The sequence below is a fragment of the Pelosinus baikalensis genome (genome assembly GCF_020819555.1).
Taxonomy (GTDB): domain Bacteria; phylum Bacillota; class Negativicutes; order DSM-13327; family DSM-13327; genus Pelosinus; species Pelosinus baikalensis.
On record NZ_JAJHJB010000006.1, the window covers coordinates 1 to 115,343 of the forward strand.

Genomic DNA, 115,343 nt, shown 5'->3' on the forward strand with positions numbered 1-115,343 from the left:
AAGTCCAGCAATGGATTCAGCTGACTGGTACTAATAGGACGAGGGCTTGACTTAAGCAGCGCACCAAAAGCTTGTGAGCGATAGCGAGCAAAAGCTTTTGAGTAAGTCGCTTACTTCCGTAGTGAAGCGTGAGCGGAACTAGGAAGTATCAAATATGTATCTTTACTTTTCAAGTGACTGATACGTACCTAGCATGAATCTTTCTTCTGTGAAGTTTTGAGGGAGCATACTCTTTGAGATGTTTACCTCTATAATATCTGGTGGCGATAGCTAAGGGGTTCCACCTGTTCCCATACCGAACACAGTAGTTAAGCCCTTATACGTCGAAAGTACTTGGCTGGAAACGGCCTGGGAGGATAGATAGTTGCCAGTTTATTCCTTGATAGCTCAGTTGGTAGAGCAATCGGCTGTTAACCGATCGGTCGTAGGTTCGAGTCCTACTCAAGGAGCCAGTTTAATGAAAACACCATTCACGCAAGTGAATGGTGTTTTCCAATTATTAAGGATTTTAGAATGATAAAGGGCTTAAGTTCTGATTGCGGTCTTTTTACTATTATTGTACAATAATAGTAAAATCGATAGTAAAAGATGGATTTTTTATATAAGCGGGGTGGCAGAGGATGACGTATAGTGGCTTTAAATATTGTCCTTTTTGTGGTGAAGAGTTGCCGCAAAATCATATGATGAAATTCTGTCCCTTTTGTGGAAAAAAATCTTCACTAAATGACAAGATAGCTTTAGAGGTTGCTCAACATGAAGTTATAAAAGAAAAGACGTTATCAAAGAATGTTGACCAAGAGCAAAAGATAAAGAATGAGATTTACATGAGGGATGATACCTTACTACTACAACATATGGATAATGAATATTATAGTATTATATTGAAGTATACAGCAGATAGAATGAATCTAATAAAAGTTTTAGAAAAGATACTAGTGAGGAGTGCCTTTGCCGTTCGCTTAGCTGTGGATAATATGCCAAGTCTTATTATCTATAAGGCTAAAAGAGAAGATATTGTAAACTTACATATTGCTTTTGTAAAAGGTCAAGCAAGCGTTAGTATCATTCCCGGTGAATTTAATAATAATCCTTCTTTAAAAGAATTATTTCCCATGTTTGGTAAGTTGAATATACAAATGCGAAAAGATATTGAAGGCTTGCCAATGAAATTATGGATAGGCGATCAAATTACCAATGTCTTTCCTATAAAATATGGGGAAAGTAAAAAAGGGATTTTGGTTATAACGAATAAAAATATATACATTATATATAAATATGCGGTTATGACAAAATTTCGATGGTTGGTAATATCTTATACATTATTATTGAAAGTTGTGAAAGAAAATAAATCTCTTGAGTTCATTTATAAGAATAACAAAGTAGAACGCATTGAGTTTATTACTAATCGGGAATTAGTTGAGGCTTTTGAAGCAATTGAACATATAGTATGACAAAATAAGGAAAGACTTCAGTTTTACTCAAGTCTTTCTTTATTTTTTATAAATTGGATTTGCTAAAAGTCAATTCGATTGTGTTATACAATAGAATTGACTAAAAAGTATTCATAAAAAAAGTCGTAGCTGTGGTACAATAAGGGATATGTCGGGGTGCAAAGGAGGAAAAAATGACTTTTAATGTACGTGTTTTAGGAATAGATAATCTAAAGCAGGCTGAGATGGAATTAGCTAGGGTAAATTATGATAAGACTAGCATTCCGGATATGGATGATAAAGTTGTATTTAGGGTAGTAAAATTAGAAAACATTTCAACGAAAAATGCTAATCTTTTAAAACAAGCATTTTTCGTTAACGGTGGAGAGGTCGCTGTAGGGAGAAGTACAATGGATCTTGGTACTGCATATGCAGATGTTTTGTTGTGTGCAACAATAAAACAATTTCAAATGGCTATTGCCCAATTGAAGATAGAACCATGGGGATTACCTACAATTGCAGAGGCTATTGAGAGAACTTTAAATAATATTGAGAGTTTTCCGCAACGCTCATATTATTGGCAGCATCATTCGCTAAAGATTATGCCAAGGCGCACTTTAATAATGGGGATTTTAAATGTTACACCAGACTCTTTCTCAGATGGCGGTAAATATAATACCATCGAAAAAGCTCTGTATCATGTTGAAGAGATGATACAGTGTGGTGCCGATATTATTGATATTGGTGCTGAATCTACCAGACCCTACTTTGGAGCTGAAAAAATATCAGCTGAAGAAGAAATGAATCGATTGGGTCCCTTATTAGAACGAGTCTTATCGATATCTACAGTGCCTGTTTCGGTGGATACATATAAATCCAGCGTTGCGCTGGAGGCGTTAAAATTGGGGGCTCATATGATCAATGATATATGGGGACTGCAGCAAGATCATAATATGGCGAAGGTAGTAGCTGGGTACAATGTGCCTATTATTATCATGCATAATCAAGATACTACACATTATCAGCAAGACATTATGTCAGAAATATATAATTTTTTACAAAAGAGTATCTCTATAGGCATTCAAGCAGGCATTGATCCTAACAACATTATTATTGATCCGGGTATTGGATTTGGGAAGACGCCGGAACAAAATTTGATAGTAATGTCTCGTTTAGATGAGTTAAGATCATTAGGCTGTCCTATATTACTAGGTACTTCCAATAAAAGATTTATTGGTGAAGTGTTAGGCCTGCCAGTAGAAGAACGGGTAGAAGGGACAGGCGCTACCGTGTCTATTGGAATAATGAAGGGCAGTAATATTGTTCGTGTACACAATGTACAAGCAATGGCTAGAATAGCAAAAATGACAGATGCGATGAGGAGTGATATATGATGAAGGATACAATACTATTAGAAAATATGGTGTTTTATGGGTTTCATGGGGTTTATGAATATGAACGTGAACAAGGGCAGCGTTTCTATGTGGATGTCCAAATACATGCGGATCTAAGTGAGGCAGCTAAAACGGATAAGCTCACTGATACAATTGACTATACGATGATTTATTCTCAAATCAAAGACGTTATGGAGAATCAAAGATTCCAACTATTAGAAGCAGTTGGCGGACATATTGCAGAATTAATTTTAAAGACAAGCATTGCTACGGATGTTACTATAAGAATTCGCAAGCCTGCTGTACCCATCCCTGGACCGCTAAATTTTGTTCAGGTAGAAATAAGCCGGAGTAAATAAGGTAATGATTATACTTGGATTAGGTTCTAATATGGGAGACCGCGAAAGTAATATAAAGTCGGCGATTTGCGAATTAAATAAGCAGAGTAAAATTACTATTAATAAAATATCATCCTTATATGAAACAAAACCTGTTGGTTTTGTGAATCAACCTAACTTTTTTAACTTAGTTATTAGTATTAATACTATGTTAAATCCCCATGAGTTATTAACAGAATGTCTACATGCAGAATATCAATTAGGCAGGATCCGTAAGCAGCGTTGGGGTCCTAGAAATATAGATATTGATATTCTTGTTTATCATGGTCATATTATCAAGGATGAGGTGCTGCAATTACCTCACCCTCGCTTACATGAGAGATCCTTTGTTCTTATACCGTTGCAAGAGATTGCTTATGATCTTCCTGTATATCAAGGGTTAACTTCTAAAGATCTATTGCAAACAATGAATGCCAATGATGATGTCATATTATATAAAAAAATGAAGTTAGACTTTTTATAACGATAAGATAGGAGGCTAACGAAAGTTGGCTAAATCATGCAAAGTGTTATTTATTAGCGCTCCAATAGGGGCAGGCCATATAAAAGCAGCCCAATCAGTTGCTGAAGCAATGTGTCGACAATATGATCACGTTGAAACCAAACTGGTAAATGTATTTGATTTTTTTAATATATTTGTTGGTAAAAATATTTTAACTATTTATTTCAAAGTATTAGAATTATTTCCTAAAATGTATGGGATGGCCTATGGCTGGGGAAATGAAAGTCCGCTTGCATTAGTAGGTCGTCAGATCATTAGTCGCTATTTGGCTAAAAGAATGGAACAATACATTTTAGGGTATAATCCAGATATTATTGTATGCACTCATGCCACTCCTGCTGGGCTTATCTCTTCTTTATTAAAAGATAAGAAAATTGCCATTCCGGTAGTTGGTGTAGTTACAGATTTTGTTGTACACCGCTTGTGGGTTTATCCTGAAATTCAACATTATGTTATTGCCAATGAAAAAATGGGCAAATTCTTATTTGACCACGGAATAAATGGTAATGGTATAAAGGTTATGGGAATTCCTGTTGGTGAAAAATTCTCACGAGTATCTGATAAAGAAAAAGTAATGCAGAATTTACAGTTTTGTAGTGAGATAAAAACAATTCTTATTATGGGTGGTGGAGCAGGACTTCTGCCCATGGATAAAATTGTTCAATGTTGTGAAAATATTGGCATTCCATTACAAATGATTGTTGTTGCAGGCAAAAATAAAAAGATGTACCAGAAAGTGATGAATTTACAGCCTAAGCTGCGCAATAAGGTACAAGTTTTAGGATATGTTGATTATGTTAATGAATTAATGGCAATTGCAGATCTAATCATTTCGAAGCCAGGAGGAATAACGTGTGCAGAAACATTATGTGCAGGCATACCGATGCTCATTTATCGACCTATACCAGGACAAGAAGAAGCAAATACAAATTATTTAATTGAGCAGCAAGTAGCTTTGAGGGCAGACTCTTTATTCGATATACAGCTAATCATAGAAAAGTTGTTTATAGAGCAGCCTGACGAATTAATAAGATTACGACAAAATTCTTTGAAAATGGGACGACCTCAAGCTGCTGTGACTATAGCTGATTACATTTATTCTCAAGCTGAAATGAGAAGGAATTGTTGATATATGTGTTAGAGTTTTTCAAATTGACATTTTTTGTTGGTGTGTATTGTGGAAGTGTGCTATAATTACCATTATTTTATACTGATTTTCCTGAATAAATATATGATTAGGTAAATATGATCATGTTGGAGGAAAAATGGAAAAAATATACTTAGCAGCATTACAGATGGTAGCTGGAATTGGTAACGTACGTCTTAAAGGATTGGTTTCTTTTTTTGGTAGCGCTCAGCAGGCTTGGCTGGCCAATAAGCGTGATTTATTTTTATGTGGGCATTTAGATGAAACAATCTATAATAAATTACTCATACATCGGGAAAAAATAGATATATATACATTAGCATGTGATTGGGAAAGAAAAGGAATTCGTATTTGTTCTCATAACGATTCCGAATATCCTAAGTTGCTTTTAAATACTTATAATGCTCCTCAAGTTTTGTTTTATCGTGGTGCATTGCCAATTACTGATCATCTTATTGCAATTGTCGGGGCGAGGAAGGCTACTTCCTATGGGAAAAATGTTGCACAGTTACTAGCATCAGAGCTTAATGAAGCTGGAGTATGGGTAGTGAGTGGTGCTGCCCGGGGTATCGATACAGCTGCTCATCAGGGCGCATTATTGAAAGATGGATATACAATAGCAGTTCTTGGCTGTGGAGTGGATATTAACTATCCACCGGAAAATGGTAAATTGATAAATCAAATTGCAGAGAGTGGTGCTGTAGTTTCTGAATATGCTCCTGGTACTATGGCACATCCTGGTCATTTTCCAGCGCGCAACAGAATTATTAATGGCTTGTCCCGTGGGGTGGTAGTGGTGGAAGCTGCAGAAAGAAGCGGAGCATTAATTACAGCTGATTTTGCCTTGGAAGAAGGACGTGATGTCTTTGCTGTGCCTGGTAGTATTTTTTCACCATCTAGCAAAGGGACACATCGACTTGTAAAACAGGGTGCTAAACTGATTGATAGTGCTGTTGACATATTGGAGGAATATGACATTGTCGTTAAAGAGAAAGAGACTCAAAGAATCGACCTTACTAGCGAGGAAGCAATGGTTTATGATATTCTTACATATGAAAATTCTTTAGGGATTGAAGACATTGTCATGAAAACAAAGCTGAGTACCGCAGTAATTACATATATATTACTTCAGTTTGAATTACGTGGTTTAGTGACAGAGAATAGCGGGAAACGCTATTTGCGCTGCGCTAAGGAGGGAGTTAAGTGAGCAAAGCATTAGTTATAGTTGAATCTCCAGCAAAAGCAAAAACGATTGAGAAGTTTCTTGGAAAAAACTACACAGTTAAGGCTTCTATGGGACATTTAAGGGATTTGCCTAAGAGCCAATTTGGTGTAGATGTAGAGAACAATTTTGCGCCTAAATATATTAATATTCGTGGCAAAGGCGATCTTATAAAAAGTCTTAAAAATGCTGCTAAGGCAGCAGATATTGTTTATTTGGCATCTGACCCTGATAGGGAAGGAGAAGCGATTGCTTGGCATTTGTCACATATATTAAATATTCCTCAAGATAAGGCCTGTCGAATTGAGTTTAATGAAATTACAAAAACTACAATTCAAAATGCTGTAAAAAAACCTCGGCCTATTAATATGGAGAGGGTTGATGCGCAGCAAGCCAGGCGGTTATTAGACCGAATTGTTGGTTATCAATTAAGCCCTCTGCTGTGGAGGAAGGTAAGAAAAGGTCTTAGCGCAGGACGAGTGCAGTCTACAGCTGTAGGAATTATCTGTGATAGGGAAAAAGAAATCCAAGCGTTTGTCTCAGAAGAATATTGGACAGTGGTTGCAAAGTTGCGGGGAATGCCCAAAACGGCATTATTTGACGCCCAGCTTATTTTAATTGACGATCATAAGGCTAAAATTGATAACGAAGAGCAAGCTCAAAGTATACAAGAAGAATTAGAAAAGGCTGAATTTACGGTAGCGGACGTGAAGCGGCGAGAAAGGCGGCGTAATCCTGCTGCACCCTTTATTACCAGCAGTTTACAGCAAGAGGCATCACGCAAATTGGGCTTTACTTCTCGCAAAACAATGATGGTGGCTCAACAATTATATGAAGGGCTAGATCTTGGTAGCTCAGGTCCAGTCGGACTTATCACTTATATGCGTACTGATTCGGTGCGTTTAGCTGAGTCAGCTCAACAAGAAGCCGTTAAGTACATTGCAGCAACATATGGAGAAAGCTACTTACCTGAAAAGAGCCCAGTATATTCTTCGAAAAAATCCCAAGATGCACATGAAGCCATTCGTCCTACTAGTTTAGAATTTCCTCCAGAAAAGTTAGTCAAGTATCTTTCACGAGATCAGTCGCGATTATATACTTTAATTTGGGAACGATTCATTGCCAGTCAAATGGCACCAGCAATATATGATACGTTAACCGTAGATATTGCCGCTAGCCGTTTTTCTTTACGAGCAACAGGTTCGACGGTTAAGTTTCCTGGTTTTATGGCCGTATATACAGAAAGTAAAGATGGGGAAGAAAAAGAGAAAGATATTACATTGCCTAACTTGACGATTGGAGAGAAATTAAAGGTTAATAAGATTACTCCTAAGCAGCATTTTACAGAACCACCGCCTAGATATACAGATTCCAGCTTAGTAAAAGTACTAGAAGAAAAAGGTATTGGTCGCCCAAGTACCTATTCACCAATTGTTGAAACCATATTAGCACGAGGTTATGTAATTAAAGTAGAGAAAAAATTTCAACCAACAGAATTAGGCTTTGTAGTTCTTGATTTGTTAAAACAATATTTTAAAGCAATCGTAGATGTTAAGTTTACAGCTAAAATGGAAAATAGTCTTGATGAAATTGCCGATGGCAAAGGTTCACGCATTGATTTATTACGAGAGTTCTATGCTTGGTTTGCTGTAGACTTAGAACAAGCAGAAAAAGAAATTGGTCATGTTGAACTTCCTGTGGAAGTATCCGATGTACCATGTGAGAATTGTGGTAGATTAATGGTGGTAAAACATGGCCGTTATGGTGATTTCTTAGCGTGTCCTGGTTTCCCAGAGTGCCGTAATACAAAGCCTATTTTAAAAGAAACAGGAGTACAATGCCCCAAATGCGCTGGAAGTATTGTTGAACGGCGAACAAAACGCAGTAAAACCTTTTATGGATGTAAGAATTATCCTGCCTGTGACTTTATGACATGGGATATACCTTTAAAAGAAAATTGTCAGACTTGTGGTGCCTTTATGTTACGGCATAATTTAAAAAGTGGTAAATTTAATATCATATGCAGCAATGAATCTTGCCAAACGCGTCAAAATGATATTGATAAAAAAGCGAATGATAGCACAAAAAAAACAAAAGATGCCAAAAAAAGTAAAACAACTTCAAGAAAATCTAAAGGTACGACGCTAACTAAGAAAACTAAATCAGAATAAATGATATAATCGGAGGAACAATCGTGTCTAAAGTAACTATTATCGGAGCTGGCTTAGCTGGCAGTGAAGCAGCTTGGCAAGTTGCGGAGGCGGGATATGATGTGGAACTGCATGAAATGAGACCCCATGTTATGCCGCCGGCTCATCATACGGATCAATTTGCAGAGTTAGTATGCAGTAATTCATTACGAGGGGCTGCAATTGAAAATGCTGTTGGATTACTAAAGGAAGAAATGCGAAAAATGAACTCTTTAATCTTGAAAGCGGCGGATGCAAGTAAAGTACCAGCGGGTGGAGCTTTAGCCGTCGATCGTGATTCGTTTAGTAAATATGTAACAGATGCTCTTGTAAGCCATCCAAAAGTAACAATTGTAAGTGGTGAAGTGACTGACATTCCTCAAGAACAATTACTAATTATCGCCAGTGGGCCTTTAACATCTCCAAACTTATCAGAAGCTATCGGAAAAATAACAGGTAATGAATATTTGTACTTTTACGATGCCGCAGCTCCGATCGTATTAGGAGATTCTCTTGATATGAGTAAAATATATCGCGCCTCTCGTTATGGTAAAGGGGATGATGACTATTTAAATTGTCCTATGACTAAAGCTGAATATGAACTTTTCTGGCATGAGTTGACTCATGCAGAAACTGCTCCTGTCAAAAATTTTGAGAAAGCAATCTTTTTTGAAGGGTGTATGCCGGTAGAAGAAATGGCGAGTCGCGGTATTGATACTTTACGTTTTGGGCCATTGAAGCCAGTTGGGTTAGAAAATCCAACTACCGGGGAAAGACCTTACGCGGTAATACAATTACGTCAGGATAATTTTGCTGCTACTTTGTATAATATTGTTGGATTTCAAACACATTTAAAATGGCCTGAACAGGAGCGAGTCTTCCGATTGATACCTGGCTTAGAAAAAGCAGACTTTGTTCGCTTAGGTGTTATGCATCGCAATACATTTATCAATTCACCTAAAATTCTATCTACTACGCTGCAAATGATTACAAACTCCAACATATTCTTTGCAGGACAAATTACAGGTGTGGAGGGATATGTGGAGTCCGCTGCTTCCGGATTAGTAGCAGGACTTAATGCAAGTCGTTTATTATCAGGACTTGGGCCTGTAGTATTTCCGAAGGAAACAGCCCATGGAGCTTTGTGCCACTATATTACGAATGCCGAGGTAGAACATTTTCAACCTATGAATATAAATTTTGGGCTATTACCACCGTGGGAGGAAAGAATACGAGATAAAAAAATAAAAAATCATTTAATTGCTCAACGCTCATTAAATGCTATTGATAAATTTAAAGAAGAATTATACAATAATCTTGCATAATTAATGTTATTGTGCTAGTATGAATTAATAAATTTTCCTACATAGCTTGACAGACGAGAGAGCCAGTCTTAGTAGTGTTTCATACTTCGACATATTTTAGAAGCATATAATTGTTATTTCGACAATTACACTATTATCTTATATTTGAAGATTGAAAAGAATGCCTCACAGCACTCTGTAATGAATTATTAGGCAGATATCGAGGGATTTTCGATTTTGCTAAATTACAAAGTGTTGAGGAGGTTCTTTTTACTCATGTAGCGAAAGAAAAATTAAAAACAGTCTATCATAATGCATATATATGGTGCATAGGAGGCGGTATTTATGTTTCACGCGACAACCATTGTTGCTGTAAAAAAACAAGGGAAAACGGCAATCGCTGGTGATGGTCAAGTTACTTTTGGTGGTAATACGATAATGAAACATAACGCTAAAAAGGTTCGACGTTTATATCATGGTCAAGTGTTAGCTGGCTTTGCCGGATCTGTGGCTGATGCATTTACCTTATTTGGAAAATTTGAAGTAAAGTTGGAAGAGTTCAATGGTAATTTAATGCGAGCTGCTGTTGAATTAGCTAAAGAGTGGCGTGTAGACAGAGTATTGCGTCGCTTGGAAGCATTACTTATTGTTACAGATGCAGATCATATGTTAATCATATCAGGAAATGGTGAGGTAATTGAGCCAGACGACGATGTTATGTCTATAGGTTCAGGTGGTCCTTATGCCTTAGCAGCGGCTCGGGCTTTAGTAAAACACTCTAATTTATCTGCTTCTGAAATTGCTCGAGAAGCGCTTCAAACTGCAGCAAGTATTTGTGTATATACAAATGGTAATATTACAGTTGAAGAGTTATAAAAAGGGGTGACAGTATGATTGAGATGACACCTAAACAGATTGTAATAGAATTGGATAAATATATTGTGGGACAACAACAAGCAAAAAAATCAGTGGCGGTTGCACTTCGTAATCGTTGGCGTAGTAAACAATTAGCAGCAAACTTGCAAGATGAAATTGTCCCTAAAAATATCTTGATGATTGGACCGACTGGTGTAGGCAAAACTGAAATTGCGAGGCGTTTGGCTAAGTTAGTCAATGCACCCTTTGTAAAGGTGGAAGCCACGAAATTTACTGAAGTTGGCTATGTAGGCCGTGATGTTGAATCAATGGTTCGCGACCTGGTAGAAACAGCTATTCGTATGGTTAAGCATGCAAAAATGCTAGAAGTAACAGAAAAAGCACATCAGTTTGCAGAAGAACGTATATTGGAGTTTTTTGTGCCATCTGCTAAAAAAGAAACACCACGTAACCCTTTTGAAATATTATTTGGTGGCACAACTTCGAATAACGACGTAGCATCAAATAAAGTAATCGACGAAAATGTTGAGGCTCCAATTTTAAATCGGGAATATTGGAAAAAACGATTAGATAATGGTGAATTAGAAAATGAGTTTATAGAGATAATAGTAGAAGATTCTGTAAATCCTATGATGGGAGCATTCTCTGGTGCTGGCATTGAGGAAATGGGCATTAATATACAAGATATGCTTGGAAGTTTTTTGCCTAAAAAACAAAAAAAGAGAAATGTAACAATTGCTAATGCTCGTAAAATTTTTATTCAAGAAGAAGCGCAAAAGCTTATTGACATGGACGAAGTGACTGCCATCGCGTTAGATTTAGCAGAAAACTCCGGGATTATTTTCTTAGATGAAATTGATAAAATCGTAGGTCGTGGAAAATCGTCTGGTCCCGATGTATCACGGGAAGGTGTACAACGCGATATTTTGCCTATTGTAGAAGGATCTACTGTAGTTACCAAGCATGGTCCTATAAAAACGGATCACATATTGTTTATGGCTGCAGGAGCTTTTCATATGGCAAAGCCTTCCGAATTGATTCCTGAATTACAGGGACGCTTTCCTATTCGAGTAGAGCTAACGAATTTATCAAAAGCTGATTTAAAACAAATATTAACAGAACCAGCAAATGCCTTAATTAAGCAGTATATGAGCTTGTTAGAAACAGAAAATATAAAAATTCAATTTACTGATGATGCTATTGAGGAGTTAGCGGAAATTGCTTTTGAAGTAAATGCTCAAACTGAAAATATTGGTGCTAGACGTTTGCATACTATTTTGGAAAAATTACTAGAAGATTTAGCGTTTGAAGCACCTGATATAAATGAAAAATTGGTTTTAATCAATAAAGATTATGTCAAGACCAAATTAGCGCATATTGTAGTGAATCCAGATTTAAGTCATTTTATATTATAAACTAGGTTATATAACCTAATGAAGGGTAGGAGGCAGTATTATGACAACGATGTTAGAACGTACTCGTAAAATTAATAAATTATTGCAAAAATCCGAGAAAGTGGAATATGATGAAATTTCTCGCGTGCTCAGTACAGTGATGGAAGCAAATGTGTATATTGTTGCTAAAGATGGTAAAATATTTGGATATGCTTTGTTAGGTGATTTTGAATGTGATTTAATGCGTGATAAAGTGTTATTACAAGGATGTTTTCCTGAACGGTATGTAGAATGGTTACTGCGGGTTAACGAAACATCTCCAAATCTAAGCCTTGAGGGAGGTCTTTGTTCCTTTAGTGAAGATACGGGGTGTATATTCACAGATAAGTTTACCACTATCGTCCCTATTCACGGTGTAGGAGAACGAATTGGCACATTAATTGTAGCTAAATTTCATACTGAGTTTCAAGATGAAGATCTTGTTTTGGCTGAATATGGAGCAACCGTTGTTGGTATGGAAATTTTAAGAGATCGTAGTGGAAAGATTGAAGATGAAGCTCGTAAGAAAGCCACGGTGCAAGTAGCTCTTGGTACCCTTTCTTATTCTGAACTTGAAGCTGTTATCCACATTTTGAATGAGTTAGAAGGTAATGAAGGTTTACTAGTTGCAAGTAAAATTGCTGATCGTGTTGGAATTACTCGTTCCGTAATTGTTAATGCCTTACGTAAATTTGAAAGCGCAGGGGTAATTGAATCAAAATCATTAGGAATGAAGGGTACTTATATAAAAGTATTAAATGAGCGCTTATTTGAAGAATTGAAAAAACTTAAAAAGTAATACAATAATAAAAAGAACTGCTGCTATTGAGATAGGTTCAATAGCAGCAGTTCTTTTTTTATCTCATGGTGTTATTTGAGAAATAAAAATGATTGTTGTAAAAATTTGTAGATAGAGGGATTTCTATATCTTTTGGTAGATGTGCAAAAGACAAAAGTATTATATCATTAACAAGGGTTGATTTTTGATTATGAAGGATTTTCTGTCACTTTATAGAATTATAAGTGTGTAAAATTTGTTGGAAATAGTATTTTAACAAAGGTATTTGAAGGATTATATAGAATAATAATGCTTAGTTCTACATTTTGTGTAATAAAATGTAATTATGTTACATGTAATATAAAATACTGGAGGATTATGTGTGTTAAATTCAATTCTAGCGTCGCCGCGAGTGTCTGTGTTAGAGCAAGCTTTATCAGCATCTTCTTTAAGGCAAAAGGTAATTAGTAATAATATCTCCAATGTTAACACGCCGGGTTTTAAGAAAAGTGAAGTGGTTTTTGAAGATTTTCTGCAAGATGCCGTAGATAACGGTAAATTACAGATGACAAAAACAAATAGTCAGCATTTGCCATTGCAAGGAAAAGGGATTCCAACTCCTGCAGTAAAGGTAATTGATAAAACTTCTTTTAGAACTGATGGCAGTAATGTAGATATTGATATTGAAATGGCGAATCTGTCAAAGAATAATATCTATTATAACGCAGTAGTACAACAATTAAGTGGTTATTTCACAGGGATTAAGTCCGCGATAAAAGAAGGGAGAGGATAAGTATGGGAATGTTTGGTGCTATTGATGCAGCAGCATCAGGTTTAACAGCAGAACGACTTAGAATGGATGTAATCTCTAATAATATTGCTAATGTTAATACGACTCGTACTAGCCAAGGAGGAGCCTATCGACGTCAAATGGTTGTGTTTTCTCCGCGAGAAAATCAAGCAACATTTTCCCAGGTTTTATCTGAAAAGTTAGGTAATGATGTTGGAAATGGAGTTAGAGTGGTTGGAATTACTGAAGATACTTCTGCAGCTCGCTTAATCTATGACCCCGCACATCCCGATGCAAATCAAGATGGATATGTGGAAATGCCGAATGTTAACGTTGTATCTGAAATGGTAGATATGATTACGGCTACTAGGGCTTATGAAGCAAATGTCACTACGATTAATACAGCGAAAAGTATGGCTCTTAAAGCATTAGAAATTGGAAAATAATGGAGGTTGACATTTGTGCGTATAGAGGCACTTAAATTAACACCAGTCAATTCGAACATGGTTGAAAAAGTTACGCCTCAAATAGAAGAGGGTAAGAAGAACTTTGGAGAATTCTTAACAGAGGCGCTTGGTGAAGTGAATAGTTTGCAGCAAGATGCGGCAAAGGCTTCGTTTGATCTAGCAGCAGGGAAATTGCAAGACATCTCTCAAGTGACGATAGCGGCAGAAAAAGCAACAATAGCAATGCAGCTAACGATGCAGGTCCGCAATAAAGTGGTTGACGCATATCAAGAAATTATGCGTATGCAGGTATAATTATGACAATATTTTTGTTGATTTGAAAGGGTGGAGACAATGGCAGATTGGAAAGAGCAGTCTCTGCGCTTGTGGCAAAACCTGGGTAAAAAAGAAAGATATATGATTCTTGGCTCGGCTATACTTATATTTGCAATTATTTTAGCGTGGAGTTTTTGGTGGGGTGGTCGCCCGGATCTTGTACCTTTATTTACTGAGATGGAAGCTAAAGATGCTGGTGAGGTAAGCGCAAAATTAAAGGAAATGAAAGTTACCCATGAAATTGGTGGTAATGGAAATGCAATTATGGTTCCTGCAAAAGATGTTTACCGCATTCGGTTGGATTTAGCCAGCCAAGGTTTGCCACGAGGCAATAAGGGCTTTGAAATATTTGAACAAAGTAAGTTTGGTGCTACTGAATTTCAAAATAAAGTGAATTTGGTGCAAGCATTACAAGGTGAATTAGCTCGTACGATTGAACAATTATCAGAAGTGGAAAAAGCTAGGGTACATATAGTTCTTTCGGAAGATAGTTTGTATAAGAAGAATGAAAAACCTGCAACAGCTTCTATTATGCTCAAACTACGTACGGGGGCTCAATTATCAAAGGAGCAAATAAAAGGTATTGTTAATTTAGTAGCTCATAGTATACAAGGGTTAAAACCTGAGAATATAACTGTGGTGGATCAGCTGGCTCGTGTACTTAACGAAGAGAATGACTCTAATGGAGTCTCTGGAGCAAATGTGACATTAACGCAAATTGAAATGACTAAAAAAGTACAAGATAGTTTGCAAAAAGATGTGCAGTCCCTATTAGAGCAAGTTTTAGGAGCCAATAAAGCTGCGGCAAGGGTAAATGTTGAGTTAAGTTTCGATCAACGTGTTGTAGATCGACAAACCTTTGAACCAGTAGTAGATGACAAAGGAATTATTCGCAGTTCTCAAGAGATGAATGAAAATTTTACAGGCAGCGCACCCAATACTCCAGGTGGAGTGCCGGGAACGACTACAAATGTACCTGGTTATGTGACAGCCAATACAAATCAGTCCAATTATGAGAAAAAAGAAGTAATCCGCAATTATGAAATTAATGAAACAAAAGAAAAAGTTGTAGCAACGCCAGGATCTATTAAACGACTCACTGTGGCAGTCTTAGTTGATGCTAGTGTGAATCGGGCACAGCAAGATAGCATTCTAAGGACTGTGAGTTCTGCAATTGGTATTAATAATGCAAGAGGCGATACTGTTTCCGTTGAGAGCATAACCTTTAATACAGAGGCGGCAGATAGGCAGCGTAGAGAAGAACTGGAAGCTGAAAGTCAACAAAGGCAAGCTTTATGGTTGAAGATAGCATTAGCCGTAGCGACGGTTCTGGGAATTCTGTACATTCTTCGTATGCGTAGTCTTCGCAAAAGGCAAGAAGAAGAAAGAATGGAAGAAGAAATTGCTGCTGCAACTGAATCAATGTCAATAGAAACGCCTGAAATGACAGCTCAGGAAATACAATTATCTGAACAGCGTAAAGAACTTGAAAGGCTGGCCAAAGCTAAACCTGAAGAGGTAGCGCAGTTAATTAGAGTTTGGTTGTCCGAAGAGTAGAGCGGGGGTAAGTATGTACCAATCAAATGAATTAAGTAATAAGCAAAAAGCGGCTATCTTATTGATAGCCCTTGGTCCCGAGGTTTCTTCTCAGGTTTTTAAGCATCTTAAAGAGGATGAAATGGAGAAGCTTACTCTAGAAATTGCTAATCAACGAAAAGTAACGCAAGAACAAAAAGAAAAAGTGTTAGCTGAATTTCATCAAATGTTAGTGGCAAATAATTATATTTCTTCTGGTGGCTTGGATTATGCTCGTGAAATCTTGGAAAAGGCGCTTGGTGCAGAAAAAGCAGTTTCTATTATTAATAGATTAACTTCAAGTTTGCAAATTAGACCTTTTGATTTCGCACGCAAAACAGATCCGGGACAATTGCTGAATTTTATTCAAAATGAGCATCCACAAACGATTGCTTTAATTATGTCATACTTACAAGCAGAACAATCAGGAACGATTTTATCATCTTTACCGCCGGATCGGCAGGTTGATGTGGCGAAACGGATCGCAACGATGGATCGTACGTCTCCTGATGTATTGAAAGATGTTGAACGCATTTTGGAACGTAAATTATCAGCTATGGCTACTCAAGATTTTACATCTGCTGGTGGTGTTGACTCCATTGTAGAAATACTTAATCGAGTTGACCGATCAACAGAAAGAACGATTATGGAAAACTTAGAGGTACAAAATCCTGAGCTTGCCGAAGAAATCAAACGCCGCATGTTTGTCTTTGAAGATATTGTATTGCTGGATGACAGGTCCTTGCAATTGGTGTTGCGTGAGATTGAAAGTAAAGACTTGGCGTTAGCTCTGAAAGCATCTTCAAATGAAGTTGCAGGTAAAATCTACAAAAACATGTCAAAACGTGCTGCTGACATGTTGCGTGAAGAAATCGAATATATGGGGCCAGTAAGAATTAGAGACGTTGAAGAAGCCCAACAAAAAATTGTTAATGTTATCCGTCGTCTGGAAGAGTCTGGAGAAATCGTTGTGGCACGTGGCAAAGGGGACGAGATCATTGGCTAATATTATACGATTTGCTTGTATGCAAATGGAACCTTTGATAATAAATAATAATATGTTTATAGATGATAATGTTGAAGTAACTAAAGAATTAATTGAGGTTTCGGTGGATACTTCAGTGGCAGATGAAATAATAGCTTCGGCGAAAGAAGAAGCAGCTGTTATTATTGATGAAGCTAAGAAGGATGCAAATCAATGCATGCATGAGGCAAACCAGCAAGTAGAGCAATTAAAACAACAAGCCCATGATGATGGATATCAAAAAGGATATCAACAAGGGCTCGAGCAGGGAAAACAATCAGGATTAGAGGAAATGCAGTCTCTGATTGATAATGCTGTTGAAAAAACGCAACAAATGTTAACTCTTGGGGAAAAAGAAGCTAAAGAAATGATTTTAGCTGCAGAACGGCAGATAATCGAAATTGCACTGGCTGTTGCCGGTAAAGTGCTGGCTTGCCAGATTGAAGAGAATCCTCTGATTGTACTGCCAATTGTCAAAAATGCGTTGGAAAAAGTCAAGGATCAGGAGCAAATTGTTCTTAGAGTGAGTAATAATGATTTTGATATCGTATTGCAAGCGAAACAGGAATTCCAAAATATGGTGGGATGTGAGCAGGCGTTAACAATTGTAGCCGATCGTACGGTTACAGCAGGCAGTTGTGTGATTGATACATCCTATGGTGTGGTTGATGCTAAAATTGATACCCAGTTTGATGCACTTCGCAAAGCATTGCAAGGAGTGTTGCCATGAAGTCCTTTGATAATGAGAAATATCTAAATGTCATACAAAGCGCTGAGACAATGAAAATAGCTGGTAAAATAACACAAATTGTCGGTTTAGTGATTGAATCCCAAGGTCCTAGTGTTAACTTGGGTGATTTATGTTATATATCTCCGCGGAATGCGGGAGACGCAATTCCTGCTGAAGTCGTTGGATTTCGTCATAATAGGGTTTTATTGATGCCGATTGGTGAAATGCAAGGAATAGGACCGGGATGTGAGGTTTTTTCAGCTCATCAATCCTTAAAAGTTAATGTAGGACATCATTTACTAGGTCGCATCCTGGATGGCTTAGGTAATCCTATGGATGATAAAGGACCTTTAGCGATAAAAGAAGAGTATCCATTGCATAGTGCTCCGCCTCATCCTTTATCTCGCAGGCGCATTGAAAAAAAGTTATCAGTAGGAGTGCGAGCGATTGATGGTTTAATAACCTTAGGAAGAGGGCAGCGAATCGGTATTATGGCAGGCAGTGGTGTTGGGAAGAGTACATTGTTAGGCATGATTGCTCGTAATACAGAAGCGGATATTAATGTTATTGCTTTAGTTGGTGAGCGGGGAAGAGAAGTTAGAGAATTCATTGAACGAGATTTAGGAGAAGAAGGACTAAAACGCTCAGTGGTGGTTGTTGCTACGTCAGATCAACCTGCTTTGGTGCGTATCAAAGGTGCAATGACTGCTACAGCTATTGCAGAATATTTTCGTGATCAAGGCTTAGATGTTGTTTTAATGATGGATTCGGTTACCCGTTTTGCCATGGCACAACGAGAAGTTGGATTAACCGTTGGTGAACCTCCTGCTACTCGTGGTTACACTCCATCTGTTTTTGCGATGTTGCCCAAACTGCTAGAACGCTCTGGGACAGGTGAGAATGGTTCAATTACTGGTATTTACACGGTTCTGGTAGATGGTGATGATATGAATGAACCCATAGCGGATGCTGTACGCAGTATTTTAGATGGACATATTGTATTAGACCGTGGTATTGCTGCACAAAATCATTATCCAGCCATTGATGTTTTGGGAAGTGTAAGTCGGGTAATGTTAGACATTGTAGAAAATGAACACTATAAGGCAGCACAAAAAATGCGTTCAATTATGGCCACCTATCGTGAAGCTGAAGATTTAATTAATATTGGTGCATACGCAACAGGCAGTAATGTTAATATTGACAATGCGATTGCTGCTATTGATTCTGTTAAAACTTTTTTGCAACAGGATGTTTTTGAAAAAATGTCTGCAGATGAAACAATTGAAAAATTGCTATCGTTAACATCTTAAGTAAGGTTTTGAGGTGTGAAATAGGATGAAGTCATTTAAATTTCGATTAGAAGCCTTACTCAAATTTCGCAAAATGCAAGAAGAACAGGCACAAATTTTATTTTGGCAAGCGACAAATCAATTTCGAATCGAAAAAGAAGAACTGGCAAAATTAGAAGAAAATGTTCTGCAAAATATGAATTTACTGCGCAACTTTCAGCAAAATTTATTATCGATTGAAACTTTTAAGTCATTTCATCATTATTTTGATAAAATGAAAAAAGAAATTCAACAGCAAAATGAGTCTGTTAAACGTGCTGATGAATATAGACAAGAATGTTTAAAGAATCTTGAAGAAGCAGTAAAAGGTCATAAAGTTGTAGAAAAATTTCGCGAGAAAAAAATACAAGATTATCAAGCAGAATTACTAAAAGAAGAGCAGAAAATATTAGATGAAATAGGATTACAACTTTATGTAAGAGAAAAGTAGGGTGATCAAATGGAAAGTATAAGCAGAGTTTTACAACGGATCAATACCATTGAACAACGATTTAATCATTCTTCTACGAATGGGCATGATTTTTCTGCTGTATTGGCAGGAGTTCAAGCAAATGACTCTATAAATGAAAAGAATTTTGCTTCAGATGATATTAGTAAAATCATTGATTATACAGCTAAAAAATATGGAGTCGATTCTAAGCTGGTTATGGCTGTTGCAAAAGTAGAGTCTAATTTATCATCGGATGTTGTTTCGTCAGCTGGTGCGGTAGGTGTAATGCAATTAATGCCTGAAACTGCACAAGGATTGGGTGTTCGTAATAGTAAAGATCCACGTGACAATATTGACGGTGGTGTTCGTTATCTGAAACAATTAATTACCTCTTTTGATGGTGATATAACGAAGGCAGTAGCTGCTTATAATGCAGGACCCCAGGCCGTAACAAAATATAATGGTATTCCTCCTTATACAGAAACAAAAGACTATGTAGCTAAAGTAATGTCATTAGTGAAATAGTATGAATCACATGGGTGAAACAGTCTTCAAAGGTAGGTAACAATATGGCAAAAAAAGTGACGCCTGATTCTCAAATAAAAATAAATATGAGCACGCCTGATAAACCTAAAAAAAAGCTAGGAACAATAGTTAAAGTATTAATTGCGATCATAATACTGTTACTCATAGCTACTGTTGGTTTTGCCCTGGGAGTTTATTTGAATTTAATTGATATGAAAGGCATGACTGAAAAATGGAAATTAAATGAATATCCGGTGGTTGGACAGTACTTTCCTCAGCCTAAAACTAATTTTGAGACTGTTGAATTAGATGAACAAAACCAAGTGGAAACTCCTCCTGAGGCAAAAGTAGTACCGCCAGCAGTAGTCCCCAACATCTCTCCTGCCTTGCCAGCAATTGTGGATGACTCTGAACTGCAAAAGCAGGCTAAACTAAAACAGCAAGAAGAGGCAAAACGCATTTCTAAGTTGGCAAGATTATATGGTGGGATGAAGCCTGACGAGGCCGTTGTTATTTTGAATCAGTTAGATGATCGTTCAGTACTGGCGATTTTAAATAAAATGGAAGATGAACAAGTTTCAAAAATTTTACCTTTATTTAGTCCGGAACGTGCTGCTGTTCTTACCCAAGCCATGCTCAGAGGCGGAAACTTGAATTAATTTTTAACATATATAAGTAATGAAAGGAGGTGAAAAAAATGGCTATAATGGCAAATGTAACTCCCATAGAGATTAAACCAAACACGTCCTCGCAAACATCTACGAGCAAAAAAAATAATTCTTCTAGCAATAAGTCTGGAGTGGATTTTGGTAAGGTATTAAACAACCAGTCAGATAAAACCGAGAAAGAAGATATAACTAGCAAAAGTGATTCTGCTGCAGCTCAATTAATTTCAGGAATGATGGGGCTGAATCCACAGGTTAATGCTGCACCAATTCAAAGTAATGAGAACCTTATCGCAGATGATGTTGGAGGGCAATTGGTTAATGCCAATCAACTAACTGAATTAATAGGAAAGAATGCTATTCGATTAGATGTAACTACTGGTATGAATACTTCTCAAAAACAATTGGCAGCCTTATTGACAAAAGGAACAGATGTAAATATGGCAGGCAATACGAATGCTAATCAATTTACAATGCAATTACAAGAATTATTGCAAAATAAGCAGCTGACAGAACAAGCACAAGTTAGTGATCCTTCATTAAGCAAAGCAAGTGTGACAATTAATAATGCTTTATTAGAAACAGTACCTTCCTTTGCCCTTGTTAACAGTAACGGAGTAGGAAAAGCTAATAATATGCCGCAAGTTGATAACAAAAAAACAACACCAAATCAAGCTCAGGCAGGAGTAGCGACGCTAGATATTACTCAGTTGATTGATTCGGTTGATGCAAAACCGGTCACGACATCTCCCTTATTAACCAATGTTGTTAGTGCAATGGAGAATGTGAGTGAGAGTGGTACCATGTTATTAGGTGCTAAAGAACAATTAAGTGTAGAGAGTCTACTTCCCAATCAAACCACGAATACCTCAGATACTTTTGCGGGTGCCTTAAATCAGCAGGTAATGAAAAATGAAAATCAAGTTGCTGTTTCCGACGGAAAACAAGTAATGCAGCAACCAATAAAAGATTCATACCATGTTGCCTCGCAGATTGTTGATCAGGCTCGCTTAATTTCTGGTCAAAAGAATACAGAAATGATTATTCAGCTAAAGCCAGAACATTTGGGAGAACTGACTCTTAAAGTAACCGTCGAAAGTGGTGTGGTTAGTGCGAGCTTCCATTCGAATAATAGTGAAGTCCGTAATATTATTGAAGCATCCCTTCCACAATTAAAGCAAGAGTTATCGAATCAAGGCTTAAAAATTGATAATGTAGATGTATATGCAGGTTTAGGAGACTTCTTTTCTAATGGACAGCATGAAAGCCGACAAAAACCGGAAGTAAAAGTGCAAAATAAAAAGATTGAAGAAGATTTTCTTGATGCACTAGACGATTCTACTAGTGTAGTGGAATCTAGTTCAGAAGGATCTGGAGTAGATTATCGTATATAAAAAAGGAGATGATGTTATGTCCAATGTAATTAATAGTACAACCAATACAAGTACATCTACTAATACATCTACCAGCGCAACAGCGAAGAGTTCAAATAGTTCTTTAGGAAAAGATGATTTTTTGAAATTACTTGTTACACAACTTCAATATCAAAACCCACTGGATCCTATGGATAATACAGCATTTGTTGCCCAAATGGCACAATTCTCCAGCTTAGAGCAAATGCAAAATTTAAATGCTACAATGGCTAAGATGCAAGCCAGCAATCTGATCGGCAGTACTATCAATTTCTCAAATGACAGCGGCAATTCGATTACAGGGGTAGTGGGAGGAACAAGCACCGCTTCTGGAGTTACTAGTTTGGTTGTTGGAGTAGATGCTGTACAATATCCAGCTTATCTTCCTACCACAACAGGTGACTTGGCTAATTGCGCAGTTAGTTGGACTGATAGCAGCAAGGTTTCACATTCAGGAGTAATTCAGAGCGCAACTGTTGATAGTAATGGAACAGTGCAGGTTACAGCAGTAGAAACGGATTCAAGTGGAGCAGTGCTAATGGATTCAAATGGAAAAATAGTAACAAGTACCTTTGCATCAAAGCAAATTACTAGACTGATTGTTCCAACAACAGTTGATTTGAGTAAAGTAACTGAGACTACAAAATAGTTAAGTCAACAGGAGGTTAGAGATATGACTGACAATAGTATATATCGCCTGCAACAGTCTATGACCCCTGTAAGCCCGATTGCTGGAAAGTTAATCAATAATGCAAAAAATAATCAAGGGAAACAAAATAGTGCACCTTTTGATCAAATTTTATCCCAAGAGTTAACAGGTGTAAAATTTTCTCAGCATGCTCTGCAACGGCTGCAAAGTAGGAATATTAAACTGGGGCAGACGGAGTTACTTAAATTGAATGAAGCTGTGGAAAAAGCTTCGCAAAAAGGTGCGAATGAATCTTTGGTATTCATGAGTAATAGTAATCTAGCCTTAGTGGTGAGTGTGAAAAATAAAACAGTGATTACGATTATGGATGGTGCAAATAGCAAAGATAATGTATTTACTAATATTGATAGTGCGGTAATTGTATAAGGCTGGACCTCTAGTGGAGAGCCTTTGACTGTTGACTGATTGATACAGTCACAAATATAAAAAAGTGAGGTTGATTTATTATGATGCGTTCCTTGTACGCTGCTGTTTCTGGCTTAAAAGGTAATCAAACCTATATGGATGTTATTGGTAATAACATTGCGAATGTAAATACAGTTGGTTATAAATCGTCTAACGTTACATTTCAAGATATGCTAAGTCAAACACTACAGGGGGCCTCCAGTGCTTCAGGCACTCGGGGAGGGACAAACCCCATGCAGGTAGGTCTGGGTGTGAGTGTGGGCAGTATTAGTACAAACTTTACTGATGGCAGCACGCAGCCGACAGGTATATCAACAAACCTGGCAATTTCAGGTGATGGGTTCTTTGTTGTAGGTACCCCTACGAATCAAATGTATACGCGAAGCGGTGATTTTACGACGGATGAGCAAGGCAATTTCCTTAATAGTGCAGGATATAGTGTATTAGGTTGGCCAGCTGATGCTTCAGGTGTTGTTGACACTACCCAGCCAATATCAGCGTTGCAAATACCAGTAGGTTCAACAATGCCAGCTAAAGTATCCACTGCAATTACCCTTACTGGTAATTTAAATGGGGGTGCTACTGCATTAAATGCAGCGACAATGAAAATTGATGCTGCTGCTGCGGTTGTAAAAGCAGGCGCGTTAACAACTGCGATAAGCGGTGTTACTGGTGTTGCTCCTGCAACTACTACAGCAGTATCAACTGCAGCTGCTAAAGTAGCAGATGCAAATGCAGCAGCAGCTGCTTTAGCAGCTGCTACTCCTAATACAACAGCGGCAGCAACGGCAGCAGCGGCAGCCTTAGATGCAGCTAAGGCTGCTGTTACTGCGGCTAACGCAGCAGTTAAAGCGATTGCGGCAGATCCTGCAGCTAAGGCAGACGCGGCGACTACTGCAGCTGCAGCATCTTTGGCCACAGCTGCAAGTACAATTTCATCTAGTAGCGATTCGACTCAACCAGTTTCTTATGATTTATATGATACCCAGGGGAACAAATATACTTTAACAGGTACAATTACGAAAACAGGAAATAATTCATGGACCTTTACACCTGCGTCAACCATAATTGGCGGTACTGACGGCAAAACTACAGTTGCTACTGTTACAGGGGGATCATCTACGATTAAATTTAATGCCGATGGCAAGTTTGATACCAGCACAGTATTTAATGCTTTAACAATTGATCCAACTGGCGGCCCATATGCAGGGGCAGGTTCTTTCACAGTACAGCCTAGTGGTTCGACGATGACTCAAAATGGCACTGACTCTACGGCAAAAATGAGCAGTGATGGTTATGGTGCTGGTACCCTAAATGGAAAGACTATTTCAACTACTGGTGAGATTATTGGTAGTTTTACTAATGGACAAACACAGGCCATTGGACAGGTTGCTTTGGCTGTATTTAATAATCCTGATGGTTTACTTTCTGCGGGAGGTAATTTATATACAAAAACCACCAATTCAGGAGAACCTCAGATTGGTAAGGCAGGTACTGGAGGACGTGGTAAATTTACTCCTGGCAGCTTGGAAATGTCCAATGTGGATTTAGCGCAGCAATTTACAAACATGATCGTTGCTCAGCGTGCATTCCAGGCTAATTCTAAAATTATTACGACTGATGATAATATGTTGGAAGAACTTGTAAACCTTAAACGTTAATAAATAGGTAAGGGGGGCGAAAATCCCCCCCTTCTATAAAATGTGAATGTATGGAGGCTTTTTTATGATAAAAGTAGCGCGTCTTAAATCCCAAGAGGAATTTGTATTAAATGCGGAATTGATTGAAACGATTGAAGAAACTCCTGATACAGTGATTACCCTTACGAGTGGTAGAAAGCTGATTGTCGAAGAAACCATGGATGAAGTCGTGCGTAAAGTAATGGATTATCGTCGAGCTATTTTTGGTAAGTTTAGATAGATATATCTTATTGTTAAAAATACTGTCTGTTTATCAAGAATGAAAATTATATGATAAATAATAGTTTTATTGTCATTTTAATAAGTTAAAAGATGAGTAGTAAGAAGCTGTACTAAATGTATTAGCGTTCAATCAGATTATGTGTAGTCTAAAATGGGGGTGTAACAGTGGCTGATGGTCAAAAGAAGTTTCCAATGATGCTTATGGTAGGTATGATTGTATTTGGTTTATTATTGGCTGGGGGAATTTCCTACTTTATTGCGACTAAAATTGTTGCTGATAAAGCGGTGGACAAGAAAAGTTCTCAACGTGAATCAGGTGTTTTTGTAAAATTGGGTGATGCAAAAGATGGGCTGTTGATTAATATTGGCGGTGCAAGTAGTGGACGTTACTTGAAAATTGGACTTATTGTGGAGTTAAGACCTGACAAAAAGGCTACTACTGTAGCTGCCACTGGAAAAATGCCTTCACCAGAAGAAATAAAACTTGCAGATACAGCTGTTTATGTATTACGATCTCTAAAAATCGAAGATTTTGATCCTCTCAAGCAAGAACAGTTAAAAGAACTTTTGAAAAATGAAATTAATAAATCTTTTGGTGATGATCGAGTGTATGACGTATATATAACCAATTTTGTTTTGCAGTAGATTTAGAATGTATACCGTATTATAATATGTAATAGAGTGGTGGAAAGGAGAGAACGTATTGGCAGGTTCAGATGTGTTATCCCAATCTGAAATTGATGATCTGTTATCTGCATTATCTACAGGCGTAGTATCAGCCGAAGAAATAAAAGATGAGCAGAAACAAAGAAAAATAAAAGTCTATGATTTTAAGCGCCCAGATAAATTTTCTAAGGATCAAATTCGTACCTTATATATGCTGCATGAAAATTTTGCTCGTCTTATGAACACTTACCTTTCCGCACATCTTCGGACGCTTGTACATATTGATGTAGCTTCTGTTGATCAATTAACGTATGAAGAATTTATTCGTTCATTGCCCAATCCAAGTGTTATTGGTGTTTTTCAAATGCGCCCTCTTAAAGGGAATGCGATTTTGGAGCTAAACCCGAATGTGATTTTTTCGATTATTGATCGTTTGTTTGGCGGGCCCGGCTTACCTCCTGCCAAAACACGATCATTAACTGACATTGAAGAAGCGATTGTTAAAAGAGTGATAAACAAAACACTAGAATGTTTTTCAGACGCTTGGAAGCAAGTGGTTGCGATTGAGCCTAAGTTAGAAATTATCGAATCAAATCCTCAATTTACTCAAATTGTTCCGCCTAATGATATGGTCGTTATTATTACATTACATGTGAAGATTGGCCAAGTAGAAGGACTAGTTAATATTTGTATCCCGTATCTAGTGCTTGAGCCCATCATGTCGAAATTGACTACTACCTATTGGGTTGCTTCTTCCGTTGCTAAACAAGCATTGCCTGAGCATATTAATGCAATACAGCGTAAGCTAGAAAAAGCTTTTATTCCTCTATATGTAGAATTAGGAAGAACGACAGTTACTGTGCAGGAATTATTAGGTTTAGTAGTGAATGATGTATTGCAATTAGAGAGTAAAATAGAAAATGATCTGAATGTAATTGTAGGTCAACGCGAAAAGTTTAGAGGGAAACCAGGACTCTCAGGACATAAGGTTGCATTACAAATAACACAAGTAATTTCAGAAGGAGATGAAAATTATGACTGAAGGCTTTCTATCCCAAGACGAGATTGATGCCTTACTAAGGGGAGAAGCTACTTCATCCTCTTCAACACCTGAGTTATCCGCAATAGAACAAGATGCCCTTGGTGAAATTGGTAATATTTCTATGGGAAGTGCGGCAACTACATTGTCTGTATTGCTTGGACGCCGGGTATCTATTACTACACCGCGTGTGTCTGTTTCTAATTTAGAGGAGATCAAGGGGCAATATCCTTTGCCGTATTTGGTTATTGAAGTTGGATATACACATGGCATCGTAGGGACTAATGTTTTAGCGATTCGAGAACAAGACGCATTAATTATTGCAGATTTAATGATGGGGGGGGACGGACTCAATCCACCTACCGAATTAAATGAATTATACATGAGTGCCGTGAGTGAGGCTATGAATCAGATGATGGGTGGAGTAGCGACATCCATGTCAACTATGTTCCGGAAGAAAATAGACATTGCTCCGCCGAATGTAAATTTGATTGATTTTGCAGTTGCTTCTAGCATTTCGAATGCTGTTGGAACCGATGACAACATTGTTCGTGTCGCTTTTCGTATGGAAGTTGAAGATTTAATTGATAGTGAAATTATGCAAATTCTACCGATTGATGTAGCAAAGGAAATGGTGGACAGCCTTATGAATGCCGTACAGCCACCAGCAGCTGCGCCAGTTGCAGAAACTCCCAAGGCTGCAGATGCATCGGCATCTCAATCCCAGGCTGCAAAAGCCCAGCAGCAAGTGGCAGCTGCTTCAGTCGCAAAACAGCATATACAGCCTGTTAATGTGCAACCTGTACAATTTGCTCCTCTAGTACAGGGTACGATGCCGGTCACTGATACCAATATTGATCGTATTATGGATGTGCCATTACAAGTGACGGTAGAACTTGGCAGAACTCGTAAATTAATTCGTGATATTCTAGAATTAGCACCTGGTTCAGTAATGGAGCTGGATAAACTAGCTGGTGAGCCTGTAGATATACTAGTGAATGGGAAACTAATTGCCAAGGGTGAAGTTGTAGTAATAGATGAAAATTTTGGTGTAAGAATTACTGATATTATAAGTCCACTAGAGCGGACCTATAATTTACAATAGTTATGATTGTTGATAATGGATAATAGAGTAATCAGGAGGAGATAAAATAATGGCGACTAGAGTGTTAATCGTTGATGATGCTGCATTTATGCGTATGATGGTTAAAGATATTTTGAGTAAAAATGGATATGAGATCGTAGGTGAGGCGGAAAATGGAGTAAAGGCATTAGAAAAGTACCAAGAACTAAAGCCAGATCTTACGACTATGGATATTACTATGCCAGAAATGGATGGTATAACTGCAGTGAAAGAAATTAAAAAAATTGATCCTAACGCAAAAGTCATTATGTGTAGTGCGATGGGGCAACAAGCAATGGTTGTTGAAGCGATTCAGGCAGGTGCTCGCGATTTTATTGTTAAGCCTTTTCAGCCAGATCGAGTATTGGAAGCTGTTCGCAAAGCGGTTGGTTAATAATGAATAAGAACAAATACCGAGTTTTCTGGAGGCTTTTTTTACTGCTATTTTGCATTGGAATCTTTTTTAATGGACAAGTTTATGCGGCAGAATCCAATGGCGATTATTTACAATACCAAGAGCCTAAGCCTGTGACTTCAACGTCTTGGCTTTCTACTGTTTCCTATGTTCTTTCTTTACTAATAACCTTTGCTGCTGTTATTGGTCTTGCATATTTCGCTTCCCGTTTTTTAGGAAAAAAATTGGGAAGCTTATCTGCTAGTGGCAGTAGTAGAATCATTAATACATTATCATTTGGTACTAATCGTGCTGTTTATACAGTGGAAATTGCAGGCAAATTTTTGGTACTAGGCGTTACTGATCATGCGATTACTGTATTGCAGGAAATAACAAACCCTGAGGAAATTGAAAAAATGAAAGCAGAACAATTAACAGTACCCATAAATCAATTCGATACTATCTTTCAAAAGCAGCTTGCTTCTCTGCAACGATTTTCACAAACTTTTCCTACTGCTTTTGGTGATATGCAGAGTAAACAAAAACATGAAAGTGGGAAGAGGTAAGTGGCTAAAATTCGAAATGCTATGATTGTTTTTACTGTTTTCATTAGTTTATTTGTTATACCAGCATTGGCAAATGCCGCACCTTTAGTTCCTCTTCCTAATATTAATGTTGAAGTAGGAGCTGCTACAGAGCCTAAGGATGTTGCACTTAGTTTGCAGATTTTACTCACGATGACGGTATTAACGTTAGCTCCGTCGATTTTGATTATGATGACTTCATTTACACGCATCATTGTTGTCTTATCTTTTCTGCGCAGTGCTCTTGCGACACAGCAAATGCCGCCAAATCAAGTTCTGGTTGGTATGGCATTGTTTTTAACTTTTTTTACAATGTCTCCCTATCTTGAACAGTCAAATCAAAATGGGCTGCAGCCATATTTAGCTGGCAGCATTACTCAGGAAGCTGCAATGACGGAAGTTTTAAAACCAATGCGTGAGTTTATGTTTAAGCAAACACGGGAAAATGATTTGGCATTGTTTGTAAATTTATCAGAAGGTGTTCGACCTAATTCACCAGAAGATGTTCCGACAACTACGTTAATACCATCTTTCATAATTAGTGAGCTAAAGACGGCATTTCAAATAGGATTTTTGATTTATATTCCTTTCATTGTTATTGATATGGTGGTTGCAAGCACATTGATGTCCATGGGGATGATGATGCTGCCTCCAGTCATGATCTCTCTGCCATTTAAGTTATTATTATTTATCTTAGTGGATGGTTGGCACTTGATTATTCTCTCATTAATTAATAGTTTTCACTAAAGGAGGAAATATGTCAGGTGATTTAGCAATACAAATTGGACGCGAGGCATTAACCATGGTAATGCTGATTGCTGCTCCCATGTTAGGATTAGGTTTGTTAGTGGGGATTTTAGTAAGTATTTTTCAAGCGACTACTCAGATTCAAGAGCAAACCTTAGTATTTATTCCTAAAATTATAGCAATTTTTGTCGCGATATTGGTCTTTGGCCCGTGGATGTTAAGTTTGATGGTTGATTATACTCGCGAGATTTTTATCAACCTACCAAACTTGGTACGTTAACGTAAGGGGTAATTATTTGTGGATCTTTTTGCACTTCTGCAAAATCAAGTAGCTTTTTTCTTGTTAATTTTTGTTCGTATAACTGGCATCTTCATGATGACTCCTATTTTTGGCAGCCGAAACATTCCAGTCAGTATTAAAGCTGGTTTATCATTAATCCTTACATATATATTATTTCCGATCGTATTTAATGATAGTGCTGCAATACCTAATGATTTCCTTCCTTACATTTTTATTGTAATAGGAGAGCTTCTTATCGGATTAACCATAGGCTTTTTAAGTTCATTGGTTTTTTCTGCTATACAAATGGCAGGACAATTACTGGACATGCAGATTGGATTTGGGGTTATTAATATTATTGATCCCCAATCTGGCGGTCAAGTACCTTTAGTTGGTAACTTCAAGCATATGCTGGCGTTGATTATTTTCCTAGCAACAAATGGACATCATGTGTTACTATCGGCTTTGTTTGTCAGTTTTAAGTTAATGCCAGTCACTGGTGTGGTAGTTAAAGCGGCTCTAACAAATTTTGTAGTTGATATGGTGGGAGATACTTTTATTATTGCCATGAAAATTAGTTTGCCTATACTTATTTCGCTGGTAATAACGGATGTAGCTCTTGGTATTTTGGCCCGTACGATGCCACAAATGAACATATTTGTGGTCGGTGTGCCAGGAAAAATTCTTGTTGGTTTATTTGTTCTATCTTTAGCATTACCTTTTTATATATTTTTTTTGGAGATGGCGTTTAATGGGATGTATAAAGATATTTTCCGACTTCTTTCCGTGTTCTAGCAAGATACAATTACAACCATTTTCTGAGAATGTATCCTTCGATTTACAGCTGTTTGCCGGAGAAAAAACCGAAGAGGCTACGTCTAAGCGAAAGGGAGAAGCTAGGCAAAAAGGACAAGTTGCTAAAAGTACGGAAGTTAACTCGGTATTTATTATTTTAGCAGCATTTTTTACATTAAAGCTAATTGGTTCTTATATTTATGATGAGCTCACGAGATACATGCAACTTAGTTTTTCTAATGTTGCAATGGCCGATATGACGATTAATTCCATTCGGGAAATATTCCTTGGTTTTGCCATTGTCTTTTTAAAGACAGCATTGCCAGTCATGTGTGTGATCTTGATTGTGTCATTGACGATTAATTTTATTCAAGTTGGCTTTCTTTTTTCTTTTGAGCCTCTTATGCCTAAATTTAGTAAACTTAACCCTATTTCGGGATTTGGACGTTTATTCTCAAAACGCTCATTAGTGGAACTCGTAAAATCTTTATTTAAAATAATCATTATCGGCTACTTTATTTATCGATTTATGAGAAAACAAATTGAGCAGATTCCTAGCCTAATCAGTGCTGAGCTCATTGATTCGTTACATTTAGCGGCATCCTTAATTTTAAATCTGGTATTTCAAATTAGTGCAGTAATGATTGTTTTGGCTGCATTTGATTATTTTTATCAATGGTGGGAACACAAGGAAAGCTTAAAGATGAGTAAAGATGATATTAAACAGGAATTTAAACAATCGGAAGGTGACCCACTGATTAAAGGGAAAATAAAACAGCGACAGCGAGCGATGTCGATGCAGCGCATGATGCAAGAAGTTCCAAAAGCAGATGTCATCGTAACCAATCCTACTCACTTTGCTGTTGCCTTAAAATATGAAAAATCTATGGCGGCTCCCATTATCGTAGCAAAAGGTCAAGATCTAATTGCTCAAAGAATTAAAGAGATTGCCAAAGAAAATAAAGTAGTAATTGTTGAGAATAAAGTTTTAGCAAGGGCTTTATATGCGGCAGTAGATATTGGTTATCCTGTACCGCCAGAATTATATCAAGCTGTTGCAGAAGTTTTAGCATATGTTTATAAATTAAAAAAACGCTTGTCCTAAGTTGTAGAAGGAGTAAAAAATGGCTACGCAAACATCGCCTTTTCCAGGTTTAAGTAAACTAACTAAATATAGTGATATTATAGTAGCCCTTGGAATTATTACCATTGTTATTATGATGATCATTCCTTTGCCAACATTCTTATTAGATTTATTATTAGCGTTAAATATTTCCTTGGCTCTTGTGATTGTAATGATTGCTGTTTACAATGTAGAACCATTGCAATTTTCGATTTTTCCTTCTTTATTATTGATCACCACCTTATTTCGCTTAGCACTGAATGTATCTTCTACCCGGCTTATTTTGCTGGATGGCTATGCTGGTGAAGTAATTATGGCGTTTGGTAATTTTGTTGTCGGTGGTAATGCCATTGTTGGTTTTATTGTGTTTGTTATTTTAATTATTATACAATTTTTAGTAATCACCAAGGGATCTGAGCGTGTTGCCGAGGTTGCAGCCAGATTTACATTGGATGCTATGCCTGGTAAACAGATGAGCATTGACGCTGATTTAAATTCTGGCGCTATTACAGATAATGAAGCGCGGCAGCGTCGCGTTAAGATTCAGCGGGAAGCTGATTTTTATGGTGCAATGGATGGTGCCAGTAAGTTCGTAAAAGGTGATGCGATAGCAGCAATCATTATTATTGTGATTAATATCGTTGGTGGTTTTATTATCGGTATGGTTCAGCGGGATTTAGGCGTGCTAGAAGCTTTACATAGTTATACGTTGTTGACGGTGGGAGAAGGATTAGTGAACCAGATTCCAGCACTTTTAATATCTACTGCAACAGGTATCGTAGTAACAAGAGCTGCATCGGAATCCAATTTAGGTCACGATCTCGTAGGACAGATATTTACGAATCCGAGGGTATTTTTTATTGTTGCAGGGGTATTGGCAGTGATGGGTTTTGTTCCAGGTTTGCCTCTAATTCCCTTTATAAGTCTTGGTCTTATTTGTTTTGTAGTTGGTTATATATTGGAAAGGACGATTCAATATAAACAAGATTCACAAGAGACTGATTTAGAGGAAAAAGAAAATGAAGAAGTTCGCAATCCAGAAAACATTGTATCATTGTTACAAATTGATACAATGGAGTTAGAGATTGGTTATAGCTTAATACCAATGGTTGATATTTCTCAAGGAGGAGATTTATTAGACCGGGTAGTTATGATTCGTAGGCAATGTGCCTTAGAATTAGGACTTATCGTACCTACCATTCGCATTCGGGATAATATTCAACTAAAACCGAATGTATATGTAATAAAATTAAAAGGAATCGAGATTGCGAAAGGCGAATTATTATTAGATCATTATTTAGCGATGAACTCAGGCACTGTTTTTGAAGAAGTGAATGGGATTGAAACGGTAGAGCCGGCTTTCGGTTTACCAGCTTTATGGATTCAAGAGACGAATCGTGAACAAGCTGAGCTTGCAGGATATACGGTAGTAGATCCTGTATCAGTGTTGGCCACTCATTTAACAGAAGTTATCAAATCCCATGCTTTTGAAATCTTAGGTCGTCAAGAAGTTCAGACTTTAGTTGATTCTGTAAAACAACATAATCCTGCAGTAGTAGAAGAGTTGACGCCTGCCTTATTATCTATTGGCGATATTCAAAAAGTGTTAGCAAAATTATTGCATGAGCGAATCTCCATTCGAGATATGGTGACTATTTTTGAAACGTTGGCTGATTATGCTCAACTTACTAAGGATACTGATATTTTAACGGAATATGTACGTCATGCATTAGCTAGGCAAATATCGCGGCAGTATGCACAGAATAATATGCTGACCTGCATAACCGTTGATCCGCAGCTAGAAAATGTTATTGCAGGAGCAGTCCAGCGTAATGAAAGTGGTTCCTATGTAGTACTTGAGCCACAGGTACTGCAGAACATTATATCGAGTATATCAAAGGAATTGCCGAAAATAACAAACATTGGCTATCAACCTATTATTCTCACCAGTCCTGCAATCAGAACGTATTTTTATAAATTAGTTGAACGCAGCGTACCTAATTTAATTGTTTTATCTTATGCGGAGCTAGAGACTAAGGTTGATGTGCAATCATTAGGGATGGTGAGAGTATAATTGAAAGTTAGAGTGTTTACTGCTGATTCTATGCAAAATGCTATCGCCCAAGCGAAAAGTGCTTTGGGGCGTGATGCTATTATTTTACATACACGAAAATTTCGCAAAGGCGGCCTTTGGGGGTTCTTTTCTAAGGAGGAGGTAGAGGTCACAGCAGCTGTTGATACTTCTATTGCTACCATACCTCCTCAAAAGGCAGAGCCTTGTGTTGAAGAGGTTGCTGTACAATCTGAACTTGCTAGTATGCGTAGTTTACTTGAAAAAGTAATATCTAAAATTCCTCAAGGCAGCGAACATTCCTCTGTTCTTGATTTGTTAATGAATAATGACATTGATATACAGATTGCAGAACAAATTATAAATGATTTGCCAATGGATTATACGAATTTTGACGTTGAGAGCCCAGAACTGAAACAGTTGCTTATTACACAGATTCAAACTTGTTTTAAAAGTGTAGAAGGTATTAAGATCCCTGAACAAGGTAGAAAGATAGCGGCGTTTTTTGGACCAACAGGGGTAGGTAAGACTACTACCATTGCAAAATTGGCAGCTAAATTTGCAATTCAAGAAGGATACCAAATTGCGCTAATAACTGCTGATACCTATCGTATCTCTGCTGTAGAGCAATTAAAGACGTATTCTGATATTATGGGGATACCTATTCATGTGGTGTATGCAGCCGATGAACTTAAAGCGGTATTAGATAGTAATCAGGACAAGCAGCTGATATTAATTGATACAGCTGGACGAAGTCCTCATAATGATGAGCAGTTAGACGAGCTGACAAAACTTTTACATATCGATGATGCGATTGAAAAATATTTAGTATTAAGTGCTACTACTAAATATAAGGATGCATTAGATATTGTAAAAAAATTTTCTATATGTATGCCTCATAAAGTCATTTTTACAAAAATTGATGAAACACGAAACATTGGCACTATTGTGAATCTATTATATCAATTTCCGATATCACTTTCGTATGTAACCAATGGGCAAAATGTTCCCGATGATATAGAGTTAGTTGATATTAATAGGTTGACGCCACTGATTTTGAGAGATTTGTAATGATGTGGGATCAAGCGGAAAAATTACGAAAAATGGTGCAAAGTTCATCTGGAAAAAAAAGCAGCTCCGTTATTAAAGCAAATCGTACCAATGCGAGGGTCATTACGGTTACTAGTGGTAAAGGTGGTGTTGGTAAAACTAATTTTACCGTGAATTTAGCACTGGCACTGGCAAAATTAGGGCAAAGAGTGTTGATCATAGATGCTGATTTGGGAATGGGGAATGTGGATGTAATATTGGGGTGTTCAACACCGTATAATATTCTGCATTTGTTAGAAGGTGGATTTTCTTTAATTGATATTATAACAGAAGGTCCTCTTGGAATAAAGTTTATGTCAGGTGGGTCCGGACTTTATAATTTAGCAAATTTAGATGATTTACAGCTTACGCGTATTATTAACAAAATTACGTTATTAGATGATTTAGCAGATATCATTTTGATTGATACTGGTGCAGGCATCAGTAAAAGTGTAATGAATTTTGTGGTAGCTGCTGATGAAGTAATTATTGTAACAACTCCAGAACCAACGGCAATTACTGACGCTTATGCGATGGTGAAAACCTATGTAAGTCACTCTGGAACTGCTGTATTAAAGCTAGTGATTAATCGCGTAATGGAGCCTGATGAAGGAAATATTGCAGCCGATAAGCTGATTAAAGTAGCACTTAAGTTCTTGGGATTAACAATCAGCAGTCTTGGTTTTGTTTATGAAGATAGTAATTTAGTTAAAGCTGTAAAAAAGCAAACACCGTTATTATTGGCATTTCCTAATACTGCATCATCACGCTGTATCGAACAAATAGCCAATCGTTTATTAGATAGGGCTAGTAGTAAGACTACAGGAGTTAAAGGTTTCTTTAATAAGTTATTAGGATTAATGCGGTGAGTTTGTGTTAGTAAGGAGGAAAGATTTATTAGCTTGGAACAGATAGTAAAAGTAAATCAACGCTTGGAAATTATGTTATCCCAAAATAGCAATACCCCACGTTTTACTAGTCGTGTTGAAGAACTTACTTCTAATGAGATGATAATTGCCATGCCGATGCAAAAGGGACGTCCTATTTTTCTGGAAAGCGGACGTGGATTTTATGGCAAAATTATTACTGAGAGTGGCGTTTATATCTTTAAAAGTAAATTTCTGAGTAAGAGAATGTATCCGTTACCGGTATGGATTGTTACAATGCCCTACGAAATTGAAAAAACGCAGCAAAGAGCTTTCGTTCGTTTTGATGTATCACAACCTCTGCAGATAGAGTATTTTTTGGATGATGATGCGGAGAATGCTATTAATCTTAAGGTAATGACTCGGGATCTTAGCGGTGGCGGATTGCAAGCTATATGCGAGCAATCAATAAAAATAGGGACAAAAGTAAATATGACGCTGACTCTTCCAGAGGAAGGTGACCTTGAGGTAGATGGTGAAGTTATCCGAGTGCAGAAACCACAAGAAGATCGACAATTATTTTGGATCAGTATCAAGTTTGTCGATACGCGTAATATTGTGCGTGACAAAATAAGTAGATTTATATTTAGAAAGCAGTTGGAACATCGTCAAAGAGGTCTCTAACTTACAGGAGGTAGAATGATGATCAAAATATTAATTGTTGATGATTCTGCTTTTATGCGTAAGCTATTATCAGATCTATTTTCTGCTGAGTCAGATTTTTTGGTAGTTGGCACAGCGCGAAATGGTAAAGAAGCTGTAGAGAAAGTAAAACAATTTAAACCTGATGTAATTACCATGGACGTTGAAATGCCAATTATGAGTGGGTTGCAAGCACTAGAAATTATTATGAAGGAAATACCAACGCCTGTAGTGATGCTTAGTAGTCTTACTAGTGCTGGAGCAAATGCAACGCTAAGTGCTTTAGAGTTAGGTGCAGTTGATTTTGTGGCAAAGACTGCAGGCGTTATTTCTAATATAGCTGGTATTAGTACTGAAATAGTAGCCAAAAGTCGGGCGGCAATTAAAGCAAACGTATCTCAATTAAGTAAAGTAAAGGTAATAGTACCATCTATGACGAATCTTTCATTTCAATCTTTTAAACAATCCACGAATGAGCCTATTTTAGCAATTGGTACATCTACGGGAGGTCCTAGGGCTCTCCAGGAGATTGTTACTAGATTACCTGGTAACTTACCTTGCGGTGTAGTTATTGTTCAACATATGCCCCCAGGATTTACTCGATCCCTAGCTGAACGTTTAAATTCTTTATCCTCTTTGACAGTAAAAGAGGCTGAGCACAATGATATTATACGTGCGGGGTTAGTTCTAATTGCCCCCGGTGATCATCATATGAGCATCGAGCGTGAAGGTAATAAAAAAGTTGTGAAATTGAATCAGAACCCTCCTGTTGGTGGACACCGACCAGCAGTAGATCCTATGATGGAATCCGTTGCCAAGGCTTATGGAGAGAATGCTGTTGGGGTAATTCTTACGGGGATGGGTCATGATGGTGCTAAAGGTATACAGGCTATCAAGCAAAAGGGTGGCTACACCATTGCCGAAGACCAATCTACAGCTGTTGTATTTGGTATGCCTAAATCAGCGATTGAACTCGGTGCGGTTGACAAAGTAGCGCCACTTTCAACTATTGCTGCAGAAATTGTTAAAGCTATTGTCAAATAATTATGGAGGTGGAAATGATGGATACAAATCAGTATATGGGAATGTTCTTGGAAGAATCTCGAGAACATTTGCAAACGCTTAATAGTTGTGTATTAGATTTAGAAAATGATCCTGAAAACCTATCTGTACTTAGCGAAATTTTTCGTAGTGCTCATACAATAAAAGGTATGTCAGCTACTATGGGATTTACAACAATTGCAGAATTAACACATGAGATGGAAAATATATTGGATTTATTACGTAAAGGTCAATTAAAGGCAAGCCATGATATTATTGATACTATTTTTAGATGTGTTGATACTTTAGAGCAACTAGTAGAAAGTGTTGCATCAAATAATGAAAGCTCTATTGACAGCAAGCCATTGATTATTAAGCTTAAAGCTTTGGCTAAAGGAGAGGCTGTTTTATCTACTCCTGTAAAAGCAGAAGCCGTTAGCATAGCACCAGGAGCATCTTCTTCAATCGAGCTTAGTGATACAGAAATAGCCGTTATAAAAAAAGCACGTGATCAAGGTATGCAGGCGTATGAGGTACAAGTTTCTTTGCGAGAAGGTTGTCTTTTAAAGTCTGCCCGATCCTATATGGTTATGAATGCGTTAGATGAAATTGGTGAAGTAATCAAAAGTATCCCAGCAGTAGAAGAATTAGAAAAAGAAAATTTTTCTCTTAGTTTCCAAGTGATTGTGATATCGGGTAGTGAGGCAGAGAAAATTCAACACGCGGTATTATCAATTTCAGAAATTGACCAAGCGGTTGTTTTGCCATGTGTATTGCCTAATGATGCTACGGAAGAAATCATTGCTCCGAAATCGATAGAACCAATGAAAAAAGATGACGAAGCTGAAAAAACTGGAAATGTCCTTGTGCATACCCAAACCACTGTAGAAAAGAAAAATAAAAGTGGTCAATCAGTGCGTGTGGATATTGATAAACTAGATACCTTGTTAAATCTTGTCGGTGAATTAGTGATTAATAAGACCCGACTGGAACAAATTGGTCTTACCCATAAGCTAACAGATTTAGTAGAAACAATTGAACAAATGGATCGAGTAACTACTGATTTACAGGCTGTCGTCATGAAAGTACGGATGGTTCCTGTAGGACAAGTTTTTAACCGTTTTCCAAGAATGGTTAGAGATTTATCTCGCGATCTTAATAAGGAGATCAACCTTATCATTCAAGGTGAAGAAACAGAGCTTGATCGTACTGTTATTGATGAAATTGGTGATCCACTTGTTCATTTATTGCGCAATTCCATTGACCATGGTATTGAGCATCCAAATGAAAGAGAAGAAAAAGGTAAAAATCCTATTGGTGAAATTCGCCTGATTGCTCGCCATGAAGGTAATAATGTAATTATTATGGTCGAAGATGATGGCAAGGGTATTAACGCTGATATTATTAAACGTAAGGCTGTTGAGAAAGGTCTTATTTCTCAAGGTGAAGCTGATGCCATGGATGCCAATGAAGCCGTGCGTTTAGTATTTCTGCCAGGTTTTTCTACAGCTGCTGTTGTCACGGATGTTTCTGGGCGTGGTGTAGGTATGGATGCTGTAAAAAATAAAATTGAATCCCTTGGTGGTATGGTCGATGTTGAGACCAAGGTCAATGAAGGCAGCAAGTTTAAAATTCGGTTGCCGTTAACACTAGCTATCATACAAGCATTGTTGGTTAAAGTTTCAGAAGAAATTTATGCAATTCCGCTAGGATCAATTGATAGTACCATCAATATTATGCCTTCTGATATTAAAACAGTACAAAATAAAGAAGTGATTCTGCTCCGAGGACAAATTATCCCTATTGTACGTTTAGCAGATGTGCTTAACATACCTGATTCTGACAATCAACATACGGAAGAAGAATTGTTTGTGGTTATTGTACATATTGGAGAGCAGCGTGCCGGAATTATTGTTGATAATCTAATAGGGCAGCAGGAAATTGTAATAAAATCCTTAGGAAAACTTTTAGCAGGAATTAAAATTATTGCTGGCGCAACTATTTTGGGTAATGGTCAAGTAGCACTTATATTAGATATCGGTTCATTAATCCAATAAGGAGGAGCAGCACATGTTAGAAAAAAGCTATGCAAGCAGCGAAGTACAGCTAGTTGTTTTCAAACTAGGTAAAGAAGAATACAGTGTCAGTATTTTGCAAGTGCAAGAAATAAAACGGATTACTGATATTACAAGAGTCCCTCACACACCAGATTATATTAAAGGTGTAATTAACCTGCGAGGCAGTGTTTTACCAGTTATTGATTTAAAGAAACGCTTGAATTTGCCCCAACAAGTCTTGACAGAAGATACACGGATTATTATTGTCAAAGTAGATGAATTATCTGTTGGCATGATCGTGGATGCTGTCTCAGAAGTTATGACAATTGATCAGGAAAATATTGATTCACCAGATGTTGTAGCGGGGAGTGTGGCAGCAAGCTATCTTAGTGGAGTAGGCAAATTGGACAATCGACTACTCATTTTATTAAATTTAGAAGAAATTATTGGCGTTGGTCAAGAAACAAAAGTAGTGTAATTATTGAGTTTAAAATGAGGTGGAACTATTGTCTGATGAAATATTAAAACTGTCAATGTTGCAGCTTGATGCATTAAGGGAAATTGGCAATGTTGGTGCTGGGAATTCCGCCACAGCATTATCACAAATTATTAATCGTAAAATAGATATGACGGTCCCTAAAATTGCCATTTTGCCTTTAGGGGAGGTGCCAGATGTAGTTGGTGGTCCAGATGCAATGGTGGCAGGTGTATATTTACGTGTATTTGGTCCTGCTCCCAGTAGTATTTTATTTTTGTTACCTCGTGATAGTGCTTTTTATTTAGTCGACATGCTAATGGGGAGAGAGCAAGGGCATACAACCTCATTAAATTCTATGGATGAGTCTGCGTTGATGGAAATTGGTAATATTCTTGCAGGTGCTTATCTCAATGCATTATCCCACTTTACTTCTTTGACGTTATTACCATCTATTCCAGCTCTGGCAATGGATATGGCTGGAGCTATCTTAAGCGTTATTTTGATCCAGTTAGGACAAATGGGAGATCATGCACTCGTAATTGAAACCGAATTTACCACTGAGAATGATGGCGTAAAAGGACATTTTTTCTTGATTCCTGATCCTGGTTCGTTAAATACCATTTTGGCGGCAATAGGGGTGAAGGAATAATGTCAGAACTAATAAAAGTTGGGATGGCTGATTACAAAGTTGGTAGTAACCCCTCGAGTCTTATAAGTTATGGATTAGGTTCTTGTGTTGGCATTGCACTATATGATACAGCTGCAAAAATTGGTGGCTTGGCTCATATTATGCTTCCTGATAGTACACAAGCACGTTCAGCTGAAAATCCAGCTAAATTTGCAAATACGGCTTTGCCTTTGATGTTAGATGAAATGATTAAACTGGGGGCTGCAAAAAACCGTATTTTAGCTAAAATTGCTGGTGGAGCTCAAATGTTTACCTTTGCAAATGCAACAGATGTTATGCGTGTTGGTGAGCGTAATACGGAAGCTGTACGTATATTATTAAAAAAAATGGATATTAAATTAATCGCAGATGATACTGGTGGGAATTATGGGCGCACTGTAGTATTACATTTGGATACAGGCATTTATCTCATAAAAACAATTGCTAAAGGTGAAAAAGAACTATAATCAGGGAGGAATAAAGGTGCTTAAGTTGCGTACTGCTCTGTGCTTAGCACTCATTGTTGGTACCCTGACACTACTAAACGGTGTGTTGCAAGGTGCTAGAATAGAAACGATTATTTATCGTATCATTGTCTCAATTGCTATTTTTGGTTTTATTGGCTATGGCATAGGACTTATAGTGGAAAGATTTTTAAAAAATATTGCTTTAAAGAAGTTAGAAGAAAAGTCTCAAAGGGATGAGCTGAAAGAAAATGAACCTTCAGATGACGTTACCGAGAATTCAGAATTTGCTCCTTTTACCTCTACTAGTTTTGAACAAATAACGCGCCCCAAAGAATGAGATATACGTGGGTTTATGGGGGTAATCATAGATGTTAGATAATAAGCAAGCTAAAATAGAAGAAATTATGAAATTGTGGCTAGAATATCAGCAAAGTAGGAAAGTGGAAATACGAGAAAAGCTGATTGAATACTACTTATCGTTAGTTAAGTTAGTTGCGAGTCGCATTGCGATTAGCTTACCACAATATGTAGATAAAGACGATTTAATTAGTAATGGTTTTTTTGGTTTACTTGATGCAATTGAAAAATATGATCCGATGCGGGGAATTAAGTTTGAAACTTATGCCGTTGTTCGTATTCGGGGTTCTATGCTTGATGCCATTCGTGCACAAGATTGGGTACCAACCAGTATTCGCCAAAAGGCAAAACAATATGAACAAACGGTATCAAAGCTTGAAAATCAATTAGGGCGTGCTGCGACTGATAATGAGATTGCTGAAGCTCTTAGTATTTCAGTCAATGAACTATATGTTCTATTAAATCAGCTCAATGCTAGTACAATCATGCCTTTAGATGAATTTATAAAAACAGAAACCTCTTCTGCGCACCTAACGAACCCGTCAGAGCAAATTGAAATAGAAGAAGTAAAGCAAGCCTTAGCCAAAACAATCGATAAATTACCTGAAAAAGAAAGATTAGTTGTTTCTTTGTATTATTATGAAGGACTAACCTTAAAAGAGATCAGTTTAATTTTGAAATTGTCTGAAGCGCGTATTTCTCAGCTGCACACTAAATCAATTTTCCGATTAAGAGGAGCATTATCACGGATTAAATCAAGTTTTATTTGACACCGTTAAGGGGGAATATCAAGCTATGATTGGTGATGAACACGTTGAGGTTCAAGATGGACAAAAAAATGATAAAATTCCTGGATTTTCAATTGATATCAATGATAGTGGTGTATTTGTAAAAATACACTCTATTGAAGATGGTGCATCTTCTGTAAACGAAATAGCTATATTTGAACAATTAAATAAGCAGGGAGTAACGGAATATAATCGTAGTTTAATCATTGCTGCCATTAAAGCGGCGGATGAGCAACCGGTAAAAGTAGCAGAAAAGCCTAAAGTAGAGCCTCAGCCTGATCCAGAAATCCAGGTAAATTTGACACGTGATAAAATGGAAGCAACTTTAGAAATTGTGTTGCCGCCACGATGTACACCTTTAACCCTGGAATCCGTACTTGAGAAAATCAAGGCTAGTGGTATTGTTTTTGGAATTGATGATAAAGCCATTCAGCAGGCCTATGAATCTCCAGGTACAAGAGTGACATTTGCTTGTGGTCAACAACCAATTCATGGTACAAATGCCCAGATTAAGCATCATTTTATATTGGCTGCAAAAAGTCGGCCTCAGGAAATGGAAGATGGTAGTGTAGACTTTAAAAACTTAAATTTGTTTACGACGGTGCAACAAGGAGATATCTTGGCAGAAAAAATTCCAGCAACACCAGGAATTGCTGGAATGGATGTATTAGGTAACAACGTTATTGCAAAACCGGGTAAAGATATGTTGCTTCCCATAGGGAAAAATGTAAGTGTTGTGGATACCAATACCATTGTGGCTGATATAGCAGGACAAATTCTGATGATCAATAAAAAAATTAATGTGATGCCCATTATTGAAATTAAAGAAGATGTAGATGTTTCGACAGGCAATATTGAATTTATCGGTAATGTTACCATACGTGGTTCTGTGCAACCGGGATTCTCAGTAAAAGCTGAAGGTAATGTGGAGATTTTTGGTACTGTTAGTGGCGGTATTGTAGAAGGAAAAAATGTAGTTATAAAAATGGGCATTCAAGGAATGCATCGCGGTTATGTTAAAGCGAAAGAAAACGTAGTTGCTAAGTTTATTGAAAATGCTACTGTTCATGCAGGAGTGGATATTCTGGTCAGTGATGTTATACTTCATTCTCGGATAACTGCGGGAAAAAAAATCTTAGTAGAGGGACGCCGTGGCTTGATTACTGGTGGGACGATTATGGCTGGAGAAGAAATTCGTGCTAAAGTGATTGGCACTCAGATGTCAACCAGTACAGAACTAGAAGTTGGCGTAAACCCATCATTGCGGGAAGAATATCAACATATACGTCGTGAAATGAAAAAAGTTGAAATTAATCTTGAACAGGCCCAAAAAGCGTTGAGTATTTTACGATCAATGGATCAACATACGATACCTCCTGAGAAACGTGAAATGCTTTTGAAATTAACAAAAGCTCAATTTCATTTAGTAGGACAAGTTGAAACGATGCGTACTCGAATGGTCGTCATTGAAGGTGAGTTCGAAGAAATGCGTACTGGACGCATAAAGGTAGCTGATATTATGTATCCTGGAGTTAAAGTTGTAATCGGTACATTGGTTAAGCCAATACGCGATATTTTAAAATTTAGCTCTTTATATGCAGAAGATGGCGAAATAAAAATTGGTACGTTTAAATAATATAGTTGGATTTTTTCTGTTGTATCAGGTATAAGGTGGTGGGACAATGTCTATTAATCCAATAGAGTTGCAAGTGTTGATTCCCAAAGCTACTGAAGTAGGCAAGGCTCAAAATCTTGCCAATCGTCAAGAAACTCTACAGCAGCAACATGTTGCTGGGCAATGGAATGATATTTCTACAAATCGTCAGCACCAGGTACAAAGTGCAGCTAAAAATGAAGGCGGCAAAGTTGGACGCGACAAGGAGGCCAAGGAAGAAAAGCATTCTCCGAATGAACAAAAACCTAGGCAGAATGATGAGAGCAGTATTGAAAAAGACAAGGTAAATCGGGCTTCTAATAACGATCCCGTTCGGGGTCATATCATTGATATAAAAACATGAGACAATGTTGTTGTTATCGAGAACTTATGAGGTGAGAGTATGTTTTCTAATATTTTTATTGTTGTACTAGTTATTATATTTCTTATTGTTTTTGTGTTGTATAAGCGACAAATGCTATTAAACTTGTTTTCTCTTGAAATTGCATCTTCTACGACTCAATTTCAAGAGCAGATAGAGGAAACAGCTGAAGTTGTCATTCAACGACTGGAAGAAAGGATTCGTTACTTAGAGGATATATTAATAGCAGCGGATGCAAAGATTGCGGGATTAGATAAAAAAATGATGATGGCGGAAAAGCTTTTAGATAAAGAGATTAAGGATGAGCATTTATTTCGAAAGTTGTCGAATTTTTCAGAAAAAATGAAAGAAGAAAATATAGAAACCTCTTCTCAGCAACTAAATCCGATACAGGAGCCGATAGATAAAAACTATAAGGTGATAGATAATGATAAAGAAATCATACGTAATCATAAGCGTGACTCTGTATTAGCTTTGGCTGAGCAAGGATATAGTAGCATTGAAATTGCAAAAACGACAGGAATAAGTAAAAGTGAAATCATTCTGCTACTGCAGTTACATAAAAAGTAAATGGAGTATTAAAAAAATGCAAAGTTCTTGTATAATATCTTGTTATATAAAAATAACTATGATATAATAATTCGTGTTGTAAATCCACACGCAATCTAATTTTATTTACTGTGCTAACAACATGTTGGTGATAAATAGAAAATGCGGATTGCGGCGGTAATTTAACAGGAGGTGTAAGTATGTCAGTAATTTCTATGAAACAGCTTTTAGAAGCAGGTGTTCATTTCGGACATCAAACTAGAAGGTGGAACCCTAAAATGGCTCCTTATATTTTTACGGAGCGTAATGGTATCTACATAATTGACTTACAAAAAACAGTCAAAAAAGTGGAAGATGCCTATAATTTTGTGCGTGAAATTGCACAAGATAAAACAATTTTATTTGTTGGAACGAAAAAACAAGCTCAAGATGCAGTAAAAGAAGAAGCAGTTAGAAGTAACATGTACTACATCAATGAAAGATGGCTCGGTGGCATGTTGACAAACTTTCAGACCATTCAAAAACGTATTGGACGTTTAAAAGAATTGGAAAAAATGGAAGAAGAAGGGCTGTTTGAAGTACTGTCTAAAAAGGAAGTTATTACTCTTCGTCATGAGATGGAAAGATTACAAAAGTTCCTTGGCGGTATTAAAAATATGACTAAATTACCAGGAGCATTATTTATTATTGATCCTCGTAAAGAACGCATTGCTGTTGCTGAAGCAAAGAAGCTTGGTATACCTATTGTAGCGATTGTAGATACTAATTGTGACCCAGACGAAATTGACTATGTCATTCCAGGTAATGATGATGCTATTCGTGCTGTTAAATTGCTTACAGCTAAAATGGCAGATGCTGTTTTGGAAGCTAGACAAGGTGAACAAGTAGAAGAAGCTGAGTAATTGTATTTAGATAAAGGTAAGGGGAAAAATAATATTTTTCCCTCTTACCTTTAATAATAGATAGGGGGACTTTATATGGTAACTGCTGAAATGGTAAAAGAATTGCGCCAACGTTCTGGTGCAGGCATGATGGATTGCAAAAAAGCCCTAACTGAAACAAAAGGTAATCTTGATGAAGCCATTGATTATTTACGTGAAAAAGGCTTAGCAGCTGCTGCTAAAAAAGCAGACCGAATTGCTTCAGAAGGTGTTATTGAAGCTTACATACATGGTGGCGGACGTATTGGTGTAATGGTTGAAATCAATTGTGAAACTGACTTTGTTGCAAAAACAGATAAATTCAAAGATTTAGCAAGAGATATTGCAATGCAAATTGCTGCTACGAATCCTACATGTGTACGTCGTGAAGAAGTACCTGTAGAAGTGTTAGAGCATGAAAAAGAAATTCTTAAGGCCCAAGCTCTAAATGAAGGTAAGCCTGCCAATATTGTGGAAAAAATGATTACAGGCAGGGTTGAAAAATATTACAAAGAAGTCTGTCTAATGGAACAAGTTTTTATCAAAAATCCAGATCAGACAATTACTCAACTTATTAATGAAAATATCTCTAAAATTGGTGAGAATATTTCCATTCGCAGATTTACCAGATATCAGCTTGGTGAAGGCATCGAGAAAAAAAGCAATGATTTTGCTGCTGAAGTAATGGCTGCTGTTAAAAAATAAGAGAACACTGCAGTGTTCTCTTATTTTTAAGGAATCAGAGTATATTAAATTTTGATTTCAAATTTGGAAGGACAAAGCTTATTTCTATATCTTATAAGATAAGGTAAAGGCTTTGTCTTTTCTTAAATGTATTAGAGGATTTAGTGTAGTTTTGTAGAATTCAATGGAAGGATGGAGGGATATGTTTGCTTACATCAAAATATAAGCGTGTAATTTTGAAGCTTAGTGGTGAAGCTTTGGCTGGGCAGCAGGGATATGGTATTGATCCAGTTATTGTTGACTCTATCGCTCGCCAAATAAAAGAAATTAGAAATACAAACTTACAAGTTGCAGTGGTCGTTGGTGGGGGAAATATTTGGCGTGGCTTGTCTGGAAGTGCTAAAGGAATGGATAGAGCTGCTGCTGATTATATGGGAATGCTAGCTACTGTAATGAACTCTCTGGCTCTTCAGGATGCTCTAGAACAATGTGATGTGGATACCCGTGTGCAAACTGCAATTGAAATGCGTCAAATTGCTGAGCCATATATCCGTCGTCGGGCTGTTCGCCATTTAGAAAAAAATCGTGTAGTTATTTTTGCTGCAGGTACTGGTAATCCTTATTTTTCTACCGATACAACAGCTGCGCTTAGAGCAGCGGAAATTGAAGCAGATGTAATTCTTATGGCGAAAAAGAATACGGATGGTGTATATGATTCTGATCCTCGTTTAAATCCAGAAGCTAAAAAGTTTAAAGAGTTAGCATATATTGAGGTTCTAAAACGAGGTTTAGGTGTTATGGATTCTACTGCCACTAGTTTGTGTATGGATAATAAAATTCCCATTATTGTGTTTAGTATTGACGAGCCGGGGAATATTTTGAAGGCTGCCCTTGGAGAAGATATTGGTACTGTTGTGGGGGGATAAAAATGTTAATTAAGGAAATATATGATAGCAATACCGAAAAAATGAAGAAAGCAATTGATGCTTTGCGCAGAGAATTATCTACTTTGCGTGCAGGGCGAGCTACGCCTGCATTGTTAGATAAGATTACAGTCGATTATTATGGTACGCCCACACCGATAAATCAAGTGGCAAACATTGCTGTACCTGAACCACGGATGATTACAATTCAAGCATGGGAAAAATCGATGATTGCGCAGATTGAAAAAGCAATTTTAAAATCAGATTTAGGGCTTACACCTAACAGTGATGGAGTTGTCATTCGATTGAATATACCACAATTGACGCAGCAGCGTCGTATAGAACTTGTGAAGGTTGTTCATAAGAAAGCTGAGGATAGCCGAATTGTCATTCGTAATTCTCGGCGCGATGCAAATGATGCAATAAAAAAGCTTGAGAAAGATAAAGCGATATCCGAAGATGACGTAAAGAAAGCTCAGGATGATATGCAGAAACTGACTGATAAGTACGTAAAGGAAGTCGATACTATTATGAATGCTAAAGAAAAAGAGATCATGGAAGTATAATATGATAGATGTAGTAGCAAAATCCTTATATGTAGCAGAAAAGCAGCTAAATGAAGCACAGATACAATATACGGTAATTGTGACTCGTCCAACACGTCACATATCGGGATTAACAGAGGATTGCTTTTATGTTATACGGCAGCAGTTTCATGATGGCGTGTATCATCTGGTAGCTGCTGCTAAGATGGGGAGAGAAAGTGTTAAATGTTAACTTGCAGTGATAAACATAACCTTGAAAATAGTTGTAAAGTAGCTTTTTCTGTAAGTATATGTTTTGAATGAAGGGAATGTCATATTTACCATTTTAACAAAATGTGTAGAATGCGGTGCCTGTGCGGCGGTTTGCCCTGTTGGTGCTATTTTGGCTCCATGACTGGAACCCCCTCGCAAGAGGGGGTTTAGTTGCTTGTTAGATTATCTTGGAGGTCATAACATGTGGGAAAAATGGTTTAACAAAAAAAATGAGAAGATTGCTACAGAAAATATAGTAGAACAAGGAAATTTACCCCAACACGTTGCTATTATCATGGATGGAAATGGGCGATGGGCTAAACGAAAAGGATTGCCGCGTACTTTTGGTCATCGAGCAGGTGTAGAAAGTTTACGCCATATTGTTACAACGGCTGTTAATATGAATTTGAAAGTATTGACCACATATGCATTTTCTACTGAAAATTGGAAAAGACCGGAAGATGAAGTGAACTTATTAATGCGCTTATTTTCTGAATATCTTGAAAGCGAAATTGATGAATTGCATCAAAAAAATGTCCAAATTCGCTTTATTGGCAAAATAGATGAATTAGCTACTGCATTACAACAAAAAGTTGAAAAGGCCCAGATACATACTGCAAATAATACAGGGTTAGTTTTTAATTTGGCAGTCAATTATGGTGGGCGAGCAGAAATTGTACGTTCTGTTCAGATGATTGGCGAGAAGGTTGCTAGAGGCGAAATTTTACCTGGCGATATTAGTGAAAAAAGCATAATGGAAAATTTATATACAGCCAGTTTACCTGATCCTGACTTGATCATTCGACCTAGTGGTGATTTTCGAATCAGTAATTTTTTATTATGGCAATCAGCGTATGCAGAATTCTGGTTTACTGATATTTATTGGCCTGACTTTAAGCCTGATCATTTTCTACAGGCTATTGTGGATTATCAGAAACGAGAACGAAGATTTGGGGGATTAAAAAAATAAGGTTACAGGTAGGTGCTTGAATGCTGGGGAGACGGGTTTTAACAGCAGTAATAGGTATACCTATTACTATCTATGTAATTCATTATGGTGAGTGGTTATTTGCTGCTGCTATTTTGATTCTTACATTATTGGCATGGCATGAATTTTATACAATGCTGCGTAATAAGAATATAAAAGTATTTTATAATTTGGGAATTCTAATGAATGCTTTGATACTAGGATGCGCCTGGTTAGGCAACTCTCAGGAAATGACCATGACATTCGTTTTTGCCACTCTATTATGTCTAGTAAATATGGTAGTGTCAGGAAATAAGTTTACTGTTGCTGATGTAGCTTTTTCTATACTTGGCATTACTTATATTGGCGTAGGTTTTTCCCATTTATTGCTTTTAAGATATACTGATAGTTCTTTATATATAACGACTTCTGTGGGGACGTTGTCTATGGGAGCTAGCTATTTGTGGTTAGCCTTTATTGGAACATGGGCGAATGATACGTTTGCTTATTTTGTAGGGTCGCGTTTTGGGCGGCGTAAGCTATGCCCAGCAATCAGTCCAGCAAAAACAGTAGAAGGTTCTATTGGGGGACTCGTCGGTAGTATTTTAGCGATTACCCTGTTAGGATTGTTATTTAAGTTACCAGTAAGTCATAGTATAGCCATGGGTTTAGTAGTTGGTGTTATTGCGCCTATTGGAGATTTAGCAGAATCTGCGATAAAACGTTTTGCAGGAGTAAAAGATTCTGGAAAATTATTGCCAGGCCATGGTGGAATTTTGGATCGTTTTGATAGTATATTATTTACAGTACCTATTGTTTATTACTATATACATATGTTTCTATTACGGTAATTTATTTCTAGTGTATAATTTAAGTAGGTTAAGGGAGATTTTTACAATGCAATCTATAGCAATTTTAGGCAGCACTGGTTCTATTGGCACACAATCTTTAGAAGTTATTGCAGCTAATCAAGATCAATTTTGTGTAACTGCATTAGCTGCTTATCATAATGATATTTTATTAGAGAAGCAAATTGAATATTTTAACCCTAAAATAGCTGTATTGGTTGATAAGAATGCAGCAGACAGGCTTACCAGAAGATATTCGGGATCAACAATTATTTTAACTGGTGAAGAAGGATTATTAGAAGCAGCTATTCACGAGAATGTGAATACTGTATTAACATCTTTAGTTGGGTTTGCTGGTTTAAAACCTACTTTGGCGGCAATTAAGGCTGGCAAACATATTGCATTAGCGAATAAAGAGACATTGGTAGCTGCCGGTGAGTTGGTAACTCAGCTTGCACAAGACAACCATGTAAAGATTCTTCCCGTAGACAGTGAACATAGTGCAATTTTTCAATGTCTGCAGGGGGAAAGTAGAAAAAAAATCAATCGCATTCTTCTTACTGCTTCAGGCGGTCCTTTTCATGGTTTGAAAAGAGAAGAATTAGAGCATGTTACTATAGAGGATTGCTTACGGCATCCGAATTGGTCAATGGGGAAAAAAATTACTGTGGATTCTTCTACGTTAGCAAATAAAGGATTGGAAGTAATTGAAGCTCGATGGTTATTTGATGTTCCATATTCTCAAATTGAGGTTGTTGTACATCCTCAAAGTATTGTTCATTCTATGGTTGAATTTGTAGATGGATCTGTTATGGCTCAATTAGGAAAACCGGATATGAGAGTGCCGATTCAATATGCCCTTACTTATCCTGAAAGATTTGCTACAGAGTATCCCAAACTTGATTTTAAAACACTATCTGCATTAACTTTTTCCGCACCTGATATGGTTAACTTCCCCATATTGCCACTTGCTTTTACTGCAGGGAATACAGGAGGAACATTGCCATGTGTATTCAATGCAGCCAATGAGGAAGCCGTTTATGCTTTTCTGCAAGGGCAAATTCGTTATCTGGATATTTTCTTGGTGATAAGAAGCGTAATGGAAAGTCATAAGGTCACTATGCTGCCTGATCTAAATGACATTTGTAGTGCCGATTTGTGGTCGCGCGTGCAGGCTCAAGAAATTCTAAAAGCTATTAAATAGGTATATAATAAGAAGATAGGAGTGATTCTATTGTTGATGACAACCGTTGCTACCATTTTTGTATTTGGACTGTTGGTATTCGTTCATGAATTAGGACATTTCGTTACCGCAAAAATGACTGGTATGCGAGTAGATGAGTTTGCGATTGGCTTTGGTCCTAAAGTAATTAGTTATAAGCATGGTGAGACGCTATATTCTTGGCGCATTATACCATTAGGCGGTTTCAATAAAATTGCAGGTATGGATCCTGATGAGGAGCAAGATGATCGCTCTTTTAATGCAAAATCGATTCCTGCCAGGATGTTAGTAATTGTAGCTGGATCAACAATGAATTTTGTGTTGCCAATCTTATTATTTTTGACAATTTTTTTGAGCTCAGGTATTGATACTCCTTCAAGCTCTCCCATTGTCGGTAATGTTTTTGCTGATAAGCCTGCAGCGCAGGCAGGATTATCCCTTGGTGATACAATCATTGCGGTGAATAATCAAGAAATTACATCATGGAGAGAATTTGTAAATATTGTACAAATAAATGCTGGTAATAAACTATCATTAAAATATCAACATAATGGTGAAATTAAAACAACGGTAGTAACTCCAGAATTTGACGAAAAAGCCAATCGAGGCATTATAGGTGTGATGCCGCAAATTGAAAAATATCATCCGGGTTTTATCGAAGCATTTGGCTTAGCTGCTAAGCAAACATATGTAGTAGCGAGTAGTATGGTTGTTGGCATTGCGCAAATGATTACAGGAAAGGTTGCTGCTGAAGTAGCTGGTCCAATTGGTGTGGCGCAAATGGCGGGTGAAGTAGCGCAATTAGGCTTGATTCCTCTACTGCAGTTTGCTGCATTTTTGAGCATAAACTTAGGACTGATTAATTTGTTACCAGTACCTATGCTTGATGGCGGGCATCTTGTAACCTTAGTCGTAGAGGGATTAAGAGGTAAGCCCTTAGAGAAAAAGCATATGCAATTTATACAAATGATTGGCTTTGCCTTATTGATGCTTTTATTTTTAGTAGCTACCTTTAAAGATATTTCTAGATTAAAGATTTTTTAAGAACGAGAAAACTTTTTAGAAAGATGAAATCAAGGGGGAATTTAAATTTATTTAAGTAAATTAATTGCCGCCTAGATCGTAGATTTTTGAGGTGAAGAAATGACAGAATTTATGCAACGAAGAATGACAAACCCTGTATATGTTGGCAAGGTAATGGTTGGTGGTACAGCTCCTATCTCTGTTCAATCTATGACAAATACCAAAACTGATGATGTAGCAGGTACAGTAGCTCAAATTATGCAGTTGGGTTCAGCAGGGTGTGATATAGTGCGTTTAGCGGTACCAGATATGTCAGCAGCATTAGCAATAAAAGAAATTAAATCAAAAGTACAGATACCTCTAATTGCAGATATTCATTTTGATTATCGTTTAGCAATTGCTGCAATGGAAAATGGTGTTGATGCTCTGCGGATTAATCCTGGCAATATTGCTGAGGCAAATCATGTTGCAATCATTGTTAAAGAAGCAAAAAAACGAAGTATTCCGATTCGTATTGGGGTGAATGCCGGCTCTTTAGAAAAAAGTATTCTAGAGAAATATGGCGGGCACCCTACGCCTGCTGGCATGGTAGAAAGTGCGATGCAGCATATTGCTATCTTAGAAAAATTAGACTTTCGAGATATTAAAGTATCGTTAAAAGCCAACGATGTTCCTATGACTATTAATGCTTATCGGTTGATGTCTGAAACAGTTAATTATCCTTTGCACTTGGGAATTACGGAAGCTGGAACCATAAAATCGGGAGTGATTAAATCAGCGGTAGGTATTGGTGCTTTATTAGCACAAGGTATTGGCGATACTATTCGCGTATCCCTAACAGGTGATCCTGTGGAAGAAATAAAAGCTGCAAATGAAATATTAAAGTCTTTAGGATTAAGAGAATATGGACCAACTTTGATTTCATGCCCTACTTGTGGACGGTGTAATATCAATTTGGCAGAAATCGCGGAACAAGTTGAGCAAAAACTTAGCCAAGTACGTAAGCCATTTAAAGTTGCTGTTATGGGATGTGTTGTGAATGGCCCTGGTGAAGCAAAGGAAGCAGATGTTGGAATTGCAGGCGGCAAGGGGCAAGGATTGGTATTTCGTAAAGGTGAGATCGTAAAAAGAGTTTCAGAAGATCAGTTAGTAACAGCATTATTCACAGAAATTGACAAACTCATCGAGGAGGACAATTAAACTATGCTTGTATCACAATTATATGCTCCTACATTACGGGAAACTCCAGCGGAAGCCGAAGTAGTAAGCCATCAACTTATGCTGCGGTCCGGTATGATCCGCAAAGCCGCTGGTGGAGTTTATACATATATGCCATTGGCTTTGAGAGTACTTAGAAAAATTGAAAATATTGTGCGCCAAGAAATGGATGCTAAAGGTGGTCAGGAATTATTGATGCCAATTATCCAGCCAGCAGAAATGTGGCAGGAAACTGGTCGTTGGGATGTATATGGTGATGAAATGTTCAGATTGAAGGACCGGCATAACCGGGATTTCTGTCTTGGACCTACTCATGAAGAAATGATTACTACATTGGTACGCTCAGATGTACGCTCGTACCGGCAATTGCCTTTGAAGCTTTATCAAATTCAAAATAAATATCGTGATGAACGACGTCCCCGTTTTGGATTAATGCGTGGGCGCGAATTTATTATGAAAGATTTATATTCTTTTGATAAGGATGAGGAAGGTCTTGCCAAAAGCTATGATCAAATGTATGAAGCCTATACTGCTATTTTCAATCGTTGTGGGTTAACATTTAGGGCTGTGGAAGCTGATGGTGGGGCAATTGGCGGCAGCGGTACTCATGAGTTCATGGTTATTGCTGATTCAGGTGAAGCTGCTATTGTATATTGTCCATCATGTGAATATGCGGCAAATGTGGAAAAAGCGGAATTAAAAGCTATCTCAATACCAAAAGAGGAATTAAAAGCCTTAAGTATCGTTGATACACCAGGGACCAAATCCATAGAAGCAGTAACAACTCTATTAGGAATTAACGCTGATAAGGCAATTAAGACTCTTGTGTATAATACTGATAAGGGCGTTGTAGTCGCCCTAGTTCGTGGTGACCACGAAGTCAATGAAATTAAATTGCAGAATCTAGTGGATTGTTTAACAATTGAGTTAGCAGATGAAAAGACAATAGTGGAAACCCTAGGTAGTACTCCGGGCTTTATTGGTCCGGTTGGTATAAAAATTCCAATGCTTATTGCTGATTCTACTGTTATGAACCAATATAATGCTGTTTGTGGGGCAAATGCTCCTGATAAACATTACTGCAACGTAAATGCTAAACGTGATTTTTCTCCTACGATCATTGCTGATATTCGTTTAATTCAAGAAAATGATCCTTGTCCTCATTGCAGCTTACCAGTGAAAACTGCCAGAGGGATTGAAGTCGGTCAAGTATTCAAACTGCATACTAAATATAGTAAAGCGTTGAAAGCTACCTATCTAGATGTGAATGGGAGAGAGCAGCCTATGGTTATGGGTTGCTACGGCATCGGCGTGAGTCGCACTATGGCTGCAACAATTGAGCAAAATAACGATGAATATGGAATTATTTGGCCGGCAGCGATAGCACCATATCATGTTATCATTGTGCCGATTAGCCCTAAAGATGAGGCACAGATGTCTTTATCAAATTCAATCTATAAAACATTAAATGCGTCAGGTATTGAGGCTGTCTTTGACGATCGTAATGAGCGACCTGGAGTGAAGTTTAAAGATGCTGATCTGATTGGATATCCTTTAAAAGTTACAGTTGGACCAAAAACAATTAATGAGAATATAATTGAAGTGAAAGTAAGACGTACAGGAGAAGTATTGTATTTCGATGTAAATAATTACTTAGAAGATATAAAATCTTTATTGGCAAGATTATAAGCAAGATTATTTTCCTGCCTTAGTTATCGAAAAAAATATAAAAAAGAAGCCACAAAGGTGCTGTCTTTTACATGCTACTCAATATGAGCATCAGGTAAGATTGCACCTTTATGGTTTCTTTATAAGAAAATTAGAGGTTTAAGCTTGCCACTGTTTCCAAACCTCAGGACAGTATCCAATTGTTGCAGCCTTAGAAGTGTTTCTTACGATAGGTGTTTTAAGTAATAAAGGATTGTTCAATAAAATATCCTCTGTATTATGGATGATATATCTTAAATTACTTGCCTCATATTCTTTACTTTCCGTATTAATTAAGTCCTTCAAAGCAATAAATCTTTTTATACTACTTAACTCTCCTTTGCTTAAGGCCTTTAAAGTTAAGTCAATGAATTGATAGGGGATTTTTCGTTCTTTAAAATATCGTTCAGCTTTACGTGTATTTTGGCATTTTTTTGTACCAAAGATTTGAATGTTCATAAATAGACCTCTCTTTATGGTTAGTATCTATTAATAAAATATCCTAATACGCAGAGAAAAGCAATTATAACTAAATATATAGGTTGTTTTAAGAGTGACATAATTCATGAGATAAAATGGCAGGAGTAGCTCAAATGGAGAGTGAGATCATGGCTGAAACGGAGTTTAAAGCAATTGTTCTAAGTAATGAAATTAATTTAAATAAAATTTCTCAACATTTCGGTAGTAATCGTAAATTAAAATGGGAAGAATATTTAATATTAAAAGGTACTGAATTACAAGGTATTGTTCGTGAAATAGAAATGAAAAGAGTATACTTATTCCATTTTGGCAGTATTGTATTTTTGAACTTTCAATATCATGAAATAATGGATGTTATTAATTATTTAAAAACGATTGAAAGCGGTATACATGATACAAATACATTTAAGTATGTTGATGAATATAAGATTGAAATTAACTCAGAAAGTGAATCAGCTATCAATAATGATTATATGGTTACGAAACAAATAGCTGAATACCAATTTGATATTGTTTCTACCGTATTGGCAAAATCCGTAGCTTTAGAAAAGATTGAAGCTGATATTTCTCGGGTTTTAGATGAGATTGAAGAAGTTGTGAATAATTTATACCGAGGAGAGTTAACAGTATCAGATGAAAAACTAGCAAAAATGTCAGCGAGTATTTTAGAATTTAAGTTAAGCACCATTTCGTATGTTATGTTATTGGACAAACCAGCAATTACTTGGAATAATGAGGGTGCTAGCGAACTATTTGATGAACTTACCATCTTATTTGAATTAGCAGATCGTTATGAAAAACTTCGTCATAAAATAGATACATTGATGGATATTATAGAAGTTTTTTCAGGGTTGGCTCATTCCAGAAGGGGAACTCGTTTAGAATGGGCGGTTATCATATTAATTGGTATTGAAATTTGTTTATCCTTATTCGCTTTATTTTTTGAAAAATAATCATAGGTTGACCAGAAATACCCAAAGGTAATATAATATAATAAAAAGTTAATATAAGGAGGTAAATATTTGAGTAACATTGACACTATGCTAAACTTAAAAACTTGGGCAGTGGTTGGAGCAACCGATAATAAAGAAAAATTTGGATACAAAATTTTCAAAGTAATGTTAGAGGCTGGATTTGAAGTCTATCCTATTAATACTGGTGTTGCAGAGATTCTTGGACAAAAATGTTATCCAACACTAAAGGATTTGCCAATAAAGCCAGAAGCTGTAGATATAGTAGTACCTCCTAAAATTGGCGAAAAAATCATGCATGAATGTGCAGAAATTGGTATAAAAAATGTTTGGTTGCAGCCTGGAGCAGATACTCCCCAGGTTATCCGCGTAGCCGAAGAGTTAGGACTTAATGTTATTCATCATGCATGCGTCATGGTAGAAATGAGGAGAAAGGAGGCATAATCAATGGCAAATGTAATTCATGTGAATGAGGAAAATTTTCAGAGTGAAGTAATGGAGTCAAAAGTACCTGTATTAGCAGATTTTTGGGCACCTTGGTGTGGCCATTGTACGAAGTTATCTCCAATACTTGACGAATTAGCTGCTGATCTGGGAGATAAGGTTAAAGTGGTAAAGATTAGTGTAGATGAAAATAGAGCACTAGCGCAACAATATAGTGTAATGAGTTTACCCACTATGATTCTAATTAAAGATGGAGAAAAGGTGGAAAAATTATTAGGGTTTATGCCGAAAGCTGCCATTAGTGATAAAATTTCATCAGTATTATAAAATGGACAACCAATAACAGTAAATGCTGTTATTGGTTGTTTTTTTTTGTTCTAATTATATTACTGATGGAATAGACAATAGCAACATAATTTTTAAGAGTGGGGGCCGGAACTATTGGCAAAAGTGGTTTTAGTTGGTTCGCCTAACGTTGGTAAAAGTGTAATATTTAACTACCTAACTGGTAAATATGTGGCAGTATCCAATTATCCAGGAACCACAGTTGATATTTCTCGGGGGTATAGCAAAATAAATGGAAAAGCATATGAATTTATCGATACTCCAGGTATGTACTCTCTTATACCCATTACAGAGGAAGAGCGAGTATCACGAATGTTATTGTGCCAGGAGAAGCCGGATATTGTATTACATGTAATTGATGCTAAAAATATTCGTAGAATGCTACATCTTACGCTGCAGCTCATTGATATGGGTTTCCCAGTTGTATTAGTTGTAAATTTGATAGATGAAGCAAAGAAAAATGGTATTTTTTTAAAACTAGAGTGTTTATCTGACATTTTGGGAATTCCAGTTATTGCTACCATTGCCACAAAAGGTCTTGGTCTAGGAAAGATTAAAGAAGAAGTTCAACAGTATTCGCCTGGCAAACTTCGCTTTTCTTTACTGTATTCTCCTAACATAGAACAAGCTATTCATTCTATCAGTGCTAAAATAAAAGGAGAGTATGGCTTATCCCGTCGCATGACAGCTCTTTTACTTATACAAGGCGATAAAATATTGTATGCATTGGCAAATCATAAGGAACGTGCATTTCCTGAAATCTTAGCAGAGGTCAATAAGCTTAATTCTTATTACCAATATGATATGGAATATATTCTAGCTGTAGAGCGGCAGCGTGCAATTGATCGTATTTGTGACTCCGTTCTGGAGGAAAGAAAGATATATTCGCGAGGCGTGGGCGAAACATTAAGCCGTTTAACTAGGGAGCCTGTTACAGGCATACCTATTTTATGTTTAGTAATATTTTTTGGAATCTATCAATTTGTAGGGAAATTTGGAGCTGGGTTTTTAGTTGAGTATTTAGATCTGAATCTCTTTGTTCCTTATATTAATCCTTTAATGGAATATTATGTATATCAATATATACCTTGGGATTGGTTACAATCATTAATAATGGGAAAATATGGTTTTTTCACTTTAGGGTTTCGCTATGCATTTATTATTATTTTACCGATTGTTAGCACCTTTTTCTTTATGTTTGCCATTTTAGAAGATAGCGGATATTTACCGCGCTTAGCCATGTTAATGGATTTTATATTTAAAAAAATTGGATTAAATGGTAGAGCTGTAATTCCTTTCGCCTTGGGATTAGGCTGCGGCACAATGGCAGTTATGGTAACGCGAACATTGGAAACACGCCGCGAAAGAATATTAGCTACTTTCTTATTGTCTTTAACCATACCTTGTTCGGCACAGCTTGGTGTTATATTAGCATTATTGTCGGATTCGTTTTTATCTCTAACCATATGGGGGTGTTATATCCTCCTCATTTTTGGAATTGTTGGAAGGCTGTCAGGAAGTTTGTTACCTGGCAATTCTAGTTCATTTTATATGGAAATACCACCTTTGCGGCTGCCAATGTTATCGAATGTATTACATAAGGCTCTTATTCGTATGTGGTGGTATTTTATAGAAATCCTGCCGATTTTCATAATAACTAGTATTGTTTTATGGATTGGTGATCGAACTGGCGTTCTAACTTATATCATATATTCGATGCAGCCGGTCATGAGCTCACTTAGTTTGCCAATTGAAACAGCTCAACCATTTCTACTGGGGTTTTTCCGCAGAGATTATGGTGCTGCTGGATTATATGAAATGGTTACTAGTCATAGTTTAAGTAAAGAGCAGCTTTTAATTGCTAGTGTAACATTGACCTTATTTGTACCTTGTATTGCACAAGTAGCGGTAATGATAAAAGAACGAGGGGTATTTATTTCAATTATAATGTTATGTAGTATTATCTTTTTGGCTTTTATGGGAGGTTTGCTGCTTTCTAAAATATTACCGATTCTTAATCTTTACTTGTAGAAAATATCCTTTAGTCTGATAAAGGGAGTGGACAATATGGCTCACCTTATACCAATTGTTAGGTGTAAAAAGAATACGATGGTACATGTTGTACGTTTATTATTAACAAGTGGGGATCATTTACGCAAACTAACAGCTTTGGGGGTATTGCCTGGGGTGAAAATAGAAATTTTGCAAACATATCCTGCCTATGTATTAAAAATAGGATATACACAAATTGCTTTAGATTATGAAATAGCAAAAAATATTATTGTTGTTCCATAATTAAAAGGGAATTTGCTTGATACTAGTGGTTTTGTTAGAAACACTGAATATATTATAAAAATGACTTGGATTGTACCAAGTCTTAATCAGAAGTGTTATTTTCTATCGCTTTATTTAAAGCATTGATTAATGTCGTTATGTCGATGCCGTGAGCTGCTGCTCCTTGTCCAATATTCTCAAACCGTGCAGCCGCACAACCAAAACATCCCATACCATGATCGCGAAAAATAGCAACCGTTTGGGGATATTGTTCAACGACTTCTGAAATTCTCATATTTTCGGTAATAAGCATAAAACAACCTCCTAATTAACATAATTATTAATACATAGTTTTAGCAAATGATAAAATTTTATACGAACTAGAGGCTAGTATTTTTTGCAAAAGAGAGGTAGAATATTGTAGATAAAGATAAAACAGGGGTCATATGATAAAAGGCGGTGGCAAAAATTGAATATAAAAAAGGGGCAAATCAATATCGTAATAGGGTTAATAATTATATTTTTCTTGATTGCCCTTTCTAAATTCGGTACCCATTCAGTAGTAGCAAGCTATAATAAAAGCAATCCTATTAATCTTCAAGAAGTACCTATTTTAAATTATCATAAAGTGGATATATTAAATCATGCTCTATCTGTTTCACCACGAGAGTTTGAAGACCAAATGGAGTATTTATACCAAAATGGTTATCATACGATTACTCCTGATCAACTTATGGCTTATTTAAAATCGGGTAAACCATTGCCAGACAAACCGATTTTGATTACCTTTGATGATGGCTATCTTGATAATTATACAAATGCATATCCTATCATGAAAAAATACGGTTTTACTGGAACAATTTTTATTGTTACGAATTTTATTAGTAAAGATGAGCGGTTTATGACTTGGGATCAAATAAAAGAAATGCAGCAAAACGGTATGATCTTTGGCTCTCATACTGCAAATCATAAATCTCTTACAAGTCTTACGAAGGAACAAGTTCTAGATGAACTTAGCCAATCCCGTGATGAAATAGCACGGCAATTAGGTAAGGCTCCTAAGTATTTTGCCTATCCAACTGGCACTTATAATGGGGAAATTGAAGACATGGTGAGAAAAACAGGATATAAGGCCGCATTCACTATTGAATATGGGCAGGTTGGTGCTGATAGCGATGTATTCCTTTTGCAGCGGATTCCTATTTTTAAAGGGCAAAAAACTTTTCGAAGTTTCTTCATTCGCTTAAACGGTGCACCCGTCTTAGAAGAACTGGGTATTATAAAAAATTAAATATTTCAGATATAAACTAGGACAAAAGACTTTGATGATGGGTCTTTTGTCTTTTATTTTTAAATGGTGAAGAATTCCTTAAGGATTAAGAAGGATTTTATTTTATAAAGATAGAACACTAAAAGTGGGTAATTGTGGTGAAAAGTGGTAGAGGAATCAAAATGGTGGTGGTAAAATTATGTTAATGGGTGAGTACCTTCATACTATTGATGATAAGGGAAGACTCATTTTACCTGCCAAGTTCCGTGAGGAGTTGGGAGAAAATTTTATTGTTACCAAAGGTCTTGATAATTGTTTGTTTATATATGAAAAAAAAGAATGGGATATTTTAGCAAGCAAGCTAAAGCAATTACCTCTAGCAAAACCTGAAGCCAGAGCCTTCGTACGATTCTTTTTTTCTGGTGGAGCGGAGATTTCTTGTGATAAACAAGGGCGAATATTACTGCCTAACACTCTTAGGGAATATGCCCAGCTTGATAAAGATGTCATAGTGATTGGCGTTTCAAATCGCATTGAAATTTGGAATCGCAGCAGCTGGGATGCTTATAATGAAAAGATTGCTCCTACAGTAGCCCAAATTGCTGAAAGTTTAGTTGATTTAGGTATATAAAGTTGAATATAGTGTGAAAATATAGTGTTTATGAATTTGAATGGGGTGAGTGACTACTGTGGAATTTCATCATGTTAGTGTGTTATTAAAAGAGAGTGTATCTGCATTGGTAACGAATCCTGAAGGTATTTATGTTGATTGTACATTAGGTGGAAGTGGACATGCTGAACATGTTGTCAAACAATTGGGAGCATCGGGGCGATTTATTGGCATTGATCAAGATCCAGTTGCGATAGAAACGGGAAAAGTTAAGTTGTCCAATGCTAAGTGCAAAGTCGATATCGTACAGAATAATTTTCAAAATATTGGACTTGTCTTAGATGAGTTAAAAGTAAATAAGGTAGACGGCATATTATTTGACTTAGGGGTATCGTCACATCAGCTAGATATCGCTGAAAGAGGATTTTCTTATATGCAAGATGCACCTTTAGATATGCGTATGAATCCGAATAGCGATTTTTCTGCTTATGATATTGTGAATAATTATTCGGAAAATCAATTGGCAGATATTATTATTACCTATGGAGAAGAGCGTTGGGCCAAGAGAATTGCGAAGTTTATCATTGAATTTCGAAGTGGTAAAGCGATAGAAACTACTGGAGAATTAGTAGATATCATAAAAAGGGCTATTCCGTCAGCAGCAAGGCGCGATGGACCACATCCAGCGAAAAGAACGTTTCAGGCTATACGTATTGAAGTAAACAATGAGCTAGGAATTTTAAAAGATGCTTTTACTACTTCCATAGAGAGACTTGCTTTGGGCGGGAGATTGTGTATTATTACTTTTCATTCCTTGGAAGACCGGATTGCGAAGCAGACTTTACAGCTGATGGCAAAAGGATGTATTTGTCCAAAAGCATTGCCGATATGTATGTGTAATAATAAACCGCAGATTAAAATCTTAGGTAAGCCGATTGCTCCATCAGTGAATGAGTTAGAAGAGAATCCACGGGCGCGGAGTGCTAAGTTGCGCGTAGCGGAAAAAATAATTTTATAAAAATTGGTGTAATATCATGGGAACTACAATTGTTCTAATTTTAAGGAAGGGGAATATACATGTTAGTAAATAAAAAACAAGATTGGGATATTTATCAACAACCAGAAGTCCCATCCATTAAAAAAAAGTATTTAGTAAAACCTGATATTGCGCTACGAGTGAAATGCTTAACAACAGTTACTATGATTATAGTAGCAGCCATGTTTTTAACTGCATCAAGCGAAGCAATTATACGCTCTGGTTATGAGTTAGTGCAAATGAAGGTAGAAGTCATTAAACTGGAAAAAGAAAACGAATTATTGCAATTAGATATTGCGAAATTAAAATCACCGCAGCGTATTCAGAGCATAGCTACAACTCAGCTAGGTATGGTAATGCCGCAAAATATATATTGTGCGGAAAGTTCTTCGAAAGGTTCTAATTTGAATACCGAAGGAGAAAAAAGTATAGTAAGTATGTTACTAAATCGTAAGAATCAATAATTAAAAATTGGGGGAGTGCCCATTGGCGTCATCATCACATGTTACCATTAGGAAAAGGGTGGCCTGTCTTTTTCTACTGATTGCGGTAATTATGTCAGGACTTGGTTTTCGTCTAATGTATCTCCAATTTTACAGAAGCAATTGGTTAACAGAAAATGCTATCGACCAGCGGGTGAGAGATATTCCCGTAGAGGCAAAGCGTGGTACAATTTTTGATCGTAATGGGAGAGAGCTTGGTGTCAGTATAAGTTCTGAATCTGTATACGCAATACCAGCTGAAATAGTAGATGTAGAAGGAACGGCAGCCAGATTGGCTGCTATTTTGACGTTAGACAGGGATAAATTAGCGGCAAAATTGAAAAGACGTCAAGCGTTTACTTGGGTGAAGCGTAAAGTAGATGGAGAAATCGCCAAAGAAGTACATATGCTTAATTTACCAGGAATCGGATTGACCCAGGAAAATCAGCGTTATTACCCTAATGATAATTTAGCAGCTCATATACTGGGGTTTACGGGGATTGATAGTCAAGGGTTAGATGGAGTAGAATTAACTTTTGACAGCTATTTGAAGGGACGCAGCGGAAGCATAGTGGTGGAGTATGATGCGCGAGGTCAGGAAATACCTTATGCATCTCATCAATTTATAAAGCCGGTAGAAGGGCATAATATTTATCTAACCATTGATATTGTAATTCAACAAATCATTGAACGTGAGCTTGAAAAAGTAATGCAAGACACGAAGGCGCAGGCAGCTACAATTATCGCTATAGAGCCTAGTACTGGGGAAATATTAGCCTTGGCGAATCGGCCGGATTATAATCCAAATCGTTTTGCAGAATTTTCACCAAAATTATGGAGAAATATTGCTGTTTCTAATGCTTATGAGCCAGGATCTACCTTTAAAATTCTTACCACAACAGCAGCATTAGGGGAGAAAGTAGTGAGTCTTAATGAACGTTTTTTTGATCCAGGATCTGTAGAGGTTCAGGGACGAACCATTCATTGCTGGAAAGATGGCGGGCATGGCAGCCAAACCTTTCAAGAGGTAGTTGAAAACTCTTGTAATGTAGGTTTTGTAAATGTTGGTCTTCGATTAGGTGTTGATTCTTTTTACAAATATTTTACTGCTTTTGGTTTAGGAAAACATACGAATGTTGATTTGCCAGGGGAAGCAAAAGGAATCGTTATTGAGAAATCACAGGTTAAGCCGATTAATATTGCTACTATGTCTATGGGGCAAAGTATAGCTGTAACGCCGTTGCAGTTAGTAACAGCAGTAGCAGCAGTGGCTAATGACGGGCAGAGGCTTAGACCCCAGATTGTTCGAGAGGTAAAAGGGAAAGATGGCGAAATCATTCGTGGTTTCACCCCGGATATTATCAATCAAGTTGTTGATGTGGCAACTGCTCAGGAAGTTAAAAAAGTATTAGAGAGTGTTGTAGCAAATGGTACAGGGAAGAATGCTTATATCGAAGGATTCCGTATTGCAGGTAAGACTGGTACCGCTCAGAAAGTCGGAGCCGGAGGATATATGCCAGGCAAATACGTCGCTTCTTTTGTTGGGTTTGCACCAGCTGATAAGCCGCAGATTGTAATGGTTGTCATCATTGATGAACCTGTAGGCTTATATTATGGTGGCCAAATAGCAGCTCCTGTTTTCACTGGCATAATGAATGATGTCTTACAATACTTAAAGATTGCACCAAAAATTGCAGAAGCAGATGCAAATACAACAAAGGAAACTCACGTAGTTGTGCCAAGTGTTATAAACTTATTAGTTGCAGAAGCAACGCAGGAACTGAAAAAATCAGGCTTATCTGTAAGAGTTGAGGAGACCGGTGAACGTGTGGCAGATCAGATACCAAAGCCGGGCAGTCGCATGCCAAAAGATTCTAGTGTCTTATTATATACGATGACCCCAAGATACGGTGCAGGAGAGATTACAGTTCCTGATTGTACCGGACAGTCGCTGCGTGAGGCGGCAGATACATTAGCTGAGGTGGGACTACGAATCAAGCCTATCGGAGTGGGAACAAAAGCGATAAAACAAGAACCTTTAGCAGGCACTAAAGTATTGCCTGGAAGTGAAATTACAATGTTCTTTGAATAACTTTTTTAAAAGTAAAAAGAGAAAAGTATGTATTGAAAAGGATAAATAAGTAATTTTAAGTAATAGAAAGTTTGCTGATATGGTAATCTGCACATGGTTATGATAATATTGGTAACAATGGTAATAATAGTTGACATATAGGAGGTATTTTCATGGGAAAAAAATTGAAAGAATTAATTGATTTATTACCAAATGCGATAATAGACGGAAATGAGAAAGTCGCAGAAACAGTAATTGCAGATTTAGCTCAGGACTCTCGTAAAATCACACCAGGAACTTTATTTGTTTGTTTATCTGGTGCTAAAACAGATGGTCACGACTATATTGTGCAGGCCTATCACCAAGGCGCAGTAGCCGTTTTGGTTGAAAAAGATATTGATATCATTCCTCAGGGGTTAACAGTCATAAAAGTAGCGAATACTCGAGAAGCGATGATAAAGATTGCTCCATATTTTTTTGAATATCCAAGTTGCAAATTACGCATGATTGGAGTTACGGGGACAAATGGTAAAACTACCACCACCTATTTAATCAGAAGTATATTGCAACAGGCTGGGTTTCATGTAGGAGTAATCGGGACGATTCAAAATAGTATTGGTGATAAAATAGTACCTACTCAAAATACTACGCCTGATGTGATTGATTTACAAAGACTGTTAGCCGAGATGGCAGAGGCTAATATGGATTATGTAGTTATGGAAGTGTCTTCCCATGCTCTAGCTCTTAATCGAGTGGCTGGTTGTGAATTTGATGTCGGTATCTTTACGAATATGACTCGCGATCATTTAGATTTTCATGTAACCTTTGAGAGGTATTTAGAAGCGAAAACAAGATTGTTTCAATTACTTAGTAGTAGGGATAATCAGAAAGAGGGCAAGACAGCTATTATTAATACAGATGATAAGGCTGCTGCATTTATATTAGAACGTACAGGATGCAACACGATTACATACGGTATTGAGAATTATGCGGATTTACAGGCTAAAAATACGAATATTCAAGCGAAAGGCGCGGAATTTGATATTATTGGTTCTTTTGGCATTATGCCATTGCAACTCAAAATAACGGGATTGTTTAATGTATATAATGTTTTATCGGCAGTAGGTGCAGCTTTGGCTGAGGGTATTGATGTTCCTATTATTAAAGCTGCTTTGGAAACGTTTCAAAGCGTATCAGGCAGATTTGAGCTGGTAGACGGGGGGCAACCTTTTAGTATCATTGTAGATTATGCTCACACGCCGGATGGGCTAGAAAATATTTTAAAGACTGCCCAACAAATTGCTAAAAAACGTATTATTGTAGTTTTTGGTTGTGGTGGTGATCGCGATAAGACAAAAAGACCAATTATGGGGAATTTAGCTGTCCAATATGGCAATATTGTAATTGCTACATCTGACAATCCTCGAACGGAAGATCCTGAGAATATCTTGAGTGAAATTGAAGTAGGTATTCAAGAGTCACTGACATCAGGAAAGATTTACGAGAAAATTATTGATAGACGCCAAGCGATTGAGCGTGCTCTGCATGTAGCTGAAGCGGATGATATTGTAATTATTGCTGGTAAGGGACATGAGAACTACCAGATTCTAAAAGATAGAACCATTCCATTTGATGATAAAGAAGTAGTAAAAGCCATCATCAAGGAGATGAAATAATGGCGGGATTTACAGTTGAAGAAGTTTGTCTTGCTACAAAAGGAACGCTAATTGTTTCTGCACAACCAAAGGGATTTACAGGCGTTTCCACAGATACGCGTACGGTACAAAAAGGTGACTTATTTATTCCGCTAATTGGTGAAAATTTTGATGGACATGAGTTTATTCATCAAGCGATAGAAAAGGGTGCAATTGGTGTTGTTTTTAGCCATAAAGATATGACACTGCCCCAGCAGATTACGGCTATATTCGTTACCGATTCTTTATTGGCGCTACAAGATTTGGCACGTTTTCATCGCCAGCGCTTTACTATTCCTGTCGTGGCGATTACTGGATCCAATGGCAAGACGACTACAAAAGATATGGCTGCGGCTGTTTTATCCAATCAGTTTCATGTATTAAAAACAGAGGCGAATTATAATAATGAAATCGGGTTATCTTTGACACTGCTGCAGCTTACACAGGAACATGAGGTGGCAGTGGTGGAAATGGGGATGCGAGGTAAGGGGCAAATCCGCCAATTAGCCAATATTGCATTGCCCACAATCGCCATCATAACAAATGTTGGTGAGACTCATCTTGAATTGCTGGGATCCATGGAAGAGATTGCTGCTGCTAAAGCGGAATTACTGGAAGTAATACCAGAAAATGGTGTGTCGATATTAAATGGTGATAATGTTTATGTGCGAGAAAAGGCCAAAAAAGCAAAGAGTCGTATTGTATTTTTTGGGCTGCAAGAAGGCGATATTAAGGCTGATAACATTCATATAAAAGCACAGAGTATAGATTTTGTGTGCCGCATGACTAATGATGTTTTTACAGTAGACATACCAACGACTGGTAAACATAATGTTTATAATGCTTTAGCTGCAATTGCTCTGGGCATAGAATTAGGGATGAATGCTGACAGTATCTCTTCAGGATTTAGAGCTTTTAATGCTAGCCCTATGAGGTTACACATTGAAAGATTAGGTGATTACTTGGTTGTGAATGATGCATATAATGCGAGCCCCATGTCTATGGTAGCCGCTATTGATACAATGCTTGAAGTTGCAAAAGGTCGCAAAGTGGCTGTGCTTGGCGATATGTTAGAACTAGGACAGATTGCAGTATCTGCTCATGAAGCCATCGGGGAAAAACTAGCTCAATGCGGGATTGAAATTGTTGTAACAGTTGGGGAGTTAGCAGCCAGCATTGCTAATAAAGCGAGTTCTTGCGGTATAAGCCAGGTTGTGGTCTGCTCTAATCATGAACAAGCGCAAGCAGAATTAAAGAAGCTGCTTATGCCTGGTGATACGATCTTAATAAAAGGATCAAGAGGAATGAAAATGGAAAAGATTATTAATATGTTCTTATAAAAAGCTGTTTTAAGAATGCAAAGATGCTAAGCGAAGATATTTTTAAAACAGGATCTGAAGGGTTTGGAGGTTGAATATGCAGGAGTTGTTATATGCTTCAGCGATGGCATTCATCATAGCTTTAATTATCGGACCCCTGATAATTCCTGTACTTAGCAGGTTGAAGTTTGGGCAAAGTATTAGACAAGAAGGCCCTGAAAGTCATTATGCTAAAGCTGGTACACCGACAATGGGTGGTATTATTATCTTAATCGCTCTTATTATTCCTGTTCTTATTTATGGTGGTAAGAGCCCGGAAATTTGGTTAGCCTTATTTGTAACAATTGGGCATGGGCTAATTGGTTTTTTAGACGATTTTATTAAAGTTGTCTTAAAACGTTCGTTAGGACTAAAAGCAAGGCAAAAACTATTAGGGCAAATTTTTATGGCTGTAGCCTTGGCGTATATTGTTACTAATTATATGGGACGGGGTACTGATGTATGGATACCTTTATTAGGCTTTACTGTTGATTTTGGACCATTGTACTATGTGTTAATTTTTTTAGTTTTGATAGGTACTACCAATGCTGTGAATCTTACAGACGGACTTGATGGTTTGGCCGCTGGAACGACTACGGTGGCAGCAGTAGCATATGCGGTTATTGCTATGAGTTTTGCAAAACCTGACTTGGCTATTTTTTGTGTAGCATTAGCTGGTGCAAGCCTTGGCTTTTTGAAATATAATGCAAATCCTGCCAAAGTGTTTATGGGGGATACTGGTTCATTGGCTTTAGGGGGAGCCTTGGCTGCTGTGGCAGTAATGACAAAAACGGAACTATTACTTGTTATTGTTGGTGGCGTTTTTGTACTTGAAGCCTGTTCTGTAATTATTCAAGTGGTTTCATTTAAGTTAACAGGCAAGCGAGTCTTTCGTATGAGTCCCATACATCATCATTTCGAATTGTCAGGTTGGTCTGAAAAAAAAGTAGTTACAGTATTTTGGTTAGCAGGAGTTGTTTGCAGCCTTATCGCTTTAATTATTCTAGTCGTTAGTCAAACTGGAGGAATATAAAATGCATTTTAAGGGAACAAAGATCTTAGTACTTGGTGCTGGTATCAGCGGTATCTCTGTTGCCTGTGTTTTACAAAACCGTGGAGCACAGATAACATTAAGTGATTCTAAATCAGCGGAATTATTAAAGAATAAGGATTTCTCGCCCATACATCAATGTGGAGTAACCCTGGCGTTAGGTCAACAGGGAGAGGAATTGCTTCAGGATATAGACTATATCGTACTGTCTCCTGGGATATCAATTGAAATTCCATTAGTAAAAATAGCTAAAGCTAAAAATATTAAAGTCATGAGTGAAATTGAAGTAGCATATCAATTGTGTACAGCACCTATTGTGGCCATTACAGGTACAAATGGTAAGACGACAACGACAACATTGATTGGTGAAATGGTAAAAACAACAGATCGCAATGTAGTTGTAGGAGGAAATATTGGTTTAGCCTTGTCACAAGAAGTGGCTGAAGTGGGTGAAAATGGTATAGTTGTAGCTGAAATATCCAGCTTTCAATTAGAAGGCATTATTGATTTTAGGCCTCGTGTGGCTGCTATTTTAAATATAACTCCTGATCATCTGGATCGACATCATTCGCTAGAGAATTATATTGCGATGAAAGAACGTATTTTTGCAAATCAAACAAAAGATGATTATATCGTTCTAAATTATGATGATATAACTGTACGAGAAATGGCGAACAAAGTTCCTTCTAAAGTTTTCTTTTTTAGCAGGAAGGTAGAATTAGATTCGGGAATATTTGTAAAAGATGGAATGATCATTATTAAGTGGCAAGAAAAAACATATATTGTATGTCCAATTAGTAAAATACAACTTAGAGGTGGACATAATATTGAAAATGTTCTCGCCGCTTGTGGTGTTGCCTTCTTTGCAGGTGTTACTTTAATTTCTATGGTGCAGACCTTATTCAATTTTACAGGTGTTGAGCACCGAATTGAAAAAGTAACAGTGGTCAACGGTGTGCCTTACTATAATGACTCGAAAGCAACGAATCCTGAGTCATCAATTAAAGCCTTAGAGGCTTTTGAACAACCTATCATATTAATTGCAGGCGGACGAGATAAAAATACAGATTTAACTGCTTTTATGAAATTGATCAAAGAAAAGGTGGAGCATTTAATTTTATTAGGTGAGGCTCAAGAGAGATTTGAAGCAGCGGCAATTAAGCATGATGTATCGCAAATTCATAATGTAAATAGTTTGTCTGAAGCTGTACAATTAGCATATCACCTTGCAAAGGAACCGCAAGTCGTGTTATTATCTCCGGCATGTGCTAGTTATGACATGTTTACGAGTTATGAAGAACGAGGAAAAGTATTCAAAAGATTAGTTTATGAATTATAAGAAAATATCATTGGATAATTTTGTTGAGTTGAATGTGAGTGGCATTCAATGATGGGAGGGAATTCCTTTGGCGGTTAGACCTAAGTCGCCGGATTTTATTCTTTTTTTTGCTGTTATTGCATTATTAAGCTTTGGTGTTGTAATGGTGTATAGTTCGAGCGCAGTCTCAGCCTATGTCAACTTTGATGATAGTTATTATTTTTTAAAGAGACAGCTTATTTGGGTAACTTTGGGAGTCACGGTAATGCTGGTAACTCTAAATGTGGATTATCATGTATGGCGCAAATTTGCAAAACCTACATTGCTATTAACAATAGTACTTTTAATCTTGGTACTTGTACCTGGATTTGGTAAAGTCGTAAATGGAGCGCGCAGGTGGCTTGGATTTGGTTCCTTATATTTACAACCATCGGAAATTGCCAAACTAAGCATGGTTTTATATTCTTCCGCTAGCTTAGCTCGCAATCAAGAAAAAATAAGCTCATTTATCAAAGGGGTTGTACCTCAATTACTTATCTTATTAGTTATTTTTGGCTTAATTCTGAAAGAACCTGATCTTGGGACAGCATTAGCAATTGGTGGGACAGTTTTTATATTGTTGTTTACTGCAGGTGCAAGATTATCTCACTTAACCTCTCTAGGTCTTGTTGGTGTTACTGGAATTATTGCAGCCATTCTCTTAGAGCCTTATCGTCTAAAACGATTACTGGCTTTTAATGATCCTTGGGCTGATCCTCTCAATACGGGTTACCATATTATCCAATCTCTTTATGCTCTGGGTTCAGGCGGTTTGTTTGGTGTGGGGCTTGGACGCAGTAGAGAAAAGTTTTTATATCTACCAGAGCCTCATACCGATTTTATTTTTGCGATTCTAGGTGAGGAGCTTGGTTTCATTGGTACGGTAACGGTAATTTTGTTGTTCTTTTTATTTGCTTGGCGTGGATTTAAAATAGCTATTTCTGCACCAGATATTTATGGAAGTCTATTAGCTGCTGGTTTAACTACAATGATTATTATGCAAGCTCTGATGAACATAGCTGTGGTTACAGCTTCTATGCCGGTAACAGGAATCCCCTTACCGTTTATTAGTTTTGGTGGCTCTGCATTAATTTTTACTTTGCTCGGGGTAGGAATATTGTTAAATATATCAAGATATATTCATGATAAATAGGGTGGCTGGTGGTAAGAATTTCTGATAAAATAACCGAAGTTATTTTTGGAGTTAAGGGGGCAAGTCCGATATGCGGATTATTATGTCTGGCGGGGGAACAGGTGGCCACATCTACCCCGCCATTACTATCGCTAAAGCGTTACGAGAGAAAGTTAAATACTGTGAAGTATTGTTTATAGGTACTCAAAGTGGTTTAGAAGCTGACATTATACCTAAAGAAGGATTTACGATTCAGTTTATAGATGTAGCAGGATTTGAGCGGCGTTTGTCGGTAAAGAACATACAAACGATAGCCAAAACAATAGGAAGTGTTTGGCAGTCTCAGAAAATTATCCGGCAGTTTAAGCCCGATATTGTTATTGGGACAGGCGGTTATGTTTGTGGGCCTGTTTTATTAGCAGCCAGCCTACTTAAAATTCCAACAATGATTCAGGAACAAAATGTAATTCCTGGTATTACGAATAAGATTCTATCTCGTTTTGTCGATAAGATCGCTTTAGGGTTTACAGAAGCAAGTGAAAATTTTCCAAATCAAAATAAACTGTTTTTTACTGGAAATCCCATACGTCAAGAAGTTATATCTGCCAGCCGAGAAGAAAGCATAGCGGCTCTTGGTCTTGATCCGACCAAACGTACGATATTGATATCCGGCGGCAGCAGAGGGGCTCGCAGCATTAATCAGGCCATGATAAAGGTTCATCAGTTTTTTGCAGGCAGCAAAGAGATACAACTATTGCATGTTACTGGGCAAAGCGAGTATAATGGCATAGTTGGAAAATTTACGCAATGTGGTATAGATATAACGGCAGCTGGTAATATTATCATCAAACCATATTTATACAATATGCCTCAAGCACTAGCCGTAGCAGATCTTGCGATCTTTAGGGCTGGTGCCCTTGGACTAGCTGAATTAACAGCAAGAGGGGTTCCATCGATATTAGTTCCTTATCCATACGCCGCAGAAAACCACCAGGAGTATAACGCTAGGGCGATGGAGCGGCAAGGAGCGGCCATTCTCATTCGTGACAAAGAACTCAATCATGATATATTAATTAAAAGCATTAGTGAATTAATGAATAATCCGCAAAAATTAGATATGATGTCTCTGGCAAGCAAAAAAATAGGTCGCCCTAAGGCTGCTGAGAGTATTGCCCAGATGGCTCTTAATCTGATTAAATAACATTAAATATTAAGCTGTAACACCCTTGTGATGATCTGCATACTATAAAACACGCATAAGAGCTGATAGGTAAGGGTGCCCAAGAAAGGGGAGACATTTTTTGCTAAAAGATATAAAAAAAATTCACTTTGTTGGCATAGGTGGTGCTGGTATGAGCGCAATTGCCAAAGTCTTACTACAAATGGGATATATTGTTTCAGGGTCTGACCTTACTAAATCTGAGACTACTGCTAAACTAGAAAAAATAGGGGCTCATATATATTTAGGACACAATGAAGAGAATCTTCAAGATTCTCAAGCAATCGTAATATCAACAGCTATTCCTGAGACCAATCCTGAGGTTAAATTGGCAAGGAAAAAACAGATTCCGGTTTTTCATCGTGCGGATATTGTGGCATATTTAATGTTGCAGTATAAGGGGATTGCTGTTGCTGGTGCTCATGGTAAGACGACAACGACATCGATGATTGCCGTTATGCTTGAACATGCAGGAGTGGATCCGACTGTAATTATTGGTGGTGAAGTTGATTATTTAAATGGCAATGCTAAACTGGGATCAGGTCAATATTTAGTCGCTGAGGCAGATGAGAGCGACGGCTCCTTCTTGAAGTTTTCACCCCATATTGCCGTAGTTACGAATATTGAGAATGATCATATGGATTTTTATAAAACGATGGAAAATGTGTTAGATACTTTCAAAAAATTCTTACATAAATTGCCACCAAGTATAGGTTTGGGTATTGTATGCTTTGATAATGAGAATATCCGAAATTTAGTAAATGAAGTAGATCGTCCCTATATTTCTTATGGAATTGATCATACTGCTCAATACATGGCGCGTAATCTTTCGACTCAAGGAGCCACGACTACTTATGATGTATATCATAATGAACAGTTATTAGGGTCTATTAAAATAAATGTTCCAGGAAGACATAATGTGGGGAACTCTTTAGCAGCTGTTATTGTTGGTTTAAATATTGGTCTTACCTTCCAGGAAATTGCAGAAGGTTTGGCTCATTTTCAAGGCGCTAAACGCCGCTTTCAAACGAAGGCTAGAATTAATGGAGTTTGGATTATTGACGATTATGCTCATCATCCTACTGAAATTGCAACTACGTTATTGGCAGCCCGCCAGACAGAGCCGAATCGGTTAATTTGTGTATTCCAACCTCATCGCTATTCACGCACTGCATTTTTACGTAATGAATTTGGCTCTGCTTTTCAATCAAGTGATATATTAGTTCTTACCGATGTGTATTCAGCGGGAGAAGCACCAATTCCGGGGATCACAGGTGAGGTCTTGAAAGAGGAGGTTGAACGCCAAACGAGTAAGAAAGTAATTTATATTGCGGATAAAGATAAAATAGCTAGGTATCTTAGTCAAATTGTTGAACCTGGTGATCTGGTTATTACCATGGGAGCTGGAAATGTTTACTGTGTAGGGGAAGAACTAATTGAATCCTTAGTGCAAAAACAGTAGTTATAGAATTTGTCTCCCCTAATGGGAGACATTTGTTTCTATGAAAAAATTGGGTTCCTATAATATCATTTAATTACATAATTAAGTGATTGTTTAAATTTGTGATGATACTTGGTGTAAGCCAAGTTTTCTAATTGAGGTATAGGGTGATTGTACTTTTCTAGGAGGGGGAAGACGGTGGAGAAATTTATCGTCAAGGGGGAAGTACAGTTAAATGGAACGATTAGGATAAGTGGAGCCAAGAATGCGATATTGCCGATTATGGCAGCAACACTATTATGTTCTGGTGTAAGCATTATTCATGACGTTCCTTACTTACGAGATATTAAAGTTATGCAAGATATTCTAACCTTATTTGGGGCTAGAATTATTAGAGAACAGAATACATTATTAATTGATACATCCAATGTACAGGATGCGGATATTCCAGAACATTTAATGCGAGAGATGAGAGCATCTATCTTTTTGATGGGACCATTGTTAGGCCGATTTCATAAAGTAAAACTTTCTTATCCTGGAGGCTGTGCGATTGGCCCAAGGCCCATTGATCTACACATAAAGGCATTAGAAAAAATTGGGGCATCAGTTAAAGAAAACTTTGGATTTATTGAAGCACAAGCTACTTGCCTGACTGGTGGTGAAATTAATTTTGATTATCCTAGTGTAGGTGCTACGGAAAATGCTATGATGGCGGCAGTACTAGCTAATGGTGCAACGATTATTCGAAATGCAGCCCGTGAGCCAGAGATATATGATTTGCAAGTATTTCTTAATAAGATGGGTGCTAAAGTAATCGGAGCTGGCACTGATACTATTAGAATTGATGGTATAAAAAAATTAACGCCTGCTGAACATATTGTCATGTCTGATCGCATTCAGGCTGGTACGTTTCTGATTGCCGCAGCCATTACCCATGGTGACGTAGTTGTAGAGAATATATTATCAGAACATATTTTTTCCGTGACAGATAAGCTAAAAGATATTGGTGTGAAAATTACGACAGGAAACAATTCAATCCGGGTAAGAGGGGGAGATTTGCGTGGTGTTGATATTAAAACATTACCATATCCAGGTTTTCCCACGGATTTGCAAGCACCGATGTTATCTCTAGTAACAAATGCTAAAGGAACGAGTATTATAACAGAAACAATTTTTGAAAATCGTTTTAAACATGTAGATGAATTAATGCGTATGGGAGCTAAAATAAAAGTAGAGGGTCGTACTGCTATTATACGCGGTATACCGAAATTAACAGGAGCCATCGTTGCTGCCCATGATCTTAGGGCTGGTGGAGCATTAGTTCTAGCGGCTTTGGCAGCAGAAGGCGTTTCTGAAATAGAAAATGTATATCATATCGATCGGGGATATGAAGCGTTAGAAGAAAAACTTAGAAGTTTAGGTGCAAATATTTCACGCCATAAAAAGGACTAGGGGGATTTATAGTATGAAGAGCAAAAGAATTGCAGTGGTAATGGGGGGGCCATCAGCGGAAAGAGAGGTTTCTTTAAATACAGGTAAAGCCATTTTAACAGCACTTCAGGAAAGCGGATATAAAGGTGCAGTAGGCATTGATCTTGATCCTGCACGTTTTGTAGAACAGTTAACTAAAGAAAAAATTGAAATTGTTTTTAATGCGATTCATGGTCAATACGGTGAAGATGGAGTATTACAAGGAGCACTTGAATTGTTAGGAATCCCTTATACTGGGTCAGGAGTGCTAGCTAGTGCGATGGCTATGGATAAAGGAATCTCTAAAAGAATATTTTTGTCCGCCTCCATTCCGACACCTCGTTCTCTTTTATTTACAAAAGCCGACTTGAGTCGTGATTTAGTAACAGAAATTATTGCTGGTTTTAGCATACCCGTTGTAGTAAAATCTTCATCTCAAGGATCTAGTATTGGTGTTGTCATTGTTGAAGAAAGTGAAAATTTGTCTCAGGCAATTGAACAGGCTTTCCAATATAGCGATACTATTTTAGTTGAAGAATTTATAAAAGGAAGAGAACTTACCGTTGCAATCTTAGGTAATAACGATTTAAAGGCATTGCCTGTGATTGAAATAGTTCCTTTTTCAGGAAGGTATGATTATCATTCTAAATATACAAAGGGAACCACTGAATATATTGTGCCAGCTCGATTATCAGAGGAAACCACTTTCCTTGTGCAAAAAGTGGCTTTAGAGGCTTTTCATGCACTAAGATGCTCTGGCATTGCGAGAGTGGATATCATGCTTGATGAGGATGATAATCCTTATGTGTTAGAAGTGAATACGATACCTGGAATGACAGGTACTAGTTTAGTACCGAAAGCAGCAGCTGCTGCAGGAATATCATTTAGTGCATTATGTGAGGAATTACTGTGTCTAGTAGAGACTAAATAATATAAAAATATTATTTCCTTGTAGGTGCAAGACAGTATTTGTATGGATTCAATAATATTCAGTTAGCTATGAAAGGATGCTTCTTTTCATAGCTAACTGAATCGGTAATTATTGGAGAACGTATCAACATACTGTCTGCTTTTTTATAATTGTATTATGCTTAGAATTGTTGTATCATTACTTTTATACCTATAGTTATTAACATTATTTCAAGGAGCGATTATATGGGGGATCTAGAATCATTGCAGTATACACCAAAAGATAAAAGCCTTAGGCCAAATCAGGGGTTTATTGGATTAATTTTAGTACTGGTTCTACTGATTGCTGGACTATTATTTATCAAGTCATCGTACTTTACTATCGGGGAAGTAGTAGTTGAAGGCAATAATTATGTAACTGTGGATGATGTATACCATATCGCTGACATTCCTGAAAAATTGAATATATTTAATTTAAACACCTCGGATATAAGAAATCGCTTACTTAATGACTTAAGAATTGCAGAGGTTGAGATTTCACGGCGCTTTCCAGGAACCATAGTCATTCATATAAAGGAACGTAAGCCGATCGTGTATGTCACTAGTAGCTATGGATTCTTAGAATTGGACTCCCAAGGGATTGTACTAGCAGCTTTCAAAAATTTAAAAAATATGAATGTGCCTATGATAACAGGAATTCGATTAGATAATGAGTATGTGAGTGACAAAATTGAAAATCCAACGATTCAAAGTGTTGTACACTATTTATCATTGCTGGATGAACCAGTATTGAATCAAATCTCTGAGGTAAATGTAATATCGCCAGAGCAAGTCAGTGCTTATACAGTTGCATCCGTGCAGATACGTTTGGGCAGTAGTGAAAGATTGTCTGATAAGGTTAAATTAACAAATACTATTTTACATGAAATTAGTGATAAAAAAATGAATGTAGAGTATATTGATCTTACCTACGCCTCACCTTTTATTAAATTAAAACCTTAAGAGGGTGAGGAACTTCAAGAATACAAAAAATATAGTTAAAAAAAGGAGAGCGAGAAATTGCTGAAGCTTAGACAAGGACAAGCTGCTATTGCCTTGGTATGCGTGGTACTAGGGTTTATGTTAGCGGTACAATTTCGTACGGCCCAGGATATCCGATCAAGTATTCCTTTTCAGCGTATTGAGGACTTATCACAACGCTTAAGTCAAACTGAAAAAGAACGTGATGTACTACTAAAACAAGTATATGAATTAAGACAGACGACAGGAGCTGAATCGGCGACGAAAGAAAGTGAAAATATTAAAATGGGTGCTGGTGTAGTGGCTGTAAGAGGAACGGGTCTTAGTATAACAATTGACGATAGCAAAAGATTATCGAAACCAGGAGAAAATCCGAACTTATATTTAATTCATGATGAAGATATGTTAAAGGTAATTAATGAATTGTGGGCAGCTGGTGCAGAGGCGATCTCTATTAATGGGCAGAGGCTAATTGCCACATCAGAAATACGTTGCGCTGGACCAACGCTATCGGTAAATAATACACGCTATTCGCCGCCATATGAAATATTGGTGATTGGTGAACCGCAAACCTTAGAAAATTCCCTTAAAATGAGAGGCGGAGTAATAGAGACATTGCAATTTTGGGGTATTCAGGTCAGTCTGAAAAAACAAGACGTTGTAGACGTTCCTGCATATAAAGGTGCATTTCGCTTTGAATATGCCAAGCCAATAAAGGATGGTGGTAAATAGTGGCTTTACCATTGGTTGGACTTATTATTGGTATTAGTTTAGGTATTTTTTTCCCTCTTACTATACCTGTTGAATATGCAAAATTCATGTCAGTTGCTTTATTAGCTTCTTTGGACTCTGTATTTGGTGGATTACGGGCTGGAGCGGAAGAAAAATTTGATAATACTGTATTTATTACAGGATTTTTTACAAATGCTTTAATGGCTGCTGGATTAGTGTACATCGGTGAAGGCTTGGGTATTGATTTATATTATGTTGCACTATTAGCTTTTGGTTTACGGATATTCCAAAACTTAGCAATCATTCGGCGCTATTTTTTAAGGAAATAATAAGGATTTAGAATAGTTAGAACTTCTGAGGACTTGGTCTACGCCAAGTCTTTTCTTAATATAAAAAGATAATCAAGGTGTTAATTTGCTGATAATGGGACTTTTTAAAAATATTAGTAGGATAATTGTCTCTTTATTACAATAAAAAAAGGAAATTTGGTATTTATGTTGAAATAGGAGTATGGTGTAGAATACTTCAAATGAGGTTAGCCATGGATAGCAAAAATATCTTAGGAATTGATATCGGTACAAGCAATATTAAAATATTTGTTGGGAAAATTGGTCTAGATGGACATGTAACAATCGCTGGTAGTGGACAGATGACAACAAATGGTTTTGCAAAAGGTGTAATTTCCAATTGTAATCTATTGGTCAAGTCTATTGAACAAGCTGTTGACTGTGCAGTAATGGCTACTAATCTTTCCGTTAAGGATGCCTATATCGGCATTGGCGGTATGGAACTTAATGCAGTAAATAGTATTGGTAGCATTGCTCCTTCAGCTCCTAGTAACATTACAATAGATGACGTGAACCGTGTGTATCGTGCTGCAGCATTGGTTGCTATTCCTGATGATCATGAAGTGTTACATGTATTGCCACAGAAGATTTTTGTTGATAAACAAAGAAAAAATGAATTGCCACTACAGGAAAAAGGTTCTCACTTAGAAGTGGAGGCTCATGTTGTAAGTATACCTAAAATGACACTCAATGATCTGATTAAAGAAATTGAAACGTTAGGTATACATGTTGTTGGTGTAATTGCTAATGCTGTTGCTGTTACAGAAGCTATAATTCCAGTGCCTGCTGAAAACTTTTTAGTGATAGATATAGGAGCGGGGAGTACAGAGTTAATCTTGTACCAAGAGGGACATATCGATTTCACTACAGCGTTACCTCTAGGTGGAAATTATATTACAAGTGATATTATGCGAGGATTAGCCATTTCCTGGGAACATGCTGAGGAGATTAAGAAATATTATGCAAAACTGGATAAACAACTACAGGGGCAGGAGATCATTTTAGATTGTAATGCGTATGGTACTACGGACAAGCATGTTTCTTATGACTTTTTATATAAAATTGTTGAGAGTCGTATCAGTGAACTTGTTTATTTAATGCATGAGCATAGTAAAATATTTTTGGCAGAAAATAAAATTGAAAAGATTTTTCTTACTGGTGGTTGTGGGGCTATGTCCGGTTTTGTTCAAAACATAGAAGCAACCTTTGGTATACCGGTTCAAGTTGTCATTCATCAGGAACTGCCTCTAGAATATCGTTCTCCTGAAAATGCAGCTTGTTATGGGATATTAAAATATGCAGGGAAGAATTTGCCAAAACCCCAAGTTATTCTAGAGAGTAATCCTTGGCGGTCATTGATGAGTAAGTGTAGAAATTTTTTAAAAAACTAAATCTTGTGACTATAAGGGGGAAATTCCATGCTTGAATTAGATATGGATTTAGATCAATTTGCTGCAATTAAAGTAATTGGTGTTGGCGGTGGTGGAAATAATGCTGTAAATCGGATGATTGCTGCTGGTCTACATGGTGTAGAATTTATAACAGTAAATACAGATGCACAAGCATTAATGCATTCTCAGGCAGCTTATCGAATACAAATTGGCGAGAAACTTACCAAGGGACTTGGAGCGGGTGCCAATCCGGACATTGGTGAGAAAGCTGCTCAAGAAAGTCGTGAAGAAATTATAAAGGCATTGCGTGGTGCTGATATGGTTTTTGTAACTGCAGGAATGGGAGGCGGTACGGGTACTGGTGCAGCTCCTGTTGTTGCTGAGTGTGCTAAAGAGGTAGGAGCATTAACGGTTGGTGTTGTCACAAAACCCTTTTCTTTTGAAGGGCGGAGACGTCAGGCGCAAGCTGAAAGTGGAACCGCAAAGTTGAAAGAAAAAGTAGATACCCTGATTACCATACCGAATGATCGCTTATTGCAAGTTGCTGATAAGCGTACTTCTATGATCGATGCTTTTCGCATTGCTGATGATGTATTACGACAAGGGGTGCAAGGGATTTCAGATCTAATTGCTGTACCAGGGCTTATTAATTTGGATTTTGCAGATGTGAAGACCATTATGACTGATACGGGTTCAGCCCTAATGGGGATTGGCTATGGTTCAGGTGATAATCGAGCAGTAGCTGCAGCTGAAGCGGCGATAAAGAGTCCTTTGCTAGAAACTTCGATTGAAGGGGCCAGGGGAGTTCTTTTAAATATTACAGGAGGACCGAGTTTAGGTTTATTAGAAGTAAATGAGGCTGCTGCGATTATTTCTGATGCAGTTGATCCTGAAGCAAATATTATTTTTGGCGCAGTCATCGATGAAAATTTTCAGGATGAAGTTCGTGTAACTGTAATTGCTACAGGGTTTGATGGTAAGCCTCTTAGTGTAGTAAAAGGAAAATTGGAGAGTACAACGATAGAGCCTTTTAAAGTACGTGATTTAGATATACCAACATGGATGAGACGTTAATATTAACCTCTTCCCTTATATTAATGCGAGAATATAAATGAATAATGTAGAGAAAAAAGCATGCGAAATTTAATTTTGCATGCTTTTTTTGTTTAAGATTTAAAAAATAAGTAGTAATCCAGTTTTTCCGCACGATTGGTATAACAAATAAGTTGGAAGAAAAAACCATATTTCTACAAAAAAATAAAGACCATCTTGTTATAATAAGAATAACTTATGCAATGAAACAATAGATTATTATTAAAATGTATATTGCTGCTACGTTTATGATGATAGGAAGGTTATTGATGTATATCTATGCTGATGTGCTCTTTATTATTAATATAATGATGAATAGTATGATTCTAATGTTAACTGCTTGGACGGTAGGGGCTACATATAAAGTTTGGCGTATATTATTGGCAGCGGCAGTAGGGGGTTGCTACGTCTTAATCGGCATGATGCCTAACATGGAGTTTTTTCATACCGCTATCGCTAAGTTAGTAATGTCATGGCTGCTGATTTATATAGCTTTTGGCTATACATCCAAACGCAGATCATTTTTATTGTTAGCATCTTTTTATGTTGTCTCCTTTATTTTAGGTGGTTCTATTGTTGGATGGGTTTATTTCTGGCAAGTGAATCATTATTCTCATACGTTGGTCAGAATTCTTACAACTTTATCCTGGGAAAATGTATTATGGGGAAGTTGTTTAGGATCTATTTTGATTGTTACTATAATACGGCGTATGTTATCGAGTACAACTCGGCAGCAAAGCCTATATCGAGTGAAAATTGAATATAATGGACAGGTGGCTGAGTTAACAGCCATGCTTGATACAGGTAATAGTTTATATACTACAGTAGGTCATAAACCAGTGGTTTTAGTTAGTCAATATATTATAGAGTCAATTTTAAGTGAGGATGTGGTAACTTTTTTACGAGAAAATGTACCAGAAATGTGGTTGGTGAATTTATCCCAGTGTGCTGATGAAAAATGGCTATCACGTACACAAATTATTCCTTATCATGGCATTGGAAGCCGCAGTATGTTGCTCGCTTTTAGAGCTGATGCCTTACTTGTATCTCTATCAGGGACAGCAGAAATAAGGATTCAGAATGTGGTAATTGGAATTTATAGTGGTGCTCTATCAGAGGATGGAACATATGCTGGCTTATTACATCCTCAGATAATCAATGAGTTATACAAAAAAGAGGGGGCAAGTATATGCGCATAACATGGTCTATCATTAAAATAGTGATCAAACTAAAGGCGATCTGTTTGTTGCAAAGATTGGGAATATTAGCGGCTGATGAGGTTTTTTATGTTGGTAGTACAGAAGTATTGCCTCCCCCTTTAAGTAATGACGAAGAAGTATTTTTATTAACTCGTTTGCAAAAAGGCGACTTAGGAGTTAAAAGTATTTTTATTGAAAGAAATTTACGTCTAGTCGTGTACATTGCCCGCAAGTTTGAAAATACAGGGGTGGGAATAGAAGATCTTGTTAGTATAGGGACAATTGGTTTGATTAAGGCTGTAAATACTTTTGATCCTGTAAAACGCATAAAGTTAGCGACATATGCATCGAGATGCATTGAAAATGAGATTTTGATGTATCTTAGGCGTAATAGCAAAACCAGAGCGGAAGTATCTTTTGATGAACCTTTGAACATCGACTGGGATGGTAATGAGTTACTCTTATCAGATGTGTTAGGTACAGAAAACGATATTATTTATAAATCCGTTGAAGAAGAAGTGGATAAGACTTTGCTGCATACCGCTATGAATAAACTATGCGGGCGAGAAAGGCGTATTATGGAGTTACGATTTGGCTTGCATGATGATGGGGCAGAACGTACCCAAAAAGAAGTTGCCGATATGTTAGGAATATCCCAATCCTATATTTCTAGACTGGAGAAGAGAATTATTAAACGCCTGCGTAAAGAAATTATGCGTATGGAATAATGATAAAGCAAAGATTTAGTCTATATACAATGCATTGAGAAACTTGAATATAGATTGTTAGTCTGCCAGGGATGGAATATAGGAATTCGCTTGCTTCCTACGTAACGCCGCTCACCCCTATATTCCATCCTGATGATTGCCATGTAGAAGATTTATTTCAACATATATAAGTAGAATCTTATCCAATACACCTCTGATGAGGTGTATTTTTATTTTTTATGAGAAATATAGCTGCAAGGCTTATTTCGATAAGAGCTTGTTGGTTTTTAGGGCATTTGTTTTATCCATTGCAGCGAGGATGAATAAAACTAACTATCCATGGCAATAATGCTCATGTATGGTAATAATTCAAATGGACTATGGAAACCAATGGGGGGAATAAAATGATTATTAATAAAGTAGAAATTTGCGGCGTAAATACAGCGAAACTCCCGGTGCTTTCCGCCACTAAGATGCGTGAACTATTTGTGGTGCTTCAAAATGGAGAATTGTCTGTAAGAGAACAATTAATATATGGTAATCTACGATTGGTACTGAGTGTTATTCAACGATTTAATAATCGAGGAGAATATGTAGATGATTTATTCCAGGTAGGTTGTATCGGTTTGATGAAAGCCATTGATAATTTTGATCTGTCACAAAATGTGAAATTTTCTACCTATGCCGTACCTATGATTATTGGTGAGATACGTCGGTATTTACGAGATAATAATCCAATTCGCGTTAGTCGCTCAATGCGAGACATTGCTTATAAGGCTCTGCAGGTAAGAGATTCTCTTGTCAATAGGCATTCACGTGAGCCGTCCATCAAAGAAATTGCTGATGAACTTAAAATTCAACGAGAAGAAATCATTTTTGCCCTTGATGCAATTCAAGAACCAATATCTTTATTTGAGCCAATTTATCATGATGGTGGGGATCCTATATTTGTAATGGATCAGATTAGTGATGATAAGCAGCTAGATTTTAATTGGCTAGAAGGGGTGGCAATCAAAGAAGCAATGCATAGATTAAGCGATAGGGAAAAACATATACTTAATTTACGCTTCTTTGAAGGAAAAACACAAATGGAAGTGGCCGATGAGATTGGCATATCTCAGGCGCAAGTTTCACGATTAGAAAAAGCGGCTCTTAGCCATATGCGAAAATATATATAAATGAATAGGGGAGAAATTGATTGTGAAGTATAATACGTTATGGGGAAGAGGTTTGCTAATCGTTCTTTTCATTGTTGCTGGATGGGGGTTTTTGCTTTACTATGGACAAGAAAAATTACCCGTATCACTCGGTAAGGAAAATCTCATCCGTTTACATGTACTAGCGAATAGTGATAGTACATCTGACCAACAGCTAAAGTTAAAAGTCCGTGATGCCGTTATTGCTTATTTAGCACCGCATTTAGAAACTGCTATTGATAAAGAAATGGCAAGGCAGGTTGTATTGGAACATCAGGGTGAACTTACTGCTGTGGCGGAAAAGGTCGTGGCAATGAATGGATCCCATGAGCCGGTAGCGATAGAGTTAGGCATGTTTGATTTTCCTATAAAATCATATGGTAATTTGGTATTGCCGGCTGGAAAATATGAGGCAGTACGTGTACTTATAGGAAAGGCAGAAGGTAAAAATTGGTGGTGCGTATTATTTCCTCCTCTTTGTTTTATTGATATTACTAATGCGACTGCACTGCCGCCAAAAGAAGTTATTGGTGATGCAGAACAGAAAAACGAAAAAGTTGAATTTCGCTGGAAATTAGCTGAACTTTGGAAAGAGGGGCTAAAGTGAATTTTATTTGTCTGCTACATCCCTGACACCTTTACTCTTTAATTTCATATACTATATGGAACAAGCAGAGGCGTAGGGGGGAAAAATATGATAAAGACGTCAGATCTTAACATGTCAGATATTCAAATGATAAAAACGAACATAGATTTTCCAATAATTATCAAATAAAAGAGATTTTGGCGGGTTTCTTCATCAGATATATGATTATTTTTCAATGTAAAATTCAAAAGAATCATTAAGTCTTACTGCAAAAATACGATATGATAGTTTAAGTAATACACTGCGTTTTTCTGCAAAGGTTTTGGCTGTGATTAAATCAGTTGGTGATGTTACCAGCTGATTTATTTTTTCCTGGACAGTTCTCAGCTCAGATATATTGTGATGGATAGTAGCTAGCTCCTTATTTAGGGTCTGTAATTCTCTTTCTACTGTTTCACTATCAATCAAATTCTCTTGATACCAACGCAGGGTATTTATTTTTTTCTTCTTTAGTTCAATTTGGATAGCATGTAAGTTCGTTATTTGTTGTGAATAGCTAAAATTGGTGTTGGTAAGTAGGTATTCTTGTAAATGATCTTTAGCAGTTGCTAGCGTAACAAGGCATTGCCAGACAGCCTGTTCTAAATCTTCCACGGGTATTCGGCGACACTGGCAAGAGGTGCCATTGACTGCATATGTATTTGATTCTTTGGAAATACAAGAATAATAATAGTAAATTTTATCACTACCGTTTTTTCGCTTAGCAGTACGAGCATAGGCTGTCATGGAGCGTCCGCAGAGAGCGCAATGCAACAATCCTCGTAAAAGATAATTATGTTTATTATTACGTGTTGCCAATTTCTTATTTCGTTGGATCTGCAATTGGGCAGATTCCCACATTTCACGAGTGACTATCGCAGGAATTGTAACAGGAATCCAAGCTTCAGGAGGGTTATCTTTGATTTCGCGGCTATTCTGACCCGTTTTACAAGTTCTTTGCTTAAAAAGATAATGCTGTCCATGATACATTTCTTTAGTAAGAATGCGTGAGACAGTGCAGATCGAGAGTGGGCGATTATTTGTACCGACAATACCAAGGCGTGCTAACTCTAAAGTAATCCGCCTTGAACCATAACCTTGATGAATGCATAAATGATAAATGAATTGAATGGTTTTACTTGCCTCTTCGTTGATGACATACATACTATTTTTTTTATCCCAGTCATAGCCAAAGGGGTGGGCATTGGAGACGATTTTTCCTTGAGTTGCTTTCGCTCGGCGACCGCGAGAAGTTCTTTCACGAATTTTTGATTTTTCATAAGCAGAAATAGCGCCTTTCATACTGAAAAATAAGCGGCCTTCTGGTGAGGAATCATAATCGCCGGTTACAAAAGTAATTCTTGCACCTGTTTTTTCTATTTCATCAGCAATAATTAATTGATTGGTAAGATTACGGGAAAGACGATCGGGATCATAAATAGCTACGATTTTTATGATCCCATTTTGCAAATCACTTCGTAGTTTATCAAGGCCAGGGCGCTCTAAATATTCTCCGCTATAGCCATCGTCAATATATTCTTTTATCCCAGTGTGATCCATCGCTAATAAATGATTGCGACAGGCAGCGATTTGGTCGCTTAAAGAATAACCTTTGCGGGCTTGATCATCTGTTGACACCCTCACATATAGCGCATTCATAATATCCTCCATTATTATTGAGTGTTATCTATTTTTATGTGAGGATAAAAGAAAAATGACAGAACGAATGTTCTGTCATTTTAGAAGAATGTATCCAATAACTAAAACGCCCTAAGATTCCATCTTCTATAAGTGGGGCTAAGAGCGATTAAGTCCTACAGAAAAGTGTGACTAAGATTCAGATGGAGTGTTAGCATTCCATCTGAATCTTAGTCTTCTTTATTTGAAACTTATTTTCCTCTGCCGGCTTTTCTCATGGGCATTTGATGGCTGGTATTGTTAGCTTTTCCCTTAGCCGCCTTTAAGAATGATTTATTGTTTTCGTTTGCTTTTTTCTTCTTATCAAGTAATAGAGCCTGTAAATCCAAAGTGCATTCCTCCTTTGCTCGATTGTTGCATCTTGTAAGAGATAAGTCTATTATACCATGGCTTTTTAACTAGTCCAAATGTAAAAAAAACATAAAATCTGTATTTTCACAAGAGACATAGTACACTACTGTGATTCATTGATAATTAACTTCAATGAATGTGCTGGAAATAAAAACGTTTGTTTTTATTTCCAGCAGGATTTTATGATTTGTCCGACGAATTAACGATAAATCCTAAAATTTTGTAAGTATAGTCTTAGATGTACTTGGAGGTGGATATGTATAACATCTAGATAGAGCTACAAGCTGGCTAGTCGGTGGGGAGCCAAATACACAGCTGGATATCTATCGGTACCGAAGAAGCCATAGGGGAACAATAATATTGGGGGAAATATGATGAAGAAAATAATTACTACTGCTCTTGCTGCCGCTATGGTTTTAACTACAGGAGCTGCCTTTGCTGCTCCTGTAGAACTTGATGGTCAAGTCAAAGTACAATACCGCTCTAATACTGCTGATGGTGAACCGGATACTCAAGGTGGAATATATAGTTTTCGCTTAAATGCCAAAACAGCCTTAAGCAATAATGTTGATTTATTTGCTCGCTTTGCAGCACAATCTCTTAGCGGAGACAAAATTGGTCCAGATTTCTCCAAAACTAAATATGGTAATAGTGTAGCTGTTATTGATCAATATGGAATTATCGTGAAGGACAAAGATTTTCAATATAAAGTAGGACGTCAGGGACTTTCTATTAGCCCTACCGCTCTTTTATATAGTAGTGAAGGATATATTGGAGAAGATATGGCACTTTTTGATGGTGTAGTCGCTACTGGAAAATCCGGTATAACTTCATTACAGATTGTTGCTGGTAAAAGTGATAAAGATACTAAAGATAAGGTTTATTCTGTTCATGCTTCTTATAGTCCTGTAAAAGATTGGACTGTAGGAGGTACCATTGCAAAAGCTAATCCTAATGCGGGTAGTGATAGAACTTTCTGGGGAACTGATGTCCAATATACTACTGGTAAAGCCAGCTTTGTAGCGGATTATCTTAAATCTGATGCTGATACTAAAAATGATGCTCTCGTCCTTGGGGTAACGTATGCCTTTGATGATAAAAATAGCTTATCCGCTTATTCCCACAGAACTGATGCTAATGCAGATATTTATACTGATTGGGATCGTGGAGAAAAAGGTGCATACTATATTTATAACCACAAATTTGATAAAACCACTTCACTGAACTTATTATATAAAAGCAATTCTGCAATTGACACCGATGCTGATAATACTTCTTTCCGTGCTTCCGTTGCTTATAAATTTTAAATTGCTGTCTTGCAGGAGAGAACGCGAACCTTTAGGCTCGTGTTCTTTCCTTTTAATCGATAAAGGTATCAATGGTAATGCTCTTACATAGATTTAGATGAGGTGATAATATGGCATATGAGAGAAAGCCCTGCAAAGGTATATTTCGTGGTCTAATTATTGGAAGGACGAATCGGAATGGTGGACCATACTCTGCCATTGAAAATGGTGAATGTAGAGTTATTGAGTATGTAGAACAGAGTGATATACCTGAATTGGTAACTCTTGAAAGAGCGGTTGCCAATGCTTTTATTCAGACAGGTATCTGTCAGTTCGATAGTAGAGAGAAAATAGAAAAATATATGGAAGTTCAGATAAATAATGAATAATGTAAAAGAATACTTTAAGGCTTAAAGGGGAATTATTGACAGGTATATCAGAGCATGCTTTAATAAGATTATAGAAGTATATTAGGCGGTGATTGGTATGAAAAGAGATGAGCGAATTCCACCAATTGAAGCAGTTGAAAAAGCATTGCGAGTGAAGCCTATTGGACGTATACAACTATTTAAAAGACCTGAATATATGCCGAAAGAAAAGGCGAACAATCAATCTCTAAAGAAAAAAGAAGACGAAGAAGAAAAGAAAGATGGGATTGTCAATCGAGCGAGTCATGCTGCTGGACGAGTCGGCGTAACAGTAGATTATAAAGTTTAAATGAATCGTATTGCTTTTACGAGTATGGTTTGACTGCCTTAGAGGTGATAGAAATAATATGCAAAAACCCATATGTAGTAAGTGTGTGCATCTTTATACAACTTGGGACCGAAATTTTCCCTATGGATGTAGGGCTATGGGGATTAAAAGTACATCATCGCCTTCCGAAGTGGTTAGAGGGGCCTCTGGGCAGAATTGTTTAGCATATACTGCAAAGCAGAGCAAGGAAAAGTAGAATAGGGAAATAGCAAGCTTAGGTGTTCATCAAATAAATTTATTGAAATGGGATATCATAAATCTTCTTGTCCCTCATAGAATGTATTGGGGGTGTGGATGATATGAAAGGCATTACCAATTGCGTATCAGATCTTAAACTTAAAGAAGTAATCAATATTGTTGATGGTAAAAGGTTAGGGGCGATTACAGATATTGAAATTGATGTGGAAAGTGGAAGATTAACAGCTATCGTAGTTCCGGGAAATGGCAGGTTTTTAGGCTTATTTGGCCGTAGCGAAGATGTTGTAATTCCTTGGGATAAAATTAATAAAATAGGGTTTGATGTTATTTTAGTAGAGGCCACTGCTTTTGCCGAAATCAAACACCTGGATAAATAAGGATTAGTAAATATGTTACGTACATATGATATAATGATAACGATTGCAGCTTTTTATGAAGTTGGCAGTCGTTTTCTTTTGATTGTTTTCATTAAAATTAATTTTTATTTAAAAGCCAAGCAGGAGAAGCACAATATATGGCGTAAAGTAAATAATAGAGCACAATATCTAGTAAGACAATGTAGCAGTAAATTGTAGTGAGCTGATGGGTGTTAGCTCGTTTAAATATTGTTGAGAATACGTCAAGAAAAGGCTACTACTTTATGAAGTTTGTTGAAAAGGGGGAATTCCTATGCGTTGTCCATTTTGTGGCTGTGTAGAAAGTCGAGTGATTGATTCACGAGCAGCGGAAGAGGGGAGTACGATTCGGCGTAGGCGTGAGTGTTTGGAATGTATGCGCCGCTTTACTACATATGAAATGATCGAACAATCCCCCTTAATGGTAATAAAAAAAGATGGTCGTCGTGTAATCTTTGAACAGAGTAAATTATTAAATGGGATTGTAAGGGCTTGTGAGAAACGATATATACCGATTAATGAAATAGAAGCCTTAGGAGAGCGAGTAGAGCGAGATATTCGCAATACGATGGAACGAGAAATCTCTACGCAGCAAATTGGTGAAATTGTAATGAAACATTTAAAGGATCTTGATCAAGTAGCATATGTTCGATTTGCTTCAGTGTATCGGCAATTTGCAGATATTAATAATTTTATGGAAGAATTGCAAGCATTGATGAAAAAATAAACAATAATTACAGTATAACCTATATAAAGTGAGGAATTGGTATCATTATGAAAATTAAAAAGCGAGATGGACGCGAGGTCTCCTTTGATGAAAATAAAATTACAGAAGCTATCTTTAAAGCTGCTAAAGCTGTAGGTGGAGCGGATAAACAATTAGCAATGGAATTAACATTAGATGTCCTGCGCTTTTTAAAACAAGAATATAATGGGGGGACATTTGGTGTTGAAGAGGTCCAGGATGCTGTAGAAAAAATTTTAATTGAAAAAGGACATGCAAAAACGGCGAAAGCCTATATTTTATATAGAGATAAACGAACTCGTATGCGCGATGGTCAATCCTATTTGATGGATGCTGTTGCAGAAATCTTAGTAGAAACCAATCGAGAAAATGCTAATATTTCTAATTCTCCTTCAGCCAAAATGCTGCAGATTGCCAGCGCTGCCAGCAAATCTTATTATTTGAATCGCTTACTTCCTGAACACATGGCTAATGCTCATATAAAAGGAGACATTCATATTCATGATTTAGACTTTTATGGAACAACATTAACTTGTGTACAAATTCCTCTTGGTAAATTATTAAAAGATGGTTTTAATAATGGGCATGGCTATATTCGGCCACCGAAGCGCCCAGCATCTGCAGCGGCTTTAGCTGCTATTATTTTGCAAAGTTCGCAAAATGATATGCATGGTGGTCAGTCTTTTGCTTTCTTTGATTCGGATATGGCTCCTTTTATGGAAGGCATCAAAGAAGAAGAGGTTTATCAGGCGATGGAAGCATTTATTTATAATCTCAATTCTATGCATAGCAGGGCAGGAGCACAAGTTCCATTTTCTAGTCTGAATATCGGTACAGATACTACACCAGCGGGACGTAGAGTAACGAAGAATCTTTTATTGGCATATGAGAAGGGGTTAGGCCATGGAGAGAACCCTATTTTCCCCAATATTATTTTTCGTGTAAAAGAAGGTATTAACTTTAATAAGAAAGACCCTAATTATGATTTATTTAAGCTGGCAATCCGTGTAGCTTCTCAGCGCTTGAATCCTACTTTTAGTTTCATGGATGCTTCATTTAACAAACCTTATGGTGATCAGATTGGCTATATGGGATGCCGTACTAGAGTTATGTCTAATAAATGCGGACCGGAAGTAACGGATGGGCGGGGAAATCTTAGTTTTACCACAGTCAATTTACCTAGGCTTGCGATTCAGGCAGAGCGAAATTTAATGAAGTTTTATCAGAGCTTATCCGATCTCATTGATTTAACTTGTGAACAGTTGTTTCATCGTTATCAGGTGCAAGGGAAATTAAGAGTAAAAGATATGCCATTTTTAATGGGGCAAGGCTTATATTTGGATTCAGACAAATTAGCTCCAAATGACACGATTGCAGATGTGATCAAACATGGTACGTTATCAGTAGGTTTTATTGGCTTAGCTGAAGCTTTGATTGCCTTAACGGGTTATCATCATGGTGAAGGCGAGGAATCCCAAATATTGGGTGAAGAAATTGTGGCATTTATGCGCAATAAAGTTGATAAGGCTACGGATAAATACATGTTGAATTATACGTTGCTGGCAACACCGGCAGAGGGTTTAGCAGGACGTTTTGTCAAAATGGATTGCCGTGAGTATGGCTTAATTCCTGGTGTAACAGATAAAGAATATTACACTAACTCCTTTCATATTCCTGTCAATTATTCCATTAGTGTATATGATAAAATAAAAATAGAAGCGATTTATCATAAATATACAAATGCAGGTCATATTAGTTATGTGGAGTTTACAGCACCTCCTGTGAATAACCTCAAGGCAGTTGAAGATGTGATTCGTTACATGCAGCAATGTGATATGGGATATGCAGGCATTAATTTTCCCGTAGATTTTTGTGAAGGTTGTGGTTATCTCGGTGTAATTGGTGGGGATACATGCCCTGTATGTTCTATGTCTGACATCAAAAGAGTACGGCGCATCACTGGTTACCTGAGTACTATTGAGCGCTTTAATGATGCGAAGCATGAAGAATTAGAGCAGCGTGTAGCACATCTGTAATGAAACGGTTAAAAGGAATGTATCGTATTTAAGATGGAGTGATAAGTTTTGACTTGGCAATTAAAAGAAAAGTTACAGAAAACTTTGGCAGAAGAACAGGGGGCGATGGTTTTTCCTCCTGGATCACGTCAAGGCTTTGCATTAGTGTATCCAAATACATATCATGTAGGAATGTCCAATTTAGGATTTCAAATTATTTATCAACAAGTCAATTCTAGGGGAGATACAGCCTGCGAAAGGTTATTTTTACCTGACAGAAAAACAGAGCCTGAATATATTCGTACGAATACACCGTTAATGACGATTGAAACGCAACGCCCATTATATGGATTCTCTTTAATTGGCTTTGCTCTAACATTTGAAATGGATTATTTTAATGTAGTGAATATTTTACAGCTTGGAAAGGTTCCTGTATTAGCTGCTGATCGGGGAGAAAAAGATCCTTTGGTTATTGCAGGCGGTCCGTGTGCGACCTTTAATCCGGAACCTTTAGCTGATTTATTTGATGTGTTTATCATTGGTGAAGGCGAAGAAATCATACACGAAATATTAGATGTCTATTATCAGGCACGTGATAATAATATCTCTAGGCAGGAAATCTTATTTCAAATAGCACAAATTCCTGGTGCATATGTGCCTTGTTTTTATCAAGTGGAATATAAAGCAGATGGTACGATTAAAAAAATGTCTTGTCCTGAGGGAGTGCCCCAGCATGTACAGCGACGCTGGATTCAAGAGTTGGATCAGTATGAGGCCCAGACGGTGATTGTAACTCCAAATACTGAGTTTAAAGATATGTTTTTAATTGAAGTGGCTCGTGGCTGTGGTCGCCATTGTCGATTTTGTATGGCAGGGTATTGCTATCGAAATCCTCGAGTAAGATCGCTAAAGACATTAGAAGCGGCCGTTGTAAAGGCAAAAGAATATCGCAGTAAGGTTGGATTAATGGGGGCTGCGATTTCTGATTATCCTGAGATTGATTCGTTATGTAATATTATTTTAGAGCAAGGAATGCATATGTCTGTCGCCTCTTTAAGAGCCGATACTCTTACCTTGGATTTAGTAAATGCATTGGCTGTTAGTAAGCATCGAACGATTACTTTAGCTCCGGAAGCAGCGAGTATCCGTTTGCGCAAAGTGATTAATAAAACCATTACAGATGAGCATCTATTTAATTCTATAAAAATGGCGGTTAACGCAGGGATACCCCATATTCGACTCTATATTATGATTGGCTTACCTTCTGAGGAAGAAGAAGACATTGAAGAAATCGTTACCATGGCAATAAATATTAAAGAGTATATGGAATCTTTGGGCAGTAGAGGACGGTTAACCTTAAGTGTTAATCCCTTTATTCCTAAACCTTTTACACCTTTTCAGTGGATGCCCATGACTCAGGTTTCAGTAGTAGAAAAAAGATTAAAGTATATTAACTCTAGTTTGCGACAACGAAGAGGAATAGAAGTATTGGTTGAATCGCCAAAAGAAGCTTATATTCAAGGGGTTTTAGCTAGAGGAGATCGGCGGTTGTCTGCTGTATTGCTAGACGCTCACGAGAAGGGCGGCAGTAAAGGCTTCAAGCAGGCGATGAAAGAGAACATGCTTCGTGAGGAAGATTACTTATATCGTCAGCGGGAGCCAGAAAGTGAAATTTTGCCTTGGAAGGTGCTGGATATGGGGCTAGATTCATTGTACTTAGAACGAGAATTAGAAGAGGCTAAAAAAGAAGAATTTACTGCTCCATGTGCGCAAGGCTGTACTCGGTGTGGAATATGTAAAAAAGGCTGATGGGAGTGTGTAGTGATGGAGCGATTTATTTTAAACTATGGAACTAGCGGGCAATGGTATGGAACGTTTACCCATTTCAGTGCATTAGCTATTAAACATGGTATATCTAGTCGATTTGGCGGGGTAAGTAAGCCTCCATTTCATTCCTTGAATGTAGCGCTGCATACAGGTGATTGTGATGAGAGTGTTATTATAAATCGGCAGCTATTTTGTCAAGGGATTGGGATTAATTCAGAACATATTGTGACCGCTCAACAGCTTCATACGGATCATATTGCAGTGGTAACCAAGGAAGCGAAAGGAAGAGGAGCAGGCAGCTACGAGGATGCAATCCCAAATACAGATGCTCTAATTACCAATGTTCCGGGCATTCCTTTAATGTTATTTTTTGCTGACTGTGTCCCAGTGTTAATTGTAGATCCGTTACAGCGAGCCATTGGTGCAGTTCATGCAGGCTGGAGAGGAACGGTGGAAAAGATTGCGCAAAAAACAATCCTTTCCATGCAATCTAATTTTGGTACGAAACCTGAGAATTGCCTAGTTGGAATAGCTCCTTCTATTGGTCCTTGCTGCTATGTTGTTGATGAAATCGTAATCAATAAACTAAAAAAACAATTCAATAATTGGGAAGAACTAATAAAAGAAGCCAATGAAAAGGGCAAATGGTATTTTGATTTGTGGAAAGCCAATGTTCGCCAATTAGAAGAAATCGGTGTAAAAGGAAGTAACGTGGTAACCAGTGAAGTGTGTACTGCTTGTAATCATGAATTATTTTTTTCTTATCGAAAAGAAAATGGGGCTACTGGGAGAATCGGAGCTGTTATTGTCTTGTAAGCGAATGCTTACAAGATTTTTTTATAGAATTTATAAGTTTTGCAAGTGAAAACATATAAGAAATTATGAACCAAAAAGGCACAATGCCGCAGCTGCGGCATACAAAGGAGAGCACAAAAAATACTAAATACCCACCCTTTATGTCCTTTGCGTCTTTGTGGTTCGATTCGTTTTATATGTTTTAAAGGATGCGCCAGCGTTTTTCTTATTATTGTAATGTCAATATATTTTTTATGTTTAGGAGATACTTAAGAGGAAATTAATGTTTATTCGCGAATAATGCATATAATGGAGGGTTTACCATGTCTATTCGAACAAACTTAACCCAAGTTATAGAAAATATTCATAGTGCTGTACATAAGAGAAGTAAGACATTAATCAATGAATCTAAAAATGTTAAATTGGTAGCTGTAACAAAGAATCATGATGTAGCAGCAATTCAAGAAGCGGTTGCTGCTGGAGTGCTGGCAATTGGTGAAAATAGAATACAAGAAGCCGCTAAAAAAGCTCAAATACTTCAGAAACAAGTGGAATGGCATCTTATCGGTCATCTGCAGACCAATAAGGTTCGTCAAGCAATCCAGCTGTTTGATCTGATTCATTCTGTAGATAGTAAAAAATTGGCTCTGGAAATTGATCGTATCGCCGGTGCCTTAGGGAAACGGCAAGATATCCTGATCCAGGTTAATATGGCTAATGAAGATACCAAATTTGGGATTGCTTCCAAAGATGTTTTAACATTAGCAAAGTGTATTAGCAATCTAGAGCATGTCCGATTATGCGGAGTTATGACGATTGCACCTTTTTATGAAAATGCAGAGCAAGCCAGACCTCTATTTCGCAATATGTGTCAATTGTTTATGGAACTAAAAAATATGAATTTGGCGAGCACAAATATAGAGTGGCTATCTATGGGAATGACAAATGATTATATTGTAGGTGTTGAAGAGGGAGCAAATTTAGTACGTATTGGTACTGGGATATTTGGACAGCGTCAATATTAAAGGGAGGTATAAAGGGACATGAAGTTTATGGAAAAAGTCTGGGGAAGCTTAGGCTTATTTGAACCAGTAGAGGCAGAGGAAGATCCAAAGCAAAAAGTAGAAGAATTAGAAGTAGGGAAAGGGAAAAAAAATAGTAACCTAGTCAATTTACCTACTGCTCAGAAACAAATGAAAGTTATGGTAGTGGAGCCATTCTCTTTTGATGATGCTCAACATGTAGCCGATCATTTGAAAAATCGAAAACCTGTTGTTGTGAATTTTGAGAATTGTGATAAAGAAGTTGCTAAGCGTATGATTGACTTTATTAGTGGGACTACCTATGCTTTAGCTGGAAGCATTCAAAAAATTGGTAACAACATATTTCTCTGTGCTCCTAATAATGTAGATGTTACTTATAGTCCTCATGAAGAAGGCAGCGATAAAGAATTTTTACCATGGAATAAATAAAGAGTTAAAATACGGGGGATTACCAGATGTTGCAGAATAAAAAAATCGGTTTTATCGGTAGCGGAGCTATGGCTGAAGCCTTAATTGATGGAATATTAAAAGCTAATTTAGTTACGCCGAGTCAAATTATCGTAAATGATATTTCACAGAATCGCCTAGAGCATATGGCTGGGAAATTTGGTGTACTTACGACGTTAAGTATTAAGGATACTGTAAAGGCAGCAGATATATTATTTTTAACTGTGAAGCCTCAGATTATTAATGGTGTATTAGATGCCATTGCACCGCTGCTTTCACCTACAACCTTAGTTGTATCAATTGCAGCGGGAATTACCATTGGAATACTCGAGAGCAAATTGATACGGATTCCGATTGTAAGAGTTATGCCAAACACTCCGGTGGCAGTAGGGGAAGGTATGTCTGTTCTTGCTTTGGGGCATTATGCAGGTGAAGAAAATGGCGAATTAGTATTGACTATTTTTGCTTCTGTAGGTAGAGCCATTATTATGGATGAAAATGCTATGGATGCAGTAACGGGATTATCAGGTAGTGGTCCCGGATACGTCTTTGTACTTATTGATGCATTAACGGATGCAGGTGTCCGGGTTGGCTTGTCCAGACAAAATTCATTGGTTATGGCAGCTCAGACCTTATTAGGAGCAGCTAAGATGGTTCTGGAAACAGGGGAACATCCCGCAAGATTAAGGGATATGGTAACTTCCCCAGGTGGAACTGCTATTGCGGGTATACATGTGTTAGAGCAAAAGGGTGTAAGAGCAGCTTTAATTGATGCAGTAGAAGCAGCTACGAAACGTTCACAGGAGATGGGGAAAAAATCACATGGGTGATCGAGAAAAAATTATACGATATTATCAGGCTAGCGGTGAGGGTGAGTTAGCAGCTAAATTATTGGATTTAGCTGAAGCGGCATTGCGTAATCGAAAGTACAAAGTAACAGAGTTTCTGGATCCTTACGGTTATAGTATTGCAGAAACGATTGGTGCACATTATGATCGATTAAAGCTAGTATCCAGCGGTGGTTATGATGGGGCGGAGCGAGTTAAAGCTGTTTTTGTAAATGAAGAGTTTCGAGGTACCCCTGAAGTTGCAGTAGAGGCTGTTTCCGTAACATGGGATGAGAGATATTATCAAATCACTCATCGAGATGTATTGGGGGCATTGATGGCACTTGGTATTAAGCGAGAAATTATTGGTGACATCATTATGTGCGGGCATGGATGTCAAATTATTATCGATTCATCTTTCTTCAATTTTCTTATGCAAAATTTTAGCAAGATTGGTGCGGCGCCTATCAGTATTGCGCAATTGAAGATCGCAGATATTGCTCCTCGAGAAGAAAAAGTAAAGGAAATCAAAACGACTGTAGCTTCTCTTCGATTGGACGTCATAGCAGCAGCTGGTTTTGGTACTTCCCGCAGCAGAATGTCGGAGGAAATCGTAGCAGGTAAACTAAAAGTAAACTGGCAGGAAGCTAAAAATAGTGCTCAGTCCATTAAAGAAAATGATGTTATTTCAATGAGGGGGCGGGGGAGAGTCGAAGTATGTGAAGTACTGGGTCAAACCAGAAAAGGACGAATGAGTATTGTATTAAAACGTTTTATGTAGATACGTGGAGGTGTATTCATGCTAACCCCATTAGATATTCATAATAAAGAATTTAAGAGAAGCTTTCGAGGATATAACGAAGAAGATGTCGATGAATTTCTTGACCGAGTCATAAAAGATTATGAGCTATTATATCGGGAAAATATTGAGTTGAAAGAGAATATGGACCGACTTAATAGTAAATTAGAACATTTTCAACATATGGAAAATACTTTACATAATACACTAATTGTTGCTCAGGAAACAGCGGAAGAAGTAAAGCTAAACGCTAAAAAGACAACAGAACTAATGATAAAAGAAGCAGAGATCAACGCTCAAAAACTTGTAGAGGAAGCTGCCAACAAAGTACGGCGTATGGCTAGTGAATATCAGGATTTGAAAAAACAGGTTGATGTATATCGTGTTCGTATGCGTACCCTTGTACAAGCACAGTTGGAGATATTAGGTGAATCTGGTGAGGATGAATAACGTAATTTGACAATGTACCTTTTATTGGTTATAATCAACTTTATTGTAGAATGTTAATAATGATACAAGTCATGATGGAGACAGTAGCTAAAAATTTGATTTTACAGCGAGTTGGGAATAGTGTGAGCCTAATAGTAATCAAGTTTAGTGAAGATCACTCCTGAACTGCAAACTGAAATACAGTAAGATTTGCCGTTTAACGAGCGTTATATCGTTCTAAAGTGGCTGCAAAGTCATTAGGGTGGTACCACGGGAAACAACCTCTCGTCCCTTTAGGGATGAAGAGGTTTTATTTTTTTTGGAGGTGTTATTGTTGGATTATAGTAAAACCCTTAATTTACCGCAAACTGAATTCCCAATGCGAGGGAATTTACCAGAGAGAGAGCCTGAAATGCTCAACTACTGGAAGCAGCAAAAGATTTATGAGAAACGTACAACGCAGGTGGAAAAGCCTAAATTTATCTTACATGATGGGCCTCCTTATGCGAATGGTGATATTCATATTGGTCATGCTTTAAATAAGATTTTAAAAGATATGATTTTGAAATACAAATCATTACGTGGATTTAATACTCCTTATGTACCTGGTTGGGATACTCATGGTCTACCGATTGAACATGCTGCCATAAAAATACTCGGTCTAAATAGGCATGAGCTAAAACCATTGGATTTACGTCGTGAATGTAAGGATTATGCTTTGAAATTTGTTGATACCCAGCGTCAAGACTTCAAACGTTTAGGTATTGGTGCTGATTGGGACAATCCATATGTAACATTGCGGCCTGCCTATGAAGCGAAGCAGATCGAGGTCTTTGGAGAAATGGCTAAGAAAGGTCATATTTATAAAGGGTTAAAATCGGTATACTGGTGTACTTCATGTGAGACTGCTTTGGCAGAAGCTGAAATTGAATATGCAGAAAAAAAATCTCATACCATTTATGTTAAATTCCCTTTAGTAGATGATAAAGGGACTTTGCCTGTAGGAATAAATGCTGAAAATGTATATGGTGTCATTTGGACAACCACGCCTTGGACAATGCCGGCCAATGTTGCCATTGCTGTTCATCCGGAATTAGAATACGCATGGGTGGAATCCCAAGGTGAAATTTATCTTTTAGCAGTAGAATTGATTGACGCGGTAGCAAAAGATAATAAACTAGAAAGCTATACTATATTGTCAACTTTAAAGGGGGCTGATCTTGAAGGTGTGGTTTTCTCCCATCCCTTTATAGAGCGGGAGTCTATAATTGTTTTAGCTGACTACGTTACCCTAGAACAAGGTACTGGCTGTGTACATACGGCTCCAGGACACGGCCCAGACGATTTTGAAACGGGTATAAGGCACGGATTGCCAATCATTAATCCCGTGGACCATGCAGGGCGCTTTACGGCTGAAGGTGGCATATTTGAAGGCATGTTAATACATGATACCGATGTCCCTGTGATCAAAGAATTAGCAGCACGTGGTATGTTATTGGGCAAGGGCAAAATCAAACACCAATATGCTCATTGCTGGCGTTGTAAAAATCCTGTTATTTATCGGGCAACGGAACAGTGGTTTGCATCAGTAGATGGGTTTAGGGAACAAGCATTGCAAGCGATTAAAGATGTAAAATGGATTCCTGGCTGGGGCGAAGATCGGATACATAATATGGTGGCGGATCGTCATGACTGGTGTATTTCTCGTCAAAGGGTATGGGGAGTTCCAATTCCCATTTTTTATTGTACACAATGTAATGAGCATGTCATCAATGATATAACGATTACTGCTGTTAAGAATTTATTTCGTCAAGAAGGTTCTGATGCATGGTGGGCCAAAGATTCAAGTGAAATATTGCCAGAAGGCTTTACTTGTTCTCATTGTGGCCACGATACTTTTCGCAAAGAAACGGATATTATGGATGTTTGGTTTGACAGCGGATCAAGTCATGCAGCTGTACTAGAGCAGCATGATGAACTTGTATGGCCAGCTGATTTATACTTAGAGGGAAGCGATCAGCATCGAGGGTGGTTTCAGTCATCTTTATTAACATCGGTGGCAACAAAGGGAATTGCTCCTTATAAAGCGGTTCTTACTCATGGTTTTGTGGTAGATGGTGATGGTCGTAAAATGTCTAAATCTGTTGGTAATGTTATTTTTCCACAGGATGTTATTAAAAAATATGGGGCTGACATTTTGCGTTTATGGGTAGCCTCTGCTGACTATCAGGCGGATGTTCGTGTTTCGAACGATATCTTGAAACAGTTGTCGGAAGTATATCGAAAAATACGCAACACCTTCCGTTACATTCTAGGCAGTATTCATGATTTTAACCCAGATACAGATAAAGTAGGCTATAATGAGTTATTAGAGATCGATCGGTGGGCACTTTTACGATTAGAACAAGTTCGTGAGAAAGTTACAAAAGCGTATGAAGAGTATGAGTTTCATTTAATCTATCATACGGTACATAATTTTTGTACTGTTGATTTAAGCTCAATTTACTTAGACATATTAAAAGATCGCGTATACACGGCTTTGCCTGCTTCCAGAGAGCGGCGTGCAGCACAAACTGTTATGTATGAAATCGTAAATACTTTGGTACGTCTTATTTCACCTGTTCTTACCTTTACTGCTGAAGAAGTGTGGCAGCATATGAAACAAGAACAAAATATGCCAGAAAGTGTGCAGTTGGCTGATTGGCCAATGGTCCATGATGAATATCTTAATGCTGACTTAGAAGCAAAATGGACTTCTATATTGGCAATGCGTAGTGAGATTACAAAAGCTTTAGAAACTGCTAGGCGTAATAAAGTGATCGGACATTCTTTGGATGCAGAGGTTACACTGTATGCAAATGATAAGATATTTACTCAATTATCAGCTATGGATAAAGAGTGGGCAAATATTTTGATTGTATCAAAGATTCATGTTGTAGAAGATACTGGAAAAGCACCGGAAAGTGCATATCAAGTAGAGGATATGGCATTGTCAATTGTCGTATCACAAGCGGAAGGTCAAAAATGTGAACGTTGCTGGATTTATAGTGATACTGTAGGAAAGATGGAGAAGCACGAAACACTATGTAGCCGTTGCAATGATGTAGTAGTAAAATTATAATGAACGTAAAAAACCGGAACTTGTTTCCGGTTTTTTTTTTATAAGATGGAGATAATAGAATTGGAGGTATGTTTAGTGGAGCAGCAAGGAAAGCAAGATGTAATTACAGTACAACTAAAAAGATTGATATGCCATTTAGAGTCAATGCGCATTGCTGAATATATGGAACTTCTCGAACGACCAGGAAAACTGATACTCATCAATTTTATTGCTGGAATCGCGCGAGGATTAGGCATTGCCATTGGAGCATCTGTATTTTTTGCCATGGTATTAAACTTATTACATCAACTTATTTTACTCAACATACCGGGCATTGGAAACTTCGTAGCAGATATTATACACATTGTAGAAATGAAGAATGGAAAATTTTAAAGAAATTGGAGTGTGTATGTATGACGAAAGATGTTTTTGATTGTATGAGGGAAAGTCATAGCGTTAGAAATTTTCTGCAGCAAGATATACCTGAACCTACCTTAACAAGAATCTTAGAGGCGGGTTGCTGGGCTCCTAGTGCAGGAAATTTGCAGCCATGGTATTTTTATGTAATAAAGAATCAAGAAATAAAAAGAAAAGTGGCTGAAGCTTGTTTTGAGCAAAATCAAATTGAAAATTCACCGGTGAGTATTGTTATATTAGCTGACCCAGCTCGTTCTAATGAAAAATATGGTGAGCGTGGTGCTCAATTATATTGTTTGCAAGATACTGCGGTTGCCGCAGAAAATATGATATTAGCAGCTTATGGACTGGGGATTTCTACCTGCTGGATTGGCGCTTTTGATGAAATCAAAATCCAGCAAGCAGTGGAGGCTCCTCCTAGACTTCGAGCAGTAGCTATTCTTTGTTTAGGGTATAGCAACGAAGTCGATAGACCTGCCAAAGAAAGACTCAGAATCGGTGAAGTAACGAAGATTATTCATTAGGAGAGGGTAATTTGGATGCTGCAAAATATAAAGAATTAGCAAAACGATTAGACGAAGAGAAGCAGGAGTTACTAAAGCAAATTAGTTCTTTGGAAGAATCAGGATTAGAAACAAGTTTATCCTATTCAACGGGAGAATTATCGGTCTGTGATAATCATCCTGCTGATATTGGCGATGAATTATTTGAACGCAGTAAAGATATTGCTTTAAAAGATAATGCGCAAGTTCTATTGTCGCGAGTGGAAAAAGCTCTTAAAAAAATGGATAATGGAAACTATGAATATTGTAGTACCTGTGGCAAAAAAATACCTGTAGCTAGGTTAGAGGCTATTCCTTGGGCGAACGAATGCATACAATGTCAGGAGCAATACGATGTTGTAGATTCCATCCCAAGGCCTTTAGAAGAGGAGGTGCTAACGCCACCTTTTCAACAGAATTTTTTAGATCATGATAAAAATGATTTTATTGGTTTTGATGGTGAGGATGCCTTACAAGCGGTCATGCGTTATGGCAGCTCTGATACACCCCAGGATATTCCTGGAAGCCGTAATTACAAAAAGTTATTCAATAATAGTGATGAACAGCAGGGAATTGTTGATCCGGCAGATGCTATTCCTGTAAAAGAAAGAGATGGAAGTCCGTGAAGGAAAATAGTTACAGAATCTGTTGTTTTAAAAAATAAACGTATGAGTTATAAATTGAAAAACTGGGCGACAATTTTAAGCCCAGTTTTTTAATTCGCAGCAGGAGTTACGTGTGTCAAAGTATAAAGATAGTAGCGTAATATATATATATATATAATCCATCGGTGAAGGGGTAGTTTTGCTAGGAGGTGCTTTTATGGCAACACCAATGATGATAGTGAAAGGTGTTATGTATCGACTTGGGGTATTGGTTATTGCTGTAATTGGATATTTTTATTTGCCTGGCATACAAAAATTTTTTGAAAGTGGATTTTCCTTATTATGGGATCGGGACTTTGACGGATTACGTCAATTTATTTTGTCCTATGGTTTTTGGGCACCTCTGTGCAGTATCTTGTTAATGACGCTGCAGTCACTAATCCCTTTTGTTCCAGGATTAGCAATTACTATTACTAATGCTTGGGTTTTTGGCTGGCAGTATGGGGCGGTCTATTCCTGGCTGGGAGCATTACTTGGAGCATGTTTAGATTTTGCTATTGCAAGATGGTATGGACGACCAATTGTTGAAAAATTTATAAATAAAAAGTATTTAAAGATAACAGATGCATTTCTTCGTGAGCATGGTATATTTGCTGTATTTATTACTCGCTTGACACCTATTATTCCCTTTAAAGTGATAAGCTATGGTGTTGGACTAACGACTCTTTCTTTTTGTCAATTTGCAATTGCAACAGCAATTGGGCAAGCACCTGCGATTCTCATATATTCTGTTATCGGTCAAAATCTTACACATAGTATTCGTGCCACGGTTATCATTACTTCTTTGTTGCTTGCTATTGGTGCTTTTGGGTATTATTTCAGCGAGGATATAGAACGAAGGTTTTTTCCTGATAAAGAGTAACTACGGGGAATATATAATAAATTTATAAGTTTCTAGAAGGAGAGTATAAGTATAATGTAAAAATATCATATTAAATATGATATTAGTTATGTGATTTCTTGTTAGTATATAGTATAATGGTATACAGTGATCTACATAGGAGGTGAATTTCATGTATAAAATTGATAGTAGCTGTATTTCATGTGGCGCTTGTGCTTCTGTTTGCCCGGTTGAAGCTATTTCTGAAGGCGATACCCAATATAGTATCGATGAAAAATGTATTGACTGTGGTTCTTGTGCTGCAACCTGTCCAGTGGGAGCAATTAGCCCAGAATAAGTAACATAATTAAAGTAAATGACTTGGGGTATACTAAGTCATAGACATAGGCACCAAGCCTTAGTCATTTTTGAGTGAAATTTAAAAATGATTTCACTAGAAAAGCTCAGAATTTCTGAGCTTTTCTTTTTGCCAAAAGTTCAGTCACCAATTGGCCGGAGGTAAAGATACGTAAGAAGTAAAAACTTTACCTTTGACCAATTTTTGTTTATTATATATAGTAAGCTTATAATGCGTGATAACAATTAGTAGCTGAAAATCTATTTTATTCGCAAGAATAATGTTATGTACAGGATAGGAGAGAAGATTAGTGCCTATATTAATAGTAGTATTCGTGGTGATAATGGATCAGTTGTCTAAATTTTATATTCAAACACATATGACTCTGGGGATGTCTATACCTGTGATTGATGATATTTTCCATATTACCTATGTTTTAAATCCAGGAGCTGCCTTTGGGTTGTTTGAACATCAAACGCTATTTTTTTTAATAGTGGCAGTTAGCTTAGTATCAGCTGCGATTTATTTTTATCCGCGGATACCAAAGAAGTATAGCTTACTGCGCTTTGGTACTGGTTTATTGGTAGGGGGAGCAATTGGGAATGTGATTGATCGCATCAAAACAGGTTATGTAATTGATTTTTTTGATTTTCGTATTTGGCCTGTTTTTAATATTGCAGATGCGGCCATTGTATGTGGTGTAGGTTGTATTGTTTTTACTATGGTTTATTTACATAAAGAGGATGAAGCAAATGGGTAATAAAATGTATTATTATTATTATATAAGTGAATCGCAAGCAGGAGAGCGTTTAGATGTATTTTTAACTAAACAAATGCCTGATACATCTCGTTCTGCAGTACAAAGACTTATCAGTAGTGGAGACGTTATAGTCAACGAAAAAATAGTAAAAGCCAATTACAAGGTGCAAGCGTTAGATGATATTCAAGTAAGTATACCTGAGATTAAACCTTTAGAATTAACAGCGGAAGAAATTCCACTTGCCATTTTATATGAAGATAATGATATTATTATTATTAATAAATCCCGGGGCATGGTTGTGCATCCTGCTGCGGGGAATTATAATGGTACATTAGTAAATGCTTTATTAGAACATTGTGAAGATTTGTCAGGCATCAATGGTGTCGCCCGTCCGGGCATTGTCCATCGTCTAGATAAAGATACTTCAGGTGTTATGGTGGTTGCCAAGAGTGATAGAGCACATGTGAGCCTGGCTAAGCAAATCAAGGATCGTACGGCCAGTCGGCGTTATTTGGCAATTGTATATGGAAATATTAAGGAAGATCACGGTGTTATTAAGGCACCAATTGGGCGTCATCCTAGTAATCGCAAAAAAATGGCAGTAACCTTTACTAATAGTAAAGAAGCAACTACGAAATTTCGTGTGATGGAACGATTTGGTGATTATACCTTAGTAGAATGTAAATTGCTCACTGGGCGTACACATCAAATTAGGGTGCATATGACCTATATTGGACATTCCGTTGTTGGTGATCCTAAATATGGGCCTGGACGCATGCCTTTTTCGATTATCGGGCAGGCTTTGCATTCTGCTGAACTTAGAATCTCTCATCCTGTTACGGAAGAAAGTATGATGTTTACAGCACCTTTACCGGAAGATATGGAAATGATTTTAAAAGAATTACGGCAAAAAAACATATAATTAGGAAGGGGTAGGGTTATGAGTACTTTAGTAGAGAAAACTGTGATTATGGACGAGCAAGCCATAAGACGGGGGCTCATTCGTATTGCTCATGAAATTATTGAGAATAATAAAGGGATTAAAGACTTAATTCTAGTAGGCATAAGAACTCGTGGTGTTCCTTTAGCAGAACGATTAGCAGCTGAAATAAAGCGCATTGAAGGTGCAGAACTGCCTGTAGGAATTTTAGATATTACTTTATATCGTGATGATTTATCTACACTTAGCTATCAGCCGATCGTGCATGAAACGCAAATACCTGTTGATATCAATGGTAAAACAATTGTACTGATTGATGATGTATTATACACTGGGCGTACTGTACGCGCTGCTCTTGATGCGATTATTGATATTGGACGGCCTAAAGTTATTCAGTTAGCAGTTCTTGTGGATCGTGGCCATCGTGAACTTCCTATTCGTGCGGATTATGTAGGGAAGAATGTGCCTACTTCCAGTAAAGAAGTGGTTGGTGTACAATTAATGCCTGTGGATGATGCTGACAAGGTAGTGATTAAGGAATTTGCCGAGTAAAAAATATAGATTTTAAATAATGTTAAAGACCTTTGCTGTTACAATGACTAGCAAAGGTCTTTAACATTTGACAATTTAAATTAAAAGAATTGATTTGATTTTTTGACAAAGAGGATTACTTTTTTACTAATGAGGCAACTATTTTTTCATCGGGTGTAATATAAATCGTATTTTGGTGATCGTAAATAACAAAGCCAGGTTTAGCACCAGATGGTTTTTTTACATAACGTCGTTGGGTATAGTCAACAGGTACATTTGATGATTGACTCGCTTTACTATAGTAGGCGGCTAAATGAGCGGCTGCTTCAATGGACTGCAGGGGAGGATTTTGAGAACCAGATCTTAAAATAACATGAGACCCTGGGATATCCTTAGTATGGAACCAGATGTCATTATGTTGTGCCTGCTTAAAGGTGACAATATCATTTTGACGATTGTTTTTTCCAATTAATATCATTAATCCATCCGGGGTTACGGCTGTTAGAGGAGAGGAAGGAGGGATGGGCATACGGCGTTTCGTCGCTCTTTTTAGATAGCCTGTGCTAATCAATTCTTCTCGAATATCACCAAGTTCAGAACTATTTGTGGCGTGCTCAAGAGAAACGGTGATACTTTCAAGATAGGCTATTTCTTCTATGCATTGGCGCAGTTGTCCATCCAATGATTCTTTAGCACGTTTTAATTTATTATATTTTGTATAATAAGACTGAGCATTTTCTAATGGTGAAAGCCTTGTATCAAAATTTATAATTATTTTGTTGTCATCTAGTGAGTGGCTATATAAATTTTCCAAGGTGACTTTATCTTGATCTTGCGGTAGGTTGTAGAGGTTTGCCATTAGAATATCGCCACATTCACGAAAAAAATCGGAATTGGCTGCATCAGCTAATTCTTGTATAAGAATTAGCTTTTTGCGTTGCAAACGATTACTTTCTTCGCTGACAAGCTTTGATAAAATAGTCTGTTCAGGGAGCTGCTTTTTGCCGGAAAGGCTGTCGGTAAATTCAACGGCCTGACTCATAGTAGAGAAGTTGTGAGCTGTGTATTTAGAAGCTAGATGTTCTAATGGAAAAGACGCAATGCCAGCAAGTTCGCCTTCTAAATTAGTCATGACAGTGGGGAGTGATTCTCCCCATTTTATGTAACTAATAATACTCTGTGTTGCTTCATTTAAGGCAAGTATGTCCGCGTTATCTAAGCTATGAGTGGCAATATCACTAGGTAAACCTGCTCGCCAAAGAATTTCCTTGGCAGTTATAGGACCAATGCCGATTCCTACCTGAATCATAGCTTTCGTAACAAGAGGTGTTTCTAGAGTCGTTATTGCGTTAAAAAAATCAGATATGGGCGCAGTCAGTAAATTTAAACGCATTTGCCCAGGAGGAAATGTGTATTCCATTCGAGGTAAAACTTGTCGTGAACGACTTAAATTTGCGCCAATTCTTTTTATCGCATCCAGTATAATGTTATTTTGTGTGAGAATAATGTTACTATGTTTACCCATTAATTCTACAGTTAAATCTTTTGTTGTAATCGTGCCGTCTTCACCACGAAAATCAATAGAAATTAGCGCAATGCGATCAAGGCTATGCTGGTTGATGTTAGCAATACGACCACCTTCCAGATGTTTTCGTAATAACATACAAAAAGCTGGAGGTGTTGCTGGATTTTCCAAGGCTGCTTCAGTTAAATGGATACGGGGATGCTTAGGGTTGACTGAGATGAGTAAGCGTAGATTTTCATTGGTCTGCCTAACCCACAAAAGCAATGTATATTTATCGGGCTGAAAGATTTTATCAATTCTGCCGCCTGTAAGTTTGTTATTTAATTCGATTAACAATGTTGATAGAGATAATCCATCTAGAGCCATATGATAGCCTCCATTTAATAAAATACGTATTATGATTCCTACTTATAACTATGTTTTGTAATTTTCACTAGTATACCATTTTGCTATTGGACGGTCAATTTAGGTCTAATTAGAGGGTGAAAGGAATAACATGAATAAAAAAAGCACATGGTAGCGAGGTGGCATAGTGGCTGATAAATGGTATACGCGTACAGCGCAAGAAGCAATTGAATTTTGGAGAACAGATCCACATGATGGCTTGACTTCAAGTGAAGTAAAAAGTAGAATCGCTGAATTTGGCTATAATGAAATGGTTGAAAAAGAAAAGACGCCATGGTGGAAACGATTTTTTGCCCAATTTCAGGATTTTATGGTTTTAGTCTTGCTAGCGGCTACGCTCATTTCAGCATTCTTAGGAGAATATGTCGATTCAGCAACGATTTTAGCAATTGTAATGATCAATGCCATATTAGGCTTTGTTCAGGAACATCGAGCAGAAAAATCAATGGCAGCGTTAAGAACAATGGTTGCGCCGGTGGCTCATGTGATTCGTAATGGTATACTGCAGCAAGTAAAAGCGCGGGAAATGGTGCCAGGTGACATTATGGCTTTAGAATCTGGGGATCGCATTGCTGCTGATGCCAGATTAATAGATGTGAAAAATATGGAAGTGGATGAAGCTACTTTAACCGGTGAATCTCTGCCTGTACGTAAAATCGTAGATAAAGAATATAAGGAAAGCAGTTCTTTGGGTGATCGTAAGAATATGGTGTATGCTGGAACCAGTATTGTTAAAGGGCGAGGCAAGGCTGTAGTCTGCGCTACAGGTATGGCAACTGAGGTGGGACATATTGCTCATATGATTCAAGATGTGGAACATGAAAGTACACCGCTGGAACGACGCCTAGAGTCTTTAGGGCGTTGGTTAGTATGGGGATGTTTACTGATTTGTGTAGTAGTTGTTGTGACAGGCGTGCTCAAAGGGGAACCATTATTATTAATGTGTATGGCAGGAATTAGTTTGGCAGTAGCTGCGATTCCCGAAGGATTGCCAGCCATCGTTACAGTTGCATTGGCCTTAGGTGTACAGCGTATGATAAAGCGCAATGCTATTATCAGAAAACTGCCTGCTGTTGAGACGCTTGGTTGTACAACGGTGATTTGTTCCGACAAAACTGGAACTCTTACTCAAAATGCTATGACCGTAAAAAGAATTTTTACATCTGGAAATATTTATGAAGTAACCGGTAATGGTTATGAAATAAAGGGAAATTTTTTATTAAACAAGCAGGAATTTGATCCTGCAAAGGATAAATGTTTATTACATTGCCTAGAAATTGGTGTATTGTGTAATAATAGTATTTTAAAGCATAATAATATAGGGATAACTGGTTTATGGCGTCGTGAAGCGAATGGCGGCTGGTCTATTGAAGGTGATCCAACAGAAGGTGCTATTGTGATTGCCGCTGCTAAAGCCAACATATGGCGTTTAGCAGCCGAAAAACATCAGCAGCGATTAGCTGAAATCCCCTTTGAATCAGAACGTTGTCGGATGTCAGTTATTTATGAGAAAAACAATCGAAATGTTATTTATGTGAAGGGTGCTCCGGATATCATTTTAGACATGTGCCAGCATTATAGCACTAATAAAGGGGAAGTCCTGCTGACGTCAGAAACAAAAGCTGAAATACTGACAGCCAATGAAAGAATGACAGACCAGGCCCTTAGAGTATTAGCTGTAGCATATCGTCAGCTAACTAAGGTGGAAGCTAGTCATGTGAGTGAAGAGCTGGAAAAAGATCTGGTTTTCGTAGGCCTAATCGGGATGATCGATCCTCCGCGGCAAGAAGTCAAGCCTGCCATTGCGTTATGCCGACAAGCTGGCATAAAGACAGTTATGATTACGGGGGATCATCGCAACACGGCTGTAGCGATTGCCAAAGAGCTGCAAATTTTTAAAGAAGACAAAAATCAGGCTCTGACTGGTACCGAACTCGATGAATTAGACGATACGGAGTTAACTAACATTATTAATCGTGTTACCGTCTATGCACGTGTATCTCCTGCCCACAAATTACGTATTGTAAAAGCTTTAAAACGGCAGGGACATATCGTTGCAATGACTGGTGATGGTGTGAATGATGCACCAGCAATAAAAGAAGCGGACATTGGCATTGCAATGGGAACGGCTGGGACTGATGTTACAAAAGAAGCTGCTTCTATGGTGCTAGCCGATGATAACTTTGCAACGATTGTTGCTGCTGTGGAAGAGGGACGTGGCATTTATGATAATATTCGTAAATTTATTCGCTATTTGCTATCCTGTAATTTAGGTGAAGTACTTACGATGTTTATTGCGACCATTGCAGGATTACCATTACCCTTATTGCCAGTGCAAATTTTATGGGTTAATTTAGTGACAGATGGTTTGCCAGCCATGGCATTAGGTGTTGATCCTAACAATCATGACATTATGAATCGGCCGCCGAGAAATCCGAAAGAAAGTGTATTTTCTCGTGGACTCAGTCGTAAGATTATTGCTCGAGGTTTACAAATTGGCATGAGTACGGTATTTGTTTTTGCTATAGTGTACTTTTTAAAGAATGATTTAGCAGAAGCGAGAACGATGGCTTTTTGTACGTTGGTTTTCTCTCAAATGTTTCATGTTTTTGATTGTCGTTCAGAAGTTTACAATGTCTTTGAAATTGGGATATTTAAAAATCAATACTTGATATTAGCAACCTTCTGTTCTCTTTTAATGCAGTTACTAGTTATTTATCATCCATTTATGCAAGAGGTTTTTGCTACTGTTCCACTAGGGATAGAAGATTGGGTCGTTATTCTATTTGTCTCAGGCTGGACCTTTATAATAAGTGCTGCAAGACATTTATTTTTCCGCAGACGTGTATTACGCTCTGTTTTTGGGCGGGTACATTAAATAAATTATTTAATTCATAATGAGGAGAATATAATATGAAGTTTAATTTTAGCAAATGGCATGGACTAGGTAATGATTTTGTGATTGTTAATGGACTTGAAGAAAAAATTAACAATTACAATGAAATGGCAATTCAGGTTTGTGATCGATATTTTGGAATCGGTGCTGATGGGCTAGTCGTTATTTTGCCTTCAGCAGTAGCGGATTTTCAAATGCGAATTTTTAATTCAGATGGCAGTGAGGCTGAAATGTGTGGCAATGTTACAAGATGCATTGCTCGATATGTTTTTGAGTATGGTTTAACGGATAAGAAAAAAATTACGCTAGAAACGAAAGCAGGTCTTATTAAGCCAGAATTAATCTTTATTGATGATGTGCTTAGTACTATACGGGTTGATATGGGAGAACCTCGTCTGAAACGTGGGGAATTACCTATGGTTGGTAATGAAGATGAGCAGGTTGTTGATGAAGTTTTAGAAATAGATGGCACTGAACATCGAATCACTGGTGTATCAATGGGCAATCCTCATTGTATCCTTTTCGTTGACGATATTACTGGTATTAACCTAAGCGATATTGGAGCTAAAATTGAAACGCATGCTGCCTTTCCAAAGAAAACCAATGTAGAATTTGTGCAAGTATTAAATAAACAAAACTTACGTATGCGTGTTTGGGAAAGAGGAGCTGGTGTTACGATGGCTTGTGGTACAGGTGCCTGCGCTACATTAGTTGCAGCCGTATTAAATGGAAAAACGGACCGTCAGGCTACTGTTGAATTAGATGGGGGACAGTTACTGATTGAATGGGGTCCAGATAATCATATCTATATGTCTGGTCCTGCAGTGGAAGTTTTTCGGGGAACATACTTATAATTCTAATTTGATTTAGCTTTTATAGAAAGTAAGAAATCCAACTTCTCTGCATATATGAAGTTGGATTTCTTTATCCACTTGTTGCTGTGATAAGGAGATTTTTATGCTTTATCATTTACAGTGTAAATAATATGCTTCATAAAGTGAGGTGCTTAAAATGAGATTTATTGTTTTGACAATTATTTTTTCAGTACTATTCGTTACCCAAACATTGGCGATTTCTTCTATTAATTTGGATGTGATTAAAGAGGCACAGGATTATGGAAAGTTAAGGAATAAAGATTCATTGCAAGAGTTTTTGTTGCCATGGATCTCTTATGAAGAAAAGGCTGAAAAATTAAATGGTACGACTGAACGTTCCTATTTGTACACTTCTTATTTGTTAATTGCTACAGATGCTAGAGAGAAAAGCTTGAATGGTCATGATATTGCCATACTAGACAGCGAAGAAGTATTAGAAAATTATTCAGGCTTATTGAGTTTTAGCACAGTTTTATTTGGAGAAAAAGAGGATTTTGCAAAAGATGCTAGTGTTATCGTTAAACAAGATAATAATGTAATTAAGGCATACCAAATGATAATACCGGCAGAGGGAGAAAAAGTGCATCTGGATAAAGGACAAACCATATTTAATGCTCAATGTTATTTTTATTTTTTTGAAAAAGACATTGTGCCTGACCTTCCTATAATATTATCGGTTAGAACGACTGATCAGAAAGATCATAATTTTTACTTTGATTTGGAGAAAATAAAATAGTCATATTTAAAACCTTTACGTGATAGATATTCAATGAAAAAGGGATTTAAGAGAAGCATGGAGAAGTATTTATATAAAGAATTGGATAATTGTGATTTTATCGTTAATAATAAAATCCGTAAAGAGAGGAGCTATTTTACGTGATTAAAAGTATGACTGGTTTTGGTCGTGGAGAATTTCAGGATAATGAGCATCGACTCATTGTAGAAATTAAAGCAGTAAATCATCGTTACAATGAAATTGTTATCCGGATGCCGAAAAATCTGGGGCCACTTGAAGATAAAATCCGGCGCAGTGTGTCAAGCCTGCTAGTAAGAGGCCGGATTGATGTTTTTATAACGATGGATGAATATGGGCAAAAGAAAAAGGCTGTGCGAATTGACAAAGAGTTAGCAATAGCCTATAATAAAGCTTTAAAAGATTTAGGGGATTTATTTTCTATATCAGTAAATGATAATATTCAGCAGATTGCTAAATTCCCAGATGTGATTAAGGTTGAAGAAGTAACGGAAGATGTTTTAATCTTGTGGCCGAAGCTAAACCAGGCAGTTAAGATGGCACTTACTAATCTCATGAGTATGCGTTTAGCGGAAGGGCGAAACATTCAGCAGGACTTAGTCTTGCGCATTACGGATATTGAATCCTATATCACTGCAGTAGAAAAACGTGCGCCGCAGGTTTTGGTTGAATATAAAGAGAAAATACTAGGTCGCATGCGAGAATTGCTGGCTACGATCGGTGAAGAACCTGATGCTGGTCGGTTACTACAAGAAACGGCTTTATTTGCGGATCGCACCAGTATTACAGAAGAGTTAGTACGTTTAAAAAGTCATTTAACTCAATTTCGGGCTGCATTGAACGCCGATGATGCAGTTGGCAGGAAATTAGATTTTATTGTGCAGGAAATTAACCGTGAAACCAATACAATTGCCTCTAAAGCCAATGATTTTAATGTTGCTAATATCGTAGTCGAAATTAAAAGTGAAATTGAGAAGGTCAGAGAGCAAATTCAAAACATAGAGTAATATAAAGATAAACTGGGATACAAACGTAAGGGGGATTTTTTGTGGAAATTAAACTTATTAATATTGGGTTTGGTAACATTGTGTCTGCTAATCGAATTATTTCGATTGTGAGTCCTGAATCTGCGCCGATTAAAAGGATTATCCAAGAGGCTCGTGATCGGGGAATGTTGATTGATGCAACTTATGGACGCCGTACCCGAGCCGTGATCATAACCGATAGTGATCATGTTATTTTATCCGCTGTGCAACCAGAAACGGTAGCGCATCGTCTTGCCAGTAAAGAAACGAGTGAAGACACTGCAGAATAGCAGAAAATGAAAGGAGTAGCAGTTGTGGCAAAAGAAGGAATTTTACTTGTGTTATCTGGTCCATCGGGAGCAGGTAAGGGGACAATTTGTCAAGAATTGCTGCGTACTTATCCTGAGTTACATTATTCTATATCGGCTACTACACGCAAAGCCCGTGTTGGAGAGGAACATGGAGTTAACTATTGGTTTGTATCTCATGACGAGTTTCAGAATATGATTCAAGATGATGAACTCTTAGAGTGGGCTGAGGTTTATGGGAACTTTTATGGAACACCCTGTCGTCAAGTAAAAAAATTACTAAATGATGGCAAGGATGTTGTCTTAGAAATTGATGCACAGGGAGCTACGCAGATTAAAAGGAAATTTCCGCAAGGTGTATTTGTCTATATAGCACCGCCATCTTTAGATGAATTGGCTAATCGCATACATAAACGAGGGACAGATAGCTTAGATGTAATCAAAAATAGGTTAAGTTGTGCTAATAATGAATTGTCATATGTACATAATTATAATTATGTAGTAGTCAATGATAAGGTACAAGTGGCAACGAATAAAGTGGCTGCAATTATTACAGCCGAAAAGTGTCAAGTAGTACGAAATTGTAATATAGTAAAAGAAATTTTAACGAATATTAAATAAATAAAAATTAGGGGGACTACTATGATATATCCATCATTAGATGTATTA

Annotated in this window: 124 protein-coding genes, 1 tRNA gene, 1 rRNA gene and 1 other annotated feature (1 of these 127 running past the window's edge); of the genes, 121 read left to right on the top strand and 5 right to left on the bottom strand. The window is 37.3% G+C overall.

The window, feature by feature from the left end:
- Window positions 1-256 precede the first annotated feature (256 nt).
- The 63 genes from rrf (at window position 257) to LMF89_RS06350 (ending at window position 55,201) form a co-directional block, all read left to right on the top strand.
- Window positions 257-373 (top strand): 5S ribosomal RNA (gene rrf, locus LMF89_RS06040).
- Between the two features lie 3 nt (window positions 374-376).
- Window positions 377-452, top strand: a tRNA-Asn gene (locus LMF89_RS06045).
- A gap of 168 nt (window positions 453-620) precedes the next feature.
- Window positions 621-1,451, top strand: a complete 831-nt coding sequence (locus LMF89_RS06050) for a zinc ribbon domain-containing protein (protein WP_229534343.1) — start codon at window positions 621-623, stop codon at window positions 1,449-1,451.
- Window positions 1,452-1,624: 173 nt separating this feature from the next.
- Window positions 1,625-2,824, top strand: a complete 1,200-nt coding sequence (gene folP, locus LMF89_RS06055) for a dihydropteroate synthase (RefSeq protein WP_229534344.1) — start codon at window positions 1,625-1,627, stop codon at window positions 2,822-2,824.
- Window positions 2,821-3,183 (top strand): dihydroneopterin aldolase, encoded by a 363-nt coding sequence (folB, locus tag LMF89_RS06060; protein ID WP_229534345.1) that lies wholly within the window; start codon window positions 2,821-2,823, stop codon window positions 3,181-3,183. Before folP ends, folB begins: the two co-directional genes overlap by 4 nt.
- Before the next feature lie 4 nt (window positions 3,184-3,187).
- Window positions 3,188-3,685, top strand: a complete 498-nt coding sequence (gene folK, locus LMF89_RS06065) for a 2-amino-4-hydroxy-6-hydroxymethyldihydropteridine diphosphokinase (protein WP_229534346.1) — start codon at window positions 3,188-3,190, stop codon at window positions 3,683-3,685.
- A gap of 25 nt (window positions 3,686-3,710) precedes the next feature.
- Window positions 3,711-4,853 carry an MGDG synthase family glycosyltransferase gene (locus tag LMF89_RS06070; protein ID WP_229534348.1) on the top strand — a complete coding sequence of 381 codons (1,143 nt, stop codon included), beginning with the start codon at window positions 3,711-3,713 and terminating at the stop codon, window positions 4,851-4,853.
- A 136-nt stretch (window positions 4,854-4,989) separates the two neighbouring features.
- Window positions 4,990-6,078 (top strand): DNA-processing protein DprA, encoded by a 1,089-nt coding sequence (dprA, locus tag LMF89_RS06075; protein ID WP_229534349.1) that lies wholly within the window; start codon window positions 4,990-4,992, stop codon window positions 6,076-6,078.
- Window positions 6,075-8,264, top strand: coding sequence for a type I DNA topoisomerase (gene topA, locus LMF89_RS06080; protein ID WP_229534350.1), 2,190 nt, complete (start codon window positions 6,075-6,077; stop codon window positions 8,262-8,264). Before dprA ends, topA begins: the two co-directional genes overlap by 4 nt.
- Window positions 8,265-8,287: 23 nt before the next feature.
- The gene (gene trmFO / locus LMF89_RS06085) at window positions 8,288-9,607 is read left to right on the top strand and encodes a methylenetetrahydrofolate--tRNA-(uracil(54)-C(5))-methyltransferase (FADH(2)-oxidizing) TrmFO (protein WP_229534351.1); all 1,320 of its coding nucleotides are present in this window, start codon (window positions 8,288-8,290) and stop codon (window positions 9,605-9,607) included.
- A gap of 324 nt (window positions 9,608-9,931) precedes the next feature.
- Window positions 9,932-10,462, top strand: coding sequence for an ATP-dependent protease subunit HslV (gene hslV / locus LMF89_RS06090; RefSeq protein ID WP_007953648.1), 531 nt, complete (start codon window positions 9,932-9,934; stop codon window positions 10,460-10,462).
- Window positions 10,463-10,476: 14 nt separating this feature from the next.
- Window positions 10,477-11,877 (top strand): ATP-dependent protease ATPase subunit HslU, encoded by a 1,401-nt coding sequence (hslU, locus tag LMF89_RS06095; RefSeq protein ID WP_007953647.1) that lies wholly within the window; start codon window positions 10,477-10,479, stop codon window positions 11,875-11,877.
- A 40-nt stretch (window positions 11,878-11,917) separates the two neighbouring features.
- Window positions 11,918-12,694 carry a GTP-sensing pleiotropic transcriptional regulator CodY gene (gene codY / locus LMF89_RS06100; protein ID WP_229534352.1) on the top strand — a complete coding sequence of 259 codons (777 nt, stop codon included), beginning with the start codon at window positions 11,918-11,920 and terminating at the stop codon, window positions 12,692-12,694.
- Window positions 12,695-13,055: 361 nt separating this feature from the next.
- On the top strand, window positions 13,056-13,466 hold the full coding sequence (gene flgB, locus LMF89_RS06105; RefSeq protein ID WP_007953645.1) for a flagellar basal body rod protein FlgB: 411 nt from the start codon (window positions 13,056-13,058) through the stop codon (window positions 13,464-13,466).
- Window positions 13,467-13,468: 2 nt separating this feature from the next.
- On the top strand, window positions 13,469-13,909 hold the full coding sequence (gene flgC, locus LMF89_RS06110) for a flagellar basal body rod protein FlgC (protein WP_007953644.1): 441 nt from the start codon (window positions 13,469-13,471) through the stop codon (window positions 13,907-13,909).
- Between the two features lie 15 nt (window positions 13,910-13,924).
- The gene (gene fliE / locus LMF89_RS06115) at window positions 13,925-14,224 is read left to right on the top strand and encodes a flagellar hook-basal body complex protein FliE (protein ID WP_007953643.1); all 300 of its coding nucleotides are present in this window, start codon (window positions 13,925-13,927) and stop codon (window positions 14,222-14,224) included.
- Window positions 14,225-14,263: 39 nt separating this feature from the next.
- Complete coding sequence (gene fliF, locus LMF89_RS06120) at window positions 14,264-15,802, top strand: flagellar basal-body MS-ring/collar protein FliF (protein ID WP_229534353.1); 1,539 nt, start codon at window positions 14,264-14,266, stop codon at window positions 15,800-15,802.
- Between the two features lie 13 nt (window positions 15,803-15,815).
- Window positions 15,816-16,826 (top strand): flagellar motor switch protein FliG, encoded by a 1,011-nt coding sequence (gene fliG / locus LMF89_RS06125; RefSeq protein ID WP_229534354.1) that lies wholly within the window; start codon window positions 15,816-15,818, stop codon window positions 16,824-16,826.
- Window positions 16,819-17,574 carry a FliH/SctL family protein gene (locus LMF89_RS06130; protein WP_229534356.1) on the top strand — a complete coding sequence of 252 codons (756 nt, stop codon included), beginning with the start codon at window positions 16,819-16,821 and terminating at the stop codon, window positions 17,572-17,574. Before fliG ends, LMF89_RS06130 begins: the two co-directional genes overlap by 8 nt.
- Window positions 17,571-18,884, top strand: coding sequence for a flagellar protein export ATPase FliI (fliI, locus tag LMF89_RS06135; RefSeq protein ID WP_229534357.1), 1,314 nt, complete (start codon window positions 17,571-17,573; stop codon window positions 18,882-18,884). Before LMF89_RS06130 ends, fliI begins: the two co-directional genes overlap by 4 nt.
- A gap of 25 nt (window positions 18,885-18,909) precedes the next feature.
- Window positions 18,910-19,353 carry a flagellar export protein FliJ gene (fliJ, locus tag LMF89_RS06140; protein ID WP_229534358.1) on the top strand — a complete coding sequence of 148 codons (444 nt, stop codon included), beginning with the start codon at window positions 18,910-18,912 and terminating at the stop codon, window positions 19,351-19,353.
- 9 nt (window positions 19,354-19,362) lie between these two features.
- The gene (locus LMF89_RS06145; protein ID WP_229534359.1) at window positions 19,363-19,878 is read left to right on the top strand and encodes a lytic transglycosylase domain-containing protein; all 516 of its coding nucleotides are present in this window, start codon (window positions 19,363-19,365) and stop codon (window positions 19,876-19,878) included.
- 44 nt (window positions 19,879-19,922) lie between these two features.
- Window positions 19,923-20,537, top strand: a complete 615-nt coding sequence (locus LMF89_RS06150; protein WP_229534360.1) for a MotE family protein — start codon at window positions 19,923-19,925, stop codon at window positions 20,535-20,537.
- 38 nt (window positions 20,538-20,575) lie between these two features.
- A complete protein-coding gene (locus LMF89_RS06155) occupies window positions 20,576-21,937 on the top strand; it encodes a flagellar hook-length control protein FliK (protein ID WP_229534361.1) in 1,362 nt (453 codons plus the stop codon).
- 16 nt (window positions 21,938-21,953) lie between these two features.
- Complete coding sequence (locus tag LMF89_RS06160; RefSeq protein WP_229534362.1) at window positions 21,954-22,604, top strand: flagellar hook capping FlgD N-terminal domain-containing protein; 651 nt, start codon at window positions 21,954-21,956, stop codon at window positions 22,602-22,604.
- A 24-nt stretch (window positions 22,605-22,628) separates the two neighbouring features.
- Window positions 22,629-23,030, top strand: coding sequence for a TIGR02530 family flagellar biosynthesis protein (locus tag LMF89_RS06165; RefSeq protein ID WP_229534364.1), 402 nt, complete (start codon window positions 22,629-22,631; stop codon window positions 23,028-23,030).
- Between the two features lie 80 nt (window positions 23,031-23,110).
- Complete coding sequence (locus LMF89_RS06170; protein WP_229534365.1) at window positions 23,111-24,730, top strand: flagellar hook protein FlgE; 1,620 nt, start codon at window positions 23,111-23,113, stop codon at window positions 24,728-24,730.
- Window positions 24,731-24,794: 64 nt separating this feature from the next.
- Complete coding sequence (locus LMF89_RS06175) at window positions 24,795-24,989, top strand: flagellar FlbD family protein (protein ID WP_007934855.1); 195 nt, start codon at window positions 24,795-24,797, stop codon at window positions 24,987-24,989.
- Between the two features lie 167 nt (window positions 24,990-25,156).
- Window positions 25,157-25,636 (top strand): flagellar basal body-associated FliL family protein, encoded by a 480-nt coding sequence (locus tag LMF89_RS06180; protein ID WP_007953625.1) that lies wholly within the window; start codon window positions 25,157-25,159, stop codon window positions 25,634-25,636.
- A gap of 58 nt (window positions 25,637-25,694) precedes the next feature.
- On the top strand, window positions 25,695-26,699 hold the full coding sequence (gene fliM, locus LMF89_RS06185; RefSeq protein ID WP_007934851.1) for a flagellar motor switch protein FliM: 1,005 nt from the start codon (window positions 25,695-25,697) through the stop codon (window positions 26,697-26,699).
- Window positions 26,692-27,801 carry a flagellar motor switch phosphatase FliY gene (fliY, locus tag LMF89_RS06190; protein ID WP_229534366.1) on the top strand — a complete coding sequence of 370 codons (1,110 nt, stop codon included), beginning with the start codon at window positions 26,692-26,694 and terminating at the stop codon, window positions 27,799-27,801. Before fliM ends, fliY begins: the two co-directional genes overlap by 8 nt.
- Window positions 27,802-27,850: 49 nt before the next feature.
- Window positions 27,851-28,213 (top strand): response regulator, encoded by a 363-nt coding sequence (locus tag LMF89_RS06195; protein ID WP_007934847.1) that lies wholly within the window; start codon window positions 27,851-27,853, stop codon window positions 28,211-28,213.
- Between the two features lie 2 nt (window positions 28,214-28,215).
- Window positions 28,216-28,779, top strand: a complete 564-nt coding sequence (locus LMF89_RS06200; RefSeq protein ID WP_229534367.1) for a FliO/MopB family protein — start codon at window positions 28,216-28,218, stop codon at window positions 28,777-28,779.
- Window positions 28,780-29,544, top strand: a complete 765-nt coding sequence (fliP, locus tag LMF89_RS06205) for a flagellar type III secretion system pore protein FliP (RefSeq protein WP_229534368.1) — start codon at window positions 28,780-28,782, stop codon at window positions 29,542-29,544.
- A gap of 10 nt (window positions 29,545-29,554) precedes the next feature.
- Window positions 29,555-29,824, top strand: a complete 270-nt coding sequence (gene fliQ, locus LMF89_RS06210) for a flagellar biosynthesis protein FliQ (protein ID WP_007953609.1) — start codon at window positions 29,555-29,557, stop codon at window positions 29,822-29,824.
- 18 nt (window positions 29,825-29,842) lie between these two features.
- A complete protein-coding gene (gene fliR, locus LMF89_RS06215) occupies window positions 29,843-30,619 on the top strand; it encodes a flagellar biosynthetic protein FliR (RefSeq protein WP_229534369.1) in 777 nt (258 codons plus the stop codon).
- On the top strand, window positions 30,576-31,724 hold the full coding sequence (gene flhB / locus LMF89_RS06220) for a flagellar biosynthesis protein FlhB (RefSeq protein ID WP_229534370.1): 1,149 nt from the start codon (window positions 30,576-30,578) through the stop codon (window positions 31,722-31,724). Before fliR ends, flhB begins: the two co-directional genes overlap by 44 nt.
- 19 nt (window positions 31,725-31,743) lie before the next feature.
- Window positions 31,744-33,816, top strand: coding sequence for a flagellar biosynthesis protein FlhA (gene flhA, locus LMF89_RS06225; protein WP_229534372.1), 2,073 nt, complete (start codon window positions 31,744-31,746; stop codon window positions 33,814-33,816).
- Window positions 33,817-34,884, top strand: a complete 1,068-nt coding sequence (gene flhF, locus LMF89_RS06230) for a flagellar biosynthesis GTPase FlhF (protein WP_229534373.1) — start codon at window positions 33,817-33,819, stop codon at window positions 34,882-34,884.
- The gene (locus LMF89_RS06235; protein ID WP_229534375.1) at window positions 34,884-35,771 is read left to right on the top strand and encodes a MinD/ParA family protein; all 888 of its coding nucleotides are present in this window, start codon (window positions 34,884-34,886) and stop codon (window positions 35,769-35,771) included. Before flhF ends, LMF89_RS06235 begins: the two co-directional genes overlap by 1 nt.
- Window positions 35,772-35,804: 33 nt before the next feature.
- A complete protein-coding gene (locus LMF89_RS06240) occupies window positions 35,805-36,452 on the top strand; it encodes a flagellar brake protein (RefSeq protein ID WP_229534376.1) in 648 nt (215 codons plus the stop codon).
- An 18-nt stretch (window positions 36,453-36,470) separates the two neighbouring features.
- Window positions 36,471-37,514, top strand: a complete 1,044-nt coding sequence (locus tag LMF89_RS06245; RefSeq protein WP_229534466.1) for a protein-glutamate methylesterase/protein-glutamine glutaminase — start codon at window positions 36,471-36,473, stop codon at window positions 37,512-37,514.
- Window positions 37,515-37,528: 14 nt separating this feature from the next.
- The gene (locus LMF89_RS06250) at window positions 37,529-39,568 is read left to right on the top strand and encodes a chemotaxis protein CheA (protein WP_229534377.1); all 2,040 of its coding nucleotides are present in this window, start codon (window positions 37,529-37,531) and stop codon (window positions 39,566-39,568) included.
- Window positions 39,569-39,581: 13 nt separating this feature from the next.
- A complete protein-coding gene (locus LMF89_RS06255; protein WP_007934823.1) occupies window positions 39,582-40,046 on the top strand; it encodes a chemotaxis protein CheW in 465 nt (154 codons plus the stop codon).
- 28 nt (window positions 40,047-40,074) lie between these two features.
- Complete coding sequence (locus LMF89_RS06260; RefSeq protein WP_229534378.1) at window positions 40,075-40,695, top strand: chemotaxis protein CheC; 621 nt, start codon at window positions 40,075-40,077, stop codon at window positions 40,693-40,695.
- Entirely contained in the window at window positions 40,695-41,180 is a 486-nt protein-coding gene (locus tag LMF89_RS06265) for a chemotaxis protein CheD (RefSeq protein ID WP_007953589.1), read from the top strand. The genes LMF89_RS06260 and LMF89_RS06265 overlap by 1 nt, the downstream gene beginning before the upstream one ends.
- Before the next feature lie 16 nt (window positions 41,181-41,196).
- Window positions 41,197-41,517, top strand: a complete 321-nt coding sequence (locus LMF89_RS06270; RefSeq protein ID WP_229534379.1) for a hypothetical protein — start codon at window positions 41,197-41,199, stop codon at window positions 41,515-41,517.
- A gap of 31 nt (window positions 41,518-41,548) precedes the next feature.
- Window positions 41,549-42,307, top strand: coding sequence for a FliA/WhiG family RNA polymerase sigma factor (locus LMF89_RS06275; protein ID WP_229534380.1), 759 nt, complete (start codon window positions 41,549-41,551; stop codon window positions 42,305-42,307).
- A 25-nt stretch (window positions 42,308-42,332) separates the two neighbouring features.
- Window positions 42,333-43,961: a flagellar assembly protein A gene (locus tag LMF89_RS06280; RefSeq protein WP_229534381.1), complete on the top strand. Its 1,629-nt coding sequence runs from the start codon at window positions 42,333-42,335 to the stop codon at window positions 43,959-43,961.
- Between the two features lie 46 nt (window positions 43,962-44,007).
- On the top strand, window positions 44,008-44,343 hold the full coding sequence (locus LMF89_RS06285; RefSeq protein ID WP_007953581.1) for a hypothetical protein: 336 nt from the start codon (window positions 44,008-44,010) through the stop codon (window positions 44,341-44,343).
- A gap of 39 nt (window positions 44,344-44,382) precedes the next feature.
- On the top strand, window positions 44,383-44,931 hold the full coding sequence (locus tag LMF89_RS06290) for a DUF6115 domain-containing protein (protein ID WP_229534383.1): 549 nt from the start codon (window positions 44,383-44,385) through the stop codon (window positions 44,929-44,931).
- Between the two features lie 179 nt (window positions 44,932-45,110).
- Window positions 45,111-45,812, top strand: coding sequence for a 30S ribosomal protein S2 (gene rpsB / locus LMF89_RS06295; RefSeq protein WP_007934808.1), 702 nt, complete (start codon window positions 45,111-45,113; stop codon window positions 45,810-45,812).
- A gap of 75 nt (window positions 45,813-45,887) precedes the next feature.
- On the top strand, window positions 45,888-46,535 hold the full coding sequence (gene tsf / locus LMF89_RS06300; RefSeq protein WP_007934807.1) for a translation elongation factor Ts: 648 nt from the start codon (window positions 45,888-45,890) through the stop codon (window positions 46,533-46,535).
- Window positions 46,536-46,720: 185 nt separating this feature from the next.
- Window positions 46,721-47,440, top strand: a complete 720-nt coding sequence (pyrH, locus tag LMF89_RS06305) for a UMP kinase (protein WP_007934806.1) — start codon at window positions 46,721-46,723, stop codon at window positions 47,438-47,440.
- A gap of 2 nt (window positions 47,441-47,442) precedes the next feature.
- The gene (frr, locus tag LMF89_RS06310) at window positions 47,443-48,003 is read left to right on the top strand and encodes a ribosome recycling factor (RefSeq protein WP_007953576.1); all 561 of its coding nucleotides are present in this window, start codon (window positions 47,443-47,445) and stop codon (window positions 48,001-48,003) included.
- A gap of 1 nt (window position 48,004) precedes the next feature.
- Window positions 48,005-48,214 carry a hypothetical protein gene (locus LMF89_RS06315; protein ID WP_229534384.1) on the top strand — a complete coding sequence of 70 codons (210 nt, stop codon included), beginning with the start codon at window positions 48,005-48,007 and terminating at the stop codon, window positions 48,212-48,214.
- A 63-nt stretch (window positions 48,215-48,277) separates the two neighbouring features.
- A complete protein-coding gene (locus tag LMF89_RS06320; RefSeq protein ID WP_071882483.1) occupies window positions 48,278-48,376 on the top strand; it encodes a 4Fe-4S binding protein in 99 nt (32 codons plus the stop codon).
- A 60-nt stretch (window positions 48,377-48,436) separates the two neighbouring features.
- On the top strand, window positions 48,437-49,204 hold the full coding sequence (gene uppS, locus LMF89_RS06325) for an undecaprenyl pyrophosphate synthase (protein WP_229534385.1): 768 nt from the start codon (window positions 48,437-48,439) through the stop codon (window positions 49,202-49,204).
- A 20-nt stretch (window positions 49,205-49,224) separates the two neighbouring features.
- Window positions 49,225-50,052, top strand: coding sequence for a phosphatidate cytidylyltransferase (locus tag LMF89_RS06330; RefSeq protein ID WP_007953573.1), 828 nt, complete (start codon window positions 49,225-49,227; stop codon window positions 50,050-50,052).
- A 46-nt stretch (window positions 50,053-50,098) separates the two neighbouring features.
- Window positions 50,099-51,253, top strand: coding sequence for a 1-deoxy-D-xylulose-5-phosphate reductoisomerase (locus tag LMF89_RS06335; protein ID WP_229534386.1), 1,155 nt, complete (start codon window positions 50,099-50,101; stop codon window positions 51,251-51,253).
- 30 nt (window positions 51,254-51,283) lie between these two features.
- Window positions 51,284-52,315: an RIP metalloprotease RseP gene (rseP, locus tag LMF89_RS06340; protein WP_007953569.1), complete on the top strand. Its 1,032-nt coding sequence runs from the start codon at window positions 51,284-51,286 to the stop codon at window positions 52,313-52,315.
- 99 nt (window positions 52,316-52,414) lie between these two features.
- On the top strand, window positions 52,415-53,494 hold the full coding sequence (gene ispG / locus LMF89_RS06345; RefSeq protein WP_229534387.1) for a flavodoxin-dependent (E)-4-hydroxy-3-methylbut-2-enyl-diphosphate synthase: 1,080 nt from the start codon (window positions 52,415-52,417) through the stop codon (window positions 53,492-53,494).
- A gap of 3 nt (window positions 53,495-53,497) precedes the next feature.
- The gene (locus LMF89_RS06350; protein ID WP_229534389.1) at window positions 53,498-55,201 is read left to right on the top strand and encodes a proline--tRNA ligase; all 1,704 of its coding nucleotides are present in this window, start codon (window positions 53,498-53,500) and stop codon (window positions 55,199-55,201) included.
- Window positions 55,202-55,339: 138 nt separating this feature from the next.
- Here LMF89_RS06350 and LMF89_RS06355 read toward each other — a convergent pair whose 3' ends face one another.
- Window positions 55,340-55,678: an arsenate reductase family protein gene (locus LMF89_RS06355; protein ID WP_007934789.1), complete on the bottom strand. Its 339-nt coding sequence runs from the start codon at window positions 55,676-55,678 to the stop codon at window positions 55,340-55,342.
- A gap of 149 nt (window positions 55,679-55,827) precedes the next feature.
- Between LMF89_RS06355 and LMF89_RS06360 the strand changes: the two genes are divergently transcribed.
- The 5 genes from LMF89_RS06360 to LMF89_RS06380 all read left to right on the top strand — a co-directional run bounded on the left by LMF89_RS06360 (window position 55,828) and on the right by LMF89_RS06380 (window position 59,754).
- On the top strand, window positions 55,828-56,652 hold the full coding sequence (locus tag LMF89_RS06360) for an RMD1 family protein (protein ID WP_369412565.1): 825 nt from the start codon (window positions 55,828-55,830) through the stop codon (window positions 56,650-56,652).
- 69 nt (window positions 56,653-56,721) lie between these two features.
- Window positions 56,722-57,114, top strand: coding sequence for a CoA-binding protein (locus tag LMF89_RS06365; protein WP_229534391.1), 393 nt, complete (start codon window positions 56,722-56,724; stop codon window positions 57,112-57,114).
- Window positions 57,115-57,117: 3 nt separating this feature from the next.
- On the top strand, window positions 57,118-57,441 hold the full coding sequence (gene trxA, locus LMF89_RS06370; protein WP_007953553.1) for a thioredoxin: 324 nt from the start codon (window positions 57,118-57,120) through the stop codon (window positions 57,439-57,441).
- Window positions 57,442-57,564: 123 nt separating this feature from the next.
- Window positions 57,565-59,490, top strand: a complete 1,926-nt coding sequence (feoB, locus tag LMF89_RS06375; RefSeq protein WP_229534467.1) for a ferrous iron transport protein B — start codon at window positions 57,565-57,567, stop codon at window positions 59,488-59,490.
- A gap of 36 nt (window positions 59,491-59,526) precedes the next feature.
- Complete coding sequence (locus LMF89_RS06380) at window positions 59,527-59,754, top strand: FeoA family protein (RefSeq protein ID WP_229534392.1); 228 nt, start codon at window positions 59,527-59,529, stop codon at window positions 59,752-59,754.
- Window positions 59,755-59,836: 82 nt separating this feature from the next.
- Here LMF89_RS06380 and LMF89_RS06385 read toward each other — a convergent pair whose 3' ends face one another.
- Window positions 59,837-60,046, bottom strand: coding sequence for a DUF1858 domain-containing protein (locus LMF89_RS06385; RefSeq protein WP_229534393.1), 210 nt, complete (start codon window positions 60,044-60,046; stop codon window positions 59,837-59,839).
- A 156-nt stretch (window positions 60,047-60,202) separates the two neighbouring features.
- Here LMF89_RS06385 and LMF89_RS06390 point away from each other — a divergent pair, with 156 nt between their 5' ends.
- The 23 genes from LMF89_RS06390 (at window position 60,203) to spoIIR (ending at window position 85,124) form a co-directional block, all read left to right on the top strand.
- Window positions 60,203-61,024, top strand: coding sequence for a polysaccharide deacetylase family protein (locus LMF89_RS06390; protein ID WP_229534394.1), 822 nt, complete (start codon window positions 60,203-60,205; stop codon window positions 61,022-61,024).
- A 178-nt stretch (window positions 61,025-61,202) separates the two neighbouring features.
- Window positions 61,203-61,634, top strand: a complete 432-nt coding sequence (gene mraZ / locus LMF89_RS06395; protein ID WP_007953539.1) for a division/cell wall cluster transcriptional repressor MraZ — start codon at window positions 61,203-61,205, stop codon at window positions 61,632-61,634.
- Window positions 61,635-61,692: 58 nt separating this feature from the next.
- Window positions 61,693-62,631, top strand: a complete 939-nt coding sequence (rsmH, locus tag LMF89_RS06400) for a 16S rRNA (cytosine(1402)-N(4))-methyltransferase RsmH (RefSeq protein WP_229534395.1) — start codon at window positions 61,693-61,695, stop codon at window positions 62,629-62,631.
- A gap of 59 nt (window positions 62,632-62,690) precedes the next feature.
- Window positions 62,691-63,113 carry a septum formation initiator family protein gene (locus tag LMF89_RS06405; RefSeq protein WP_229534396.1) on the top strand — a complete coding sequence of 141 codons (423 nt, stop codon included), beginning with the start codon at window positions 62,691-62,693 and terminating at the stop codon, window positions 63,111-63,113.
- A gap of 22 nt (window positions 63,114-63,135) precedes the next feature.
- Window positions 63,136-65,223 carry a stage V sporulation protein D gene (locus LMF89_RS06410; protein WP_229534397.1) on the top strand — a complete coding sequence of 696 codons (2,088 nt, stop codon included), beginning with the start codon at window positions 63,136-63,138 and terminating at the stop codon, window positions 65,221-65,223.
- A 152-nt stretch (window positions 65,224-65,375) separates the two neighbouring features.
- The gene (locus tag LMF89_RS06415) at window positions 65,376-66,878 is read left to right on the top strand and encodes a UDP-N-acetylmuramoyl-L-alanyl-D-glutamate--2,6-diaminopimelate ligase (protein WP_229534398.1); all 1,503 of its coding nucleotides are present in this window, start codon (window positions 65,376-65,378) and stop codon (window positions 66,876-66,878) included.
- Window positions 66,878-68,236: a UDP-N-acetylmuramoyl-tripeptide--D-alanyl-D-alanine ligase gene (locus LMF89_RS06420; RefSeq protein WP_229534399.1), complete on the top strand. Its 1,359-nt coding sequence runs from the start codon at window positions 66,878-66,880 to the stop codon at window positions 68,234-68,236. The genes LMF89_RS06415 and LMF89_RS06420 overlap by 1 nt, the downstream gene beginning before the upstream one ends.
- 76 nt (window positions 68,237-68,312) lie before the next feature.
- Complete coding sequence (gene mraY, locus LMF89_RS06425; RefSeq protein WP_229534400.1) at window positions 68,313-69,287, top strand: phospho-N-acetylmuramoyl-pentapeptide-transferase; 975 nt, start codon at window positions 68,313-68,315, stop codon at window positions 69,285-69,287.
- A 1-nt stretch (window position 69,288) separates the two neighbouring features.
- Window positions 69,289-70,644, top strand: a complete 1,356-nt coding sequence (gene murD / locus LMF89_RS06430; RefSeq protein ID WP_007953531.1) for a UDP-N-acetylmuramoyl-L-alanine--D-glutamate ligase — start codon at window positions 69,289-69,291, stop codon at window positions 70,642-70,644.
- 67 nt (window positions 70,645-70,711) lie between these two features.
- Entirely contained in the window at window positions 70,712-71,815 is a 1,104-nt protein-coding gene (gene spoVE / locus LMF89_RS06435) for a stage V sporulation protein E (RefSeq protein WP_229534401.1), read from the top strand.
- Window positions 71,816-71,885: 70 nt separating this feature from the next.
- On the top strand, window positions 71,886-72,995 hold the full coding sequence (murG, locus tag LMF89_RS06440) for an undecaprenyldiphospho-muramoylpentapeptide beta-N-acetylglucosaminyltransferase (protein WP_229534402.1): 1,110 nt from the start codon (window positions 71,886-71,888) through the stop codon (window positions 72,993-72,995).
- A 100-nt stretch (window positions 72,996-73,095) separates the two neighbouring features.
- Window positions 73,096-74,475, top strand: coding sequence for a UDP-N-acetylmuramate--L-alanine ligase (murC, locus tag LMF89_RS06445; protein ID WP_229534403.1), 1,380 nt, complete (start codon window positions 73,096-73,098; stop codon window positions 74,473-74,475).
- 177 nt (window positions 74,476-74,652) lie between these two features.
- Window positions 74,653-75,906 carry a UDP-N-acetylglucosamine 1-carboxyvinyltransferase gene (gene murA, locus LMF89_RS06450; RefSeq protein WP_229534404.1) on the top strand — a complete coding sequence of 418 codons (1,254 nt, stop codon included), beginning with the start codon at window positions 74,653-74,655 and terminating at the stop codon, window positions 75,904-75,906.
- Between the two features lie 13 nt (window positions 75,907-75,919).
- The gene (locus LMF89_RS06455; RefSeq protein ID WP_229534405.1) at window positions 75,920-76,855 is read left to right on the top strand and encodes a D-alanine--D-alanine ligase; all 936 of its coding nucleotides are present in this window, start codon (window positions 75,920-75,922) and stop codon (window positions 76,853-76,855) included.
- A gap of 224 nt (window positions 76,856-77,079) precedes the next feature.
- The gene (locus LMF89_RS06460) at window positions 77,080-77,835 is read left to right on the top strand and encodes a cell division protein FtsQ/DivIB (RefSeq protein ID WP_229534406.1); all 756 of its coding nucleotides are present in this window, start codon (window positions 77,080-77,082) and stop codon (window positions 77,833-77,835) included.
- Between the two features lie 57 nt (window positions 77,836-77,892).
- Window positions 77,893-78,585, top strand: coding sequence for a DUF881 domain-containing protein (locus tag LMF89_RS06465; protein WP_229534407.1), 693 nt, complete (start codon window positions 77,893-77,895; stop codon window positions 78,583-78,585).
- The gene (locus LMF89_RS06470; protein WP_007953519.1) at window positions 78,585-78,914 is read left to right on the top strand and encodes a small basic family protein; all 330 of its coding nucleotides are present in this window, start codon (window positions 78,585-78,587) and stop codon (window positions 78,912-78,914) included. Before LMF89_RS06465 ends, LMF89_RS06470 begins: the two co-directional genes overlap by 1 nt.
- Window positions 78,915-79,126: 212 nt before the next feature.
- Window positions 79,127-80,323 carry a cell division protein FtsA gene (gene ftsA / locus LMF89_RS06475; RefSeq protein ID WP_229534408.1) on the top strand — a complete coding sequence of 399 codons (1,197 nt, stop codon included), beginning with the start codon at window positions 79,127-79,129 and terminating at the stop codon, window positions 80,321-80,323.
- A 27-nt stretch (window positions 80,324-80,350) separates the two neighbouring features.
- Window positions 80,351-81,397 carry a cell division protein FtsZ gene (gene ftsZ, locus LMF89_RS06480; RefSeq protein WP_007934738.1) on the top strand — a complete coding sequence of 349 codons (1,047 nt, stop codon included), beginning with the start codon at window positions 80,351-80,353 and terminating at the stop codon, window positions 81,395-81,397.
- A 287-nt stretch (window positions 81,398-81,684) separates the two neighbouring features.
- Complete coding sequence (gene spoIIGA, locus LMF89_RS06485) at window positions 81,685-82,614, top strand: sigma-E processing peptidase SpoIIGA (protein WP_229534409.1); 930 nt, start codon at window positions 81,685-81,687, stop codon at window positions 82,612-82,614.
- Window positions 82,605-83,342 carry an RNA polymerase sporulation sigma factor SigE gene (gene sigE / locus LMF89_RS06490; protein WP_007953513.1) on the top strand — a complete coding sequence of 246 codons (738 nt, stop codon included), beginning with the start codon at window positions 82,605-82,607 and terminating at the stop codon, window positions 83,340-83,342. The genes spoIIGA and sigE overlap by 10 nt, the downstream gene beginning before the upstream one ends.
- A gap of 383 nt (window positions 83,343-83,725) precedes the next feature.
- On the top strand, window positions 83,726-84,499 hold the full coding sequence (gene sigG / locus LMF89_RS06495; protein WP_007934732.1) for an RNA polymerase sporulation sigma factor SigG: 774 nt from the start codon (window positions 83,726-83,728) through the stop codon (window positions 84,497-84,499).
- Window positions 84,500-84,521: 22 nt separating this feature from the next.
- Window positions 84,522-85,124, top strand: coding sequence for a stage II sporulation protein R (spoIIR, locus tag LMF89_RS06500; protein ID WP_229534410.1), 603 nt, complete (start codon window positions 84,522-84,524; stop codon window positions 85,122-85,124).
- Window positions 85,125-85,328: 204 nt separating this feature from the next.
- Here spoIIR and LMF89_RS06505 read toward each other — a convergent pair whose 3' ends face one another.
- Window positions 85,329-86,801, bottom strand: a complete 1,473-nt coding sequence (locus tag LMF89_RS06505; RefSeq protein WP_229534411.1) for a recombinase family protein — start codon at window positions 86,799-86,801, stop codon at window positions 85,329-85,331.
- Window positions 86,802-87,031: 230 nt separating this feature from the next.
- A complete protein-coding gene (locus tag LMF89_RS06510; RefSeq protein WP_017531399.1) occupies window positions 87,032-87,169 on the bottom strand; it encodes a hypothetical protein in 138 nt (45 codons plus the stop codon).
- A 393-nt stretch (window positions 87,170-87,562) separates the two neighbouring features.
- Here LMF89_RS06510 and LMF89_RS06515 point away from each other — a divergent pair, with 393 nt between their 5' ends.
- The 23 genes from LMF89_RS06515 (at window position 87,563) to pyrR (ending at window position 106,907) form a co-directional block, all read left to right on the top strand.
- On the top strand, window positions 87,563-88,498 hold the full coding sequence (locus LMF89_RS06515) for a porin (RefSeq protein WP_229534412.1): 936 nt from the start codon (window positions 87,563-87,565) through the stop codon (window positions 88,496-88,498).
- A gap of 110 nt (window positions 88,499-88,608) precedes the next feature.
- Entirely contained in the window at window positions 88,609-88,866 is a 258-nt protein-coding gene (locus LMF89_RS06520) for a hypothetical protein (protein WP_229534413.1), read from the top strand.
- Between the two features lie 97 nt (window positions 88,867-88,963).
- On the top strand, window positions 88,964-89,194 hold the full coding sequence (locus LMF89_RS06525) for a hypothetical protein (protein ID WP_229534414.1): 231 nt from the start codon (window positions 88,964-88,966) through the stop codon (window positions 89,192-89,194).
- 338 nt (window positions 89,195-89,532) lie between these two features.
- On the top strand, window positions 89,533-89,808 hold the full coding sequence (locus tag LMF89_RS06530) for a YlmC/YmxH family sporulation protein (protein WP_007934722.1): 276 nt from the start codon (window positions 89,533-89,535) through the stop codon (window positions 89,806-89,808).
- Window positions 89,809-89,820: 12 nt separating this feature from the next.
- Window positions 89,821-90,006 carry a hypothetical protein gene (locus tag LMF89_RS06535; RefSeq protein WP_229534415.1) on the top strand — a complete coding sequence of 62 codons (186 nt, stop codon included), beginning with the start codon at window positions 89,821-89,823 and terminating at the stop codon, window positions 90,004-90,006.
- A gap of 94 nt (window positions 90,007-90,100) precedes the next feature.
- The gene (gene nrdR / locus LMF89_RS06540; protein ID WP_229534416.1) at window positions 90,101-90,553 is read left to right on the top strand and encodes a transcriptional regulator NrdR; all 453 of its coding nucleotides are present in this window, start codon (window positions 90,101-90,103) and stop codon (window positions 90,551-90,553) included.
- Window positions 90,554-90,600: 47 nt separating this feature from the next.
- The gene (nrdD, locus tag LMF89_RS06545; RefSeq protein ID WP_229534417.1) at window positions 90,601-92,607 is read left to right on the top strand and encodes an anaerobic ribonucleoside-triphosphate reductase; all 2,007 of its coding nucleotides are present in this window, start codon (window positions 90,601-90,603) and stop codon (window positions 92,605-92,607) included.
- A 48-nt stretch (window positions 92,608-92,655) separates the two neighbouring features.
- Window positions 92,656-94,395, top strand: a complete 1,740-nt coding sequence (locus LMF89_RS06550) for a TIGR03960 family B12-binding radical SAM protein (protein WP_229534418.1) — start codon at window positions 92,656-92,658, stop codon at window positions 94,393-94,395.
- A 15-nt stretch (window positions 94,396-94,410) separates the two neighbouring features.
- Window positions 94,411-95,229 (top strand): peptidoglycan editing factor PgeF, encoded by an 819-nt coding sequence (gene pgeF, locus LMF89_RS06555; RefSeq protein WP_229534419.1) that lies wholly within the window; start codon window positions 94,411-94,413, stop codon window positions 95,227-95,229.
- 302 nt (window positions 95,230-95,531) lie between these two features.
- Entirely contained in the window at window positions 95,532-96,233 is a 702-nt protein-coding gene (locus tag LMF89_RS06560; protein ID WP_007953080.1) for a YggS family pyridoxal phosphate-dependent enzyme, read from the top strand.
- 18 nt (window positions 96,234-96,251) lie between these two features.
- Window positions 96,252-96,680, top strand: coding sequence for a cell division protein SepF (locus LMF89_RS06565; RefSeq protein WP_007943784.1), 429 nt, complete (start codon window positions 96,252-96,254; stop codon window positions 96,678-96,680).
- Window positions 96,681-96,706: 26 nt separating this feature from the next.
- Window positions 96,707-97,528 (top strand): pyrroline-5-carboxylate reductase, encoded by an 822-nt coding sequence (gene proC, locus LMF89_RS06570; RefSeq protein ID WP_007953078.1) that lies wholly within the window; start codon window positions 96,707-96,709, stop codon window positions 97,526-97,528.
- Window positions 97,521-98,306 carry a YlmH family RNA-binding protein gene (locus LMF89_RS06575; protein ID WP_229534420.1) on the top strand — a complete coding sequence of 262 codons (786 nt, stop codon included), beginning with the start codon at window positions 97,521-97,523 and terminating at the stop codon, window positions 98,304-98,306. Before proC ends, LMF89_RS06575 begins: the two co-directional genes overlap by 8 nt.
- An 18-nt stretch (window positions 98,307-98,324) precedes the next feature.
- The gene (locus LMF89_RS06580; RefSeq protein ID WP_007934703.1) at window positions 98,325-98,774 is read left to right on the top strand and encodes a DivIVA domain-containing protein; all 450 of its coding nucleotides are present in this window, start codon (window positions 98,325-98,327) and stop codon (window positions 98,772-98,774) included.
- Window positions 98,775-98,836: 62 nt separating this feature from the next.
- Window positions 98,837-99,049: a binding site (T-box leader), on the top strand.
- A 29-nt stretch (window positions 99,050-99,078) separates the two neighbouring features.
- On the top strand, window positions 99,079-101,874 hold the full coding sequence (gene ileS, locus LMF89_RS06585) for an isoleucine--tRNA ligase (RefSeq protein WP_439651934.1): 2,796 nt from the start codon (window positions 99,079-99,081) through the stop codon (window positions 101,872-101,874).
- Window positions 101,875-101,934: 60 nt separating this feature from the next.
- Complete coding sequence (locus LMF89_RS06590) at window positions 101,935-102,246, top strand: DUF5665 domain-containing protein (RefSeq protein WP_229534422.1); 312 nt, start codon at window positions 101,935-101,937, stop codon at window positions 102,244-102,246.
- A gap of 20 nt (window positions 102,247-102,266) precedes the next feature.
- The gene (locus tag LMF89_RS06595; protein ID WP_229534423.1) at window positions 102,267-102,794 is read left to right on the top strand and encodes a nitroreductase family protein; all 528 of its coding nucleotides are present in this window, start codon (window positions 102,267-102,269) and stop codon (window positions 102,792-102,794) included.
- A gap of 11 nt (window positions 102,795-102,805) precedes the next feature.
- Complete coding sequence (locus LMF89_RS06600; RefSeq protein WP_229534424.1) at window positions 102,806-103,438, top strand: TraR/DksA C4-type zinc finger protein; 633 nt, start codon at window positions 102,806-102,808, stop codon at window positions 103,436-103,438.
- Window positions 103,439-103,634: 196 nt separating this feature from the next.
- A complete protein-coding gene (locus tag LMF89_RS06605; protein WP_229534425.1) occupies window positions 103,635-104,339 on the top strand; it encodes a TVP38/TMEM64 family protein in 705 nt (234 codons plus the stop codon).
- A gap of 151 nt (window positions 104,340-104,490) precedes the next feature.
- A complete protein-coding gene (gene fdxA, locus LMF89_RS06610) occupies window positions 104,491-104,655 on the top strand; it encodes a 4Fe-4S ferredoxin (RefSeq protein ID WP_007934692.1) in 165 nt (54 codons plus the stop codon).
- 310 nt (window positions 104,656-104,965) lie between these two features.
- Window positions 104,966-105,415, top strand: a complete 450-nt coding sequence (gene lspA / locus LMF89_RS06615; RefSeq protein ID WP_229534426.1) for a signal peptidase II — start codon at window positions 104,966-104,968, stop codon at window positions 105,413-105,415.
- Window positions 105,408-106,337: an RluA family pseudouridine synthase gene (locus tag LMF89_RS06620; RefSeq protein WP_229534427.1), complete on the top strand. Its 930-nt coding sequence runs from the start codon at window positions 105,408-105,410 to the stop codon at window positions 106,335-106,337. The genes lspA and LMF89_RS06620 overlap by 8 nt, the downstream gene beginning before the upstream one ends.
- An 18-nt stretch (window positions 106,338-106,355) precedes the next feature.
- Complete coding sequence (gene pyrR, locus LMF89_RS06625; RefSeq protein WP_229534428.1) at window positions 106,356-106,907, top strand: bifunctional pyr operon transcriptional regulator/uracil phosphoribosyltransferase PyrR; 552 nt, start codon at window positions 106,356-106,358, stop codon at window positions 106,905-106,907.
- 115 nt (window positions 106,908-107,022) lie between these two features.
- On the opposite strand, the gene LMF89_RS06630 is transcribed toward pyrR, so the two are convergent.
- Window positions 107,023-108,777 (bottom strand): Rqc2 family fibronectin-binding protein, encoded by a 1,755-nt coding sequence (locus tag LMF89_RS06630; protein WP_229534429.1) that lies wholly within the window; start codon window positions 108,775-108,777, stop codon window positions 107,023-107,025.
- Between the two features lie 166 nt (window positions 108,778-108,943).
- On the opposite strand from LMF89_RS06630, the gene LMF89_RS06635 reads away from it, so the two are divergent.
- From LMF89_RS06635 to rpoZ, 7 genes are all read left to right on the top strand, one after another.
- A complete protein-coding gene (locus LMF89_RS06635; protein WP_229534430.1) occupies window positions 108,944-111,694 on the top strand; it encodes a calcium-transporting P-type ATPase, PMR1-type in 2,751 nt (916 codons plus the stop codon).
- A gap of 35 nt (window positions 111,695-111,729) precedes the next feature.
- Complete coding sequence (gene dapF / locus LMF89_RS06640) at window positions 111,730-112,566, top strand: diaminopimelate epimerase (protein WP_229534431.1); 837 nt, start codon at window positions 111,730-111,732, stop codon at window positions 112,564-112,566.
- 157 nt (window positions 112,567-112,723) lie between these two features.
- Entirely contained in the window at window positions 112,724-113,323 is a 600-nt protein-coding gene (locus LMF89_RS06645) for a hypothetical protein (protein WP_229534432.1), read from the top strand.
- A 140-nt stretch (window positions 113,324-113,463) separates the two neighbouring features.
- Window positions 113,464-114,348, top strand: coding sequence for a YicC/YloC family endoribonuclease (locus tag LMF89_RS06650; protein ID WP_229534433.1), 885 nt, complete (start codon window positions 113,464-113,466; stop codon window positions 114,346-114,348).
- Between the two features lie 41 nt (window positions 114,349-114,389).
- Window positions 114,390-114,656: an extracellular matrix/biofilm regulator RemA gene (gene remA, locus LMF89_RS06655; RefSeq protein ID WP_007934670.1), complete on the top strand. Its 267-nt coding sequence runs from the start codon at window positions 114,390-114,392 to the stop codon at window positions 114,654-114,656.
- 24 nt (window positions 114,657-114,680) lie between these two features.
- Window positions 114,681-115,295 (top strand): guanylate kinase, encoded by a 615-nt coding sequence (gmk, locus tag LMF89_RS06660; protein ID WP_229534434.1) that lies wholly within the window; start codon window positions 114,681-114,683, stop codon window positions 115,293-115,295.
- Between the two features lie 21 nt (window positions 115,296-115,316).
- Window positions 115,317-115,343, top strand: partial view of a DNA-directed RNA polymerase subunit omega gene (gene rpoZ, locus LMF89_RS06665; RefSeq protein WP_007934668.1) — the 5' portion only. Its footprint extends 180 nt past the window's final position; the window shows 27 of its 207 coding nt (coding positions 1-27); it begins with the start codon at window positions 115,317-115,319; its stop codon lies off the right edge, out of view.

What these genes read in the sequence shown, in the direction of transcription:
- LMF89_RS06050 (WP_229534343.1), top strand. Translation starts at nt 621, where the DNA reads ATGACGTATAGTGGCTTTAAATATTGTCCTTTTTGTGGTGAAGAGTTG.
- folP (WP_229534344.1), top strand. Translation starts at nt 1,625, where the DNA reads ATGACTTTTAATGTACGTGTTTTAGGAATAGATAATCTAAAGCAGGCT.
- folB (WP_229534345.1), top strand. Translation starts at nt 2,821, where the DNA reads ATGATGAAGGATACAATACTATTAGAAAATATGGTGTTTTATGGGTTT.
- folK (WP_229534346.1), top strand. Translation starts at nt 3,188, where the DNA reads ATGATTATACTTGGATTAGGTTCTAATATGGGAGACCGCGAAAGTAAT.
- dprA (WP_229534349.1), top strand. Translation starts at nt 4,990, where the DNA reads ATGGAAAAAATATACTTAGCAGCATTACAGATGGTAGCTGGAATTGGT.
- hslV (WP_007953648.1), top strand. Translation starts at nt 9,932, where the DNA reads ATGTTTCACGCGACAACCATTGTTGCTGTAAAAAAACAAGGGAAAACG.
- hslU (WP_007953647.1), top strand. Translation starts at nt 10,477, where the DNA reads ATGATTGAGATGACACCTAAACAGATTGTAATAGAATTGGATAAATAT.
- codY (WP_229534352.1), top strand. Translation starts at nt 11,918, where the DNA reads ATGACAACGATGTTAGAACGTACTCGTAAAATTAATAAATTATTGCAA.
- flgC (WP_007953644.1), top strand. Translation starts at nt 13,469, where the DNA reads ATGGGAATGTTTGGTGCTATTGATGCAGCAGCATCAGGTTTAACAGCA.
- fliF (WP_229534353.1), top strand. Translation starts at nt 14,264, where the DNA reads ATGGCAGATTGGAAAGAGCAGTCTCTGCGCTTGTGGCAAAACCTGGGT.
- fliG (WP_229534354.1), top strand. Translation starts at nt 15,816, where the DNA reads ATGTACCAATCAAATGAATTAAGTAATAAGCAAAAAGCGGCTATCTTA.
- fliI (WP_229534357.1), top strand. Translation starts at nt 17,571, where the DNA reads ATGAAGTCCTTTGATAATGAGAAATATCTAAATGTCATACAAAGCGCT.
- fliJ (WP_229534358.1), top strand. Translation starts at nt 18,910, where the DNA reads ATGAAGTCATTTAAATTTCGATTAGAAGCCTTACTCAAATTTCGCAAA.
- LMF89_RS06145 (WP_229534359.1), top strand. Translation starts at nt 19,363, where the DNA reads ATGGAAAGTATAAGCAGAGTTTTACAACGGATCAATACCATTGAACAA.
- LMF89_RS06150 (WP_229534360.1), top strand. Translation starts at nt 19,923, where the DNA reads ATGGCAAAAAAAGTGACGCCTGATTCTCAAATAAAAATAAATATGAGC.
- LMF89_RS06155 (WP_229534361.1), top strand. Translation starts at nt 20,576, where the DNA reads ATGGCTATAATGGCAAATGTAACTCCCATAGAGATTAAACCAAACACG.
- LMF89_RS06160 (WP_229534362.1), top strand. Translation starts at nt 21,954, where the DNA reads ATGTCCAATGTAATTAATAGTACAACCAATACAAGTACATCTACTAAT.
- LMF89_RS06165 (WP_229534364.1), top strand. Translation starts at nt 22,629, where the DNA reads ATGACTGACAATAGTATATATCGCCTGCAACAGTCTATGACCCCTGTA.
- LMF89_RS06170 (WP_229534365.1), top strand. Translation starts at nt 23,111, where the DNA reads ATGATGCGTTCCTTGTACGCTGCTGTTTCTGGCTTAAAAGGTAATCAA.
- LMF89_RS06175 (WP_007934855.1), top strand. Translation starts at nt 24,795, where the DNA reads ATGATAAAAGTAGCGCGTCTTAAATCCCAAGAGGAATTTGTATTAAAT.
- fliY (WP_229534366.1), top strand. Translation starts at nt 26,692, where the DNA reads ATGACTGAAGGCTTTCTATCCCAAGACGAGATTGATGCCTTACTAAGG.
- LMF89_RS06195 (WP_007934847.1), top strand. Translation starts at nt 27,851, where the DNA reads ATGGCGACTAGAGTGTTAATCGTTGATGATGCTGCATTTATGCGTATG.
- LMF89_RS06200 (WP_229534367.1), top strand. Translation starts at nt 28,216, where the DNA reads ATGAATAAGAACAAATACCGAGTTTTCTGGAGGCTTTTTTTACTGCTA.
- fliQ (WP_007953609.1), top strand. Translation starts at nt 29,555, where the DNA reads ATGTCAGGTGATTTAGCAATACAAATTGGACGCGAGGCATTAACCATG.
- flhB (WP_229534370.1), top strand. Translation starts at nt 30,576, where the DNA reads ATGGGATGTATAAAGATATTTTCCGACTTCTTTCCGTGTTCTAGCAAG.
- flhA (WP_229534372.1), top strand. Translation starts at nt 31,744, where the DNA reads ATGGCTACGCAAACATCGCCTTTTCCAGGTTTAAGTAAACTAACTAAA.
- LMF89_RS06235 (WP_229534375.1), top strand. Translation starts at nt 34,884, where the DNA reads ATGATGTGGGATCAAGCGGAAAAATTACGAAAAATGGTGCAAAGTTCA.
- LMF89_RS06245 (WP_229534466.1), top strand. Translation starts at nt 36,471, where the DNA reads ATGATCAAAATATTAATTGTTGATGATTCTGCTTTTATGCGTAAGCTA.
- LMF89_RS06250 (WP_229534377.1), top strand. Translation starts at nt 37,529, where the DNA reads ATGATGGATACAAATCAGTATATGGGAATGTTCTTGGAAGAATCTCGA.
- LMF89_RS06255 (WP_007934823.1), top strand. Translation starts at nt 39,582, where the DNA reads ATGTTAGAAAAAAGCTATGCAAGCAGCGAAGTACAGCTAGTTGTTTTC.
- LMF89_RS06265 (WP_007953589.1), top strand. Translation starts at nt 40,695, where the DNA reads ATGTCAGAACTAATAAAAGTTGGGATGGCTGATTACAAAGTTGGTAGT.
- LMF89_RS06275 (WP_229534380.1), top strand. Translation starts at nt 41,549, where the DNA reads ATGTTAGATAATAAGCAAGCTAAAATAGAAGAAATTATGAAATTGTGG.
- LMF89_RS06280 (WP_229534381.1), top strand. Translation starts at nt 42,333, where the DNA reads ATGATTGGTGATGAACACGTTGAGGTTCAAGATGGACAAAAAAATGAT.
- LMF89_RS06285 (WP_007953581.1), top strand. Translation starts at nt 44,008, where the DNA reads ATGTCTATTAATCCAATAGAGTTGCAAGTGTTGATTCCCAAAGCTACT.
- LMF89_RS06290 (WP_229534383.1), top strand. Translation starts at nt 44,383, where the DNA reads ATGTTTTCTAATATTTTTATTGTTGTACTAGTTATTATATTTCTTATT.
- rpsB (WP_007934808.1), top strand. Translation starts at nt 45,111, where the DNA reads ATGTCAGTAATTTCTATGAAACAGCTTTTAGAAGCAGGTGTTCATTTC.
- tsf (WP_007934807.1), top strand. Translation starts at nt 45,888, where the DNA reads ATGGTAACTGCTGAAATGGTAAAAGAATTGCGCCAACGTTCTGGTGCA.
- frr (WP_007953576.1), top strand. Translation starts at nt 47,443, where the DNA reads ATGTTAATTAAGGAAATATATGATAGCAATACCGAAAAAATGAAGAAA.
- LMF89_RS06315 (WP_229534384.1), top strand. Translation starts at nt 48,005, where the DNA reads ATGATAGATGTAGTAGCAAAATCCTTATATGTAGCAGAAAAGCAGCTA.
- uppS (WP_229534385.1), top strand. Translation starts at nt 48,437, where the DNA reads ATGTGGGAAAAATGGTTTAACAAAAAAAATGAGAAGATTGCTACAGAA.
- LMF89_RS06330 (WP_007953573.1), top strand. Translation starts at nt 49,225, where the DNA reads ATGCTGGGGAGACGGGTTTTAACAGCAGTAATAGGTATACCTATTACT.
- LMF89_RS06335 (WP_229534386.1), top strand. Translation starts at nt 50,099, where the DNA reads ATGCAATCTATAGCAATTTTAGGCAGCACTGGTTCTATTGGCACACAA.
- ispG (WP_229534387.1), top strand. Translation starts at nt 52,415, where the DNA reads ATGACAGAATTTATGCAACGAAGAATGACAAACCCTGTATATGTTGGC.
- LMF89_RS06350 (WP_229534389.1), top strand. Translation starts at nt 53,498, where the DNA reads ATGCTTGTATCACAATTATATGCTCCTACATTACGGGAAACTCCAGCG.
- LMF89_RS06355 (WP_007934789.1), bottom strand. Translation starts at nt 55,678, where the DNA reads ATGAACATTCAAATCTTTGGTACAAAAAAATGCCAAAATACACGTAAA.
- LMF89_RS06360 (WP_369412565.1), top strand. Translation starts at nt 55,828, where the DNA reads ATGGCTGAAACGGAGTTTAAAGCAATTGTTCTAAGTAATGAAATTAAT.
- trxA (WP_007953553.1), top strand. Translation starts at nt 57,118, where the DNA reads ATGGCAAATGTAATTCATGTGAATGAGGAAAATTTTCAGAGTGAAGTA.
- LMF89_RS06380 (WP_229534392.1), top strand. Translation starts at nt 59,527, where the DNA reads ATGGCTCACCTTATACCAATTGTTAGGTGTAAAAAGAATACGATGGTA.
- LMF89_RS06385 (WP_229534393.1), bottom strand. Translation starts at nt 60,046, where the DNA reads ATGCTTATTACCGAAAATATGAGAATTTCAGAAGTCGTTGAACAATAT.
- mraZ (WP_007953539.1), top strand. Translation starts at nt 61,203, where the DNA reads ATGTTAATGGGTGAGTACCTTCATACTATTGATGATAAGGGAAGACTC.
- LMF89_RS06405 (WP_229534396.1), top strand. Translation starts at nt 62,691, where the DNA reads ATGTTAGTAAATAAAAAACAAGATTGGGATATTTATCAACAACCAGAA.
- LMF89_RS06415 (WP_229534398.1), top strand. Translation starts at nt 65,376, where the DNA reads ATGGGAAAAAAATTGAAAGAATTAATTGATTTATTACCAAATGCGATA.
- LMF89_RS06420 (WP_229534399.1), top strand. Translation starts at nt 66,878, where the DNA reads ATGGCGGGATTTACAGTTGAAGAAGTTTGTCTTGCTACAAAAGGAACG.
- mraY (WP_229534400.1), top strand. Translation starts at nt 68,313, where the DNA reads ATGCAGGAGTTGTTATATGCTTCAGCGATGGCATTCATCATAGCTTTA.
- murD (WP_007953531.1), top strand. Translation starts at nt 69,289, where the DNA reads ATGCATTTTAAGGGAACAAAGATCTTAGTACTTGGTGCTGGTATCAGC.
- murG (WP_229534402.1), top strand. Translation starts at nt 71,886, where the DNA reads ATGCGGATTATTATGTCTGGCGGGGGAACAGGTGGCCACATCTACCCC.
- LMF89_RS06455 (WP_229534405.1), top strand. Translation starts at nt 75,920, where the DNA reads ATGAAGAGCAAAAGAATTGCAGTGGTAATGGGGGGGCCATCAGCGGAA.
- LMF89_RS06460 (WP_229534406.1), top strand. Translation starts at nt 77,080, where the DNA reads ATGGGGGATCTAGAATCATTGCAGTATACACCAAAAGATAAAAGCCTT.
- ftsA (WP_229534408.1), top strand. Translation starts at nt 79,127, where the DNA reads ATGGATAGCAAAAATATCTTAGGAATTGATATCGGTACAAGCAATATT.
- ftsZ (WP_007934738.1), top strand. Translation starts at nt 80,351, where the DNA reads ATGCTTGAATTAGATATGGATTTAGATCAATTTGCTGCAATTAAAGTA.
- spoIIGA (WP_229534409.1), top strand. Translation starts at nt 81,685, where the DNA reads ATGTATATCTATGCTGATGTGCTCTTTATTATTAATATAATGATGAAT.
- sigE (WP_007953513.1), top strand. Translation starts at nt 82,605, where the DNA reads ATGCGCATAACATGGTCTATCATTAAAATAGTGATCAAACTAAAGGCG.
- sigG (WP_007934732.1), top strand. Translation starts at nt 83,726, where the DNA reads ATGATTATTAATAAAGTAGAAATTTGCGGCGTAAATACAGCGAAACTC.
- LMF89_RS06505 (WP_229534411.1), bottom strand. Translation starts at nt 86,801, where the DNA reads ATGAATGCGCTATATGTGAGGGTGTCAACAGATGATCAAGCCCGCAAA.
- LMF89_RS06515 (WP_229534412.1), top strand. Translation starts at nt 87,563, where the DNA reads ATGATGAAGAAAATAATTACTACTGCTCTTGCTGCCGCTATGGTTTTA.
- LMF89_RS06520 (WP_229534413.1), top strand. Translation starts at nt 88,609, where the DNA reads ATGGCATATGAGAGAAAGCCCTGCAAAGGTATATTTCGTGGTCTAATT.
- LMF89_RS06525 (WP_229534414.1), top strand. Translation starts at nt 88,964, where the DNA reads ATGAAAAGAGATGAGCGAATTCCACCAATTGAAGCAGTTGAAAAAGCA.
- LMF89_RS06530 (WP_007934722.1), top strand. Translation starts at nt 89,533, where the DNA reads ATGAAAGGCATTACCAATTGCGTATCAGATCTTAAACTTAAAGAAGTA.
- LMF89_RS06535 (WP_229534415.1), top strand. Translation starts at nt 89,821, where the DNA reads ATGTTACGTACATATGATATAATGATAACGATTGCAGCTTTTTATGAA.
- nrdR (WP_229534416.1), top strand. Translation starts at nt 90,101, where the DNA reads ATGCGTTGTCCATTTTGTGGCTGTGTAGAAAGTCGAGTGATTGATTCA.
- nrdD (WP_229534417.1), top strand. Translation starts at nt 90,601, where the DNA reads ATGAAAATTAAAAAGCGAGATGGACGCGAGGTCTCCTTTGATGAAAAT.
- pgeF (WP_229534419.1), top strand. Translation starts at nt 94,411, where the DNA reads ATGGAGCGATTTATTTTAAACTATGGAACTAGCGGGCAATGGTATGGA.
- LMF89_RS06560 (WP_007953080.1), top strand. Translation starts at nt 95,532, where the DNA reads ATGTCTATTCGAACAAACTTAACCCAAGTTATAGAAAATATTCATAGT.
- LMF89_RS06565 (WP_007943784.1), top strand. Translation starts at nt 96,252, where the DNA reads ATGAAGTTTATGGAAAAAGTCTGGGGAAGCTTAGGCTTATTTGAACCA.
- proC (WP_007953078.1), top strand. Translation starts at nt 96,707, where the DNA reads ATGTTGCAGAATAAAAAAATCGGTTTTATCGGTAGCGGAGCTATGGCT.
- LMF89_RS06575 (WP_229534420.1), top strand. Translation starts at nt 97,521, where the DNA reads ATGGGTGATCGAGAAAAAATTATACGATATTATCAGGCTAGCGGTGAG.
- LMF89_RS06580 (WP_007934703.1), top strand. Translation starts at nt 98,325, where the DNA reads ATGCTAACCCCATTAGATATTCATAATAAAGAATTTAAGAGAAGCTTT.
- LMF89_RS06595 (WP_229534423.1), top strand. Translation starts at nt 102,267, where the DNA reads ATGACGAAAGATGTTTTTGATTGTATGAGGGAAAGTCATAGCGTTAGA.
- LMF89_RS06605 (WP_229534425.1), top strand. Translation starts at nt 103,635, where the DNA reads ATGGCAACACCAATGATGATAGTGAAAGGTGTTATGTATCGACTTGGG.
- fdxA (WP_007934692.1), top strand. Translation starts at nt 104,491, where the DNA reads ATGTATAAAATTGATAGTAGCTGTATTTCATGTGGCGCTTGTGCTTCT.
- LMF89_RS06620 (WP_229534427.1), top strand. Translation starts at nt 105,408, where the DNA reads ATGGGTAATAAAATGTATTATTATTATTATATAAGTGAATCGCAAGCA.
- pyrR (WP_229534428.1), top strand. Translation starts at nt 106,356, where the DNA reads ATGAGTACTTTAGTAGAGAAAACTGTGATTATGGACGAGCAAGCCATA.
- LMF89_RS06630 (WP_229534429.1), bottom strand. Translation starts at nt 108,777, where the DNA reads ATGGCTCTAGATGGATTATCTCTATCAACATTGTTAATCGAATTAAAT.
- dapF (WP_229534431.1), top strand. Translation starts at nt 111,730, where the DNA reads ATGAAGTTTAATTTTAGCAAATGGCATGGACTAGGTAATGATTTTGTG.
- LMF89_RS06645 (WP_229534432.1), top strand. Translation starts at nt 112,724, where the DNA reads ATGAGATTTATTGTTTTGACAATTATTTTTTCAGTACTATTCGTTACC.